102 protein-coding genes and 1 pseudogene (1 of these 103 running past the window's edge) are annotated in these 114,098 nt (G+C 66.1%); 41 read left to right on the top strand and 62 right to left on the bottom strand.

Features of this window, described 5'->3' with window-relative positions; all coding sequences use genetic code 11:
* Positions 1-144 precede the first annotated feature (144 nt).
* The 4 genes from HB681_RS05215 to HB681_RS05200 form a co-directional block, all read right to left on the bottom strand.
* On the bottom strand, positions 145-1,416 hold the full coding sequence (locus HB681_RS05215; protein ID WP_256734833.1) for an MFS transporter: 1,272 nt from the start codon (positions 1,414-1,416) through the stop codon (positions 145-147).
* A gap of 188 nt (positions 1,417-1,604) precedes the next feature.
* Positions 1,605-2,606 (bottom strand): NAD(P)H-quinone oxidoreductase, encoded by a 1,002-nt coding sequence (locus HB681_RS05210; RefSeq protein ID WP_256734832.1) that lies wholly within the window; start codon positions 2,604-2,606, stop codon positions 1,605-1,607.
* 32 nt (positions 2,607-2,638) lie between these two features.
* Positions 2,639-4,144, bottom strand: a complete 1,506-nt coding sequence (locus HB681_RS05205) for a bifunctional 3-(3-hydroxy-phenyl)propionate/3-hydroxycinnamic acid hydroxylase (RefSeq protein ID WP_213953701.1) — start codon at positions 4,142-4,144, stop codon at positions 2,639-2,641.
* 6 nt (positions 4,145-4,150) lie between these two features.
* On the bottom strand, positions 4,151-5,008 hold the full coding sequence (locus tag HB681_RS05200) for a fumarylacetoacetate hydrolase family protein (protein WP_213953700.1): 858 nt from the start codon (positions 5,006-5,008) through the stop codon (positions 4,151-4,153).
* A 157-nt stretch (positions 5,009-5,165) separates the two neighbouring features.
* On the opposite strand from HB681_RS05200, the gene HB681_RS05195 reads away from it, so the two are divergent.
* Both HB681_RS05195 and HB681_RS05190 read left to right on the top strand, forming a co-directional pair.
* On the top strand, positions 5,166-5,717 hold the full coding sequence (locus HB681_RS05195; protein WP_213953699.1) for a VOC family protein: 552 nt from the start codon (positions 5,166-5,168) through the stop codon (positions 5,715-5,717).
* Between the two features lie 16 nt (positions 5,718-5,733).
* The gene (locus tag HB681_RS05190) at positions 5,734-6,504 is read left to right on the top strand and encodes an IclR family transcriptional regulator (RefSeq protein ID WP_213953698.1); all 771 of its coding nucleotides are present in this window, start codon (positions 5,734-5,736) and stop codon (positions 6,502-6,504) included.
* A gap of 25 nt (positions 6,505-6,529) precedes the next feature.
* On the opposite strand, the pseudogene HB681_RS37925 reads toward HB681_RS05190, so the two are convergent.
* Together HB681_RS37925 and HB681_RS05185 are read right to left on the bottom strand one after the other, a co-directional pair.
* Positions 6,530-6,616 (bottom strand): annotated as a pseudogene (locus tag HB681_RS37925) (hydrolase); the annotation flags it as partial.
* A 74-nt stretch (positions 6,617-6,690) separates the two neighbouring features.
* Positions 6,691-7,560: a pirin family protein gene (locus HB681_RS05185; RefSeq protein WP_213953697.1), complete on the bottom strand. Its 870-nt coding sequence runs from the start codon at positions 7,558-7,560 to the stop codon at positions 6,691-6,693.
* 119 nt (positions 7,561-7,679) lie between these two features.
* Here HB681_RS05185 and HB681_RS05180 point away from each other — a divergent pair, with 119 nt between their 5' ends.
* Positions 7,680-8,585, top strand: coding sequence for a LysR family transcriptional regulator (locus HB681_RS05180; RefSeq protein WP_213953696.1), 906 nt, complete (start codon positions 7,680-7,682; stop codon positions 8,583-8,585).
* A 216-nt stretch (positions 8,586-8,801) separates the two neighbouring features.
* Here HB681_RS05180 and phnY read toward each other — a convergent pair whose 3' ends face one another.
* Genes phnY through HB681_RS05150 form a run of 6 tightly spaced genes read right to left on the bottom strand, consistent with a single transcriptional unit; the run spans position 8,802 to position 15,144 of the window.
* Positions 8,802-10,259, bottom strand: a complete 1,458-nt coding sequence (gene phnY / locus HB681_RS05175) for a phosphonoacetaldehyde dehydrogenase (RefSeq protein WP_213953695.1) — start codon at positions 10,257-10,259, stop codon at positions 8,802-8,804.
* Positions 10,256-11,356, bottom strand: coding sequence for an iron-containing alcohol dehydrogenase PsrA (gene psrA / locus HB681_RS05170; RefSeq protein WP_213953694.1), 1,101 nt, complete (start codon positions 11,354-11,356; stop codon positions 10,256-10,258). Before psrA ends, phnY begins: the two co-directional genes overlap by 4 nt.
* 8 nt (positions 11,357-11,364) lie before the next feature.
* Complete coding sequence (gene phnA / locus HB681_RS05165; protein ID WP_213953693.1) at positions 11,365-12,609, bottom strand: phosphonoacetate hydrolase; 1,245 nt, start codon at positions 12,607-12,609, stop codon at positions 11,365-11,367.
* Entirely contained in the window at positions 12,609-13,427 is an 819-nt protein-coding gene (gene phnE, locus HB681_RS05160; protein WP_213953692.1) for a phosphonate ABC transporter, permease protein PhnE, read from the bottom strand. The genes phnA and phnE overlap by 1 nt, the downstream gene beginning before the upstream one ends.
* Positions 13,424-14,272 (bottom strand): phosphonate ABC transporter ATP-binding protein, encoded by an 849-nt coding sequence (gene phnC / locus HB681_RS05155; RefSeq protein WP_213953691.1) that lies wholly within the window; start codon positions 14,270-14,272, stop codon positions 13,424-13,426. Before phnC ends, phnE begins: the two co-directional genes overlap by 4 nt.
* Complete coding sequence (locus HB681_RS05150) at positions 14,269-15,144, bottom strand: phosphate/phosphite/phosphonate ABC transporter substrate-binding protein (RefSeq protein WP_213953690.1); 876 nt, start codon at positions 15,142-15,144, stop codon at positions 14,269-14,271. Before HB681_RS05150 ends, phnC begins: the two co-directional genes overlap by 4 nt.
* A gap of 259 nt (positions 15,145-15,403) precedes the next feature.
* Between HB681_RS05150 and HB681_RS05145 the strand changes: the two genes are divergently transcribed.
* Complete coding sequence (locus HB681_RS05145; protein WP_213953689.1) at positions 15,404-16,282, top strand: LysR substrate-binding domain-containing protein; 879 nt, start codon at positions 15,404-15,406, stop codon at positions 16,280-16,282.
* A 197-nt stretch (positions 16,283-16,479) separates the two neighbouring features.
* Here HB681_RS05145 and ugpC read toward each other — a convergent pair whose 3' ends face one another.
* The 7 genes from ugpC to HB681_RS05110 form a co-directional block, all read right to left on the bottom strand.
* A complete protein-coding gene (ugpC, locus tag HB681_RS05140; RefSeq protein WP_213953688.1) occupies positions 16,480-17,553 on the bottom strand; it encodes a sn-glycerol-3-phosphate ABC transporter ATP-binding protein UgpC in 1,074 nt (357 codons plus the stop codon).
* A gap of 16 nt (positions 17,554-17,569) precedes the next feature.
* On the bottom strand, positions 17,570-18,412 hold the full coding sequence (locus HB681_RS05135; protein ID WP_213953687.1) for a carbohydrate ABC transporter permease: 843 nt from the start codon (positions 18,410-18,412) through the stop codon (positions 17,570-17,572).
* Complete coding sequence (locus HB681_RS05130) at positions 18,402-19,346, bottom strand: sugar ABC transporter permease (RefSeq protein WP_213953686.1); 945 nt, start codon at positions 19,344-19,346, stop codon at positions 18,402-18,404. The genes HB681_RS05135 and HB681_RS05130 overlap by 11 nt, the downstream gene beginning before the upstream one ends.
* Positions 19,347-19,412: 66 nt before the next feature.
* On the bottom strand, positions 19,413-20,687 hold the full coding sequence (locus HB681_RS05125; protein ID WP_213953685.1) for a sugar ABC transporter substrate-binding protein: 1,275 nt from the start codon (positions 20,685-20,687) through the stop codon (positions 19,413-19,415).
* Between the two features lie 37 nt (positions 20,688-20,724).
* The gene (locus HB681_RS05120) at positions 20,725-22,341 is read right to left on the bottom strand and encodes an FAD-dependent oxidoreductase (RefSeq protein ID WP_213953684.1); all 1,617 of its coding nucleotides are present in this window, start codon (positions 22,339-22,341) and stop codon (positions 20,725-20,727) included.
* The gene (locus HB681_RS05115; RefSeq protein ID WP_213953683.1) at positions 22,338-23,450 is read right to left on the bottom strand and encodes a LacI family DNA-binding transcriptional regulator; all 1,113 of its coding nucleotides are present in this window, start codon (positions 23,448-23,450) and stop codon (positions 22,338-22,340) included. Before HB681_RS05115 ends, HB681_RS05120 begins: the two co-directional genes overlap by 4 nt.
* Positions 23,451-23,592: 142 nt before the next feature.
* A complete protein-coding gene (locus HB681_RS05110) occupies positions 23,593-25,560 on the bottom strand; it encodes an alkyl sulfatase dimerization domain-containing protein (RefSeq protein ID WP_213953890.1) in 1,968 nt (655 codons plus the stop codon).
* Between the two features lie 169 nt (positions 25,561-25,729).
* On the opposite strand from HB681_RS05110, the gene HB681_RS05105 reads away from it, so the two are divergent.
* The gene (locus tag HB681_RS05105; RefSeq protein WP_213953682.1) at positions 25,730-26,665 is read left to right on the top strand and encodes a LysR family transcriptional regulator; all 936 of its coding nucleotides are present in this window, start codon (positions 25,730-25,732) and stop codon (positions 26,663-26,665) included.
* Between the two features lie 348 nt (positions 26,666-27,013).
* Positions 27,014-28,006: a tripartite tricarboxylate transporter substrate binding protein gene (locus HB681_RS05100; RefSeq protein ID WP_213953681.1), complete on the top strand. Its 993-nt coding sequence runs from the start codon at positions 27,014-27,016 to the stop codon at positions 28,004-28,006.
* A 288-nt stretch (positions 28,007-28,294) separates the two neighbouring features.
* Here HB681_RS05100 and HB681_RS05095 read toward each other — a convergent pair whose 3' ends face one another.
* Positions 28,295-29,206, bottom strand: a complete 912-nt coding sequence (locus tag HB681_RS05095) for a LysR family transcriptional regulator (RefSeq protein ID WP_213953680.1) — start codon at positions 29,204-29,206, stop codon at positions 28,295-28,297.
* A 161-nt stretch (positions 29,207-29,367) separates the two neighbouring features.
* Here HB681_RS05095 and HB681_RS05090 point away from each other — a divergent pair, with 161 nt between their 5' ends.
* From HB681_RS05090 to HB681_RS05055, 8 genes are all read left to right on the top strand, one after another.
* Positions 29,368-31,329, top strand: coding sequence for a TRAP transporter large permease subunit (locus HB681_RS05090; protein ID WP_213953679.1), 1,962 nt, complete (start codon positions 29,368-29,370; stop codon positions 31,327-31,329).
* Between the two features lie 18 nt (positions 31,330-31,347).
* Positions 31,348-32,373, top strand: coding sequence for a TRAP transporter substrate-binding protein (locus HB681_RS05085; protein ID WP_213953678.1), 1,026 nt, complete (start codon positions 31,348-31,350; stop codon positions 32,371-32,373).
* Positions 32,370-33,176: an aldolase/citrate lyase family protein gene (locus HB681_RS05080; RefSeq protein ID WP_213953677.1), complete on the top strand. Its 807-nt coding sequence runs from the start codon at positions 32,370-32,372 to the stop codon at positions 33,174-33,176. Before HB681_RS05085 ends, HB681_RS05080 begins: the two co-directional genes overlap by 4 nt.
* On the top strand, positions 33,173-33,910 hold the full coding sequence (locus tag HB681_RS05075; RefSeq protein WP_213953676.1) for a dienelactone hydrolase family protein: 738 nt from the start codon (positions 33,173-33,175) through the stop codon (positions 33,908-33,910). The genes HB681_RS05080 and HB681_RS05075 overlap by 4 nt, the downstream gene beginning before the upstream one ends.
* Positions 33,911-33,914: 4 nt before the next feature.
* Positions 33,915-34,895: a D-2-hydroxyacid dehydrogenase family protein gene (locus HB681_RS05070; protein ID WP_213953675.1), complete on the top strand. Its 981-nt coding sequence runs from the start codon at positions 33,915-33,917 to the stop codon at positions 34,893-34,895.
* Between the two features lie 100 nt (positions 34,896-34,995).
* Entirely contained in the window at positions 34,996-35,754 is a 759-nt protein-coding gene (locus HB681_RS05065; protein ID WP_213953674.1) for a fumarylacetoacetate hydrolase family protein, read from the top strand.
* 28 nt (positions 35,755-35,782) lie between these two features.
* Complete coding sequence (locus HB681_RS05060) at positions 35,783-37,153, top strand: aldehyde dehydrogenase family protein (RefSeq protein ID WP_213953673.1); 1,371 nt, start codon at positions 35,783-35,785, stop codon at positions 37,151-37,153.
* A gap of 61 nt (positions 37,154-37,214) precedes the next feature.
* A complete protein-coding gene (locus HB681_RS05055; RefSeq protein WP_213953672.1) occupies positions 37,215-38,069 on the top strand; it encodes an NADPH-dependent oxidoreductase in 855 nt (284 codons plus the stop codon).
* A gap of 657 nt (positions 38,070-38,726) precedes the next feature.
* Here the strand turns inward: HB681_RS05055 and HB681_RS05050 are convergent.
* The 5 genes from HB681_RS05050 to HB681_RS05030 all read right to left on the bottom strand — a co-directional run bounded on the left by HB681_RS05050 (position 38,727) and on the right by HB681_RS05030 (position 43,921).
* Positions 38,727-39,068 (bottom strand): hypothetical protein, encoded by a 342-nt coding sequence (locus tag HB681_RS05050; RefSeq protein WP_213953671.1) that lies wholly within the window; start codon positions 39,066-39,068, stop codon positions 38,727-38,729.
* Positions 39,069-39,409: 341 nt separating this feature from the next.
* Positions 39,410-40,879, bottom strand: coding sequence for a CsgG/HfaB family protein (locus tag HB681_RS05045; protein ID WP_213953670.1), 1,470 nt, complete (start codon positions 40,877-40,879; stop codon positions 39,410-39,412).
* A gap of 20 nt (positions 40,880-40,899) precedes the next feature.
* The gene (locus tag HB681_RS05040; protein WP_213953669.1) at positions 40,900-41,616 is read right to left on the bottom strand and encodes a hypothetical protein; all 717 of its coding nucleotides are present in this window, start codon (positions 41,614-41,616) and stop codon (positions 40,900-40,902) included.
* Positions 41,613-42,821, bottom strand: a complete 1,209-nt coding sequence (locus HB681_RS05035; RefSeq protein ID WP_345944625.1) for a hypothetical protein — start codon at positions 42,819-42,821, stop codon at positions 41,613-41,615. Before HB681_RS05035 ends, HB681_RS05040 begins: the two co-directional genes overlap by 4 nt.
* The gene (locus tag HB681_RS05030; RefSeq protein WP_213953668.1) at positions 42,740-43,921 is read right to left on the bottom strand and encodes a hypothetical protein; all 1,182 of its coding nucleotides are present in this window, start codon (positions 43,919-43,921) and stop codon (positions 42,740-42,742) included. The genes HB681_RS05035 and HB681_RS05030 overlap by 82 nt, the downstream gene beginning before the upstream one ends.
* Positions 43,922-44,154: 233 nt before the next feature.
* On the opposite strand from HB681_RS05030, the gene HB681_RS05025 reads away from it, so the two are divergent.
* Complete coding sequence (locus HB681_RS05025; RefSeq protein WP_213953667.1) at positions 44,155-45,075, top strand: LysR substrate-binding domain-containing protein; 921 nt, start codon at positions 44,155-44,157, stop codon at positions 45,073-45,075.
* 211 nt (positions 45,076-45,286) lie between these two features.
* Here the strand turns inward: HB681_RS05025 and HB681_RS05020 are convergent, their stop codons facing one another.
* From HB681_RS05020 to HB681_RS04970, 11 genes are all read right to left on the bottom strand, one after another.
* On the bottom strand, positions 45,287-45,565 hold the full coding sequence (locus HB681_RS05020) for a hypothetical protein (protein WP_213953666.1): 279 nt from the start codon (positions 45,563-45,565) through the stop codon (positions 45,287-45,289).
* Positions 45,566-45,713: 148 nt separating this feature from the next.
* Positions 45,714-47,123: a CoA transferase gene (locus HB681_RS05015; RefSeq protein ID WP_213953665.1), complete on the bottom strand. Its 1,410-nt coding sequence runs from the start codon at positions 47,121-47,123 to the stop codon at positions 45,714-45,716.
* A complete protein-coding gene (locus tag HB681_RS05010; RefSeq protein WP_213953664.1) occupies positions 47,120-48,052 on the bottom strand; it encodes a dihydrodipicolinate synthase family protein in 933 nt (310 codons plus the stop codon). The genes HB681_RS05015 and HB681_RS05010 overlap by 4 nt, the downstream gene beginning before the upstream one ends.
* Positions 48,053-48,077: 25 nt before the next feature.
* Positions 48,078-49,106: a galactofuranose ABC transporter, permease protein YjfF gene (gene yjfF / locus HB681_RS05005; protein ID WP_213953663.1), complete on the bottom strand. Its 1,029-nt coding sequence runs from the start codon at positions 49,104-49,106 to the stop codon at positions 48,078-48,080.
* Complete coding sequence (locus tag HB681_RS05000) at positions 49,103-50,113, bottom strand: ABC transporter permease (protein WP_256734818.1); 1,011 nt, start codon at positions 50,111-50,113, stop codon at positions 49,103-49,105. Before HB681_RS05000 ends, yjfF begins: the two co-directional genes overlap by 4 nt.
* A 28-nt stretch (positions 50,114-50,141) precedes the next feature.
* On the bottom strand, positions 50,142-51,659 hold the full coding sequence (locus tag HB681_RS04995) for a sugar ABC transporter ATP-binding protein (protein WP_213953661.1): 1,518 nt from the start codon (positions 51,657-51,659) through the stop codon (positions 50,142-50,144).
* A 362-nt stretch (positions 51,660-52,021) separates the two neighbouring features.
* Positions 52,022-53,245 carry a multiple monosaccharide ABC transporter permease gene (gene mmsB / locus HB681_RS04990; RefSeq protein ID WP_213953660.1) on the bottom strand — a complete coding sequence of 408 codons (1,224 nt, stop codon included), beginning with the start codon at positions 53,243-53,245 and terminating at the stop codon, positions 52,022-52,024.
* Complete coding sequence (mmsA, locus tag HB681_RS04985; RefSeq protein WP_213953659.1) at positions 53,235-54,779, bottom strand: multiple monosaccharide ABC transporter ATP-binding protein; 1,545 nt, start codon at positions 54,777-54,779, stop codon at positions 53,235-53,237. Before mmsA ends, mmsB begins: the two co-directional genes overlap by 11 nt.
* 44 nt (positions 54,780-54,823) lie before the next feature.
* Complete coding sequence (gene chvE, locus HB681_RS04980; protein ID WP_213953658.1) at positions 54,824-55,897, bottom strand: multiple monosaccharide ABC transporter substrate-binding protein; 1,074 nt, start codon at positions 55,895-55,897, stop codon at positions 54,824-54,826.
* 106 nt (positions 55,898-56,003) lie between these two features.
* Entirely contained in the window at positions 56,004-56,966 is a 963-nt protein-coding gene (locus HB681_RS04975; RefSeq protein WP_213953657.1) for an ABC transporter substrate-binding protein, read from the bottom strand.
* Between the two features lie 53 nt (positions 56,967-57,019).
* Entirely contained in the window at positions 57,020-58,471 is a 1,452-nt protein-coding gene (locus HB681_RS04970; protein ID WP_213953656.1) for an aldehyde dehydrogenase family protein, read from the bottom strand.
* An 88-nt stretch (positions 58,472-58,559) separates the two neighbouring features.
* Between HB681_RS04970 and HB681_RS04965 the strand changes: the two genes are divergently transcribed.
* The gene (locus HB681_RS04965) at positions 58,560-59,519 is read left to right on the top strand and encodes a LysR family transcriptional regulator (protein ID WP_213953655.1); all 960 of its coding nucleotides are present in this window, start codon (positions 58,560-58,562) and stop codon (positions 59,517-59,519) included.
* Between the two features lie 127 nt (positions 59,520-59,646).
* Positions 59,647-60,570, top strand: a complete 924-nt coding sequence (locus HB681_RS04960; RefSeq protein WP_213953654.1) for an SMP-30/gluconolactonase/LRE family protein — start codon at positions 59,647-59,649, stop codon at positions 60,568-60,570.
* Between the two features lie 78 nt (positions 60,571-60,648).
* Here HB681_RS04960 and HB681_RS04955 read toward each other — a convergent pair whose 3' ends face one another.
* From HB681_RS04955 to HB681_RS04940, 4 genes are all read right to left on the bottom strand, one after another.
* Positions 60,649-61,491: a hypothetical protein gene (locus HB681_RS04955; protein ID WP_213953653.1), complete on the bottom strand. Its 843-nt coding sequence runs from the start codon at positions 61,489-61,491 to the stop codon at positions 60,649-60,651.
* A gap of 72 nt (positions 61,492-61,563) precedes the next feature.
* Positions 61,564-62,628 carry an aldose epimerase family protein gene (locus HB681_RS04950; protein WP_345944624.1) on the bottom strand — a complete coding sequence of 355 codons (1,065 nt, stop codon included), beginning with the start codon at positions 62,626-62,628 and terminating at the stop codon, positions 61,564-61,566.
* On the bottom strand, positions 62,625-63,263 hold the full coding sequence (locus HB681_RS04945) for a 3-oxoacid CoA-transferase subunit B (protein ID WP_213953652.1): 639 nt from the start codon (positions 63,261-63,263) through the stop codon (positions 62,625-62,627). Before HB681_RS04945 ends, HB681_RS04950 begins: the two co-directional genes overlap by 4 nt.
* A gap of 1 nt (position 63,264) precedes the next feature.
* Positions 63,265-64,074 (bottom strand): CoA transferase subunit A, encoded by an 810-nt coding sequence (locus HB681_RS04940; protein WP_213953651.1) that lies wholly within the window; start codon positions 64,072-64,074, stop codon positions 63,265-63,267.
* An 89-nt stretch (positions 64,075-64,163) separates the two neighbouring features.
* Between HB681_RS04940 and HB681_RS04935 the strand changes: the two genes are divergently transcribed.
* The 3 genes from HB681_RS04935 to HB681_RS04925 all read left to right on the top strand — a co-directional run bounded on the left by HB681_RS04935 (position 64,164) and on the right by HB681_RS04925 (position 66,548).
* Complete coding sequence (locus HB681_RS04935; RefSeq protein ID WP_213953650.1) at positions 64,164-64,730, top strand: LuxR C-terminal-related transcriptional regulator; 567 nt, start codon at positions 64,164-64,166, stop codon at positions 64,728-64,730.
* Between the two features lie 152 nt (positions 64,731-64,882).
* Entirely contained in the window at positions 64,883-66,235 is a 1,353-nt protein-coding gene (locus HB681_RS04930) for a toll/interleukin-1 receptor domain-containing protein (RefSeq protein WP_213953649.1), read from the top strand.
* A gap of 118 nt (positions 66,236-66,353) precedes the next feature.
* Positions 66,354-66,548, top strand: coding sequence for a hypothetical protein (locus tag HB681_RS04925; protein ID WP_256734817.1), 195 nt, complete (start codon positions 66,354-66,356; stop codon positions 66,546-66,548).
* Between the two features lie 17 nt (positions 66,549-66,565).
* On the opposite strand, the gene alkB is transcribed toward HB681_RS04925, so the two are convergent.
* The 9 genes from alkB to HB681_RS04880 all read right to left on the bottom strand — a co-directional run bounded on the left by alkB (position 66,566) and on the right by HB681_RS04880 (position 76,628).
* A complete protein-coding gene (gene alkB / locus HB681_RS04920; RefSeq protein WP_213953647.1) occupies positions 66,566-67,207 on the bottom strand; it encodes a DNA oxidative demethylase AlkB in 642 nt (213 codons plus the stop codon).
* Between the two features lie 2 nt (positions 67,208-67,209).
* The gene (locus tag HB681_RS04915; RefSeq protein WP_213953646.1) at positions 67,210-67,896 is read right to left on the bottom strand and encodes a 2OG-Fe(II) oxygenase; all 687 of its coding nucleotides are present in this window, start codon (positions 67,894-67,896) and stop codon (positions 67,210-67,212) included.
* Positions 67,893-68,981 (bottom strand): bifunctional DNA-binding transcriptional regulator/O6-methylguanine-DNA methyltransferase Ada, encoded by a 1,089-nt coding sequence (gene ada / locus HB681_RS04910; protein ID WP_213953645.1) that lies wholly within the window; start codon positions 68,979-68,981, stop codon positions 67,893-67,895. Before ada ends, HB681_RS04915 begins: the two co-directional genes overlap by 4 nt.
* 103 nt (positions 68,982-69,084) lie before the next feature.
* Positions 69,085-69,972, bottom strand: a complete 888-nt coding sequence (locus HB681_RS04905) for an ABC transporter permease subunit (protein ID WP_213953644.1) — start codon at positions 69,970-69,972, stop codon at positions 69,085-69,087.
* Complete coding sequence (locus HB681_RS04900) at positions 69,965-70,753, bottom strand: ATP-binding cassette domain-containing protein (protein ID WP_213953643.1); 789 nt, start codon at positions 70,751-70,753, stop codon at positions 69,965-69,967. The genes HB681_RS04905 and HB681_RS04900 overlap by 8 nt, the downstream gene beginning before the upstream one ends.
* A 26-nt stretch (positions 70,754-70,779) precedes the next feature.
* A complete protein-coding gene (gene tauA, locus HB681_RS04895; RefSeq protein ID WP_213953642.1) occupies positions 70,780-71,790 on the bottom strand; it encodes a taurine ABC transporter substrate-binding protein in 1,011 nt (336 codons plus the stop codon).
* Between the two features lie 221 nt (positions 71,791-72,011).
* A complete protein-coding gene (locus tag HB681_RS04890; protein WP_213953641.1) occupies positions 72,012-72,935 on the bottom strand; it encodes a DmsC/YnfH family molybdoenzyme membrane anchor subunit in 924 nt (307 codons plus the stop codon).
* Positions 72,932-73,603 (bottom strand): 4Fe-4S dicluster domain-containing protein, encoded by a 672-nt coding sequence (locus tag HB681_RS04885; protein WP_213953887.1) that lies wholly within the window; start codon positions 73,601-73,603, stop codon positions 72,932-72,934. The genes HB681_RS04890 and HB681_RS04885 overlap by 4 nt, the downstream gene beginning before the upstream one ends.
* An 85-nt stretch (positions 73,604-73,688) precedes the next feature.
* Positions 73,689-76,628 (bottom strand): molybdopterin-dependent oxidoreductase, encoded by a 2,940-nt coding sequence (locus HB681_RS04880; protein WP_213953640.1) that lies wholly within the window; start codon positions 76,626-76,628, stop codon positions 73,689-73,691.
* 94 nt (positions 76,629-76,722) lie between these two features.
* Between HB681_RS04880 and HB681_RS04875 the strand changes: the two genes are divergently transcribed.
* The 3 genes from HB681_RS04875 (at position 76,723) to HB681_RS04865 (ending at position 78,402) form a co-directional block, all read left to right on the top strand.
* Positions 76,723-77,667: a LysR family transcriptional regulator gene (locus tag HB681_RS04875; protein ID WP_256734816.1), complete on the top strand. Its 945-nt coding sequence runs from the start codon at positions 76,723-76,725 to the stop codon at positions 77,665-77,667.
* Positions 77,668-77,809: 142 nt separating this feature from the next.
* Positions 77,810-78,004 carry a type II toxin-antitoxin system VapB family antitoxin gene (locus HB681_RS04870; RefSeq protein ID WP_213953639.1) on the top strand — a complete coding sequence of 65 codons (195 nt, stop codon included), beginning with the start codon at positions 77,810-77,812 and terminating at the stop codon, positions 78,002-78,004.
* Entirely contained in the window at positions 78,001-78,402 is a 402-nt protein-coding gene (locus tag HB681_RS04865) for a PIN domain-containing protein (protein ID WP_213953638.1), read from the top strand. Before HB681_RS04870 ends, HB681_RS04865 begins: the two co-directional genes overlap by 4 nt.
* Before the next feature lie 239 nt (positions 78,403-78,641).
* Here the strand turns inward: HB681_RS04865 and HB681_RS04860 are convergent, their stop codons facing one another.
* The gene (locus tag HB681_RS04860) at positions 78,642-79,217 is read right to left on the bottom strand and encodes a VOC family protein (RefSeq protein WP_345944623.1); all 576 of its coding nucleotides are present in this window, start codon (positions 79,215-79,217) and stop codon (positions 78,642-78,644) included.
* Between the two features lie 3 nt (positions 79,218-79,220).
* Positions 79,221-81,041, bottom strand: a complete 1,821-nt coding sequence (xsc, locus tag HB681_RS04855) for a sulfoacetaldehyde acetyltransferase (protein WP_213953637.1) — start codon at positions 81,039-81,041, stop codon at positions 79,221-79,223.
* Between the two features lie 174 nt (positions 81,042-81,215).
* Between xsc and HB681_RS04850 the strand changes: the two genes are divergently transcribed.
* The 6 genes from HB681_RS04850 (at position 81,216) to HB681_RS04825 (ending at position 89,358) form a co-directional block, all read left to right on the top strand.
* Positions 81,216-82,043 (top strand): IclR family transcriptional regulator, encoded by an 828-nt coding sequence (locus HB681_RS04850; protein ID WP_213953636.1) that lies wholly within the window; start codon positions 81,216-81,218, stop codon positions 82,041-82,043.
* 31 nt (positions 82,044-82,074) lie between these two features.
* Positions 82,075-83,013, top strand: a complete 939-nt coding sequence (locus HB681_RS04845; RefSeq protein ID WP_213953635.1) for an AAA family ATPase — start codon at positions 82,075-82,077, stop codon at positions 83,011-83,013.
* Between the two features lie 387 nt (positions 83,014-83,400).
* Complete coding sequence (locus HB681_RS04840; protein ID WP_213953634.1) at positions 83,401-85,122, top strand: cobalt chelatase; 1,722 nt, start codon at positions 83,401-83,403, stop codon at positions 85,120-85,122.
* Between the two features lie 225 nt (positions 85,123-85,347).
* Complete coding sequence (locus HB681_RS04835; RefSeq protein ID WP_213953633.1) at positions 85,348-86,334, top strand: tripartite tricarboxylate transporter substrate binding protein; 987 nt, start codon at positions 85,348-85,350, stop codon at positions 86,332-86,334.
* Positions 86,335-86,338: 4 nt separating this feature from the next.
* The gene (locus tag HB681_RS04830; protein WP_213953632.1) at positions 86,339-87,784 is read left to right on the top strand and encodes an aldehyde dehydrogenase family protein; all 1,446 of its coding nucleotides are present in this window, start codon (positions 86,339-86,341) and stop codon (positions 87,782-87,784) included.
* A gap of 8 nt (positions 87,785-87,792) precedes the next feature.
* Complete coding sequence (locus HB681_RS04825) at positions 87,793-89,358, top strand: AMP-binding protein (protein ID WP_256734815.1); 1,566 nt, start codon at positions 87,793-87,795, stop codon at positions 89,356-89,358.
* Positions 89,359-89,368: 10 nt separating this feature from the next.
* Here HB681_RS04825 and HB681_RS04820 read toward each other — a convergent pair whose 3' ends face one another.
* Positions 89,369-89,680, bottom strand: coding sequence for a DUF202 domain-containing protein (locus HB681_RS04820; protein WP_345944622.1), 312 nt, complete (start codon positions 89,678-89,680; stop codon positions 89,369-89,371).
* Positions 89,677-90,048: a DUF202 domain-containing protein gene (locus tag HB681_RS04815; RefSeq protein WP_213953629.1), complete on the bottom strand. Its 372-nt coding sequence runs from the start codon at positions 90,046-90,048 to the stop codon at positions 89,677-89,679. Before HB681_RS04815 ends, HB681_RS04820 begins: the two co-directional genes overlap by 4 nt.
* Positions 90,049-90,280: 232 nt before the next feature.
* Here HB681_RS04815 and HB681_RS04810 point away from each other — a divergent pair, with 232 nt between their 5' ends.
* From HB681_RS04810 to HB681_RS04800, 3 genes are read left to right on the top strand one after another with little or no spacing between them, the layout of a single operon-like run.
* The gene (locus HB681_RS04810; protein ID WP_213953628.1) at positions 90,281-91,219 is read left to right on the top strand and encodes a phosphate acetyltransferase; all 939 of its coding nucleotides are present in this window, start codon (positions 90,281-90,283) and stop codon (positions 91,217-91,219) included.
* Positions 91,220-91,223: 4 nt separating this feature from the next.
* Positions 91,224-92,408, top strand: a complete 1,185-nt coding sequence (locus HB681_RS04805; protein WP_213953627.1) for an acetate/propionate family kinase — start codon at positions 91,224-91,226, stop codon at positions 92,406-92,408.
* The gene (locus tag HB681_RS04800) at positions 92,405-93,316 is read left to right on the top strand and encodes a bestrophin family ion channel (protein WP_213953626.1); all 912 of its coding nucleotides are present in this window, start codon (positions 92,405-92,407) and stop codon (positions 93,314-93,316) included. Before HB681_RS04805 ends, HB681_RS04800 begins: the two co-directional genes overlap by 4 nt.
* Positions 93,317-93,412: 96 nt before the next feature.
* On the opposite strand, the gene HB681_RS04795 is transcribed toward HB681_RS04800, so the two are convergent.
* Positions 93,413-94,186 (bottom strand): enoyl-CoA hydratase, encoded by a 774-nt coding sequence (locus tag HB681_RS04795; RefSeq protein WP_213953625.1) that lies wholly within the window; start codon positions 94,184-94,186, stop codon positions 93,413-93,415.
* A gap of 15 nt (positions 94,187-94,201) precedes the next feature.
* Positions 94,202-94,963, bottom strand: coding sequence for an IclR family transcriptional regulator (locus HB681_RS04790; protein ID WP_345944621.1), 762 nt, complete (start codon positions 94,961-94,963; stop codon positions 94,202-94,204).
* Between the two features lie 164 nt (positions 94,964-95,127).
* Here HB681_RS04790 and HB681_RS04785 point away from each other — a divergent pair, with 164 nt between their 5' ends.
* Complete coding sequence (locus tag HB681_RS04785) at positions 95,128-96,765, top strand: choline dehydrogenase (protein WP_213953623.1); 1,638 nt, start codon at positions 95,128-95,130, stop codon at positions 96,763-96,765.
* A 50-nt stretch (positions 96,766-96,815) separates the two neighbouring features.
* Entirely contained in the window at positions 96,816-98,144 is a 1,329-nt protein-coding gene (locus HB681_RS04780; RefSeq protein ID WP_213953622.1) for an MFS transporter, read from the top strand.
* A 106-nt stretch (positions 98,145-98,250) separates the two neighbouring features.
* Here HB681_RS04780 and HB681_RS04775 read toward each other — a convergent pair whose 3' ends face one another.
* Entirely contained in the window at positions 98,251-98,886 is a 636-nt protein-coding gene (locus tag HB681_RS04775; protein ID WP_213953621.1) for a hypothetical protein, read from the bottom strand.
* Positions 98,887-98,962: 76 nt separating this feature from the next.
* On the bottom strand, positions 98,963-99,286 hold the full coding sequence (locus tag HB681_RS04770) for a hypothetical protein (RefSeq protein ID WP_213953620.1): 324 nt from the start codon (positions 99,284-99,286) through the stop codon (positions 98,963-98,965).
* A 230-nt stretch (positions 99,287-99,516) separates the two neighbouring features.
* Here HB681_RS04770 and HB681_RS04765 point away from each other — a divergent pair, with 230 nt between their 5' ends.
* A complete protein-coding gene (locus HB681_RS04765; RefSeq protein WP_213953619.1) occupies positions 99,517-101,277 on the top strand; it encodes a winged helix-turn-helix domain-containing protein in 1,761 nt (586 codons plus the stop codon).
* A 26-nt stretch (positions 101,278-101,303) separates the two neighbouring features.
* Here the strand turns inward: HB681_RS04765 and HB681_RS04760 are convergent, their stop codons facing one another.
* From HB681_RS04760 to HB681_RS04750, 3 genes are all read right to left on the bottom strand, one after another.
* Positions 101,304-102,266: a glucose 1-dehydrogenase gene (locus HB681_RS04760; RefSeq protein WP_213953618.1), complete on the bottom strand. Its 963-nt coding sequence runs from the start codon at positions 102,264-102,266 to the stop codon at positions 101,304-101,306.
* Between the two features lie 92 nt (positions 102,267-102,358).
* Positions 102,359-103,663 carry a UDP-N-acetylglucosamine 1-carboxyvinyltransferase gene (locus tag HB681_RS04755; RefSeq protein ID WP_213953617.1) on the bottom strand — a complete coding sequence of 435 codons (1,305 nt, stop codon included), beginning with the start codon at positions 103,661-103,663 and terminating at the stop codon, positions 102,359-102,361.
* A 286-nt stretch (positions 103,664-103,949) separates the two neighbouring features.
* Positions 103,950-104,363 (bottom strand): FKBP-type peptidyl-prolyl cis-trans isomerase, encoded by a 414-nt coding sequence (locus HB681_RS04750; protein WP_213953616.1) that lies wholly within the window; start codon positions 104,361-104,363, stop codon positions 103,950-103,952.
* Positions 104,364-104,467: 104 nt separating this feature from the next.
* Here HB681_RS04750 and eat point away from each other — a divergent pair, with 104 nt between their 5' ends.
* The 4 genes from eat to HB681_RS04730 all read left to right on the top strand — a co-directional run bounded on the left by eat (position 104,468) and on the right by HB681_RS04730 (position 108,815).
* Entirely contained in the window at positions 104,468-105,832 is a 1,365-nt protein-coding gene (eat, locus tag HB681_RS04745; RefSeq protein ID WP_213953615.1) for an ethanolamine permease, read from the top strand.
* Positions 105,833-105,848: 16 nt separating this feature from the next.
* Positions 105,849-107,246, top strand: a complete 1,398-nt coding sequence (locus tag HB681_RS04740) for an ethanolamine ammonia-lyase subunit EutB (protein WP_213953614.1) — start codon at positions 105,849-105,851, stop codon at positions 107,244-107,246.
* A gap of 31 nt (positions 107,247-107,277) precedes the next feature.
* A complete protein-coding gene (gene eutC / locus HB681_RS04735; protein WP_213953613.1) occupies positions 107,278-108,063 on the top strand; it encodes an ethanolamine ammonia-lyase subunit EutC in 786 nt (261 codons plus the stop codon).
* A gap of 164 nt (positions 108,064-108,227) precedes the next feature.
* On the top strand, positions 108,228-108,815 hold the full coding sequence (locus tag HB681_RS04730) for a peroxidase-related enzyme (RefSeq protein ID WP_213953612.1): 588 nt from the start codon (positions 108,228-108,230) through the stop codon (positions 108,813-108,815).
* A 104-nt stretch (positions 108,816-108,919) separates the two neighbouring features.
* Here the strand turns inward: HB681_RS04730 and HB681_RS04725 are convergent, their stop codons facing one another.
* Entirely contained in the window at positions 108,920-111,331 is a 2,412-nt protein-coding gene (locus tag HB681_RS04725) for a phosphoethanolamine--lipid A transferase (protein ID WP_345944620.1), read from the bottom strand.
* A 129-nt stretch (positions 111,332-111,460) separates the two neighbouring features.
* Between HB681_RS04725 and HB681_RS04720 the strand changes: the two genes are divergently transcribed.
* Both HB681_RS04720 and HB681_RS04715 read left to right on the top strand, forming a co-directional pair.
* Complete coding sequence (locus tag HB681_RS04720) at positions 111,461-112,132, top strand: response regulator transcription factor (RefSeq protein ID WP_213953611.1); 672 nt, start codon at positions 111,461-111,463, stop codon at positions 112,130-112,132.
* A complete protein-coding gene (locus HB681_RS04715; protein ID WP_213953610.1) occupies positions 112,129-113,466 on the top strand; it encodes an ATP-binding protein in 1,338 nt (445 codons plus the stop codon). Before HB681_RS04720 ends, HB681_RS04715 begins: the two co-directional genes overlap by 4 nt.
* A 172-nt stretch (positions 113,467-113,638) precedes the next feature.
* On the opposite strand, the gene HB681_RS04710 is transcribed toward HB681_RS04715, so the two are convergent.
* Positions 113,639-114,098 carry the 3' portion of an SDR family oxidoreductase gene (locus tag HB681_RS04710; RefSeq protein ID WP_213953609.1) on the bottom strand. 305 nt of this gene lie beyond the right edge of the window, so the window shows 460 of its 765 coding nt (coding positions 306-765); its start codon lies beyond the right edge, outside the window; the stop codon is at positions 113,639-113,641.

The raw sequence follows: 114,098 nt of genomic DNA, 5'->3' as shown, positions 1-114,098 counted from the left end.
TCATTGAAAAGTCCGAGTCCGAGTCCGAGTCCGAGACAGTGATCGGATCGCCGACTGCAAGGGACGACAACCAGGACACCACCGCGTGCGAATGGCCGCTTCCAAAGTCGCGAGATCGCGCCCGGGGCCCCACGTGCGGTTCCGTCAACCGAGATGCGCCCCGGCCAAGGCTGCATCGGGCGTCTCGGGGTTCTCGCTGCGATTGCGATAGGTGCGGTCGAGCATCAGGGTGGCGATCGCTGCGACGACCAGGACACCGCCGAAGAATTGATAGGCGATCTGCGGTGTCCAGCCGGCCTTCAGCATGTAGCCCGTGAAGACGGGCGCCACGATGGCGACTGCGCGACCGAAGCCGATCATCAATCCCACCCCTGTGCCCCTGGCAAACGCGGGATAGACAAACGGGCTGATGGCATAGAACGCGGCAATGCCACCGTTCGCGAACATTCCGACGAAAACCGCCAAGGTCAACGCCATGGCGCTGTGCTGGATCTGCCCGGCATAGAGCACGAAGGCGACTGCGCCGCCGAACAGGATCAGCGCGGTGACCAACCGGGGACGAATCTTCAGCGACAGCGCGGCGAACAGGAGCGCACCGACGACACCGCCCACCATGATCAGCACACCGGTCCGCACACCAAGGCTGGGGTCGCCGCTGGCGTCGGCAATCATTTTTGCCGTCCAGGTGTTCGCAAAATAGAAGGCCGCCACCAGTCCGGCGTATCCGATCCACAGGCACAGGGTGCGACCGAGCATCATCCCGCCGAAGATGGCCTTCAGGGCAAGCTGCTGCTGCGGTCTCACGGCGGGCGCCGGAAGGATCGTCGCTCGCGTGTATCCCAGCCGCGCCGCAATCCTGTTGTAGTGGGCGAGGGCGTTTTTCGGTCGCTTCTCGACGAGGTAGTCGATGGACTCCGGCAGTACCGCGAGGACGACGGCCAGCATGACGAGCGTCAACGCAGCGCCGAAGACAAAGGGAGCGCGCCAGTCATAGGCCATGGTCAACGGGCCGATTACCGCGCCGGCCAATGCGGAGCCGAGCGGAAACCCGATGCCATAGATGCCCATGACCGTTCCGCGCCGCCGGTCCGAACTGTATTCGGAGGCCAGCACATTGATGCTCGCCACGATGCCGCCGATGAACAGTCCGGCAAACGCGCGGTATGCCACCAGTTCGAGCAGGCTCCTGGCAGAGGCCGACAGGAACATGCCCAACGTGATCAGCGCCAGGCATGCGCCGATATGCCGGCGACGGCCGAACCTGTCGGACAGCGGCGAGATGAAGATCGCGCCCAGCGCCATTCCGAAGACGCTGGCGCTCAACAGGTAGCCCACCTCGACGGGCCCGAGCGCCCATGACTTGGCCAGGTGCGGCATGACGAACGGCATGACGATGATCTCGTAGCCATCGATCATCGTCAGAAGGACGCAGATGATGATGATCGCGATCTGAGGTGCGCGCATGGGCTGCGTGCGTATTGCTTCTCGAATGTCCATTGATTGCTCCGTTGTAGTTGGCGTGTGAAGTGAACTGTCTGGTGGGTGTGCGCCGCGAGCCCTTCCGGACGCGCAGGTCGCGCTCCCGAAGGCGCGTTGCAGGGAAATCAGCGTGCCCGCTGCGCCGTCGCCAACGCATCCGTGGATTGGCAGTCGAGGACGAGCTTTCCGACGTGGTCGCCGCGTTCCATCGTGGCGTGCGCGCGTGCTGCATCGCCAAGGGGCCACGTGCCATGGATCAATGGCCGGACCACGCCGGATGCGACCAGTGGCCATGCAACGTCGCGCAGCCGGTGTGCGATCAGGGTCTTCTCTTCGTTCGGCAGTCCGCGCAGCAGCGAACCGGTGACCTTGGCCTCCTTCGCCATGAGGTCACGCAGCGGCACCTGAAAATCTGCGCCCTTTCCTGGCGACAGATGCACCAGGCGCCCTCGTCTCGCCAGGGCGCGAACGTTCGGCACGCTGTAGCGTCCGCCGGACATGTCCAGGATCACGTCCACACCGCGCCGCGCAGTGGCGGCGAGCACGCCTTCAGCGAAATCATCCTCGTGATAGTTGAACGCTCGCGTCGCCCCAAGCTGCTCGGCCGTCGCGACCTTGCGCTCCGAGCCGCACGTCGCAAAGACGCGGTGGCCGAGCGCCTTCAGCAACTGGATGGCGATCGCGCCCACCCCGCTGGTGCCCCCGTGGATCAGCACCGATTCGCCGGGTCCGAGCGCGGCCACGTTGAAGAAGTTGTGCCATACCGTGAACAGCGCTTCCGGCAAGGCTGCGGCGGCGACGAGATCCAATCCTGTCGGGACATGGAACGCATGGGTTGCCGGTGCCACGGCGTATTGCGCATAGCCGCCACCATCGGTCAGGGCGCACACCTTGTCGCCCATGGCCCATCCCGTCACCCTCGATCCAACGGCCATCACCACGCCCGCGACTTCGAGCCCCGGGATATCGCTGTGGGCCGGTGTCGGTCCGCGTTGTCGCTGATTGCAGTCGTGTCGGTTGATGCCGGCCGCATGAACGCGGATCTGCAGTTCATCATCCGCTGGCATCGGTATGGGGACGCGCCTGCCCTGGAGTACGTCCGGGCCGCCCGGCGCCGTGATGAGCATCGCCTGCTGGGTCGCGGCCTCTGCAACGGTCGTCATGCCTGCACCGCTTTCCGAAGAGTCCCCGAGACGCCGAGCACCATCCTCGGAAGATCGGCCCGATCGACAGCGGTCGATGCCACGTAGCGGTCCGGCCGCAGCAGCACGGCACGGGCGCCGAGGCGCTCGAGCCACAGGCGCATCGAAAGCGAATCCGCTGGCAGCACCGGGATCGCTCCGGCGATCCGCTGTGCATCCGACACCCACGCCGGGTCGACGATCAGCGCATGGCCGTAGCCGACACGATCGTCGAGTCGCGTGCCGTCGGCCATCGCCGGCTGCTCGCCGATGCGGCCCGCTTCGGGCGTTCCGTCGTGGGCGCCCGGACCCAGCCGCGGCTGCGGCGTGGCGAAGTTCTGTGGCCGCGCGAGCATGTCGGCGTCCCGCTGCTTCGCTGCTTGGACGTCGGTCGTCTGGATGACGCGGCCCAGGCGAACCGCCGTCTCGATGAACTCGCGCACGTGCGGCGATCGTTCGGACTCGTAGGTGTCCAGCAGTTCGTCGGGGGCGGCCCCGGAGATCACGTCGGCCAGTTTCCAGGCAAGGTTCGACGCATCGCGGATACCGGCGCACATGCCCTGTCCCATGAACGGCGGCGTCTGGTGGGCAGCGTCGCCGGCGATCAACAGGCGGCCCTTGCGCCACCCCTGCGCAACCACCGAGTGGAAGGTGTAGGCCGCGGGTCGTTCGAGTGTGGCTTCCGCGGGCGTGATCCAGCGCTGCAACAGTTGCCAGACGACCTCAGGGCGGCACATGGCCGCTGCATCCTCGCCGGGCAGGAGCATCAGTTCCCATCGGCGCCGGTTTCCCACGCCGCGAACATAGGTGGCGGGGCGCGTGGGGTCGCAGTATTGGATGCTGTGCTCGCCCAGTTCCGGCTTGTCCTGGTGGAGCAGCAGGTCCACCACCAGCCAGCGTTCGTGCGATTTCAGGTCTTGAAGCTCGGTTCCCATGAACCGCCTGACCGTCGAGCGCGCGCCGTCACAGCCCACGACGTAGCGTGCCCTGGTGCGCAGGAGCTTGCCGGACGAGGTGTCTTCCAGTCGCAGGTCGACATGGTCCTCGGCCGGCTCGACAGCGAACACTTCGTGGCGCAAGCGGATGTCGACGCAGGCTTGCGCCGCGAGTTTGCTTCGCAACGTTTCCTCGAGGAATGGCTGATGGAAGCGATAGCTGGCGTGCCAGCCTTGCGGACCGATCTCGGTAGGCCGTTGCCAGTCGATGAGCAGCCGGCCGCACCCGTCGAGGAACCTCATGCCCGGCGCCACCACCAAGTGGGGCGCCATCTCGTCGGCGATGCCGACCGTCTGGAAGACGCGCATGCATTCGCCATCGAAGTGGATGGCCCGCGGCAGCCGGTAGATGTCGGCCTCGCGGTCCAGCGCGAGCACGGACAGGCCGCGCAGCGCCAGCAGGTTGGCGAGCGTGGCGCCAGCCGGGCCGAGTCCGACGATGGCCACGTCATAGCTCTCGCGCAAGGGAGTTGCAGCGGGTGCGGTCATTGAAGTTCACCCGGCCAGTTCGTCGACGACGGTGTTGCGCAGCACGCCAACGCGTTCGACCTCGACCTCGACCACATCGCCGGCCTTCATCCACAGCGGCGGCGTGCGCTTGGCGCCGATGCCGCCCGGGGTCCCGGTGACGATCACGTCGCCGGCCTGCAACGGCGCGACGGTCGATGCGTAGGCGATCTGGCGCGGGATGCTGTGCAGCATCATCTCGGTCGTCGCGCGCTGAACCTCGACGCCATTGAGGCGCGTCACCAGCGAGAGCACGGCGCCCGCGGAGATCTCGTCGGCGGTCACCATCCAGGGGCCGAAGCCGCCCGTGCGCCAGAAGTTCTTGCCTGGGCACCACTGCTGGCTGTGCATCTGCCAGTCGCGCACCGAGGCGTCGTTGTAGCAGGCGTATCCGGCGATATGGTCCCAGGCGTCGGCTTCCGCGATGCGTCGTCCGCCCTTGCCGATGATGATGGCGATCTCGCCTTCGTAGTCGAGCTTGATCGATTCCGGCGGCCGCGGGATGGCCTGGCCATGGCCGACCTGCGAGTCGGGCACGCGCAGGAAGAACACCGGCTGCTCGCTGACTTCGCGGCCTGTTTCGCGCACGTGCTCGCCGTAATTCAGGCCTGCGCACCAGATCTTCCCGGGGTTGGGGATGACCGGCAGAAGGGTCAGCCCGGACAGCTTGTAGTCGGGTGTTCGCCCTTGCACTGCCGCGCTCGCTGCCGCCATTCCATCTCCTTGCAGCAGGCCCTTGAGGTCGGCGAAGCGGCCTTCGAGCGCCAGGCCGAGATCCACCACGCCATCGTCCACCACCACACCGAAGCCCGTCTTTCCGTACCGTTCAAAGCTCACGAGTTTCATTTGCTCTTCCTTGGTTTTGATTGTTGAAAAATCTCATTTGGTGCGATATTATTGTTTTCACGATCTGCGGGCGTCAAGCAGATCGACTAGGTGTTTATCCTACTATTTGCGATATTCAAACTTCATAAAAGCGCTCGGAACCGAGCAAGGAATTGCCATGACAAGACCCGGACTTGCCTTCAGCCATGTGGGCTTCTATGTGAACGACCTCTCCGCGATGGAGGACTTCTACGTGCGCGTGCTGGAGTTCACCGTCACCGATCGCGGGCAGCTTCCCGGGCCGCACGGACCGGTGGGCCTCGTCTTCCTGAGCCGCGATCCGGACGAGCACCACCAGATCGTCCTGATCTCGGGCCGCCCGGCGGACGTGAGCTTCAACGTGATCAACCAGATCTCGCTCAAGGCCGACAGCCTCGCGACGCTCAAGGAGATGCACCGGCGCGTGCAGCGCGAGAACACCGGTGAGATCACGCCGGTGACGCACGGCAATTCGCTGTCGGTGTACGTGCGCGATCCCGAGGGCAATCGCCTCGAGCTCTACATGGAGTTGCCGTGGTACGTCTCGCAGCCGCTGCGCCTGCCGGTCGACCTGGACCTCGACGATGCGGACGTCATGGCGAACGCCGAAGCCCACGCCCGGGCGCTGCCAGGCTTCAAACCGAGGTCAGAATGGCGTGCCGAGATGGCCCGCCGCATGGGCCTCGATTGAACGAACCCAGTCCGCCATGACCAGTCCTGCCCGCGTGCTCGCGATCCTGAATCTCTTCACCGAGGAACGCGCTGTCTGGCACACGGACGACATCAACGAGGCGATGGGATACACGCGGGCCACGGGGTATCGGTACGTCAAGGACCTGGTCGAGGCCGGCTTTCTGCAAAAGGTGTCGGGCGGCCGGTATTCGCTGGGCGCTCGCATCATCGAGCTGGACTACCGGCTGCGGCGCAGCGACCCGGTCCTGCTGGCGGCCGTGCCCGTCATGGACGAGATGGCGAGGAAGGCACGCATGGACGCCGTACTCACCACCATGTTCGGCATGAAGATCATCGACATCTACAGGGCGAGTGCAGACTCGTCGCTGCAACTCGGGTATGGGCGCGGGAGGCCGCGGCCGCTGTTCGCGGGCGCGTCGCCCAAGGTCATCCTGAGTTGTACGCCGCGGCCGCAGTTGGTGAAGATCTACGAAGCGAACGCCGCCGAGGCGCGCAAGCATGGGCTCGGGTCGAGCTGGACCGATTTCAGGGCTTACCTGTCCAACGTCCGCAAGCAAGGCTTCTACTGGTCGATGGGGGAGCTCGAAGAGGCGGTGGGTGGCATGGCCGTGCCGCTGCTCAACGAAGACGGGGAAGCCTTGGCCGCCCTGGCGCTGGTGGGAACCCACGAGGTGCTCCTGGCCATGGGCGAGGCACGAATGAGGGCGATGCTCGCGCGCGCCAGCGACGAAATTGGCAAGCGACTGGCCGACGGGGTGCAACCTCCGGGCGCGAACATGGCGTGAGCCTTGGCAAGCCGCGGAATCGCTCCACGGCCTGCGCCTTGCCGTAGCTCTCGATCAGCAGTTGGTACTCGGGAAAGATGCGCGTGTAGCCCCTGGCCCACTGCAGCGCGTCGGGCAGAGCACCTTGGGTGCGAGGCGGCAAAAATGGTCCGCCGACAGGCGGCGGACCGGATGGGAAACTGAAACCTAGGCCGCGATGCGCCCGAAGCGGCCGCTGCTGAAGTCGTCGAAGGCCTGGACGATCTCGGTCTGGCTGTTCATCACGAAGGGGCCGCTGCCGACGATCGGCTCATCGATCGGCTCGCCGCCCAGGAACAGCAGCACCGCATCACTGCCGGCCTCGATCTCCAGCGCGTCGCCCTCCCGATCGAGGCGCAGCATCTGCGCCTCGCGCAGGCTCTGCTGGCCGTTGACCGTCACGTTTCCGCGCAACGCCACCAGCGCCGCGGTGTGGCCCACGGGAAGCGCCAGGCGCGCCTTTCCGCCCTGGGCCAGGCGCAAGTCCCAGACGTTGATCGGCGTGTGTGTGCGGGCCGACCCCTGCCGCCCGTCGAATTCGCCGGCGATGACGCGCACCCGCCCTGCGCCCTGCGGCAGCTCGACGGCGGGGATCTGCGCGTCCAGCAGGGTCTGATAGCCGGGCGCGCCCATCTTGTCGCGCGCCGGCAGGTTGACCCAGAGCTGCACCATCTCGAGCCGCCCGCCGCGCTGCGCGAACGCCGGCGAGTGGAACTCCTCGTGCAGGATGCCGGAGGCGGCCGTCATCCATTGCACGTCGCCCGGCCCGATGAGGCCGCCCGCGCCGGTCGAGTCGCGGTGCGCCACCTCGCCTTCGTAGACGATGGTCACGGTCTCGAAGCCGCGATGCGGATGCACGCCCACGCCCCTGGGCCGCTCGCTCGGCTCGAAGTTCGCCGGACCGGCGTGGTCCAGCAGCAGGAAGGGACTCAGTTCCGCGCCGTGGCTCCCGTAGCTGAAGAGGGAGCGCACCGGGAATCCGTCGCCCACCCAGTGCCCGCGCGGGGCGTCGTACACACCAACAATCTTCTTGAGCATTTGCTTCACCTTTCTTGCGAATCCGATGGAATCGGGATGGGATAAGCATAAAAACAGAACGCCGCCAGCGGTAGTCCGCAATAATCGTCTTCATAGTTCCACTGATAGAACGATGAAGCATGCTGGACCTGAACGACCTCTTCTATTTCGCCCAGGTGGTCGACCACGGCGGCTTTGCCCCGGCGGGCCGCGCGCTGGGCATCCCGAAGTCGAAGTTGAGCCGGCGCATCGCACTGCTGGAAGAGCGGCTCGGCGCCAGGCTGATCCTGCGTTCCACCCGCAGCTTCGCGGTGACCGAAGTGGGTCGCGGCTACTACGCGCACTGCCGCGCCATGCTGACCGAGGCCGAGGCCGCCGAGGAGTCGGTCGCCATCACGCATGCAGAACCGCGCGGCGTGATCCGGATGAGCTGCCCGGTTGCCCTGCTGGCCTCGCGTATCGGCGAGATGCTCGCTGGCTTCCTGGCGCAATACCCGCGGGTGGAGCTGCACCTGGAAGAGACCAACCGCAAGGTGGACGTCGTGGCCGAGGGCATCGACCTCGCGATTCGGGTGCGGCCGCCACCGCTGGAAGACAGCGATCTCGTGATGCGGGTGCTGTCAGATCGTGGGCAATGCCTGGTCGCCAGTCCCGGTCTTCTGAAGCGGTTCGGAGCGGTGGCGGTCCCGGCGGACCTGCCACGCTTCCCGAGCATGCATCTGGGCCAGCCGCAGGACGAGCACCAATGGCAACTCGAAGGACCGGACGGCGCCATGGCCGAGATACGGCACCAGCCTCGCTACATCACGCGGGCCATGCTGGCCTTGAAGGCGGCAGCCGTCGAGGGAGTGGGCATCGTGCAGTTGCCGCGCATGATGGTGAGCGAGGAGTTCAAGGGGGGCCAACTGGTCCCAGTGCTGAGCGGCTGGGAACCGCGGCGCGAGATCATCCACGCGGTCTTTGCGTCGCGCCGCGGGCAGTTACCGGCAGTGCGGCTGCTGATCGACTACCTTGTCGAGCGCTTTGAAGCGCTGCAGGAAGATTGAAGTGAAACTGCCTCTGCGCTCGATCTTTTGCAGGGCGCCGCTTTTGCTCCGGGGCAGGCTCGCGCCGACGGTGTGCTCTGCTCCGCGAATGTCCCCCGGCCTGCGGCCTCCTCCTTTATTTCGCTGAGCAGAGCACACCATCGACGCGAGCCAGACGCGCAGTGCTTGATCGGCTGGCACAGCACGGCGTCACCCGTGCCGAAAGCATCGGGCCCCTCAACCCCAAGGCATCGTGAACGTCTTCCCATTGCAGAACGACTTCATCGCCTCCTGCACGCCCTCCTTGTAGCCGAGGCCTGAATCCTTGATGCCGCCGAAGGGCGTCAGCTCGATGCGATAGCCCGGCACCTCCCAGAGGTTGACCGTGCCCACCTGAAGCTCCGAAGCGAAGCGCTGCGTGTAGTCCATGCGGTTGGTGCAGATGCCCGATGACAGGCCGTAGGCCGTGCCGTTGGAAATGCGGATCGCGTCGTCGATATCCTTGAAGGTGATGATGGGCGAGACTGGTCCGAAGGTTTCCTCGCGCACCACTTCCATGTCGGGGTGCACGTTGTCGATGACGGTGGGCGCGTAGAGCGCGCCGTCGCGCTGGCCGCCTGCGAGCAGGCGCGCGCCTTGCGCGACCGCGTCGGCCACGCGCTTCTCGAACAAGGCGGCCGCCTCGGCGTCGATGACGGTGCCCATGTCGTTGGCGGCATCCATTGGGTCGCCGTGCTTCCAGCGGCGCGTTTTCTCGACCACGCGCTCGGTGAAGTCGCGCGCCACCGATTCATGCACCAGCATGCGTTTCACTGCTGTGCACCGCTGCCCCGAATTCTTGTACGAGCCCTGCACGGCCAGGTCGGAGGCCTTGTCGAGGTCGGCGTCTTCCATGACGATCAGCGGATCGTTGCCGCCGAGTTCGAGCACGATGCGGCGGTAGCCCGCCTTCGAGGCGATGTACTTGCCGATCGCCACGCCGCCGGTGAAGGTGATGAGGTCGACGTTCTCGTTGATCAGCATCTCGTCCGCGATCTCGCGTGGGTCGCCGGTGATGATCTGGAGCATCTCGTGCGGCAAGCCGGCTTCATAGAGGATGTCGGCGAGGAAGCAGGCGGACAGCGGCACCTTTTCCGACGGCTTAAGCACCATGCGGTTGTTGGTGGCAATGCTCGGCACCACCTTGTGCGCGACCTGGTTCATCGGATGGTTGAACGGGGTGATCGCGGTGATCACGCCCAGCAGCGGCTCGCGCGTGGTGATGACCTTGCGCTTCTTGCCGTGCGGCGTGAGGTCGCAGGAGAACACCTGGCCGTCGTCGCGCAAGGCCTCGTTGGCGCCGAACACCAGCACGTCGGCCACGCGGCCGATCTCGTAGAGCGAGTCCTTCCTGCACAGGCCCGACTCCAGCGTGATGAGCGTCGATGCCTCCTCGGCCCGCGCCCGGAGCAGGGCCGATGCGCGTTGCAGGATGCTGGAGCGCTCGTAGCGGGTGAGCGTGGCCTTGTAGCTGCGTGCGATCCGGTAGGCCTCGCGCACGTCGTCGACGGTGGCCATCGGCACCGAGCCGACGCGCTCCCGGTTGTAGGGGTTGAACACGTCGAAGGTGCGCGTGCGCGTCAGGCGCTGGTCGCCGATGCGAAGCACCTCGGCGCGAAAGTGCGCGCTGTCGCGCAAGGGGGTGTTGGTGGTCATGCTGCAAGCTCCGATGCAGTGCCGATGAAGTTCCTGCCGCGCGCGCCGGCCTGCGCATGCAGCACCATGTCGCGGGCCTCGTCGTCGCTCACGCCGTAGTCGGAAAAGCGGGTGCGCACGCCGAGGGCCTCGATGAAAGCCTCCAGCCGGCGCGGCGCGTTGGCCAGGGGCTTGCCCAGCGCCTGCTCCAGCACACGGTCGCGGTCGGCGCTCCGGCCCATGGCGCGCTCCAGCACCATCGGCAGGGAGAACGAACAGGCGATGCCGTGCGGGATGCCGTAGCGCAGCGTCATCTCGTAGGAGATGGAATGCGCCAAGGCCGTCTTGGTGTTGGAGAAGGCCAGGCCCGCCTTGAGTGCGGCGAGCGCCATGCGCGAGCGCAGGGACAGGTCCAGCGGGTGCTGCATCAACAGCGGCAACACCTCCAGGGTTTCGTGGATGGCCGCCACCGCGAACACGTCTGAGACGGGGTTGGCATTCACGTTCCAGATCGATTCGAGCGCATGCGACAGCGCATCGAGCCCGCTCTGGAGCGTCACGGCCGACGGTAGCGACAGCATCAGCTCGGGGTCGATCACCGCGTGGCTGGGCCAGGTCTGCGGCAGGTGCAGCGAATACTTCTTCTGCCGCTCGCGGTCCCAGACCGTCGCCCAGGGCGTGACTTCGCTGCCAGTGCCGGCGGTGGTCGGTACAGCAATCAATTGCTTGAAGCGCGTGGGCGAGAAAGGCCGCTCCCCGGACAGGCCGGCGACCATGTCCGCGAACCTGCCGCTGTCATTGCCCACCATGAGCGCCTTGGCCGTGTCGATGGCGCTGCCGCCGCCGACCGCCACGAGCACCCCGGTGTCGGCATGGTCGCGCCAGAACGTCTCCCACAGCGGCGCGAGTTCCGCCACATCGGGGTTGGGTCGCACCTGGTCGATCACACCTGCGAGTCGGTCGCCGAGGACCTGTTCGATGCGCTCCAGCAGCCCGACCGCCTTTGCCTCCGGAAAGGTCACCAGCACGGCCTTCCGACCGTTCAGCAGCCTCGGCAGGGACGACAGGGCCCCTGCCCCGTGCACTGTCTGCACGGGGTTGAAGTATTCAGTGGTCATTCGATCCTCTAGGGGGTGGTGACGGGCACGTGGTTGAGCGCCAGGTCGAAGATGTCGAAGTTGCGCAGGCGGCGCGCCGGCGAGACGCCTTGCAGCTGCCGGTTGAACAGCAGCGGCACCTTCTGTTCCGACAGCCCGCCGTGGGACCGCAACGGCACCGTGAGGCCGCTCAGGTCGTGCTCCGATGCGCGCGTGCCGATGACGGTGAGGTGGTCCGACACCACCACCAGGTCACCGATGCGATCACGGGGCAGCTCGAAACGTTCGGCCGCCTCTTCGCGCGTGAGAACGACTTCGATGCCGACGACGGCACGCAATGATTCGGCCAGCTCCTTCGCGGGCGCGTCTGCCGGCAGGTACACCGTCGCGAACGAACCGAGCGCCCCGTGGTGCACGACGTACGGGTCGGTGATCGGCAGGATCACGCACGCCTTGCCCGCGCCGGCCAGTTCGTCCATCACCTCTTGCAGGAAGACGATCTTCGGCTTGCCAGCCGCGTCGGTCTTGGGGCTCATGCCATGGTCCGCCGTGAGCGCGATGATCGCGCCCAGCGCATCCATCTCGCCGAGGTAGGCGTCCATCATCTCGTAGAAGGCGTTGGCGCCGGGTGTGCCGGGCGCGCACTTGTGCTGCACGTAGTCGGTGGTGGAGAGATACATCAGGTCGGGCCGATGCTGCTCCAGCAGCTTGACGCCTGCCGCGAACACGAACTCGCTGAGGTCGGCGCTGTAAACCGACGGCACGGGCTTGCCGACCAGCGCGCACACGTCGTCGATGCCGCCGTTGGCCATCGTCGCCTGGTCTGCCTTCTCGGCGGAGAAGCAGATGCCCTGCATCTCGTGGCCCAGCAAGGTGCGCAGCTTGTCCTTGGCAGTGACCACGGCCACCTTCGCACCGGCGCGGGAGAAGGCGGCGAGCAGCGTGCCGGCACGCAGGTACGAAGGGTCGTTCATCATCACTTCCTTGCCCACCGAGGTGTCGAGGAAGTAGTTGCCGCAGATGCCGTGCACCGCGGGCGGCACGCCCGTCACGATCGACAGGTTGTTCGGGTTCGTGAAGCTGGGCACCACGCAATCACCGATGAGTGACGTGCCTTTGGACAGCATGCGATCGAGGTTGGGCGCGACGCCGGCCTGGATGGCCTGCGTGATGTAGTCGGGCTCGCAGCCATCGATGCACAGCACCACGACCGGCTGCGTCGGGTACTTGTAGACACGGCCATTGGAAGAAACGATGTTCGGGTTCGTGGTCATCAACGACCTCCTTGTTGAATCCATGCACGCAATTTGCTGGAGATGTAGTCGGCCGCCATCACCATGACGACGATCACGAGAATGCAGGTGGCCGTGTCCTGGTACTGGAAGAGCTTCATGCTGCCCACCAGCTCGAAGCCGATGCCGCCTGCGCCCACCATGCCGAGCACCGTGGCTTGCCGCAGGTTGGTCTCGAAGCGGTAGAGCACCACCGCGATCCACGAGGTGATCACCTGCGGCAGCACACCGAAGATGATGGTCTGGATCGGCCCGGCGCCCGTCGAGCGCAGTGCCTCGATCGGCCCCTGGTCGATGTCCTCGATCGACTCGGCGAAGAACTTGCCGAGCATGCCCGCACCATGCAGTGCCAGGGCCAGTACGCCAGGGAACGGACCGAGTCCGACGGCCGCCACGAAGATCAGCGCGAGGATGATCTCGTTGATGCCGCGCATGATGTTGAGCACCTGCCGCACCGCATGGAACACGACGAGATTCGGCGAGATGTTGCGCGCCGCGAAGAAGCACACCGGCACCGCCAGCACGATCGCCAGCAGCGTGCCCCACATCGCGATCTGCACCGTCTCGATGGCAGGCTTCACCAGCTTCTGCATGAACGCCCAGTTGGGCGGGAACATGCGGCCGAGGAAGTCCGCGATCCATGGGAAACCCTTGATGAGTTCCCCGAAGCTCACCTCGCTGCCCACCGCCGCCCACCAGAACACGAGCATGCCTGCAACCGCAAAGGCAAAGTACTTGCCAAGGACCGAGTTGCCTTCCGACGGGCCGAGCAGCAGCTTGTAGCGTCCGACTGTGATCATGATTGCTCCAGGGAGAGTTGCGCGGCTGCCATCGGCATGGCGTTCGACGGATTCGAAGCCAGGTGGTCATTGGCGGCGACCGGCGCGGCGGTTGCCTTGCCGTCGTTCGTGCCCAGCCCACCCGGATAGATGAGGTGCAGCGTCTCTTCCGTGAGTTCATCGGGCCGGCCCTCGAACACGATGCGACCGCCAGCGACGCCGACGATGCGCTCGCCATATTCGCGGGCGTAGTCGACCTGGTGCAGGTTGCAGATCACCGTGATGCCGGATTCGCGGCTGGCCTGGCGCAGGTAGTCCAGCACGTTGCGCGAGGTCTTCGGGTCGAGGCTGGCCACCGGCTCGTCGGCCAGGATCACCTTCGGCTGCTGCGCCAGCGCACGGGCGATGCCGACGCGCTGCTTCTGGCCGCCCGAGAGCGTGTCGGTGCGCAGGTCGGCCTTCTTCTCCAGCTCGACGCGGCGCAGGCATTCGCGGGCGATGTCGATGTCCTTGCGCGGGAACAGCTGGAACCACGACAGCACGCTCGGCACTGCGCTGAGCCGACCAGTCAGCACGTTCTTCAGCACCGACAGGCGCGGTACCACGTTGTAGTGCTGGAAGATCATCGCGACCTCGCGCCGCACGCGGCGCATCGAGGCGCGGTCACCGGCGGAGCGCTTGCCATCGACTTCCACTTCGCCGGTGCTCGGCTCGGTCAGCTGGTTGATGCAGCGCAGCAGCGTCGACTTGCCGGCGCCCGACGCGCCGAGGATCACCAGGAACTCGCCCTTCTTCACATCGAGGTCGATGTGGTGCAGGGCTTCGAAGTCGCCGTAGCGCTTGGACAGGCCTCTGATCTTGATCATTTCATCTTGCTCAGGTCGAGGTTGAGGAGCTTGGCCGTGTCACGGATGACGTTGTAGGCCGCGTCAGTGGTCGGATGAAAACCATTGAGCAGGCCCTGGTCCGACCACGGGATGTCCTTCACTTCGAGGAAGGCTGCCTGCACGCGCGACTTCAGGTCCGGCGACAGGTTCTTGCGCCACACCGTGGGCGATTCCGGAATCGGGTCCGAGCGCCAGACTTCGACCAGGTCTTCGCGCTTGGCCAGGCCCTTGGCGATGGCGGCATCGAGGATGCGGTCGGCAATAGCCGCGGCATCGACCTTCTTGTTCTCCACGGCGATGGCGCTGGAGTCGTGCGAGCCCGAGAAGATCACGCGGCCGAAGTCGGTATCGGGATTGAAACCCGCCTTGATCAGCCCGGCCTTGGGGAACAGATGGCCCGACGTGGAACTCGGATCGACGAAGGCGAAGGTCTTGCCCTTGAGGTCCTTGATCGTCTTGATGCCGGTGTCCTTGTGGGCCACGATCTGGCTGTAATAGAAAGTGCGGCCGGCCTTCTTGGTCTCGGCCACGGCGAAGGCCTCGATCGGCGCGATGGTGGTGCCCAGCACATAGGAGAACGGGCCGAGGTAGGCCACGTCGAGCCGGCCGGAACGCAGCGCCTCGATGACGCCGTTGTAGTCGGCCGCGACGAAGGGCTTGACCGGCATGCCCAGCGCCTTGGCCAGCATGTCCATCATGGCCTGGCTGTTGGCGATCATGGCGCGGGAATCTTCCGAGGGAATCAACCCGACGGTGAGCGCCCCCGGCTGGGCAAGCCCGGTTCGGGTGAAGGCTGCGAGCGGCACGCCAACGGCGGCGGCGGCGAGCAGGGAACGACGACTGATCTTCATGGGGTTGGCTCCATCGTGATGCCGTCCTCGAGGGGTCGGCTCTGGCTGATCCGGGTCACGTGTCGTGCCTTGCGGCCCGGTGGTGTTCATACGCATCGCAATGACCTTCGCTGCATCGGTTTTCGCATCGAAGCATCTGCGCACGGTTCAATTGTTGGATGCCTGCATCCATCTATCCAATTCAAATTTTTCCGATCTCGTATAGAGTGGAGCTATACGACGTCCGGGAATCCACGGGGCAAATTCACCCTTCCTTGTTATGCGCCTGACACAACTACGTTCCTTCTATGCAGTCGCCCGCATGGGCAGCTTCACCAAGGCGGCCGAGCACCTCCACGTAAGCCAGCCCACGATCACGACGCAGGTGCGCTTCCTGGAGGAGAGCTATGACGTCGAGCTCTTTCACCGCTATGGCCGGCGCGTACGCCTGACGGAGATCGGCGAGCAACTCATGCAGTTGGCGCAGCAGATCTTCAGCCTCGAATCCGACGCGGTTCAACTGCTCGGCGACGCGGGCGAACTGAAGACCGGGCACCTGCGCGTGGCGGCGGTGGGGCCCTATCACGTCACGAAACTGCTGGTGCATTTCAACGAGCGCTTTCCGGGCATCAAGGTGTCGGTCAGCACGGGCAACTCGCAGGACGTGCTGGACCGCCTGCTCGACTACCGGGCCGAGGTCGGCGTGCTCGCACAGCTAGTGCGCGACGACCGCTTTCTCTCGGTGCCCTTCAGCAAGCACCCGGTAGTGATCTGCTGCGCGGCGAATCATCGCTTCGCCAAGCGTCGCAGCATCCGGCTTGCGGACCTGGAAGGCGAGCGCTTCATCCTGCGCGAGAACGGATCGACCACGCGCAAGGCGCTGGAACTTGCGCTCGACAAGACCAGGATAGAACTCAATGTCGTGATGGAAATCGGCAGCCGGGAGGTCATCCGCGAAGCGGTGTCGCAAGGTCTTGGGATCAGCGCCGTGTCCCTGGTGGAATACGTACCTGGTCCCGGCCTGCACATGGTGAAGATCAGCGATGCGGAAATTCATACCTACGCGCACGTCCTTTGCCTTGCGGAGCGGCGAGAGACACGAATGGTCAGGGAGTTTCTCGACACGATCACACCCGGCCCCGCGCAGAAGCGCAGCTGACTGAGCCCGCTCGCGACGAGGAACCCGAGGCATCGACACGGTCCTGCGACTACGTCCGCTTCAGGACTCGGCATTGCCAGATATTCGACCGTGAGCCGCGACAGCGCACGGGCCCCAATCGTGAGGGATGCTTCGTCAACATGGAGCGCGGCGAGTGGTTAGGCACCGTCACCTCGTGCATACCGACCCAATGCCGCTTATCCGCCACATCCCACCTCCAACCTCGCCCCACCCGCATCGAACAGATGCACCATGCCCGCCTTCGGCCGCAGGTGCAGCACATCGCCCGGCGCCGCTACCAGGCGCTCATGGAACAGCGCGATCACCGGCGTGTCGCCCAGGCGCAGGCTGAGTTGCGTGTCGGAGCCAAGGGGCTCCACCAGTAGCACCTGCGCCGCCGCGCCCTCGCCGACCGCGCAGATTTCGAAATGCTCGGGCCGGATCCCGCATGTGGCGTCGCGCCCCGCATGCGCCTCGATCACGCTCCCGTCCATGGGCAGCAGCAAGCCGGCCGCCGCGAAGCCCTGAGGCGTGCAACGGCCGCTGATGAAATTCATCGCCGGCGACCCGATGAAGCCGGCCACGAACTGGTTGGCCGGCCGGTCGAACAGCTCCAGTGGCGTGCCCACCTGCTCCACGCGTCCCGCATTGAGCACCACGATCCGGTCCGCCATGGTCATGGCCTCGACCTGGTCGTGCGTCACGTACACAGTCGTGGTCTTCAGTCGCTGGTGCAGTCCCTTGATCTCGCCACGCATGACGATGCGCAGCTTCGCATCCAGGTTGGAGAGCGGCTCGTCGAACAGGAACACCTGCGGATCGCGCACGATCGCGCGCCCCATCGCCACGCGTTGGCGCTGCCCGCCGGAAAGCTGACGCGGATAGCGGTCCAATAGTTGCGACAAGCCCAGGATGTCCGCCGCCCAGCGCACGCGCTCGGCGATCTCGGCCTTGGGCCGGCCGCGATGCTCCAGCGAGAAGCCCATGTTGACCGCGACCGTCATGTGCGGATACAGCGCGTAGTTCTGGAACACCATCGCGATGTCGCGGTCCTTCGGGTCCAGGTCGGTCACATCGCGCCCGCCTATGCGGATGCTGCCCTGCGTGACATTCTCCAGCCCCGCGATCATGCGCAGCAGGGTCGACTTGCCGCAGCCCGACGGCCCCACCAGCGCGACGAACTCGCCATCGGGAATGTGCAGGTCGAGACCGTGGATGACGTTGACGGCGCCGAAGCGTTTCTGGACGGTGGAGAGAAGGACTTCTGCCATGCGATGGAGTAAGAGATCAGCCCTTGAGGCCTGTATGGGCCAGGCCTTCGACGAACTGCTTCTGCGCCAGCACGAACACGATCAGCACCGGCAGCGCCGTCAGCGTGGCCGCCGCGAGCTGGATGTTCCACATCGGCCCGCCATAGGCATCGGTGAATTGCGTCAGTGCCTGCGGCAGCGTGAACTTGCTTGGCGTCGACAGGAACACGATCGGCTCCAGGTACAGGTTCCAGCTGTGCAGGAAGGTGAAGATCGCCACCGACGCCAGGGCAGGACGCGCCAGCGGCAGCGCGATGGTGCGGAAGATCGTGAAGCGCCCCAGGCCGTCCACGCGCGCGGCCTCGTCCAGTTCCACCGGCAGCGCGATGAAGAACTGCCGCATGATGAAGGTGGCGAACACGCTGGGCGCGCCGAACACCGGTATCAGCACCAGCGGCCAGTGCGTGTTGACCCAGCCCAGTTTCAGGAACATCCGGAACAGCGGCACGATGGTCACCTCCGACGGGATCAGCAGCCCCGTCAGCACCACGATGAACAAGGCGTTCGCCCCCGGAAAGCGAATGCGCGCAAAGGCATAGCCAGCCATCGACGACAGCGCCAGCGTGGCGAGCGTCACCACCGCCGCGATCCAGGCCGAGTTCCAGTACTGCTGCGCGAAGGGCTGGAGCGTGAACACCTGCCTGTAGCTGCTCCAGTCCGGGTGCGTCGGAATCAATTCGGGCGGGAAGATGAAGATGTCGCTGATCGGCTTGAGCGACGAGGTCACCATCCACCAGGTCGGGAACACGAAGGGGATGAGCAGCACGCACATCAACCCGTAGAGCGCGACCTTCATGCGCGGCGGCAGCTCACTGTTCATGGAACACGAACCTCTTGCGCATCTGCCATTGCGCCAGCGTGAGCAGCGCGACGATCGCGAACAGCACGATGGCCAGCGTGGACCCGTAGCCGAAGCGGTGGAACTGGAAGGTCTGCTGGTACAGGTAGTACACCAGCACCGTGGTCGACACGCCCGGCCCGCCCTGCGTGAGCACCGCGATCTGCGCGAACACCTGCAGCGAGCCGACGATGGTGATGATCGAGGTCAGCAGGATGGTCGGGCTGATGAGCGGCAGCGTGATGCGGCGGAACTGCGCGAAGCGCGGCGCGCCATCCATGCGCGCAGCCTCGTACAGCTCCCGCGGCACGCCCTGCAGCGCGGCCAGGAACAGGATCATGTTGAGCCCGACGTTCTTGAACACCTGCATCACGATCACCGACACCATCGCGGTGCCGGGCGCGCGCAGCCAGTTCGGCCCCTGGATGCCCAGCAGCCCGAGCATGCCGTTGATGCCGCCGTTGTTCTGCAGCAGGAAGCCCCACACGATGGTCCACGCCACCAGCGACACCACCACCGGCGAGAAGAACAGCGTGCGAAACACCGTGATGCCCGCGAGCTTCTGGTTGAGCAGCACGGCCAGCAACAAGGCCAGGCTCATGTTCAGCACCACCAGCCCGCCGGAGAACAGCGCCGAGGCCAGCAGCACGCCGGGCAACGACGGGTCGTCCAACAGTTGTCCGTAGTTCTGCAGGCCGGTGTACTCGAAGGTGTTGGCCAGCACGTTCCATTCGTGCAGCGAGTACCAGAACACCAGGGCGAGCGGCACCAGCACGAAGACCAGCGTGCCCACGAGTTGCGGCCCGGCGAACAGGTAGCCCGCCAGCGCATCGCGCCGCGCGATGGTCCAGAACCGCCGAGGCGCATGGGCCCGCAGGTCGGACGCGGCAACGGGCGGCAGGGACGTGCTGGACATGGCGTGGCGGCGCGGGTGGCTTGGGGTGACGTGGCCTGGCGGTACGTAGTGCGTTTGCAGCAGCGCCTACTTCGCGAGCAACGGCCCGATCTGCGCGCAGATCGCACGCGTGGCGGCGGGGATGTCGGCTTGCGGCTGCCAGACGGCATCGAGGCCCGAGCGCACCATCTGCTGCAGCCGCGCGAAGTCCGTGTGCCCCGGCATCAGCTTGCCGGTCGCGATGCCCGAGACCACGACCTTGTCCAATTGCGCGGGCGACAGCAGCGCATTGGTCTTGCCGAGCACCTCCGCGTTCAGCAGCGACTTGCGCGCCGACGGGAAGAACTGCGCCAGCTTGGCCGAGTTCTCGGCATTGGTCATGTAGGCGACGAAGGCGGCGGCCTGGTCAGGGTTCTTGCCCGCCTTCAAGACGCCGATACCCGCCTGGCCGACGATCGCATAGTCGCCCGTCGAGCCCTTGGGCAGTGGCACCAGGTCCCAGTCGAATTTCTTGTCCTTGGGCAGCAGCGAGGCGCGGCTGATCTGCGTGATGGTCATGGCGGCGTCGCCCGCGAAGAAGTCGACGTTCTGGCCCGGGCCGGGGATCGCCTTCTTCGTGAAGATCGCGTCGTGAATGAAGCCGAGCGCATCGACCATCGGCTTGTCGGCCAGCGTGCAGCGCTTGCCGTCGGCGCTCCACGGCGCGGCGCCCCAGCCGTTCCAGACCGACGACAGGTACTGCCAGGCCTGGTAGTTGAAGTCGCGCACCACCATGCCGCCCTTGCCGGGCTCCTTTGCCACGGCCTGCGCCGAGGCGATGGCATTGGGCCAGGTCCACTGGCCGGCGGCGATGAGTTCCGCCGGCGTCTTGGCGCCGGCCTTCTTGATGAGGTCGTTGTTGACGAACACCGCGAAGGGCGAGGTCGAGAACGGATAGGCATAGAGCACGCCGTCCTTCGACCAGCGCTCGGTCGCACTCGGGGCGACGTCACCGAGGTTGTAGCCCGGCGCCGCGGCCAGCGTCTTCGTGAGCGGCACCAGCGCGCCCGAGTTGACGAAGTCGTAGGCCGTGGTCTCGAAGATCCAGGCCATGTCGGGCGCATTGCCGCCGGCGATCTGCGTGGTCAGCGCGGTGGTGTAGTTATCGAAGGGCAGCGACTCGAAGCTGACCGCGACGTCGGGTTGGGTCTTCCTGTAGTCCTCGGCGATGCCGTTGAAGAGCTTCAGGTGCGCCTCGTTGGCGCTCCAGATCGTCATGCGCAGCTTGACCTGCTCTGCGGCCGACGCGCTGGCCGCGAGGGCCAATGAGAGCGCCAGCCCGGCGAGAGTGCGCAATGCGAAGTGCTTGTTGCGATAGGACATGATGATGGTCTCCTGCTCGTTGTCGATGCGGTGTGTTTCAGTAGGCGCGAACGTCGGGCCAATGCGTCTCGACGCCGGCGCGCTCCAGCAGCGCCTGGAAGGTCGCCAGTCGCGCGTCGTCGGCCTGCACCTGGTGCGGCATGGCGCCGGTCTCCAGGCAATGGGCCGCCAGCATGCCGGCCACCTCGCCGACGTTCCATTCCACCGGGTGCAGGCGATAGCAGCCGTTGGTGATGTGCGTGGTCGCGATGTTCTTGCCGCCGGCCAGCAGGTTCGTCATGCGACGCGGCAGCAGGGCGCCCAGCGGGATCTCGAAGGGGCACGATGCCACGTCGATGTAGTTGTCGCCGCCCGTGGAAGGGTGCAGGTCGATGCGGTACATGCCGACACCCACGCTGTCGCGGTAGCGCACCGCTCCCTGGTCGCCGCGCACCGCGTGCGACAGGTGTTGCTCGACGATGCGCGTCACGCCCAGGATGCGCCGGCTCTCGCGGATGTAGGGCGCCATGGCCAGACCGTGCGTGGTGCCGGTGATGTCGCCGCGCAGTCGCAGGCCCGGGAAGCCGGTGCCGCCGTCCTCGCGCGGCGCTTCGGTCTGCAGCCAGTGGAAGACCGAATAGGACAGCTCCGCCGCGCGCGCCAGGTGATGCGCCTTCTCGGCCTCCGTCACATCGAGGATCGAGCCCTCCATGTAGTCGATCATGGGCCAGTTGACCAGGCAGATGTCCGAGGCATACGCGCCCGGCACGAAGTTGCGCCGCGCCGCGATGCGGCGGAAAGTCCACAGGTTCATGTCGCCGCCGCCCTTGCGCTGGTCGGCGTCCACCAGCAGCGGATCGTCATCGGGGTTGGGCGTGAAGGAACGCTCGACGATTTCCAGCGTGCGCGGCAGCGGCGCCTTGAAGCCGAGCAGCGGCCCGCCCCAGAAGTGCGGCTGGACAGCACGCCAATGGTCGTAGTTGCGCGGCTTGTCGAGCGCGTGGTCGCCGTCCACGTGATCGACGGCGAAGCAGATCGACACCGCCTGCACGTTGTCGGGCTGCGCGGTAGCCGGCGCGCTGGGCTCGCCGGTGTCGGCCTGGCTTTCGAAGCCTTTCACGTACTCTGTGCCGGTGAGCGGCAGCAGGTCGCCGAGTTCGGTGGCGTCGATGACGAAGGCGGCTTGCACGGTGACTTCATGGCCGGTGTCGCGATGGCGCAGTGTCACGGCGCGGAGGGCGTCGCCATGTGTGTCCGCGGCCACTGGACGGTACGGCTGGAGCACCGTCAGCAGGCCACCGGCGCGGTAAGGTGCCAGCATGGCTTCCAGCACGGCCAGGCCCACGCGCGGCTCGGCGCAGATTCGGCTGACCCATCCGGCGCCGGGGTTCAGTTCGTCCCAAGCGCGCGCGCCCTCGGTGAGCGGATAGTGATCGCGATAGTGGCGCCGGATGCCGTTGCGCAAAGCGCGATAGCGGCGCGTGACACCGAAGCGCTCGACCCAGGTGTGCTCGTCCGGCGGCACCGCCTGGCTGGTGAGTTGACCGCCGATCCAGTCGTATTCCTCGCTCATCACCACGCTACGGCCGAGCGCCAGCGCGCCGAGCGCCGCGGCCACGCCACCGAGGCCGCCGCCGACCACGAGGATGTCTGTCTTCAGTTCTTGCATGTTCATTGTTTGGGGAAATGGATGGCGCCTGGCGCCTTGGAAGTCGTCTCGCCCGCATCGGCGCGTTCAACTGGCTTTTCCGGGTGCGACTTCGCCGGGCCGAGGGTCTCGCCGCGGATCGGCTCACACGGCAGCAGCAATTGCTGCGCGGCCTTTTGCGCGGGGCCTTCCACCATTCGCACGAGCATGGCCGTCGCCTGCCGGGCCATCTCCTCGCGCGGGATGGCGAAGGACGCGAAGCGCGTGCCGCTGCCCTCGGTGCGGATGTGCGAGCCCATGGCGATCACCGAGAAGTCGGCCGGCAGGCCCAATCCGCGCGCGCGGGCCGCGCGTTCCAGCCGCACGGCATCGACCAGCTCGACGCAGAAGGCCACGGTGGCGCCACTGGCCAGCAGCGCATCGAGCAGGTCGTCATCGCCTGCCGGGACGTCGGGCAAGTGCAGGGCCAGGTGCAGGTCGGCGCCGAGCGCGGCGGAAAAGCCCTGCCATCGGTCGGCCATCGATTCGGCGGGGCCCGTGTGCCCGAGATAGGCCAGCCGCCGATGCCCCAGTTCGCGCGCCTGCTGCACCAGCGCGCCGGTGGCGGTCGCATAGTCGCCGCCGACAAAGGGCACCGGGCCGCCGGCAGCCTCGCGCCGGCCGATGGCCACGAAGGGGTAGTCGCCTGCCACCAGCCGCGCCAGTTCCGCCGCATCGAAGGTCTTGCCCAGCACGATGCAGCCGTCGGCGATGCGCAGCCGGCTCTCCTCGGCGAATATCTTGCGCTGTGCGCCCTGCCCTGCGCCGGTCAGCATCAGCAGGTCATAGCCGCGGGCCTGCGCCTCTTCCTCGATGCCGAACAGGAAGGGGAGGAAGAAGTCGGAATGCGCGCTTGGAAAAGCCGGTTCGTAGGTGAACACGGCGAGGATCCGGTTCGAGCCCTTGGCCATGCGGCGGGCGATCGGGTCCGGCACGTAGCCGGTCTCGCGAATGATGTTCTGCACCCGCTCACGCGTTGCCGGCGGAATCCGCGCGAGCGCGTTTTCCGCGCCGTTGAGCACCAGGGACACGGTCGCCTGGCTCACGCCGGCGAGCTTGGCAATGTCGTGCTGGGTCAGGCGACGGGTGGATGGCATGGAGAGCGTAAAGCAGGAAAATCTGGTTGCTAATTCGCATTACTAAATTGCTAATGCGGATTATCAAAAGAATCACCTGCGATTCAAGCGCCGAGGCGGGAGGGATTTCCCGCCCCCCAGCCGTCCCAGGGAAGACGCGCGATCAGTCCACTGCCACGCGCGGTTCGACCACCTTGAACATCGGATCGAAGGTGTCCAGCATGCCGAGCAACTCGCCCAGCTTGGCCCGGTTGCCGTCGATCTTCACCAGCCCGGCCTGCACGGCCTCGGGGAAGGTCGTCTGCTTCAAGGTGATGGCGTCGAGCGTGGCGCGCGCTAGCGTCACCGTGGCATCGGCGCCGGCATCCTGGCGACTGCTCAAGTGCGTCAGCGCCGAGTTCTCCAGGGTCAGTACGAAGGTCTGCTTCGAGTCGGTGAAGTTCCAGTTGATCACCATCGACTTGCCTTCGGCCTTGGTGGCGTCGAGGCGCACGCCGAGGAAGTCGAAGAACAGGTCGTTGCTCACCGCCTTCAGCGTGTCCGCGTTGACGCTGCTGCCGCCGCTGATCTTCGGCACGCCGGTGCGCAGTTCCATCGCACCCACGAGGTAGGCGCTGCGCCAGGTACCGGCCTCGGATTGATAGCCGAGCTGCTCCAGCGCGTTGGCGCCCAGTTCGCGCGCCGCCTTGTTGGCCGGGTCGGCGTACACGACCTGGTTCATCGCGCTCGCGACCCAGCGGTACTCGCCCTTCGCAAAGTCGTCGCGCGCCCGCGCGACCACCGCGTCGGCGCCGCCCATGTACTGGATCGTCTTGCGGGCGTAGTCGACCGGCGGCAGCGGGTTGAGGTTGGCCGGGTTCGCGTCATACCAACCCAGGTACTTCTGGTAGACAGCCTTGGCGTTGTGGCGCAGCGTGCCGTAGTAGCCGCGCGTCGACCATTCCTGCTCCAGGCTCGCGGGCATCTTCAGCGTCTCCGCGATCTCCTGCCCGGTGTAGCCCTGGTTCAGCAGGCGCAGCGACTGGTCGTTGATGAACTTGTACATGTCGCGCTGCTTCTTCATCAGCTCGACGATGCGGCCCTGCCCCGCGGTCGGCCAATGGTGCTGGGCGATAAGGAAGTCGGTCTTGTCGCCCCAGGTCACGCGGGCATCGTCGATGTACTTGGCCCACAGGTTGCCGTCGCGCACTTCGGCGCCGCGGATGGTGTAGAGGTTGTGCATGGTGTGCGTCACGTCCTCCGCCATGTTGAGCACGCGGAACTGCGGCAGGTACATCAGCATTTCCGACGGCGCCTCGGAACCTGGCACGAGCTGGAACACCACCTCCACGCCGTCGATAGTGCGACGTTCCGTGGGCTTGTCGATGGTCGATGTCGGCGCGATCAGCGTGATGCTGCCGCGCGCCAGCGCCTTGCCGAGGCCGGTGTCGACCTGGCCGCGCGGGCCCGGCGGCAGCAGCGAGCCGAACTGGTATTGCGCGCGGCGGCTCATGGCATTGCCGGCGAGGATGTTCTCTGCCACGGCGGTTTCCATGAAGCCACCCGGCGCGATGACCTGTACCTTGCCGGCGGCCACGTCCGCATCGGTCGTGACGCCCTTCACGCCGCCGAAGTGGTCGCCATGGCCATGCGTGTAGATCACCGTGCCCACCGGCTTCCTCGGCCGATGCTGGTAGTAGAGGTCGAGCGCGACGCGTGCTGATTCGGCAGTGAGCAACGGGTCGATGATGATCAGCGAGGTGTTGCCCTCGATGATGGTCATGTTCGCGATGTCGAAGCCGCGCACCTGGTAGACGCGGTCGGTCACCTTGAACAGGCCGTGGATCGCGTTGAGCTGCGCCTGGCGCCACAAGCTCGGGTTGACGGTATCGGCCGCCTCGCTGCTCTTGAGGAATTCGTAGGGCTTCATGCTGAAGACCGGGCGCGTTCCGGTGCCGGGCACGAGTGCGTCGGGCACCGTGCCGATGAAGCCGCGCATCGCGTCGTCGAAGTCCTGCCGGTTGTTGAAAGGCAAGGTCTTCGCCATGTCGGCGTTGGCCTTGAGCGTGGCCGGCTCCGCCGGGCTGGATGCGCCTTGCGCGAAGGCAAGCGAGGCGCTCAGGGCGCATGCAACGGCGACTGCCGTGGCCAACCATGGGGTGCCTGACGGCTTGATCCTGGGGGTTGTCTCCGTCGAACGGTGCAGTGTGAATTTCACGTCGATTCTTTCTGTTGCGGGGTGTTGAATGGCTGAATTTTCTGCAGTGCACAAATAACTGTCCAATGCAAAATATGCTTCTCCTTTTTACCTATTTCGCAAAATGCAGCTGCGCCAGCTTCGACACCTCGTGGCCCTTGCCGAGCGCGGCAGCTTCGGCGGTGCAGCCGAGGCCAGCCACCTCTCTCAGCCCGCGCTGTCGCGCAGCATCGAAAACCTGGAAGAGAGCCTGAAGACCCGCCTCGTCGACCGGGCCTACGGCACGGTGCGCTTTACCGCAGCGGGTGAACTGGTGCTGGCGCGTGCGCGCGAAATGCTGGCCAATGCGGCTCAGATCCAGCGCGACGTGCTGAAGCTGGACGGGTTGCTGATGGGGAGCCTGCATGTCGGCCTCGGGCCCTTCGCGGCCGCCACGCCGGGCCGGGCGGCGCTGGCACAGCTGACCCGCCAATACCCTCAACTCACGGCACGTGTCGAGGTCGCTGACACGATCACGCTGTGCGAGCGGCTCCAGCGTCGCCAGATCGACCTGTTCATTGCCGACACGCGCGACCTGGTCAAGCAACCGGGCTTGAAGATCGAGCGACTCCCCAATACGCCAGTGGCTTTCTTCGTGCGCGCCAGGCATCCGCTCCTGAAGCTGAAGCGGGTGACGGTCGACCGGGCGATGGACTTTCCGATCGCAAGCCCGAACCTGCCGGGCATTGTCACGACGCACTTCGACAGCCTGTCCAGCCGGACAGACCGCGCCTTCTTCAACGTGGCTTGCGACGATTCCGAAACCCTGCGGCACCTGGCACTGGAGGCGGACGCTCTGATCCTGATACCGGTGGCCAGCGTGGCAGCCGGCAAGGCCGCGGCATTGCTGCCCGTGGTCATCGAAGGCCAGGCCAACATGCTGACCCGCTACAGCCTGGTGACGCTGGCTGCCCGCACCTTGTCACCCGCCGCCAATGCCTATGCGCAACTGGTGCGCGAGACCATGACGCCGGTCGCTCCTGCGAGCCAGGCGGCTGGTCAACGAGTAGCGCTGCAATGAGCCGCCAACGCGCCAAGTTGTGTCCTCGCCCCATCGCACGACTCTCGTCGGCCTTGTCGGACGGGCTGAACTCGCCGTTCTACGGCTGACGTCACCCGGCGCGAGGTGACGTAGCGGAGTCAAGCACCCACCTCACGTACACGGTACGGATGGGGAGACAGGCACAGCAGTCGACGGCAACGAAGTTCGGCACACACACTGGCTCTGTAATTTCGGGATATCGACTTGCGAACCTGGGACGCAGGCCGTTGGCGTGAAAAGCGAAGTGAATGGCACGTTAAGCAAAGCGGTGTCCGGACAGCGGGGCGAAGATCCGGCCCTTCGAAAACACTACGACACGAGACACCCATGCCCCATTTCGCCATCAGCCGCCGCCACGCGCTGGCCGCTGCCGCCTGTGCTTTGCTGGCCGCGCCGAGCGCTTTTGCCGTCAACGCCTCTGCCTGGGTCGACAAGCCCATCCATCTGGTCGTGACGGGGCCGGCGGGCGGCTCGGCCGACGTGTTCGCACGGCTGGTGAGCGATGCCCTCGCGGCGGAAACCGGCCAGACCGTGGTGGTGGAAAACAGGCCCGGCGCGGGCGGCGCGATCGCCATCAAGTACATGCTGTCGCAGCCGGCGGACGGCCTGACGCTGGTGGTGTGTGCGAGCAACGTCCTCACCGAAGTGCCCCTGGTGCTCAAGGGCGGCTTCGACCCGCTGAAGGACGTGAAGCCCATCGCCGCCGTGGCCAAGGGCACGTCCGTGCTCGTGGGCTCGCCCACGCTGCCCGCGTCGGACGTGAAGGGACTGGTGGCCTACCTCAAGGGCAAGCCGGGCCAGTTCGGCTTTGCCTCGTACAGCCCCGGAACCAGCTCGCAATACGCGGGACTGATGTTCAGCAAGGAGGCGGGGCTGGACCTGCAGCACGTGCCCTACCCCGGCTCGCCCCCGGCGCTGGTGGACGTGATGGCGGGCCGCATCCCTCTCATGTTCGACGGACTCACCACCTCCAAGTCGCTGATCGACAGTGGAAAGCTCAAGGTGTTCGCCGTGGCATCGAAAGCGCGCTCGCCGCAATTGCCCAATGTGCCGACCATGACGGAACTGGGCTACCCGGATCTGGTGTTCGGCAACTGGATGGGGGTGATCGCAAGCAGCAAGATGGCTCCTGAACTCGTCCAGAAAATCCACGCTGCCTTGGCCCGTATCGGCGCTTTGCCGGCCGTGAAGCAGCGCCTGCTGGCCAACGGCTTCGACCCCATCGAAGCCCAGCCTGTCGACAAGCTGGGGCAGGCGGTGCGCGAAGAATACGACCGCAATGCAGCCATCGTGAAGACCTACGACATCAAGCTGAACTGAATCGTCCTGGGGCCTTGCGGCGCGTCGGACGCCGACGCCGAAGTTCCGCGTTCCCAGCCAGCGGTAGCAGGCGCCACACCAGGGGTCTTACCGGTGGAGCGCACGTCGTGGCGGAGCAAGAAGCCCTCGGGCTGATGGCGGATGGCGGGCCCGTAGACGACTGTGTACCGCGTCGTCGAGGGGAAGACAAAAAACGGCGGGCACCTCACTGCAGACCAGGGCCCGTAATCAACTGCCTGCGCCAGTGGGCTGTCACGCGCCGACTGGCGGGGAGATTTCAGCAGGCTGTCAGGCCACGTCGCCCAGGAAAAGCTTGTGGTGTTCGATCAGTTCCCGGGTCAGGTCCACCAGGGTCCTCAGCCCGGGGCCGAATTCGCTGGTCTGATAGCAAATCGAGACGTTGTGGGGTTCGATCTCGGGCTTGACCGGCAGGCGCTTGACGCGGAAAGACTCCAGTTCGGCCTGCATGACGCGAATGGGCAGCAGCCCCACGCCCAGCCCCTGCAGCACGGTTTGCACCGTCACCCACAGCGAATTGCAGGTACTGACCCGTTCCGGCGTCACCTGTGCGCTGGCGAACCAGTTCGTTGCCGTGGCATGCAGCCGCGCAGTGGGCGGGCTGATGAACAGGTGCAGCGCGCAGAGATCTGCCGGCGTGTAGGTTTCGCGCGTCATCGCGAAGCTGGAATGGGCGAACCAGCCGAAATGGTTCTTGCCCAGGCTTTGCTGCGTCACGTGCGCGTCGACGTTCGGATCGGAGACGATGGCGATGTCCAGTTTCTGCTCGTTGAGCATCTGGCTCACCGTGCCCGTGTCGCCGACGAAGATCGAGGTGCGGATCGCAGGGTAGTAGTGCTCCAGCCGACGCACCAGGTCGAGCACCGAGATCATGGCGAAGCTCTCGTTCATGCCGAGCCGCAGGAGGCCCTTCAGCGGGTCCCGCGTGCGGAAGCGCTGCACGATTTCGCCCACCGTGCCGAGCGTGCGGTCCGCGTATTCGATCAGTGCATGGCCTTCGGCCGTCATGCTGATGCGCGGGCCATTGCGCACGAACAGCTGCACGTTCAGCGCGCTCTCCAGTTCCTTGATACGGGTCGACACGCTGGGCTGCGTCAGATGCAAGTCCATCGCCGCGGCATGGAATGTGCCCAGGCGCACGATCCGCTCGAAGGCCTTGAGCTGGTCCAGGGTGACGTTCATGATCGAAATATTCTATTGTTACCCCCTCCAAGAATTGACTTTTTTTTATATGAATGAGAGGTCAATATTCGTCCCAGGCCCGCAGAGGCCTTGAAGCGGATCCCCAAGGAGGCGCACGCAGGAAGCTGCAGCGCCAACGTTCGGTGCACGAGGAGACAAAGATGAACAAGCTGGAAGGCGCCCTGGTGGCGCCGGCATATGGCGACCGCACGTTTGCAGCCGCCGCCCAGCCCGCGGACGCCGAGGCCGTACCGTCGGCCCACGTGGCCAATAGCCAGGCGGCCCGCCACCAGGACCTGCTGCCGCCGTGGATGAAGCGGGTCGACCGCGGCGTGCTGTGGCTGCTGAACGTGACCCTGGTGCTGCAGGTGCTGCTGGTGTTCGCCGGCACCATGGCCCGCGCGATCTTCCATTCGTCGGCCCTGATGGGCATCGACGAACTTTCGCCGTTGTTCCTCGTCACGCTGGCCTTCCTCGGCGGTGCAGTGGCCTACAGCCGCGGTCAGTTCATCGCCATCAACCTGCTGGTCGACCGGCTGCCGGCACAGTGGCAGGAGATCCTGCGCGGCGCGGCCGAGTGGACCGTGGTGCTGGTGTCGCTGCTGATCGGCGGCTATTCGGTGCCGCTGCTGCTGGCCACGATGCAGGAAAAGACCGTGCTGCTCGACATCTCGTACGCGTGGATGACGCTGCCCATCACCGCCGGTGCGTTTCTCTTCGTGCTGCATGCCGGTGCGTCGCTGCTGGCGCGCAGCTGGCGGACCCGGCTGGCCGCCACCGCCCTGGTGGGGCTGCCGATCCTCGCCTTCCTGGCAGGCAGCGCGTTCCTGGGCGCCAACCCGAGTGTGCTGTATGCGCTTCTGTTCCTGATGTTCTTCGGCCTGACGGCCATTGGCGTGCCGGTCGGCTTCGTGCTGGCGGTGATCGGCATCGCCTGCGTGCAGGCCATGGGCTCGGCCGACATGGTGTCGGTGGTGGTCAACGCACAGCGCGGCTCGGGTGGCTTCATCTTCCTGGCCCTGCCGTTTTTCATCCTGGCCGGTTTCATCATGGACCGGGCCGACGTCGGGCTGAACATCGTCGAATTCATCGGTGCGCTGATCGGCCATCTGAAGGGCGGGCTGTTGCAGGTGATGATCCTCGGGGTCTACATCTCGTCTTGCATCTCGGGCTCGAAGGCGGCCGACATGGCGATGGTCGGCCTGCCGATGAACAAGAAACTGCAGGCCCATGGCTATGCGCCGGAAGAACGCGCCGCGCTGCTCGCGGCCTCGGCCGCCATGGCCGAATCCGTGCCGCCAAGCATCGCGCTCATCCTGCTGGGCTCGGCCACGTCGATCTCGACCGGCGCGCTGTTCATCGCGGGGCTGATCCCCGCGGCCACCATGGGCCTGTGCCTGATGCTGGTGGTGCGGCTGCGCGCCGGCTCGGCCCGCTGGACGCCGATTCCCCGGGCGCCCGCCAGGGTGGTGGTCGAGAAGGGCCGCAAGGCGCTGCTGCCGCTGATGATGCCGGCCATCCTCATCGGCGGAATCGTCGGCGGCATCGGCACGCCGACCGAGGTGTCGACCTTCGCCGTGCTGTACGCGCTGGGCCTGGGCCTCATCAACCGCAACATCAACCGCAAGAGCTTCTGGGAGATCCTGACCCAGGCCTCGCTGCTCAACGGCATGGTGTTCTTCACGGTCAGTGCGGCCACCATCTTCTCGTGGGCGCTGACGCTCGAAGGCGTGACCACCGCCATCGCCGGCTTCGTCGCCGGCCTGGGCGCAGCCACCTTCCTGCCGGCGGTGATCATCATCACCGTGATGCTGGGTGCGCTGCTGGAAAGTTTCGTCACGATCGTGATCCTCGCGCCGCTGTTGCTGCCAGTGGCGCAGCAGCTCGGCATCGACCCGCTGCACTACGGCATCGTGATGGCGCAGTCGTTCGGCCTGGGCGTCATCCTGCCGCCGATCGGCATTGCGCTGTACGTCGCCTGCGCGATCTGCGGGGCGAAGGTCGAACTCGCCACCAAACCCATGATGCTGTACCTGTCGGTGCTGCTGGCCGGGCTGTTGCTGGTGATGTTCTTCCCGGCCATCACCACCTTTCTTCCGCACCTGCTCGGATTCAAGAGCTAAGACCACCAAGGAGACAAGTTGAACGCCTTCAACCCCACCCAGGCGCTCGCCAGCCGCGTGCGCCGCCATCTGCTCGGCGCCGCCGCCGGCACCGCGCTGGCCGCCGCGCTGCCCTTTCCAGCCGCTGCGCAGGCCACCACCAAGCGCATCCGCTTTGCCCACACCGCACCGCTGATGCACGGCTGGCACCTCTGGGCCGAGCAGTTCAAGAAAGGCATCGAGGCCAGGACCGGCGGCAAGATCCAGGTGCAGATCTTTCCCAATGCGCAGATGGGCAACGAACGCGACACCGGGCAGGCCGTGCGCAGCGGCGCGCTGGAGATGGGCGCGATCGGCGTCGGCCTGAGCAACTGGGTGCCGGAGCTGGCGATCACCGACGCGCCCTTCCTGTGGAAGAGCCGGGCCCAGGCCTATGGCGCGTTTGGCGGTGCGTTCGGCGCCGAGTTGGCCAGGCGCTGCATGGACAAGGGCTTCGTGCTCACCGGCTGGACCGACCTGGGCTTCCGCTGCATCACCAACAACAAGCGCGCCGTCACTTCGGCCAAGGACCTGCAGGACCTGAAGATGCGGGTGCCGGTCTCCAAGGCCTACATCGCGATGATGCAGGCCATGGGCGCGTCCACCGTGGCGGTGGACCTGAGCGAGCTCTACCTTGCGCTGCGCCAGGGTGTGGCCGACGGGCAGGACACGCCGCCTTCGGTGGTCAAGTCGAACAAGTACTACGAGGTGCAGAAGTTCGTCACCAAGACCGACCACGTGCTGACCACCGGCTACACCATCGCCAACCCGAAATTCTTCGCCAGCCTGAACCCCGACGAAAAGGCCGCTTTCCTGGCCGCGGCCACGGAGGCCGACAACTACCTGCGCGACTACACCCAGAAGGACGAGTTGGAGGCCTACGCCTTCCTCAAGGCCCAGGGCATGCAGGTCACGCTCGACCCGGACGCCGAATCCTTCCGCAAGGCCTGCGCGCCCGTCATCGCCAAGCTGCCCGAACTCTTTCCACCCGACCTCGTCAAGATGGCCCAGGCCACACCCGTATGAACAACGACACCTTCCACATCGACCCGCTGAAGATTCCCAACCACGTCAAGCGGGCAGCAGCCTCGGGCGATGCGATCCGCGGCGTGCACCTGACCTTTCCCGCGCCCACGGTGATCGAGGTGCTCAGCGCCGCCGACCTGCAGTTCATCTACATCGACGGCGAACACGGCTGCTTCGACGGGCGCGACATCGAAGCCGCGTGCATGGCGGCGGAACGCCACCGGCTCACGCTGATCGCGCGCGTGCCCGACCTGTCGGCAGGCACGATCACGCGGTTCATGGACCGCGGCGTGAAGGGTATCGTGGCGCCGCACATCGAAACCCTGAAAGACGCGCGGCAGGTGGTCAACGCCGCCTACTTCGGGCCGATCGGCGCCCGGTCGTTCGGTGCCGGCCGGCCCGAGCACGGCATGCGCATCGGGGATCGCACGACCTACATGCAGGCCTGCAACGATGCCGTGTCGGTCTGCCTGATGCTGGAAAGCCGCGCCGGCCTGGCACTGGCCGGCGAGCTGGCCGCCATCGAAGGCGTGGACTATCTGAGCTTCGGCATGCTCGACCTGGCGCAGGACATGGGCCACCCCGGCCGCGCCGACCACCCCGAGGTCAAGGCCGCCGTGGCCGACGCCACGCGGCGCATCGTCGCATCGGGCAAACGCGTGCGCGAACACTTCATGAAGTACGTGTGGATCAACGAGGTGATCGTTTCCGGCGCCCGGCAGATGCTCGACAACTGGACCGCCACCGTGCCCTACGGCGGCACCGAGGCCGCCGCGCTGGCCACCGCGGGAGCCGCGCGATGATCGAGAGGGACGCACTCATCCCGACCAAGTACGGCAGCATGCCAGTCTTCGCGGCCTGCCCGTCGGCGCCTGGGCCGTATCCCGCGGTCATCCTCTACATGGACGCGCCCGGCTTTCGCGAAGAGCTGCGCAACATGGCCCGGCGCATGGCCAAGCACGGCTACTACTGCCTGCTGCCCGACCTCTACTACCGCCTGGGCACGCTGCGTTTCGACGTGTCGCGCCGCACCGAGGCGATGTCGGTGCTGATTCGCGGCGCGATGCGCAGCCTGTCCAACGCCGAGGTGGTCGACGACACGGGCGGCATGATCGCCTTCCTCGACGCGCAGGAGCAAGTGAGCCCTGGCCCGATCGGCTGCGTGGGTCACTGCATGAGCGGGCCCTTCGTCACCACCGTCGCCGCACGCTTCAGCCGCGTGCGGGCCGTGGCCTCGCTCTACGGCGTCGACATGGTGACCGACAAGCCCGATTCGCCGCACCTGCTGGCCGCGCAGATCCAGGGCGAGCTGTACGCCGGCTTCGCCGAAGTCGACCCGAGCGTGCCCGCCCATGTGGCGCCCGATCTCAAGGCCGCGCTCGAGAAGGCCGGCGTGCGCCACGAGGTGGAGGTGGTGCCGGGCACACACCACGGCTACTGCTTCGCCGCCCGGCCCGACTACAACCCCGTCGCCTCCGAGGCCACCTGGGACAAGCTGATGGACCTGTTCGCCCGCAATCTCGGACGTGGAGCGTGATGCCATGACCCTTGCCAACCAATCCGACGTGCGCATCGCCGTCCTCGATGACTGGCAGAACGCCGCCGCCGGCAGCGCCGACTGGACCGCCCTGAAGGCGCGCGCCGAGGTGGTGTTCTTCGACAGACCCTTCGCCAGCCAGGACGAAGCCGCCCAGGCACTGGCCGCCTTCGACATCGTGCTGGCGATGCGCGAACGCACGCCGTTCCCGATGACGCTGGTCGAGCGCCTGCCGCGTCTGCGCATGTTCGCGCTCACCGGCTCGCGCGGGGCGCTGGTCGACATCGCCGGCATGGTGAAGCACGGCATCGTCGTCTGCACCACCGGCACCGGGCCCGGCGCGGAATCGACGGCCGAAATGGCACTGGCCTTGATGCTGGCCATCGCCCGCGACGTGCCCGCCGGAGACGCGGCGGCGCGCGCCGGCCGCTTCCAGCAGGGCACGCGGGCCGGCATGCTGCTGGCCGGCAAGACCTTGGGCGTGATGGGCCTGGGCAACATCGGCTCGCGCATGGCGGGCTATGGCCGCGCGCTCGGCATGAAGGTGCAGGCCTGGAGCCAGAACATGACCGCCGAGGCCGCCCAGGCTGCCGGTGCCACCCTGTGCGACAAGGCGCAACTGCTGGCCGGCTCGGACGTGGTCAGCCTGCACCTGGTGCTGTCCGACCGCACGCGCGGCATCGTGGGGCGGGCCGAGCTCGCGGCGATGAAGCCGGGCGCGATCCTGGTCAACACCTCGCGCGCCGGCCTGGTCGACGAGGCCGCGCTGACCGAGGCCGTACAAGGCGGGCGCCTGTTCGCCGCGCTCGATGTCCACCACCGCGAACCGCTCCCGGCCGGCTCGCCGCTGGCGGCCTGCCGCAACACGGTGCTCACACCGCACTACGGCTACGGCACCGCCGAGGTTTTTGGCGACTTCTACCAGCAACTCGTGGAGAACGCGCTGGCCTACCTGGACGGCCAGCCGATTCGCACGGTCGCCTGAAACCGATTGCCACGCGCCCGGCAGCCATCGCGCGCCGCCGCATGGTGCCAACCGATCACGTCATTGAAGTCATTGATTTGAGCAAGCACAGGAACCGGACATGACCATCACACCCCAGGCGCTCGAGGCGGCCACGCGCCAGCTCGTGCAGGCACGCGCGAGCGGCCAGCGCATCGCGCCTTTCGACGCGGCCATCGCTCCGACAACGCTGGCCGACGCCCATGCCATCCAGGACGCCACGGTGGCCCGGCTCGAGGAACGCGTGGGCGGCTGGAAAGTGGCCGCGCCTGTCGGGGGCCAACTGGCGCGCGGCGTCATTCTCGGTTCGCGGCTGTTGGCCAGCCCGGCCCGCCTGCCGTCGTCGCTCGTGCCCTTGCTCGCGGTGGAAGCCGAAATCGCCTTCCGTTTCGATCGGGGCTTGCCGGCGCGCGCCGCGGCCTACAGCCCTGCCGAAGTGGCCGATGCGGCCACCGCCGTCGCGGCCATCGAAGTCGTTGATTCGCGCTTCGCCGACTATGGCGCCGCGCCGCTGCTCGACCGCATCGCCGATTGCGTGTCGAACGGCGCCTTCGTGGTGGGCGAGACGCCCGCCGATTGGCGCGCACACGATCTTTCGAAGCTCGAAGTCACGCTGTGCATCGACGGCAAGGAGATCGTGCGCAGCGTCGGGGGCCATCCCACCGGCGACCCGATGCTGCGCACGGTCGAGCTGGTCAACCTGTTGCGCAGCGCAGGCGGAATCCAGCCGGGCCAGGTGGTCACCACCGGCACCTACACCGGACTCAATCGTGCCGGGCCCGGGCAAACCGTGACCGTCGATTTCATCGGCTTCGGCAAGGCCGAAGTCGCGTTCAGCTAGCCAGGATTCTTCCTTGAGGACACGTTCCATGAAAGCTCCCGTCTCTTCGTTTGACATGCTGCCCGAGGTCGCGCAGTTCCTGTCCGCCAGCCCCATCGCGGCCGTGGTGGGCGGGCAGGACGTGCCTGGCCTCGATGGCCAGACCTTCACCACGCTCGACCCGGGCACCGGCCTGCCGCTGGCCCAGGTGGTCGCCATGCAGGCGGCCGATGTCGACCTGGCCGTACGTGCCGCGGCCAGGGCCTTTCCGGCGTGGTCGGGCCTGCCGGCGAACGAACGCGCCGTCTGGCTGCACCGCCTGGCCGACGAGATCGAGCGGCGCAAACCTGTCATTGCGCAGATCGAGGCGCTGGACGCAGGCAAGATCCTGGCGCAGGCCGCGGCCGATGTTCAGGTCTGCGTCGACACGCTCCGCTACTTCAACACCATGGCCCTGCACTTGCAGCGCCGCAGCACGCTGGCGGTGCAGGGCCACGAGGCCTGGACCTTCCGCAGGGCCTGGGGGCCGTGCGGCTTCATCTTTCCATGGAACTTCCCGTTCCTGCTGATCGGCTGGGGCGTTTCGCCCGCGCTCGCGGCGGGCAACACGGTGGTGATCAAGCCCGCGGAAGACACGCCGCTCTCTGCCATCTACCTGGCGCGGCTCGCGCGCGAGATCGGCTTTCCCGATGGCGTGATCAACATCGTCACCGGCATGGGCGACCGGGCCGGCGCCGCGCTGTCGGCGCATCCGGGCCTGAAGCGGTTTTCGTTCACCGGCTCGCCCGAGGTGGGGCAACTGGTGGGCGCGGCCTGCGGTCGCAATCTGATCCCCTGCAAGCTCGAGCTCGGCGGCAAGGGCGCCGCGGTGGTGTTCGACGATGTGGACGTGGAAGACACCGCGCGCAAGCTGGCGGTGGCGATCACCACCCACAGCGGGCAGGTCTGCTGCGACGCGACACGCTGGCTGGTGCACGAGAAGATCTACGACCGCTTCGGCCAGAGCGAAGGGGCAGAAATGCTGCTGCCCGGCGGCAGGGCGAGCGTGCCCGGATACGACGGCTTCTACGTGAGACCCACGTTGATGGCCGGCGACTTGAAGAACGTCGCCGCGCGTGAAGAGGTCTTTGGCCCGGTGGCTTTCCTGGCCCCGTTCAGGGACGAGCGGCAGGCCGTCGAGATGGCCAACGACACCGACTATGGCTTGGCCAACAGCGTGTGGAGCAGCGACCTGGGCCGAGCTTCGCGCGTGGCCGAAGCCATGGTGGCCGGCAACAGCTGGATCAACGCCCACAACCTGTTCCCGCACGGCGTGCCCTACGGCGGCGTGAACCGCAGCGGCACAGGCGGCGGCGTGAACAGCCCGGAGACGCTGTACGACTACTGGCGCAGCCAGTCCGTCGTGCGGCCGCTGGCATGAGCGCCGCGCCGGGCCGCCCCAAGCAAGCTCGCACCGCAGCGCGCAGCGCGGAGGTTGCCCAATGAGCGCCGATCTCTCCGCGGAGCGTCACTGGTGGCAGGCGGTCGCCGCGCGCTATGGGCTTGCGTCGTCCGATGCGCTGGCCCCGACGGCCCCGGCTGCGCGGCCGAACGCCGTGCTCGAGTCGCTGCTGGCGCACCGGTCGGTACGCGCCTACAGCGACAGGCCACTGCCCGCGGATTTGCTGCAGACGCTGGTGGCGGCGGGCCAGTCGGCCTCCACCTCGTCGCATTTGCAGGCCTGGAGTGTGGTCGCCGTCGAAGACGCGGCGCGCAAGGCCCGCCTGGCCGCACTCGCCGGTCGCCAGGGCCACGTGGCCGAGGCGCCGTTGCTGCTGGTGTTCCTCGCCGATCTGTCGCGCCTGCGCGGGCTGGGCACCGCCCGGGGCCTGCCCGGGGATGGGCTCGGCTATCTCGAGAGCCTGGTGGTCGGGGTGGCCGATGCGGCCCTGGCCGCGCAGAACATGGTGGTTGCCCTCGAATCGCTGGGGCTGGGCTGCTGCTACATCGGCGCCATGCGCAACCAGCCGGAAGCCGTGGCGCAGGAGCTCCGCCTGCCACCGGAATGTTTCGCGGTCTTCGGCCTCTCGATCGGCTATCCCGACCCGGCCGTCGACAGCGCAGTGAAGCCGCGACTGCCCCAGGCCATGGTGTTGCATCGGGATACCTATGCCGCGCCGGCCGCGTCGGGCTATGCGGAATTCGACGAACGCATGAAAACCTTCCAGCGCGGCCAACGCATGCCGGAGGCGGGCTGGACCGCGCCTGCCGCGGCCCGGGTGCGCGGGCCGGACGCCATGTCCGGACGCCATCTGCTGCAGGCGGCCCTGAAGCGCCTGGGCTTCGGGCTTTCCTGATAACCACGCAACCCTTTGAAGCGCCTGGAGGTCGCCGGGAATGCGGCATCGGCTCCGACGGATGCGTCGCTCGCGTCGACAGGCTGCCGCCAAGGCCCTGCGCGAGGCGCAGTGCCCGCCATGCCGGAGCCGCTGGTACCCGTTCGCCAGTGCAACCCGACATGGCAAGTGCATGTACACCAACGGATTCGGCAACAGGACGCCTGGCGTGAAGCCCGATGCCGATGGGGTCTGGCACTGCATGTCCAGCGTGATGCACCCAGCAAGGAGCGCAAGTCGAACTGGTTGCCTGCACCGGAACGACCTTTACCCCGCGCGCTCACATGCCGCGTCCGGACCTGCTCAACGGCGTCAATGCGCATGGCTGCGGCGCGCATATGCTCTGCCGGCCTTTCTGTGCCCGGTAACTGTGACACTGCTGACCCAGCCCTGGCCCTGCATGTCGCCTGCCATCGGAGGTAGGTTCCGAGGCAGACCGGTCGCACATCGGACAGGGGGCGAAGCCAGCTTTTCGTGACCGCCGTCGTTCACCGTGAAAACTCGAACAGCCGCAGCCAGTCTTGAACCGCCAGTTGGTGGGTGGAGGGGCGCCGGGCGGTCGCAGGCCTCGGTGAATCTCCGGCCGCCGCGCGCACTCGCTCGCATTCTTCCCGAATGTCAGCACGAAACATCTCGTCCTTCCGAGACGTTGTCCATCTCGTCAAGCTGAAGTGCCCGCCTGACGGCCAGCCCCTCTCGATCGGCCGTCTGCAAAATGTGGTTGACGAGGTTCGATGATCGCTTCACGCGCGATCCGGCGTTCGCCGTTCGCGGTTCTTTGTGAGGAAACTGGGAACCCAGACTGCATTGTCCAAGGCCAGGCGCGTCGAGCCAGCCATGCTGCTCGGCCAACGCGTGCAGGTCCGCCAGCTTGTGGCGGCCCATGCAATGACTTCGCGCGATCTCCCGCTCGGAGGCGCCCCGATGCATCTGTGCAAGGGCGATTCGGTACTGGAACATCTCGATTCTCCTTCGGCTCATCGCTGCCTCCGTGGGGGACTTCACGAGTCGCCACTTCAGCACGCAACAACCCATTCAGATCGAGGCGCCCTTCAACTCCACTGGCTCCAATATGCCGAAAACGAGCTGGCTCCATTACGGCGGAAATCCACTGGCTCCTTTATGCCGAAAACGAACTGGCTCCCATGTGCCGAAAGATGACAACCGGTTTGAAGGGTAGTGCCGACATGGCCCGAAGGGGCTCAAGCGGCGGCGCGATCTTGGCGTCCGAGGCCGATCGAGCGGCAGCAGTTAGATGGGCCGGAACGGAGCTCTGGGCCCGGCGGTCCCGCCGAGCCAATTCACCATTTGTCGTCGGTCTTCGGGGGCGCCACCGGTGCGGCTGGCAGTGCAGGACGGGGCTGGACAATCTTCGGCGAGGGCTCTGCGCCTGCCACCAGTGCCGCGGGAACGGCAGCCGAAGTCGCGCCTGGCGCCTCACCTGCTGCGGGGGCCGCGGCCAGCTCTGCCTTGGCCACTGCGACCCCTTTGAGTTCGTTGCGGAGTTGAAGGCCGCCCATCGGGAGCAGTTCCAGATTCGAGCGAACGTTCTCCAATCGGCCATAGGACAGGTTCGGGGTCACGCGCTCAATCACGAGTTCGCAGCATGGCTGCTCGACACGTCCCAAACTTTGGCCCGTCTGCGGGTCCTTCATCTCGGCGCCCATGGCGGCCATCTGGTAGCGGCTGCCTTCCTTCAAGGCCTGGCCGCCCTGACTCAATACGACGTTCGTTCCATCGCGCGAGACGACAGTCACCGGGAAGGTGCTTTGGAGCACGGAGGTCACCACCTGGTTCACCAGGTCAGTGGTCATGTCCTCCAGAATCTTCTTGGAGTCCACGCCGGCACTCAGCGTGGTCGGTGCCAGCGAAGGCGCCTCGCCGCGCAGCGAGTCCGAAGCCATCACCTGCCGGGTCGCAACATTCACCAGCTTCTCGGAAATGGCCCATCCTCCCGAATAGCTCACGAGCTCACGGTCGCTGGTCTTGAGTTGACGTGCGTGGCGGTTGTACGCCAGGCTGCTCACGCGGCCGCTCCACACGATGTCGGCGCTTGCAGCCTGGGACAGCTTCGCCAACTCGGCGCCAGGCGCCTGGCCAGTCTTGATCATGTCCAGCTCGCCCTCCATGTCCGGACTGAGTTCGCGGTCCAGCACCGCGAAGCGTCCGGTCTGCACCAATGCGTCGCTGATGCGCTGGCGAATGGTGGCGCCGACCTCGGCTGAAGCTAACGTACGGTCACCCATCGGCAAACCAGGGCTGTCGAAGCGAATCTGACCAACGACCACCTTCACCTTCTGCATGTCTGCGGAAGGACTGAACTTGGCGATCTGGGCTTCGATGGTCGCCTTGTATCGCTTGCCAGCCAACGCGGACGGCTCCTGCAATTCAACCAGCTTGAAATTCTGGATCACACCGCCTGAGCGCTGGGCCACAACCTCCGCAAAGGCGTTGGCACGCAGCGATGCCGCGTCCTGGTTGAGACTCACGTCCAAGCCGTATTTGGCTGTGACGGTCGCAGACTGAATAGCCGCACCATTGACCTGCAGCAGCGCCAGCTTCATTGCTTCGGTCACAGCCTCGCCGGCCGAGGCACCGAAGCCTTGCGCAGTCGTGGTGACGTTGCCGACCTTGCCCACATCGGGCATGGGCGGAGCGACGTTCGTTGCAGCCGGTGGCGACGCAGCGGGCGCCTTCCCAGGTTCTTGCTTGCCGCAAGCGGTCAGAAGGGTCGCCGCGGCGACCGCGGTCACGCACAGAAGGTAGCGCATCAGGCGTACTTCCTTGCTGATCAGAGAGCGTTCGCTGCGGCGCTGGCATCCGACGGCAACGGAATGCCGCTGGACTGGGCGAAGGCCACTGCGTTCTGCATGGCACCAGAGACATGCGTCATCGCCTCGGGGAACTTCGTGACGACATAGACAGCCGATAGCAATTTAGGCAGTTGCAGGGGAGAAGCGCCCTTGATGCTGCTGCTCATGTGCGACACGTCCTTTCCGACGCCGACGTACTGGGTCAGGCCGGCGGCCAGCAGCACCAAGCCTTGACCGTAGATGGACTTCGATTGGGCGTCCATGGCGGGCTGGGTGGCAATCTTCTTGGCGACCAGGTCGGTTGAAGCGGCCACCGCCTTGTTGGCAGCTTCGGCGCTGTCCTTGGTTGCGCCTTCCTTGAAGCTGTCCGCTTCAGCCTTCACCTTGGCCGCCTCGTCCTTCAGGCCGAGCGCCTCGGCCAGTTTGGCATTGGCATACAGCACGTCCTTGCTCGCCGCGATGTAACCACGTACGAGGGAATCCTGCTGGCCCGACAGGTCGGCCACCGGCGCTGCGCCTGCGGAGTTCGTCACGCCTGGAATCGAGGGCAGCGAGAACTGGGCATGCGCGACGTTCGCAAGGCCTGTCGCGAGGAAGGCGGCGGCTGCAATGGCGGTGTGAATCTTGTTCATTTTTGAGGTTCCGGTTGGATTTTGTTGACAGGGGAAAGAAGTTTCTGGATCGGGAGGGCTCACTGCATGCGCAGGGCCGTGATCTGGCTGGTCAGTTCGCGTGCAGCACTGTTGGCGGCCAGCTTGAGTGCGTTGCCGCGTGCCTCGTCTTCCGACGGTCCGACGCCTGCGTACTGCACCGGGCCGACCGCGGCCTTGGTTTCAGGGAAGGCCTGCGTTACATCAAGCAGCTTGGCGTTGACAGTGACCGACACGCGCACGAGGCCGGTGGCGGGGTCCTTGTCGGCGGACCCGACATCCAGCGTGCCATAGGCCAGGTACGGCACCTTGGCATTGCGCATGCCTGTGACCATGGCCTGCAGCGTCGTCGACTTGAGGTCGTCACCCGATTGATAGTCGTTCTCGACGTTTGCGACTTTGAAGGCGCCACCAGACATCGGTTCGACATAGGCCGCTTCGGCGACGCGAAAGCCCGCCTTGCTGAACATGCCGGTGAAGACCTGATTCAGGTTGGCGCTCGGGATGAGGCGAAAGGTCGCCTCGCTCGCACGCTTGACGGTGCTGCCACCGGTTTCGACCGTGTGAGTGCGGTTGGCCGCAATGTCGGTCTTGCTGGAGGTTGATGCGTTCGTGCGAATCTGACCGGCACTGATGGACTCGCCTTCGACGCCCGTTTTGACGTTCGCCTCGGTTCGACCACCGCTGACGCTCTCGTCGACGCGCTTGTAGACCCGGTCATCGAAGGACTTCACGGTGGCCACTTGGCGTGAAACGAACACGAAGGCCAATGGTGACTTCTCGGTAGCGCCAGCCTTGGCGACGGCCGAGTTCGATTTCACAAGGTTGCGCAGGTTGGCCACGTTCAGCGCCACGCGAACTGAGACCGTGTACTGCTTCTTGTCGGTGCTGGTTTCCTCTCCCAGGACGGTGGATTCCAGGATGTACCGGTCGGGGTTGGCCAGGATCTTTTCGCGCGCGGCGTCGAAGTTCTCCGATTCCGACTCTCCGGCCTCGGCGTAGTAGAACTCCACCGCCTTGAGCTGAGCCGCCTGGGTTGCCTTGGCCTTGTCCTCAGCCGAGACGCTCCAGCCCTGGTAGACGACGGAAGCCTTGCCGCGTGCCTGCTGGACCTGTGCCACAGAGGTGATGGCGAAGCACGCCAACGCGGCCGCCACGAACGTACGAATTACTTGCATAGCTGAATCATTTCCTTGGTTTTCAGGAGTTGGGAGTCGATGTCGGAAGCCGATGCGGCGGCCTTGAGCCACGAGGCCTGGTCCTTGCCAGCCATCGCTTCGGCCACGCGCCGGAAGAGCGCGTTCCAGGAGTCGTAGTACGCAGGGAAGTCATCCACGAAGGTCTGCGTTGCGGGAACCACCTTGGTCTCACCGTTCTTGAACGACGAGTTCAAGTAGCTGGTGCCCATGCCCGGCAGTTGAATCTTCACAGTGGCGAAGGTGCCGTAGATGAAGCTGCTGCCCGCGGCGACCTGGCCGAACTGGACCTTCTTCACATTGGTCAGGTCCACCGAAATCGCGTAGTCCGGCTCGGGCAGCTTGAGGTTGAAGACCGTCCCATCCGAGACGCGCATCGGGAACACGCCTCCGACCGCATAGCCCTTGGTGTACGGGATGATGGGAACGCCGGCATGGGTCGAAATCGCCTCGCTCAGCATGTCCGCAGCCCAGGTCTCCATGACCCCGGGACTTTCCTTGAGGTAGTCGGGCAAGCTCGCAGCGACCGCGTCGCTCACCGTGACGTCGGTCACCTTGAGGTAGCGCGGAACCTGGGAAGGAATGCTGGCGTTCGCCAGGACTTCGGCATAGCGCGCGAAGATGCCTGGTTTTCCTGCGGCACCTTCATAGACGCTGCGCACCCTGGAAAGTATTTCTTCATGGGTCGGTTGCCGGTCAAAGACATCGATGTATTCAAAGCTGATCGGGTACGAGCGGATGACCGTTTGAGTCTTGAAATCGAAGAAAAGCGCTTGCCCGCGGACAAGGACGAACAGCTTGCGCAGTTCGCCGAAGGTCTCGACAGACACAGTCTCGGCGTTCACGACGAGGGAGGTGACGAGAGCCTGGTCGCGCCCCTTCAACTCGTCGATGAGGCCCGGAAGTACTTCGAAGTTGCGCGGAGGGGCTTCGGCGATTGCGGCACGAATCCGGGCGTCGGCCCGTCTATCCGTACTTTCGAGGCGTTTCTCGTACTCGCGCGAAAAGGGAAAGCGCTTCTCAAGGGACGCAGCGTCGCCGGCGTAGGCCAAGCCGGCAAAGGCGACTTGGGTGCCCTGCGCGGACGCAGCCATCGGCAGCAACGCCGCTGCCGCCAGCAAGCTTGCGCAAAGTGCGCGAATGAAACGTCTCAAGGGAGTCTCCAGTTCAGACAATGGGTTTTCGCTGCCGGTACGAGCGTTGGTTCAGAAGGTTCCGAGTGCGCCATCGTGGCGACGCAGCGCCGGGTGCGGTATTTGTTGTTCATTGGGTCGAGGAAAGGGGTGGTTGCATTGGTGTTGTCCATCTCCAAAGCAGGGCCACCGGGGCTAGTCTCGGCTCATCGAGAGATAATGTCTAATGGATAGTTCTTACATCAGATATTCACATGATCAATCTCAGAAGTGTCGATCTGAACCTCTTGCCGGTCTTCGAGGCGGTCTATGAGGAAAGCAGCCTGACGGGTGCTGCGCAGCGTCTTTCCATGAGCCAGCCTGCCGTCAGCAATGCCGTGGCACGCTTGCGAACCGTCTTCAACGATGAGCTGTTCGTTCGTCACGGCAGAGGCGTGCATCGAACCTCTACCGCGGACGCTGTCTATGCGAAGTTGCACGGCGCGCTGGGCACGCTGCGCGATTCGGTCTCGGACGCCCGCGGCTTTGACCCGAAGACGTCGAGAAGATCCTTCTTCGTCAGCGTGTCGCACCCGCTGGGGCCATTGCTGGCCGTGCGCCTGCGCGAGCGGCTCGTGACCGCTGCGCCGGGAATACAGGTTTCCTTCAGTACCCGATCCAGGCCCGTCGACCTCGAGCAATCACTGCGAGACGGCCGCTTCGATGCCGCAGTCGACTGGCTGGTGCCGGCAGGCAGTCATTTCAATGAACTCGCGCTCTTCGAGGACGCCATGGTGGTCGTTGCGCGCCGCGACCACCCTGTGGCCCTGAAGGTTCGCCAGGAGGCGGATTTGAGATCGCTGGAATTCGTAGGATTGCGCCCTCGCATCGATGGCGACAGCCGCGTGCCCGGCCTTCAGGAATGGTTGCGCATGAAGCTGAATTTCGCGATCGAAGTGTCGGAAATACTGGAGGTCTTGCTGCTCACCAGTCAATCGGACCTTGTTTGCCTGGTCCCCAAGAGCATGCTGAAACTCGCGCGCGATGCTTTCCAGCTTCGTGCACTGCCTGTGCAAGTCACAACGAGAACGTTCCCCATCAAGTTGGTCTGGGCAGCGAGCAAGGGGGCTGATGCTGGACAGGTGTTCATTCGCAAGCAGATCGAGATCGCGTCTCGCGCCCTTACGGGCCGTTGAGCTGTGCGCAAGGCGGCCTGCAGGCCCCCCCTGCTGTGGTCTGGGCGTCGGCGCGAGCGATGCACGACCACGACGGAGGGCAGATGTCGCACGACCCTAAACATGAACCGACCTTCAGTCGCAACTCAGCTTCAAAGGCTTCGACGCAGGCGGAGCCAAAACGCCGACTCCCATTCGCCCCCCGATCCGAGGGTGCGAGCCCGCGATCGGGCTACTGTTTCGCCGCTCGCGCGACCGCGGCTTCCAGCACTTCGATGCTTGACGGACTCAGCTTCTGCCGACGCGCCTCGGCCTGCAGCAGTGCGGGGCCGGTGTCGCCGGCCAGTTCTTCGAGTTGCGCCATCAGTTCGCGGCGGCGTCGCACGAGGACCAGGGTCGGGGTCTCGCGCCCTCGGCGGAAGCGCACGAACAGGAGCGCTGCTGCAACCAGCATCACGACCACGCCGCCCCACACCAGCCAATTCGATATCAACGCATCCAAAACTGCCACTCCCGACTTCAAACTCGATTCAGGCAGTGGTTATAGGACCAAAGTTCGCGCGAACGACGCTGCTGAAACCGACCGTTACCCATTGCCTGCGCTCAACGAGGGATCCCGTGTTCGATCGCACGGAAGAGCGAGCAGGCGCGCCAAGCCTTCAGTGCGCCGTCGAGGGCCAGGTGGGCGGATGACTGCCCGGCGGCATCGCCAGTCGCGACCACCCGGCAGGCGTGCGGGACAGTCGTGCGCTGTGACGCAGGGCAGCGAGCCGACCAAAGCCGGAATCCGTGGTGTCGACCTGCGCCTGCCAGTCGGGCCGGGTCGCCGAAAGTCCACCCGGCACGCGACCGAGCGAGCGCAGCCACTGCCCGGTCTGTGCCAGCGACACCTGCACATGCCAGCTGCCGCCCTCGCGTTGCTGTCGCACTGTGGCCGCCGCGGCGCCGAAGGCCATCAGGTAGCCCGTGGCCTCGTCGAGGATCTGCATCGGCATGGGACGCGGCTTGCCGTCGCCCGCGGCCTCGCCCTCCGCATGGTTGAAGCCCATGGCGGTCTGCACCAGCGAATCGAAGCCGCGGCGGCCGGCCCATGGGCCTTGCGTTCCATAGGCCGTGAGGGAGACGTAGACGATGCCGGGTCGCAGTCGCGCGACTTCTTCGGCGCCCCAGCCCAGCGCCTGCAGGCCGCCGGGTCGATAGCCTTGCGTGAACACATGGGCATCGGCGACGAGGCGCCGCATCGCATCGCGGCCGGTGTCGCTGTGCAGGTCGATGTGCGCGCTGAGCTTGCCGCGGCTGGTGTCGGCGATGGCGGAGATGTTGGGCAGCTTCGGCGAGTTGACGAGCATCACGTCCGCGCCGTGGGCCGCGAGCGCCTTGCCGCCCACAGGGCCGGCGAGGATGCGCGTGAGGTCGAGCACGCGGAGCCCGGTCAGGGGGCGCTGGTCTTCGCGCAGAGGCGGCAAGGTCAGCGGCGGCGCATCGCCGATGCGTTCGATGGTGAACAGCGGCTGCGCGGCGATGGCGCGGCCTTGCGGTGTCGCATCCCACTCGTCGAAGCGCCGCAACGCCGTGGCGACGAGCTTGCGCGCCGCCGCGGCTTCCTCGAAGTCGAGCGCACGCCAGCCGAGCATGGCCTGCTCCGCATCGGCGCGTTGGGCCGTCCTGGGATCGAGGCCCAGAAGACGCAACGCGCCTCCACGGTGGTGCGCAAAGTTGGCATGCACGCGCACGTGACCATCGGCGCAACGGTAGAGTCCCGAGAACGCATCCCACGCATCGGGCACCTTGCCGTCGATGCTGAACCAACCGGTGCATTCGATGGCGGCCTCGCGCATGTCGACCGCGACCTGCTGGCGCGCAGCGCCGCGCACGTGGCCCAGCTCGCAGGCCGCGAGTGCCGCCGCGGCGGCGGTGGCTTGCGCAGCAGCGCCCACCGCAAAGGAGGAAGGAAAGACCGGATCGGCGCCGGTCAGGCTGGCAAGGCGCAATGCCTCTGCGGGCATTCCTGCCAGCGACCACAGGTCGTCCAGGACCTCGGGACCGTTCAGCAGCGGCGCTTCATTCATCGACCCCAGCGTAGCACCAGGGGATCGAGGCGTTTCGCCACTTCCAGCAATCCCGCGCGCGTGTCGGGGTGCATCGACGGCCAGGGATGACGCGGCGCATCGCTTTTGATCACGCCACCCTCCTTCATCAGCGTCTTGGCGGCCAGGAAGCCGGCCTGCCGGTTCTCGTAGTTGATGAGCGGCAGCCACTTCTCGTAGATCGCATAGGCCTTCTCGCGGTCGCCGGCGCGGTGCGCCTCGATGATCGGACGGATGCCGTCCATGTAGCCGCCGCCGGTCATCGATCCCGTGGCGCCGGCGTCCAGGTCGGACATGAGCGTGATGGCTTCCTCGCCATCCCACGGGCCTTCGATGGCCTCGCCGCCGAGGCGGATCAACTCGCGCAGCTTGGAGGCGGCGCCGGCGGTCTCGATCTTGAAGTACGCGAGATTCTCGATTTGCTGGGCCATGCGTGCGAGCAGCGCCGCCGACAGCGGCGTGCCGGCCGCGGGCGCGTCCTGGACCATGATGGGAATGCCGATCGCGTCCGACAGGCGCGCGTAGAACTCCTCGATCTTTGCTTCCGGCACGCGGAAGGTCGCGCCGTGGTACGGCGGCATCACCATCACCATGGCCGCACCCATGTCCTGCGCGCGGCGGCTGCGTTCGGCGCACACCTTGGTGCTGAAGTGCGTGGTCGTCACGATCACCGGCACGCGGCCCGCGACATGTTCGAGCGCCGTGCGGGTGAGCACCTCGCGCTCCTCGTCCGACAACAGGAACTGCTCCGAGAAATTGGCCAGGATGCAGAGGCCGTCGGAGCCGGTGTCGATCATGAAATCGAGGCAGCGCTTCTGGCTTTCGAGGTCGAGTTCACCCGCCTCGTTGAAGGTGGTCGGGACGACCGGGAAGATGCCGCGGAAGCGCGGATTAGAACGGGTGTGGGTCATGGATGCAGGAGTCCGTTGGGGAAGGTCAGCGCCCTGGCGTGCGCGAGGTGAAGAAGCGTTGCAGCAGGCAGAAGACGAACAGCAAGGCCCCGACGACGATGCGCGTCCACCAGGAGCTCAGCGTGCCGTCGAAGGAGATCAGCGTCTGGATGATGCCCAGCATCAGTACGCCGAACAGCGTGCCGGCCACGTAGCCGACGCCGCCCGTGAGCAAGGTGCCGCCGATCACCACGGCCGCGATGGCATCCAGCTCCAGCCCGACCGCATGCAGCCCGTAGCCCGAGAGCATGTAGAAGGTGAAGATCACGCCCGCCAGCGCCGAGCAGAAGCCCGAGAGCGTGTAGACGCCGATCAAGGTCGAGCGCACCGGCAGCCCCATCAGCAGGGCCGAGTTCTCGCTGCCGCCGATGGCATATACCGTGCGCCCGAACGGCGTGCAATGCGCGACGAAGATGGCCACCAGCACGACCACGATCGCGATCACCGCACTGATCGACACGGAAGCATCGCCCCACACCGGAATACGAATCTGCGAGACCTGCGTGTACCACTCGTTCTGGATGCTGACCGAGTCGATGCTGATCACGTAGCAAAGCCCGCGTGCCAGGAACATGCCGGCCAGCGTCACGATGAAGGGCTGCAGCCGAAAGCGCTGGATCAGCAGGCCCATGAAGGCGCCGAACGCCGTGCCCATCAGCAGCACCAGCGGAATCACGGCAAGCGGGCTCCAGCCGTGCTTCTCGACCAGCGAGGCCGACACCATCGTGGTCAGCGCGATGACCGACCCCACCGAAAGATCGATGCCGCCCGAGAGGATCACGAAGGTCATGCCCACCGCGACCACGATGAGGAAGGCGTTGTCGATCAGCAGGTTCAGGAACACCTGCGCCGAGAAGAAGCCCGTGTACATCACCGAGCCAAGCGAAGCCATCACGACGAACAGCGAGATGGTCGCCGCCAGCGGCCAGTACTTCGGATTCAGCTTCCCCCTCCCTCTCCCGCGCGCGGGAGAGGGCCGGGGTGAGGGAGAGTCTTTGCTCAACACCGCACTCATCGCAAATCCCCCAACGCCGGCCTTTGCACCAGCCCCCGCACCGTCGCCCGAAACTCCGCCGACTGCATCAGCATCACCAGGAACACCACCACCGCCTTCACCACGAGATTGATCTCCGGCGGCACGCCCAGCGAATAGATCGCGTAGGTCAGCGTCTGGATGATCAACGCCCCGATCACGCTTCCCACCAGGCTGAAGCGCCCGCCCGTCAGCGCCGTGCCGCCAAGCGTCACCGCCAGGATCGCATCCAGCTCCAGCAGTTGCCCGGCGTTGTTGCCGTCCGCGCTCTTCACGTTCGAGCTGATCAGCAAGCCCGCGATCCCCGCGCACGTGCCGCAGAACGCATAGGCCCCCACGATGAGTCGCCGTGCCTGGATGCCCGACACGCGCGCTGCCGTCGGATTGATGCCCACCGCCTGGATGAACAGGCCCAGCGCCGTGCGGGTGATGGCCAGGTAGAGCAGCGCGAACACCGCCGCCGCGATGTACACGGAGAACGGCAGCCCCAGGAGGTAGCCGCTGCCCAGGAAGAAATACGGCGCGTAGTAGATCGTGATGATCTGCCCTTCGGTAATGAGCTGCGCGATGCCGCGCCCCGCCACCATCAGGATCAGCGTCGCGATGATCGGCTGCATGCCGACCTTGGCGACCAGCAGCCCGTTCCACAGGCCGCAAACCAAGGCCAGCGCCACCGCGGAGACAAGTGCCAGCCACATCGGAAAGCGGCTCACATCCGGCTTGACCGAGCCGCCGATCATCCAGGCCGCCAGCGCCGCCGCGATCGCCACCACCGCGCCCACCGAGATGTCGATGCCCCGCGTCGCGATCACCAGCGTCATGCCCAGCGACACCAGCACCAGCGGCGCGGCGCGGTTCAGGATGTCGATGAGGCTGCCGTACAGATGCCCGTTGCGCACTTCGATGTGCAGGAAGCTCGCGTTGAACGCCGTGTTCAGCGCGAGCAGCAGGAACAGCGTGACCAGCGGCCACGCGAGGCGGTGCTTCATCAAGGCATTGAAAAGGCTAGACTTTGCTTCAGGCATGTTCGGCCGCGATCATTTCGTACACGTCGTCTTCGCTCGCGCCGCCGGGCAGTTCGCCCACCTTGCGCCGGTCGCGCAGCACCACGATGCGGTGCGCCACGCGCACCACCTCGCTCATTTCCGACGAGATGAACAGCACCGCCATGCCTGCTTGCGCCAGCTTGAGGATCTGCTCCATGATTTCCTGCTTGGCCGCCACGTCGATGCCGCGCGTCGGCTCGTCGAGGATCAGGAGGCGCGGCTCGGTCGCGAGCCAGCGCGCGATCATGGCCTTCTGCTGGTTGCCGCCTGAGAGCAGCCCGATGGGCGTCTCCACGCTGGTCGTCTTGATGCCCAGCGAAACGACAAACTTCTCCGCCAGCGCCGTCTGCTCCGCCTTCGACAGGAAGCGCCGCGCGCCCAGCCGCGCCTGCAACGCCAGCGCGATGTTCTCGCGCAATGACAACTCGGCCACGATGCCGTCGGTCTTGCGCTCCTCGGGGCACAAGGCCAGCCCCTGCTGGATCGCATCGACAGGGTTCGCGAACCTGACCATCCTGCCGTCGATCTTCAGCACGCCGCGGTCGGGCGCTTCCAGCCCGAACAGCAGCCGCGCCAGCTCCGTGCGGCCTGCCCCCAACAAGCCCGCCAGTCCCACGATCTCACCGGCCTGCACGCGCAGGTCCATCGGCTGCAGTTGCCCGGCCTGCCCGATCTCCTCCGCCTGCAGCAGCGCGGTCGCGGAGTCGTCGAATGAAGGCAGCGCGGCAGGCCGCGCCGACTGCGCCGCCAGTTCACGCCCGAGCATGGCCGCGATCAGCGCCTGCGAGCCCAGTTCGCTCGCGCGCCACTCGCCCACCCATGCGCCGTTGCGCAGCACCGTGATGCGGTCCGACACGGCATAAACCTGGTTGAGAAAGTGCGTGACGAAGACGATCGCCAGGCCTTCTCCACGCAGGCGCCGCAGCACCTCGAACAGCTTGTGCACCTCGTCGTCGTCCAGGCTCGACGTCGGCTCGTCGAGGATCAGCACCTTCGACTGCACGCCCAGCGCACGCGCGATCGCGACCATCTGCTGCACCGCCACCGAGTAGCTCGACAGCAGGCGCGTCACGTCGATGTCGAGCCCGATGCGCGCCAGCAGCTCGGTGGCCTGGCGATTCACCATCGCCCAGTCGATGCGAAAACCCTGTGCCGCACCGCGACGCGGATAGCGTCCGGCAAAGACGTTCTCCGCGACCGAGAGATTCGGGCACAGGTTCACCTCCTGGTAGACCGTGCTGATGCCCAGCTTCTGTGCCTCCAGCGGCGACGACGGCCGGATCGTTTCGCCACCCAGCCGCATCTCGCCGCCGCTCGAAGGGAACACGCCCGTGAGCACCTTGATCAAGGTCGACTTGCCCGCACCGTTCTGCCCCATCAGCGCATGGATCTCGCCGGGATACAGCCGCAACTGCACGTCGCGCAGCACGCTGACGCCGGAAAATTCCTTGGCGATGCCGGTGAGTTCGAGGACCGGAGAAATTTGCATCTCAGTTTTTCACCGCGCTGAGCGCCACAACCGCGACGCATGAAGCCCGTTCGTGGGCGCGGTCCGAGGGTGGTGGGTATCCCCCTCCGCGAATGTCCTCCGGCCTTCGGCCTCGTCCTTTATTTCGCTGCGGGGGACACCCACCACCCTCGGACCAGGACACGCCGCGTCGTGCCGGCCGATCGACGACAGCGCGTCCAGATCACGTCGATGGTGTGCTCCACGCAGCGAAACAAAGGAGGAGCTGCGGGAGCCGGCAGCCGCAGGCTGACGGCGGGGGACATTCGCGGAGTGGAGTACGCCGTCGGCGTGATCCCGCCCCCAGTCCGCAATCCCGGCTGGCAAGGAAACGAGGTTCATATTCACTTGTTCTTGTTGTACACGTCCACGAACACCGCGGCCAGCAACACCAGGCCCTTGATCACTTGCTGGTAGTCGATGCCGATGCCGAGGATCGACATGCCGTTGTTCATCACGCCCATCACGAAGGCGCCGATGACCGCACCCATCACCTTGCCCACGCCGCCCGATGCCGAGGCGCCGCCGATGAAGCAGGCCGCGATCACGTCCAGCTCGAAGCCCAGCCCGGCCTTCGGCGTCGCCGTGTTCAGCCGCGCGGCGAACACCAGCCCGGCCAGCGCCGCCAGCACGCCCATGTTCACGAAGGTCAGGAACGCGAGCCGCTGCGTCTTGATGCCCGACAGCCGCGCCGCCTTCTCGTTGCCGCCCAGCGCATAGATGCGCCGGCCCACCGTGGTGCGGTTGGTGACGAAGTCGTAGGCCACGATCAGCACCGTCATCACGATCAACACGTTCGGCAGGCCCTTGTACGACGCCAGCAGGTAGCTCAGGTAGAGCACCACGCCGGCGAAGAACAGGTTCTTGACCAGGAAAAAGGCGTAGGGCTCCTGCGCCATCCCATGCTGCGCCAGCTTGGCGCGACCCCGCAGCGCGACGAACATCATGGCCGCCGCCGCGACCGCGCCCAGCACGACCGAGGTGGTGCGCATCGACTCCCCGCCCAGCACGTCGGGAATGAAGCCCGAGCTGAGCCGCTGGAACGCCTCCGGAAACGGCCCGACCGATTGCCCTGCCAGCAACGCCAGCGACAAGCCCTTGAACACCAGCATGCCCGCCAGCGTCACGATGAACGACGGGATGCGGAAGTACGCGACGAAGTACCCCTGCGAAGCACCGATGACGCCGCCCGCGATGAGGCAGACGATCGTCGTCGGCACGAAGTGCCAGTCGTACTCCACCATCAGCACCGCCGCCAGCGCACCGATGAAGCCGCACACCGAGCCCACCGACAGGTCGATGTGCCCGGCCACGATCACCAGCAGCATGCCCAGCGCCATGATGACGATGTAGCTGTTCTGCAGCAGCAGGTTGGTGAGGTTCAACGGCCGCATCAGCGTGCCGTCGGTCAGCACCTGGAACAGCACCATGATCGCGACCAGCGAGATCAGCATCCCGTATTCGCGCAGGTTGTTCTTGATGAAGCCGGTGCCGGAAGCCGCCGCGCCCGTTGGTACGGCAGGCGCCGCGGCCGTGGGCGCGATGGCCCCTTTCACTTCACTCGTCATGGACTGAACTCCCCGAATTGACAATGGCCCGCATGATCTTTTCCTGCGTGGCCTCCCCGGCCACGTACTCGGCGACGAAGCGCCCTTCGTTCATCACGTAGATGCGATCGCACATGCCCAGCAGCTCCGGCATCTCCGACGAGATCATCAGGATGCCCTTGCCCTCGCTCGCAAGTTGGTCGACGATGGTGTAGATCTCGTACTTGGCGCCCACGTCGATGCCGCGCGTGGGCTCGTCGAGCATGAGCAGCTCGGGCTTGGCGAAGAGCCACTTGCTCAGCACCACCTTCTGCTGGTTGCCGCCCGACAGGTTGACCACCTGCTGGTACACGTCGGAGCAGCGGATGTTGAGCGCCTTGCGGTAGTTGGCCGCCACCTGGTACTCGCGCCCCTCGTCGATCACCATGGCGCTGGACACCGCCTCCAGGTTGGCGAGGCTGATGTTGGTCTTGATGTCTTCCTCCAGCACCAGGCCGTAGCCCTTGCGGTCCTCGGTGACGTAGGCGATGCCGTGGTCGATGGCCTTGCGGATGGTGCTCAGGTCGACTTCCTTGCCGTGCATCAGGGCCGTGCCGCTGATTTTCTGCCCGTAGGAGCGACCGAACACGCTCATCGCGAACTCGGTGCGCCCGGCCCCCATGAGACCGGCGATGCCGACGATCTCGCCCTTGCGCACATGCAGGTTCACGCCCTTGATCTGCTCGCGGTCGGCGTGCAGCTCGTGATGGACGCGCCAGTCGCGCACCTCGAAGATGGTCTCCCCGATCTTCGGCGTGCGTTGCGGATAGCGGTGCGCCATGTCGCGCCCGACCATGCCGCGGATGATGCGGTCCTCGCTGATCGCGGTGTTGCGGCAGTCCATCGTCTCGACGGTGCCGCCGTCGCGCAGCACGGTGATGGAGTCGGCCACCTTGGCAATCTCGTTGAGCTTGTGCGAGATGATGATCGACGAGATGCCCTGCGCCTTCAGGCCGAGCAGCAGCATCAGCAGCGCGTCGCTGTCGCTTTCGTTCAGGCTAGCGGTGGGCTCGTCGAGGATCAGCAGCTTGACCTCCTTCGACAAGGCCTTGGCAATCTCCACCAGTTGCTGCTTGCCCACGCCCAGGTTGGTGATGAGCGCGGTCGGCTGCTCGTGCAGGCCCACCTTGGCGAGCAGCTCGCGCGTCCGCGCATAGGCCTCGAACCAGTCGATCACGCCGCCGCGCGCCGTCTCGTTGCCGAGGAAGATGTTCTCGGCAATGGACAGCAGCGGCACCAGCGCCAGCTCCTGGTGGATGATGATGATGCCGAGCTTCTCGCTGTCGGCAATGCTCTTGAAGCGCCGGAGCTGGCCTTCGTAGTGGATCTCGCCGGTGTAGGTGTCGGCGGGGTAGACCCCGCTGAGCACCTTCATCAGCGTCGACTTGCCGGCGCCGTTTTCCCCGACGACCGCATGGATCTCCCCCGCGCGCACCGCGAGGTTGACGTTGTCGAGAGCGTTCACCCCCGGAAACGTCTTGGTGATGCCGCGCATCTCCAGGATGTTGTCGCTCATTCTTCTCTCCCGTCTTCCTCGCAGGGATCAGGCAGGCGAAGGCCTTACTTGACCTGCGCCTCGGTGTAGTAGCCGCTGTCGATCAGCACCTGCTTCCAGTTGCTGATGTCCACGCTCACCGGCTTCAGCAGGTAGGAGGGAACGACCTTCACGCCGTTGTTGTAGGTCTTGGTGTCGTTGACTTCAGGCGTCTTGCCCGAGGCCATGGCTTCCACCATCGCCACCGTCACCTTGGCCAGCTCGCGCGTGTCCTTGAAGATGGTGGAGGTCTGTTCCTTGCGCAGGATCGACTTGACTGAAGGCACTTCCGCGTCCTGGCCCGTCACCACCGGCATCGGCTGCGAAGCCGAGCCGTAGCCCACGCCCTTGAGCGAGGACAGGATGCCGATCGACAGGCCGTCATATGGCGACAGCACCGCGTCCACGCGGTCCTTGGTGTAGTAGGCCGACAGCAGGTTGTCCATGCGCGCCTGCGCCACCGCGCCGTCCCAGCGCAGCGTGCCGACCTTGTCCATGCCCATCTGCTTGCTGCGCACCACCAGCTTGCCGCTCTTGATGTAGGGGTCGAGCACCGACATCGCGCCGTTGTAGAAGAAGAAGGCGTTGTTGTCGTCCGGCGAGCCGCCGAAGAGTTCGATATTGAATGGGCCCTTGCCTTCCTTCAGCTTGAGCGATTTCTCGATGGATTGCGCTTGAAGGACGCCGACCTGGAAGTTATCGAAGGTGGCGTAGTAGTCGACGTTCTTCGAGCCCTTGATGAGGCGGTCATAGGCGATGACCTTCACGCCTTTGTCAGCAGCCTTTTGAAGCACGTCGGACAGCGTGGTGCCGTCGATGGCTGCAATCACCAGCACCTTGGAGCCTTTCGTCACCATGTTCTCGATCTGCGCCAGTTGGTTCGGAATGTCGTCGTCCGCGTACTGCAAATCGGTCTTGTAGCCCTTCTCCTTGAAGTACTTGACCATGTTGTTGCCGTCGGCGATCCAGCGGGCCGAGGACTTCGTCGGCATCGAGATCGCGATCGGACCCTTGTCCTGCGCCTGCGCGAGCGAGGCCACGCCGATGAGGCCCGTGGCGGCGATGCCGGCAAGCAGGGTCTTGAGGAAAGTGCGTTTCATGAAAGTTCTCCTTGGGGTGTGTGTTGTGAGTTGTACTGCGGGCTGCGATTCTCGTTCCGTTAACAGCCGCGGAACCGGCTTTCACCGGGCCGCGGATGGCCAGGTATCAATACTTCCGTGACGGGAATTCCTTGGCAGCCACTTCCATCGGGAAGATGCCTTCTTCCGTCACGATGCGCTTGGGCAGCGACTTGCCGGCCTTGATGTCCTTCACGGCGCTCATCAGTTGCGGGCCGAGCAGCGGGCTGCATTCCACCGAGACGTTCAGCTTGCCCGCGATCATGGCTTCGAAGGCGCCCTTTACCGCATCGATCGAGATGATGATGATGTCCTTGGCCGGCTTGAGGCCCGCTTCCTCGATGGCCTGGATCGCGCCGATGGCCATGTCGTCGTTGTGCGCGAAGAGCACATTGATGTTCTTGTCCGCCTTGAGGAAGGCTTCCATCACCTCCTTGCCCTTGGCGCGGGTGAAGTCGCCGGTCTGCGAGCGGGTGATCTTGAACTTGGGGTCGGCCTTGATGATTTCCTCGAAGCCCTTCTTGCGGTCGATGGCCGGTGCGGAGCCCACGGTGCCCTGCAGCTCGACGATGTTGATCGGACCCTTGTTGTCCTTCATCTTCTCGACCAGCCACTTGCCGGCCTTGCGGCCTTCCTCGATGAAGTCGGAGCCCATGAAGGTCACGTAGAGCGAGGTGTCCTTCGAGTTGACCGAGCGGTCGGTCAGCACCACCGGGATCTTCGCGGCCTTGGCCTCCAGCAGCACCGTGTCCCAGCCGGTCTCGACGACGGGCGAGAACGCGATCACGTCGACCTTCTGCGCAATGTAGGAGCGGATGGCCTTGATCTGGTTCTCCTGCTTCTGCTGCGCGTCGGAGAACTTGAGGTCGATGCCCGCCGCGGCGGCCGAGGACTTGATCGACTCCGTGTTGGCCGTGCGCCATTCGCTTTCAGCGCCGACCTGGGCGAAGCCGAGCACGATCTTGTTTTGCGCAAAGGCAGCGGCCGGGAGCAGGCCCGTGAGCGATGCGGAGGCAAGTGCCTTGGTCAGGGTGCGGCGTGTCAGTTTCATGGTGATGTTCTCCTGGTTGGCGTAGTGACAAAAATGTTCGACCCCGGTCACGATCAGGCCAGCATGTAGCCCGTCTTGACCGAGGTGTAGAACTCCGCTGCGTAACGGCCCTGCTCGCGCGGGCCGTAACTCGATCCTTTGCGCCCGCCGAAGGGCACGTGGTAGTCCACACCCGCCGTCGGCAGGTTGACCATCGTCATGCCGACCCGGGCATGGCGCCTGAAGTGCATCGCGTGCTTGAGCGAGGTGGTGCAGATGCCCGCGCAGAGACCGAAGGGCGTGTCGTTGGCCAGGGCCAGCGCATGCTCGTAGTCGTCGGCCCGCAACACACAGGCGATCGGCCCGAAGATTTCCTCGCGCGCCACGCGGTGCTCGGGCTTTGCAAGGAACAGCGCCGGGCTCATGAAGTGGCCGACCGTTGCGCGCTGCAGGGGCTCGCCGCCAAACAGGTGCTCCGCGCCCTCTTCCCGCGCAATGGTCATCCACGCGAGGTTCTGCGCCAGTTGTGCACGACTGACCACAGGGCCGATGTGGACGCCCGGTTCCACCGCATGGCCGACGCGCAGGGCCGCCATGCGATCGCGCAGCCGCGCCACGAAGGCATCGAACACCTTGGCCTCGACCACCAGCCGGCTCGATGCCGTGCAGCGCTGGCCGGTCGAGTAGTAGGCGCCCTGCACGGCGCAATCGACCGCCTTGTCGAGGTCGGCATCGGCCAGCACCACCAGCGGGTTCTTGCCGCCCATCTCCAGTTGCACCTTGGCGCGCCGCGCGGTGGCCCCCTGCAGCACGCGCTCGCCCGTCTCCACCGAACCGGTGAAGCTCAAGGCATCGACCAGGGGGCTGTCGACCAATGTCTGGCCCACTTCACGCCCGCTGCCCATGACCAGGTTGAAGGCGCCCGCCGGCAAGGCCGCACGGCTGATGATGTCCGCCAGCGCCCAGCCGCAGCCTGGCACCAGTTCGGCCGGTTTGAACACCACGGTGTTCCCATAGGCCAGCGCCGGCGCGATCTTCCAGGCCGGTATCGCCAGCGGGAAGTTCCACGGCGCGATCAGCCCGACCACGCCGACCGGCTCGCGCGTCACATCGACATGCACGCCGGGCCGTACCGAGGCCATGCTTTCACCGCCCGCGCGCAAGGCCTCGCCAGCGAAGAACTTGAAGATCTGCCCGGCCCGCGTGGCCTCGGCAACGGCCTCCGGCAGGGTCTTGCCCTCCTCGCGTGCGAGCAGCAGGCCGAGCTGATCCTTGCGCGCGAGGATCTCGCTGCCGATCTGGTCGAGCACGTCCGCGCGACGCTGCGGCGTGGAATGGCTCCAGTGCCGGAACGCATCGGACGCGGCGCGGATCGCCAGCTCGGTCTGGATACGGTCGGCCCGGGCATATTCGGCCACCACCTCGCTGGTGTCCGAAGGGTTCTCGCTCAGGCCGGTGGTCACGCCTGTCTCCCAACGGCCATTGATGTAATGGCGGGCGCGTTGGGTGAGGTCACTGCGTTTCAAAGTGGCGCGAGTGTAGGAATGCCACCAATATCTTTCAAATCGTAAATTGGGTTGAATCGATACCAATTTCAGCATTGACGTTTACCCCATGACCAACTACACGCACTGGTTCATCCGTGCGCGACTCAAGACCCGGCAGCTGCTGCTGCTCGTGGCGCTGGCAGAAGAAGGCAACATCCACCGCGCCGCGCAGGTGCTCAACATGACCCAGCCGGCCGCATCCAAGCTGCTGAAGGACCTGGAGGACGTGCTGGAGGTGTCGCTGTTCGACCGGCTGCCGCGCGGCATGCGGCCGACCTGGTATGGCGAGACCATGATCCGGCATGCCCGCATCGCGCTAGCCACGCTGAACGAGGCGCACGATGAACTGAACGCGTTGAAGGCCGGCCGCTTTGGGCAGGTCAACGTCGGCGTGATCACCGCGCCCGGCCTGGCGCTGCTCCCCGGCGCGGTGGCCGCGGTCAAGCGCGAGCGACCGAACCTGCGCATCTCCGTCGAGATCGAGACCAGCCCGGTGCTGATGGAGCGGCTGGAGCAAGGCAAGCTCGACATCCTCGTGGCCCGCCTGTTCGCGGAGCACGACAAGTCCAAGCTGCGCTATGAAGCCCTGACCGAGGAACCGGTGTGCGCCCTGGTGCGCCCTGGCCATCCGCTGCTGGGCATGAGCGGGCTCACGCTGCGCGACGTGGTGTCGGCCGGCTGGATCGTGCCGCCCGCGGGCAGCGTGCTGCGCCACCGCTTCGACCTGATGTACCAGGAGGAAGGCCTGCCGCCACCGCTCAACGTGATCGAGAGCGCGGCCCTGCTGTTCATCACGCGCATGCTGCAGCAGAGCGACATGATCGCCGTGCTCGCGAGCGACGTGGCGCAGTACTACGCCTCACACGGCATCGTCGCCATCCTGCCGATCGAACTGCCCTGCCACATGGACATGTTCGGCATCATCACCCGCACCGACAGGCTGCTTTCGCCGGCGGCGAAGATCATGATGAATGCGTTGAAGAGCGAGAGCCTGGGCGTGTATGGGCGGCGGCTGGAGATGGATTGACCCACTACCGAACTCCCGCGGCGCCTGAAGGATCAAGCACTGTGCATGTTGATCATGCGCACCGGCCATCACGGTTCGGGCTGCTCTACGATTCGCGGCACCTCCTTGCCAACAGCACAACAACCGCATGAACTCGTCACTCACCGCCTTGCCACCCCCGACCCTGCTCGGCCCTATCGAATGCATCTGGCCCGCCGCCGCCGCGCTCGGCGAAGGCGCGTGCTGGTCGCAGCGCGAGCAAACCCTGTACTGGGTCGACATCCTGTCGCGCCGCCTGCATCGCTTCACGCCGGCTGATGGATCGCGCGAGAACTGGGAATTCGATCACGAAATCTCCGCCGTGGCCGAACGCGCGAGCCAGCCCGGCCTGATCGTGACGCTCCGGCGCGGCTTCGCCCTGTTCGACCCGGCCCGGCCGGATCGCCAGCCAGAGTACCTGCACCAGCCCGAGCCCGAACTCACGGCCAACCGCTTCAACGACGGCAAGTGCGACGCGCAAGGCCGCTTCTGGGGTGGCTCGATGGACAGGGACTGCGTGGCGCCGACCGGCTCGCTCTACCGCTACGACCCCGATGGCCGCTGCACCCGGCACGAGACCGGCATTGCCGTGAGCAACGGCCCGACCTGGTCGCTGGATGGCAAGGCGATGTACTTCAACGACACCGTGACTTCACGTGTCTACGCGTGGGACTTCGATACGGCCACGGGCAACTTGTCCAACAAGCGCCAGTGGCTACGCTTCGCCAAGGGCGACGGCTTCCCCGACGGCATGACCACCGATGCAGCCGGCCGCCTCTGGATCGCCCACTGGGGCGCCTCCTGCGTCACCTGCCACGACCCCGTGAGCGCTGCCGAGTTATACCGTCTGGTATTGCCCACGCGCCACATCACCACCTGTGCCTTTGGCGGGGCCGACATGTGCACGATGTTCATTACCAGCGCCACCAGCGGACTGACTGCCGAGCAACTGGAGGCGGAGCCGCTGGCTGGCGGGCTGTTTGCGGTGCGCATCGACGGCGGCGGCGTGGCGGCGAACCTGTTTGGCGGCTAGGAGACTCTGATCAGGTCCGCCGCGAGGACGCGCGCCTCGGCTCGGGATGGAACGCAAGGCGCAATCCACAGCCCTCGCCTACCAGCGCACCGTCGCCCCCACCATCGGCCCATTGAAGCGCAGGTTATCGACAGGCCCGCCGGACTTCATGTCGTACGACAGGTAGCGCCACATCGCGGTGAGTTCGATCGACGAGTAGGAATAGCTCACGCCGGCGGCTGCCTGATAGGTCAGGTGTGACTGGCCCGTGCCGGCGTCGAAGTAGAACGGTAGTGACCATCTTCCATTGCTGCCCATCGCGTAGCGGCCCTTGAGGCCGAAGATGCCGTCCCATTGCGTCTCGGTGCCCGAAGTGCCGCCGACACGGCCGACGGGCTGGAGCGAGCCCGCGTCGCCGAGGACGTTCCAGCGCATCGTGGGCTGCATCGCGAACATCCGGGCGCCGGCCAGCAGGTCCAGCGTCAGCACCGGCTCCGAAATCACGCGGTATTCGCCGCCCAGCGTCCAGACCGAGCCCTTGAGCCCCACGCTGAGGTCTGCTGCGCTGTTCAAGGGGATCGGGCCGCTACCGAGCGAGAAATCGCGGCTGTAGGGCTTGTCGCCCGCGAGGTTCAAGTACAGCACATCGCTGAATGCGCCCCAGCGCCCGTTGTGGACGCCGAAGGAACCCGAGAAGCTGAATTTCTGGGTGTCGGCGACCTGGCCGGCGTTGAACGCCAGGTTGGGGCCGCCGGGAGAAGTGGGCGCTTCGAACTGTCCGCCGAAGTTTGGCAGGTAGCCGTACACCGACAAGGAATAGCGCCACGCGTTCGGGTTGGCGTCGGCCGACACCGCCTGCGCATCGGCAAAGGCCGGCACCAGGGCAGCCAGCAAGACCGCCCCATGAATCGTCCGGTCGACCTTGAGTTTGGGGTGACTCATATTTGCATTCAACCACGCTGGATGCGGCGTGGCTAGTCCCCCAGACAGCCTGTCGGTCAAGTCACGCGGCGGTCAGAAAACTCCGAAGCGATGCACCGTGCAGCTGCGGAAAACCTCTCCTGGCCGCAGGGTCGTGGAAGGGAAATCCGGGTGGTTCGGCGAGTCGGGAAAGTGCTGGGTCTCCAGGCACAAACCGTCCCCCTGCCGCCAGACGACGCCTGCGCTTCCGGCAAGGCTTCCGTCCAGGAAGTTGCCCGAATAGAACTGCACGCCGGGCTCCGTCGTCCAGACCTCTATCGCGCGGCCGGAGGGGTCGTGCTCGACGCGTGCGGCAAGCGACAAGCCATTGCTGCCCGCGTCCGTCCGGTCCAGCACCCAGTTGTGGTCGTAGCCCTTTGCGGTGAGCAGTTGCGGATGCGCTTGACGGATGCGCGCACCAATCGTTGCGGGCAGGCGAAAGTCGAAGGGCGTGCCGTCGACGTTGGCCAGGCCCGTGGGTATCAGCGTCGCATCCACAGGCGAATAGCGGCTCGCATGAAGCGTGAGGCGGTGGTCGAGGATCGAACCTGTGCCGCCCAGGTTGAAGTAGCCGTGGTGGCTCAGGTTGACGATGGTCGGTGCATCGCAGGCCGCTTGGTAGTCGATGCGCCATTCGTTGGCCTCGGCGCCCAGCGAATAGCGCACCATCACGCGCATTTCGCCGGGATAGCCTTCCTCGCCATCGGCGCTGGTGTAGCGCAGTTCGAGCGCCGTGGCGCCCTCGTGCTGCACCGGCGCCATGTGCCACCAGCGCTTGCCGAAGCCGCGATTGCCGCCGTGCAGCGAGTTGGGGCCGTTGTTCAGGCTGACCTGATGCTTGACGCTGTCGATCTCGAAACGTCCACCGGCCAGGCGATTTGCGAAGCGCCCGACGATCGTGCCGAAGTTCGGGTTGCGCTCGACGTAGTCCGCGAGCGTCGGCAGGTCCAGCACGATGTTGCTGCTGCGTCCGTCGCGGTCCGGTACATGCAGCGCGGTCACGATGCCGCCGTAGTTGATGGCTGACACTTTCAGGCCGCGGCCGTTGTCGAGCGTGTACTCGACCACGTCCTGGCCGTCCGGCATGCGCCCGAAGGCGCGCTCGCTCAGCTGGATCACTGGATGAGCTTGCAGCCCGTCTTGCCTTGCAGTTCGTCGAAGCTCACGCCGGGCGCACGCTCCGTCACCTTCAAGCCCTCGGGCGTCACGTCCATCACGGCCAGGTCGGTGATGATGCGGTCGACGACGCCCACGCCGGTCAGCGGCAGGGTGCAGGCATCGAGGATCTTCAGGTCTGTGGTGCCGTCCTTCTTCTTCGCGACGTGTTCCATGAGGATGATCACGCGCTTCACGCCGGCCACCAGGTCCATCGCGCCGCCCATGCCCTTGACCATCTTGCCGGGGATCATCCAGTTGGCCAGGTCGCCCTTGGCGCTGACCTGCATCGCGCCCAGGATGCTGAGGTTGATCTTGCCGCCGCGGATCATCGCGAAGCTGTCATGGCTGCCGAAGATCGCGCTGCCGGGCAGCGTGGTCACGGTCTGCTTGCCGGCATTGATGAGGTCGGCGTCGACCTGGTCCTCGGTCGGGAACGGACCGATGCCGAGCATGCCGTTCTCGCTCTGCAGCCAGACTTCCTTGTCGCCGACGAAGTTCGCGACCAGGGTCGGGATGCCGATGCCGAGGTTGACGTAGAAGCCGTCTTCGAGTTCCTGTGCTGCGCGTGCAGCCATTTGGTCTTGGGTCCAGGGCATCTCAGTTTCCTTTGGTGTTCTTCACGGGGACGGCGGGCACTTCGCTGCCGGCGGCGGCCTGGGCGATGGCGGCCTGGGCCTCGACCTTGGCGGCGACCGGGTCGACCGGCGCCGATGCGCTCACTGTGCGCTTCTCGATGCGCTTCTCGGGTGTGGCGTTGAGCACGATGCGGTGCACGTAGATGCCCGGCAGGTGGATGTCGTCCGGCGCCAGTTCGCCGACCTCGACGATCTTCTCGACTTCGACGATGCAGACCTTGCCGGCCATAGCCGCCGCCGGGTTGAAGTTGCGCGCCGTCAGGCGGAAGCGCAGGTTGCCGGACTTGTCGGCCACGTCGGCCTTGACGAGTGCCACATCGGGCACCAGCGAGCGTTCCATGACGTAGGTCTCGCCATCGAACTCGCGCAGTTCCTTGCCTTCTGCCACCTGCGTGCCGACACCGGTCTTGGTGAAGAAGGCCGGGATGCCGGCGCCGCCGGCGCGCAGCTTCTCAGCGAGCGTGCCCTGCGGCGTGAATTCCAGTTCCAGTTCGCCCGCCAGGTACTGGCGCTCGAACTCCTTGTTCTCGCCGACATAGCTCGCGACCATCTTCTTGATCTGCCGCGTTTCCAGCAGCTTGCCGAGGCCGAAGCCGTCGACGCCCGCGTTGTTGGAGATGCAGGTCAGGTCCTTGACGCCCGAATCGTGCAGCGCGTCGATCAGCGCCTCGGGAATACCGCAGAGGCCGAAGCCGCCGACGGCGAGGGTCTGGCCGTCGGCCACGATGCCCTTCAGCGCCGCATCGGCGGAGGGAAAAATCTTGTTCGCCATGGCGTGGAATCCTTGGGTCGAGTGGGTTGAAAAAACACGTTTGGAACTGCGGCAACGATACTACGTAGTCGCATACGTAGTAATTCGTAATGGGCACACCCGATATCGACTACCGCCTGGCCTTCGAGAACGCGCCCGTGGGCATGGTGCTGTCGCGCCACCGGACGATGGTCGACTGCAACGCACGCCTGTGCGAGATGTTCGGGGCCACGCGCGAGGCATTGATCGGCCAGTCGTTTCGCGTGCTGTACCCGAGCGTCGCCGAATTCGAGCGCATCGGCAAGCGCATGGAGCCGATCCTGAACGCCAGCGGGCGCTACGCGGACAACCGGATGATGAAAAGGCTGGACGGCCCGCTGCGCGGCGAGACCTTCTGGTGCCACGTCAGCGGCCATGCACTGAACCGGGCCGCGCCGCACGAAGCCGGCATCTGGACCTTCGAGGACCTCGGCTCGCGCCGCTCCGGCAAGGCGGCGGACCTGACGCCGCGCGAGCGCGAGGTGGCGGCGCATGTGATGCAGGGCATGACTTCGAAGCAGATCGGCAAGGCGCTGGGCATCAGCCACCGCACCGTCGAACTGCACCGCGCGCGGCTGATGCGCAAGTACAGTGCGAGCACGACCGCCGAACTGGTGCAGAAGTTGTTGGCGGGATGAAATTCTTCACGAACGTTCTAGCCATGCTTGGGGATGCGGGTCGCACTTGAAAGTGCTGCAATGCATGTCCGGGGAGCAGCATGCGCGCGAGCGTCGCCAGACATCCGCGACGCTGGAGCGCTTGAAAGTTGAGGTGGGCAATGCGAGATGCAATGAGGCTGTTCATCAGCCACATATCAGAGGAAGCTGAAGTCGCCAAGCTTCTCAAGAAGATGTTGAAAGAGGACTTTCACGAACATGTGAACGTCTTCGTATCCTCTGATGTCACCAGCGTCGGCGCAGGGGATGAATGGCTTGTTGCCATTCGCGAGGAGATCAACCGTGCGTCTGCCGTAATTGTGTTGTGCAGCAGCACGTCTCTAAAGCGACCTTGGGTGCAGTTCGAATTGGGGGCGGCGTGGATGCGAGGCATTCCGATCATCCCGGTGTGCCATTCGGGCCTGAAGATCACGGAACTGCAGTTGCCGCTGTCACTGAAAGAAGGACTCGAACTGGGTGCGGTGCAGGGCCTAGAGCGCCTCTACGTCCGCATCGCAAGCGAATTGAAAATGGACGATCCACCGTCGCACCGAGACGTGGAGGCGCGTCGACGTCAGGTGCAGGAATTGGAGAAAAATTTCCAGCGCAACGAATCACAAAAGTTCGGCCGCTACTTCGACATCGTTGTGCCAGCGCCCGGTCGCCTTCGGGATCCGGTCATTCCAGATAGTGCACTCATTGCCTCCGACACGGAGTCGTTGAACCTGTTCGGATTCCTGTCCGGCGGCGACGGTCGACTGACATGGAAGGATTTGGTCGCAGCAGCGAAAACAAAACCGGATACGCGTTGGATCGAACAACTGCAAGAGTGCGTGTATCGCGTAAGCAACAACATGATGTTCATGCCCGTTCAGGCGGTTTATCACACCAATCGCGGCTCATTCCAACCGCAATTGGCCAAGCGCGAATCTTTGGGGAACGGCGATTGGTCGTTCCACGTTCACTTGGTCGAGACGGTCGTCGCCCCGCTCTTCGAAGTCGACAACGACTTTCACAAGTTAGCGACGATGCTCAGGCTCGGCCTACGCTTTCGCTTCGAAGTCATAGAGCAATTTCGCAGGCTGACAATCCAGAAGAGCCCGCACCGCGAGACGCTGGCCCAGCTGAAACACGCGATGAGCGTGATCAAAAGCGACGCGTTGTCGCGAGGCGCGCAGGGAATCGATCGATGCGCAGTGATTGACCTATTCGAGTCCACTCACGACCAATCCGAAATCTCCGAGATCCTTGAGGCGCTGCATGTCCATCGCGCACTGATGTTTCGGGTCGACCCGGAAATCGATCCCGACGAACTGCGCGTAGCAATTGACGCCTTGCGATCTCTAAACGTTTCGTTCATGGAACTCGGTACTCGGCGTTTACACCACATGGTCAGGACGAGGTGGGCCAAGGACGGAAGTCGAAGGCCCACAAACTCGGCATTGGCGTCGAAGAATGGGCAAGGGCAAATCTGCGGCGACGCGTGAACGCATGATTCGACCGCTTTAACTGACCGCAACGCGCATATTCACGACCTCGGCCGAACGGACAGCATGGGGAAATGACCTACAGAAATCCCATTTACATCGGACCAATATGCACGTCATGACACACACCAAACTCATCGTTCGGGAGCCTGTCGCAGGCTCGTATTTCTGGGCCTTGATCGAGTCCGACGCCAATGGCGACGCGGTACGCGATGTCGAGACCGCCGAGAAGGATTTCGACTCGTACGAAGCCGCGCTCGCAGCCGGCACGCGCGCGTTGAAACGCCTTGTCGAGCGCGAACACGCGCACTGACTAGGCAGGCGCGGGAATCAACCGGCCTTGCGGAAGGTCAGGTTGATGCGGCAGCGTCCGGTCAAGGGATGCTCGCCCTCCTTGAGCGGCAGGATGCCGTGGTGGTTGAGCCTTGCGGGGCCGCCCCAGACGACCACGTCGCCGTGCGCCAGCGGCAGGCGCTTGGACTTGTCGGCGCGCTGAAGGCCGCCGAAGAGGAACACGGCCGGCAAGCCCAGCGACACCGAGACGATCGGATGAGCGTGGTCGCGCTCGTCGCGGTCCTGGTGCAAGGACAGGCGGGCGCCCGGTTCGTAGCGATTGACCAGGCATGCGTCAGGCTCGAATTCCTCGAAACCGGCCGCTGCGCTCGCGCCGCGAGCCAGCGCACGAAACGATTCGGGCATCGCCGGCCATGGCTCGCCGTTGGCCGGGTCGATGCGGTCATAGCGGTAGCCGGTGCGGTCGCTGACCCAACCGAGCGCGCCGCAATTGGTCATGGCCACCGACATGAGGAAGCCGCCCGGCGTCGTCATGTGCCGCCATGGCGAGGACGCGAGCACGGCTTCCAGGTCGCCCAGCAGTTGCGGCGCGCGGTCACATGCGAAGGCACGCAGCAGCACGGCGCCCGGCACGATCGGCAGCGACAGGCCCTCCTCGGCTTCGAACAGGTCACGCATCGTCAAGCCGCGTCGTGAAAGATGATGCCCGCCGTGTGCCGGTGGCCCGAGCGCACGCGACTCACGCCATGCCGCAGGTTCACGCGATAGGGTCCGCGCGTTCCCTGCACCGGCCGATGGTGCACCGCGATGACGGCCGCGTCGCCCTGGCGCAAGGGCAGGACGATGGGGCGCGACTGCATGCGCGGGCGTTGCTCGGTCATGACGAATTCTCCACCCGTGAAATCGCGGCCGGGTTCCGAGAGCAGCACCACCACCTGCAGCGGAAACACATGCTCGCCGTACAGGTCCTGGTGCAGGCAGTTGTAGTCGCCCTCCGCGTATTGCAGCAGCAGCGGCGTCGGCCTGGCCTGGCCTGCCGCGTGGCAGCGCGCGATGAACTCTTCGTGCGTCGGCGGAAAGCGCACGTCGATGCCCATGGCCTGGTGCCATCGATTGGCGATCGGCATGAGCCTGGGGTAGAAGGCCTCGCGCAGCCGCGCCACCAGCGGCGGCAAGGGATACGCAAGGTACTTGTATTCGCCGCGACCGAAGCCATGCCGCGCCATCACGACACGACTTCTGAACAGCTCGTCCCTGGCATAGAGGGCTGCCAGCGAATCGCATTTCGCGGGCGTCAGCAGACCTTCGATGATGGCGTGGCCTTCCGCGTCGAGCGACTGCCCGACGACCTCCCAGTCCACCTTCATGCGACGGCCTCGTGCTCGCGGTCCAGCAACGCGCGCTTGCGCTCGACACCCCAGCGGTAGCCGGACAGCGCGCCGTCACTGCGCACCACGCGGTGGCACGGTATCGCGATCGCCAGCGTGTTGGCTCCGCAGGCCTGCGCCACGGCGCGGTGGGCATTCGGCGCGCCGATGCGGTCGGCGATCTCCGAGTAGCTCACCGTCTCGCCAACGGGCACGGCGCGCAAGGCTTGCCACACGCGTTGCTGGAACGCCGTGCCGCGCACGTCGAGCGGCAGGTCCAGGCCATGGCCGGGCGCTTCGACCAGGCCGACCACCTCGGCCACCAGGCGATCGAATTCCGGGTCATCGCCGGTCAGCCTCGCCTGCGGAAAGCGGTCCTGCAAGGCACGCGCCAGTGCTTCGGGGTCGTCACCCAGTTCGATCGCGCACACGCCGCGCCCGCTGCGCGCCACGAGGATCGCGCCGAGCGAACACTGGCCGATGGCGAAGCGGATGTCGGTGTCGGCGCCACCCGCCCTGAAGGCGCTCGGCGTCATGCCCAGCAGCTGGTCCGATTCCTCGTAGAAGCGGCTGTTGGCGTTGTAGCCGGCGTCGTAGATCGCATCGGTCACCGTGTCGTTGCGGCCCAGCGCTTCGCGCACCCGGCTGGCGCGGTGCGCCATGGCGTAGGCCCTGGGCGTGACGCCCGTCACCGACTTGAACACCCTGTGCAGGTGATAGGGGCTCATGCCGGCGCGCTGGGCCAGTTCGTCGAGGGACGGCGCCTGCTCGGCGGTTTCGATGAAGCGGCACAGGTCGGCAATCATCCCGGCCTGCCTTTGCGCACGCGGCGGCTGGTCGGGCTTGCAGCGCTTGCAGGGCCGGAAGCCCGCGCGTTCCGCATCGGCCGTGGACTCGTGGAAGGCCACGTTCTCGGGCCGCGCCAGGCGTGCGCCGCACGAGGGTCGGCAGTACACGCCGGTGGATTTCACCGAATAGAAGAACTGCCCGTCGAAGCGGCCGTCGCGCGCCTGCACCGCGACCCAGCGTGGATCGTTCAGCGTCTCCGCGGCTTGCAGATCGGTGGTGGTCATCATCATGTTCATCTTGCCCATCCTTTCGTTCCTGAGTGGATGGGAATGACTTTAGGCAATGACATGCGGCGCGCCACTCCGGCGCTTGCTTTTGAATTCAGGCGACGGCCCGCGCCTACATCCGCCCCTTCCAGGGCACCACGGTCCGCTCCACCCAGCGCATCAGCAGGTCGAACAGATACGCCACCACGCCGATCACGATGATGCCCATGATCACGATGTCGGTGCGCAGGAAGTTGGAGGCGTTCAGCACCATCTGCCCCAGCCCCATGTTGGCCGCGACCATCTCGGCGGCGACCAGCGTGGTCCAGCCAAAGCCGATGGCGATGCGCATGCCGATCAGGATGTCTGGCATGGCAGAGGGCAGGATCACGTGGCGGATCACCTGCATGTAGCTCGCGCCCATCGAGTAGGCCGCGTTGATTTGCTCCTGCGAGGCACTGCGCATGCCCGCGCGGGCGGCGAGCGCGAGCGGCGCGAAGCAGCTCAGGAAGATCAGCAGGATCTTGGGCGTCTCGTCGATGCCGAACCAGATGATGATGAGCGGCAGGTAGGCCAGCGGCGGCAGCGGGCGGTAGAACTCCAGCGGCGGGTCGAAGATGCCGCGCACGACGCGGCTCATGCCCATCGCGATGCCGACCGGGATGGCCGTCACGCAGGCCAGCAGGAAGGCCGAGAACACGCGGAACATGCTGGCCAGGAAGTGCTGCCACAGCGGCTTGTCGTTGGCCTGGCCGGTCAGGTATTCGTAGAACTGCTGGAACACGGCCTGAGGCGTCGGCAGGAACAGCGGCTTGATCCAGCCGATGTTGGTGGCGATGGCCCACAGGGCGATCAGCACGACGACCGTGACGATGCTGATGACCACGCTGGAGCCCTCGCCCGGCACCTTGAAGGCGCTGGTCTTGAGCTGGCCGCCAGCAGCCGCGACGACCGGTGCGGCCGGCGGTGCGGAGGACGAAGGCGACACCACGATGGGCGAGGCAATGGTCACGTCAGGCATGCGCCACCTCCCGGTGATGGATGATCGCCAGCACTTCCTCGCGCATGCGGATGAACTCCGGCTCCGACTTGACCTTGCGCGCGTCACCATGCGCGAGGAACTGGCGCGAGAACGGCACGTCTTCGTAGACATGCGAGATGCGCCCGGGACTCGGGCTCATCACGATCAGCCGCGTGCCGAGGAACAGCGCTTCTTCCACCGAATGCGTGATGAAGAAGACCATCTTCTGCGCCTTGGCCCAGGCCTGCAGCAGGATCTCCTGCACTGTCTCGCGCGTGAAGGCGTCGAGCGCGCCCATGGGCTCGTCCATCAGCAAAACGGCCGGGTCGCTGGCCAGCGCGCGGGCGATGCCGACGCGCTGCTGCATGCCGCCCGACAGCTCGAAGACCGCCCGATCGGCGTACTTCTCGAGGCTGACCAGGCGGAGCTTGGCCAGGGCGATCGCGTCGCGCTCGGCCTTGCCCATGCCAGTGAAGCGCAAGCCCAGGGCCACGTTGTCGCGCACGTTGAGCCAAGGCATCAGCGCATGCTTCTGGAACACCACGCCGCGGTCGGCGCCCGGGCCGGTGACGGGCTGGCCGTCGAGCAGGATCTCGCCGCTCGACGGCGGCAGGAAGCCGGCGATGCAGTTCAGCAGCGTGCTTTTGCCGCAGCCCGACGCGCCGAGCGCGACCGTGAAGTCGCCGCCATGCATCGTCAGGTTGACCGGCGCCAGCGCCTGCAGCGTGCCGCCCTTGATGGCGTAGTTGACCGTGAGGTCGCGGATGTCGAGGGTCGGCATGCGGGCTCCTTCCTGTGTGCGGAGGCCTACTTGGACGCCGCCGCCTTCTGCACGTAGGTGGTGGTCACGAAGGCGCTGTAGTCGGGCTTGACCTCCTGCACCCGGCCCTGCTCCTTGAGGAAGGCCGCGGTGTTGGCCATGGCCTTGGCTGCGCCGCCGCCGAGCCACGTCGGCGAGAGTTGCTCGGCATAGGTCGGGAAGGTGTAGAGCGCCATCGCCGGGCCGACGTCGGCCGGGTTGGCCTTGGTCCACTTGGCCATGGCCTTGGTCTGCGCGGAGTCGGCCGTCCAGGTCTTGCCGGTGGCCTTGTACTCCTCGTTCGCGCGGTTGAGCGCCTTCACGAAGGCGACCATGAAGGCGTCGTTGGCCTCGGCCCACTTGGCATTGACGACGATGCCCTCGAAGGTGGGCGCGCCGCGCTTGCCGATGCTGCCCGAGGTGGCGATGACCTTGCCGTTGCTCTTGATCTTCGACAGCACCGGGTCCCAGATGAAGGTGGCGTCGATGTCGCCGCGCTCCCAGGCGGCGGCGATCTCGGGCGGGCGCATGTTCATGACGTTGACGCTCTTGCCGTCGACGCCGTCCATCTTCATGCCGGCCATGAGCTGGTAGTGCGCGGTCGACACGAAGGGCGTGGCCACCTTCTTGCCGGCCAGGTCCTTCATGCTGTTGATGTTGGAGCCGTTGCGGGCGACCAGCGCCTCGGCGTCGGCGATGTCGGCGGAAATCCAGAACAGCTTGATGTCCTGGCCCTGGCTGGCCGCGGCGGTCAGCGGGCTGGAGCCGGTCTCGCCCATCTGCACGTCGCCCGAGGCCATCGCGCGGATCACGTCGCCGCCGCCGTTGAACATCCGCCAGTTGATCTTGTAGCCGGTGGCCTTCTCGACCTCGCCGGATTCCATCACGAGGCGCAGCGGCACCAGCATGTCCTGGTGGGCGAAGGTGACTTCCTTGGCCTGTGCGAAGGCGCCGCCGCTCACGATGCAGGCGGCCGCCAGCGTCGTGAGTTGCAGGGTGAGGCGACGTGACATGTTCATCTGAAACTCCTGTGAATGGATCGAAGCACTTTGCACCCATCGAGTGCCGCCACAAAGTGCCAGCACCGTTTCGGCCATGGAGCCAGCCGATGGGGACTTACCCTTGCGCTTGGTGCAATTCGCACGCAATAGGTGCGAGCCGCACCGCGGGCTGCGCGGGGCGCGTGGAAGCATGACACGTTTTGGCGGTTACGTTGTCTGGCGTTGCACCGAGGCATGCCTCACGACACCACCTGGTAATAGAGGTTCTGCGGATGTCTCGCCTGCGCAAAGAAGAACCACCTGTCCGCAAGAAGCCCCGGGATCTGCACCAGCAACGCGAGCACGAAGGCGGCCCTTGAGCCTGCCGCGACGCCCCACAGCATGAGCACAGTGGGCACCGCGAACCCCAGCACGATCAAGGCTAGCCTGACCTTCCCCAGCGCGGCTTGCCCGGCGTTGTGGAAAAACTCGCGAGTATTGAAAGAACCCGCCGACATGCCCATCGACTTCTGCACCAGCTTCGCCGCGCGGATGCCGGTGGCGGATTGCAGCGTGGACTTGTGCTTGAGCGCGGCATTGCGGCGCAGCGCCAGCGTGCGGGTGAGCCACGCGGCCAAAGTCACCGTCAGCGCCGCGGGGCCAGTGGCAGCGAGCAAGTGCTGCTGCCCGAGCAAGGCCGCAAGCGCGCTGATGAGGATCAAGCCCGACGACAAGCCCGTGAGCGTGAAGTTGACGAGCGTCAGCGGCTGCGCCCATTCCTGGATGAAGCGCAGGCAGGCGTAGATCATCGCCGTGCAATACCAGAGCAATGTGGCCAGAGCGATGGCGACGAGCGGCAGGAGTAGGCCATCCACGCCCGCGCGCAGCGCCAGCCACCAGAGCGCGACCACGCCGATGAATGCCGGCAGCACGATCACCTCGCGCGACAGCCAGGACGTGCGCCACATCAGCACGGCGCGCCAGGCACGTTCGGGTCGGCCGAGGTGCGCGAAGGAAGCGCCGAGGCCGATCAGCAGCATCGCCTCTGCGACCGTCAGAGCGACGCTCATGAACGATGGCGCCATTGCCAAGCCGGCCGACCTTGCCAGAGCCAGCGCCACCACCAGGCCCTGCGCCGCGCCGGCGATGGTCGTGAAGATGACGACCGAGAACGCCGGGTTCATGGCTGGCCTCCAACGCGCGGCTGAACCCTGGACGCCTCGCCGACCACTTCTGTCACGCGCCGCGGCAGGTACTGGTTGGCCGGACTGGTTTCCCATTCGGGCATCAGCGCGTAGCCGCCGCGTTCGCGGATGGCCTTCGACGCCTCCGAGTTCGGGTCCCTCACATCGCCGAAGATCCGTGCGCCGGTCGGACAGGCCTTTACACACGCCGGCTTGCGGTCCTCCTTGGGCAGCTTCTCGTCGTAGATGCGATCGACGCACAGCGTGCACTTGGTCATCACCTGCCGTTCCTCGTCCAGCTCACGCGCGCCGTAGGGGCAGGCCCATGCGCAGTACTTGCAGCCGATGCACTTGTCGTAGTCGACCAGCACGATGCCGTCTTCCTTCCGCTTGTAGCTGGCGCCTGTCGGGCAGACCGGCACGCAGGGCGGGTCTTCGCAGTGCAGGCAGCTCTTGGGGAAGTGGATGGTCTCGGTGAGCGGGTACTCGCCGGCCTCGTAGGTCTGCACGCGATTGAAGAAGGTGCCCGTGGGATCGGCGCCGTAGGGGTTCTGGTCCACGAGCGCGCCCGCGCTGCCCGAGGTGTTCCACTGCTTGCAGGAAGTGACGCAGGCGTGGCAGCCGACGCAGACGTTGAGGTCGATGACCAGCGCCAATTGCTTCGCCAGCGTGTCCCCCGGCTCCCACCTGACTTCACTCCCTCTCCCGCTGGCGGGAGAGGGGGAGGAGACAGCAAGTCCTTCAGCCACTGGATCATTTGCGCCTCCCGGCAAAGTAGGTCAACACGCTCGCGGCCTTGCCGATCACGCCGGGTGTGGTGGGCATCGTTCTCATCTGCGGAAAGCTCTCCTTTGGTTCCTCAGGGTGCGCCGGCCGTATGCGTACGCGCACGTCGTACCAGCCCGCCTGCCCGGTGACCGGATCGGAATTGCTGATGGTCTTCCCGCCATGCGCATTGGCGAACGGCAACTCCTCCGTGATCAGGTGGTTCAGCAGGAAGCCCTTGCGTGCCTCATCCGCACCGGGTGCCAGTTGCCAGGCGCCGTCCGCCTTGCCGATCGCATTCCAGGTCCACACGGTGCCGGGCTCCACGGTCTCGCTGTAGCGCAGCATGCAGCGCACCTTGCCCCATTGGCTTTCCACCCAGCACCAGCCGCCGTCCTCGATGCCGGCCGCCTTCGCGGTCACGGGATTCACATTCAGGTAGTTGTGGCTGTGGATCTGCCGCAGCCAGGCATTCTGCGAATCCCAGGAGTGGTACATCGCCATCGGCCGCTGCGTGATGGCGTTGAGCGGGAAGGCCTCGCGGTCGGTCACCGCGTCCTCGAGCGGCGGGTACCAGAATGGCAGTGGATCGAAGTACCTGGCAATGCGCTCGCGCAGCTCGTCGGGCGGCTGGCGGCCTTGGGTCTTGCCCTGCGCAGCCAGGCGAAAGGATTGCAGCGTGTCCGAATACAGGGCGAGCTGCACCGGGTCGTTGCGCTGGCGCCAGCCCTTGTCCTTGGCGAAGTCGAGGTACTCGCGGTTCCAGTTGCGCATGTAGTGCATGGACGCGGGCATGTGGTACTGGAACACGCAGTTGTTCTGCGCGTAGGCTTCCCATTGCTTCGGATTGGGCTCGCCCTTCAGGTGCTCGGTGCCATCCTTGCCGCGCCATCCCATCAGGAAGCCGATGCCTGGCTGCGGCTGGAAGTTGACGACGAAGTCCGGGTAGCCCGTGAACTTGCGCCCACCTTCCGGCGTGGTGAACGCCGGGAACTTGAGGCGCGACGCCAGCTCGATCAGCACCTCCTGGAAGGGCCTGCATTCCCCCGTCGGAGGCACGACGGGAACGCGCACCGAATCCACCGGCCCGTCGAACTCGCTGATGGGCCGGTCGAGCATGCCCATCACGTCGTGCCGCTCGAGGTAGGTGGTGTCCGGCAGCACCAGGTCGGCAAAGGCCACCGTCTCGCTCTGGAAGGCATCGCACACCACCAGGAAGGGGATCATGTGCTCGCCCTTCTCGTCCTTTCGGTTGAGCATCTCTCGCACGCCCATCGTGTTCATGCTCGAGTTCCAGGCCATGTTGGCCATGAAGATCATGAGCGTGTCGATGCGGTACGGGTCGCCCCGCACCGCGTTGGTGATGACGTTGTGCATGAGCCCGTGGGCCGACAGCGGATGCTCCCATGAGAAGGCATGGTCGATGCGGATCGGCGAACCGTCGGCATTGATCGCCAGCTCGTCCGGACTCGCCGGAAACCCGAGCGGCGCCGCGTTGAGCGGCGTGTTCGGCTGGATCATTTCCGGCGAGTTGAACGCACGGTAGTTCGGCACGATGTGCCGCGGGTACGGCGCCTTGTGGCGGAAGCCACCCGGCGCGTCGATGGTGCCGAGCACGCTCATCAGCACGGCCAGTGCGCGCACCGTCTGGAAGCCGTTCGAATGCGCCGCCAGTCCGCGCATCGCATGGAAGGCGACCGGCCGCGCCTGCGTGGTCGGATGCACCTTGCCCCAGGCGTCGGTCCACGGTATCGGAAGCTCGAAGGCCTGCTGCAGCGCGGTCTCGCCCATCTCGCGCGCCAGCTTGCGGATGCGGTCGGCATCGATTCCGGTGATGAGGGACGCCCACTCCGGCGTGCAATTCGCCACGCGGTCGCGCAGCAGCTGGAACGATGGCGCGACGTGCGTGCCGTCGGCCAGGGTGTAGCGGCCTTCGAGGGCCGGGTCGCAGCCCTCGCCGATGCCTTCGGGGTAGGCGGGCTTCACGGTGTTGTCGGCGCGGTCCCAGATCAGCTTGTTGTGCGGGTTTCGGCCATCGCCCGGCGGGCCGCGTTGGGGGTCGAAGGCGAACAGGCCCTCGCGCTCGCCCTCGTCCAGCACCACGAGTTGCGGCGCGTTGGTGAAACGCTGGAGGCAGGCATGGTCGACGAGGTCGTTGGCGAGCAGTTCATGCAGCAGCGCCATGAACAGCGCGCCGTCCGTGCCGGGCTTGATCGGGATCCACTCGTCCGCGATGGCCGAGTAACCGGTGCGCACCGGATTGATCGAGACGAAGCGACCACCCTCGCGCTTGAACTTCGACAACGCGATCTTCATCGGGTTGCTGTGATGATCCTCCGCGGTGCCGATCATCACGAACAGCTTGGCGCGGTCCAGGTCCGGCCCGCCGAATTCCCAGAAGCTGCCGCCCACGGTGTAGATCATCCCGGCCGCCATGTTCACCGAGCAGAAGCCGCCATGCGCCGCATAGTTGGGCGTGCCGAACTGCCGCGCGAACAGGCCGGTGAGGGCCTGCATCTGGTCGCGGCCGGTGAAGAGCGCGAACTTCTTCGGGTCGGTCGCGCGGATCTTGCCGAGGCGCTCGGTGAGGATGTCGTAGGCGCGCTCCCAGCTGATCGGCTCGAACTCCCCTGCCCCGCGTTCGCTTCCCGCCTTGCGCAGCAGCGGCCGGGTGAGCCGGGCCGGGGATACCTGCTTCATGATCCCCGACGAGCCCTTGGCACAGATCACGCCCTTGTTGAGCGGATGCGCGGGGTTGCCGTCGATGTAGCGAACCTCCGGCCCCTGCTCGCCCTCGCGCAGGTGCACGCGGATACCGCAGCGGCAGGCGCACATGTAGCAGGTGGTGGTCTTGACCTCGCATTCGGCGGTCTGCGTGGGCGAGGCGAGCGGGTCATGGAGCGGCTCGCGCGAGAGGAAATCGAACACCGTGGGGCACCTCTTGTGTGGGCTCGTGGAGCCGCGTGTGCGGACGATGCTAGGCAAGAGTGCCCGAACGGAAAAGCGGAGAATATTGTTCAGAATGATCGATAAATCCACTCAGCAGGATTTCCGCCGCCTGCGCCTGAACCTGCGGCAGATCGAGGTGTTCGTCGCCACGGCGCGTGGCGGCAGCACGCGCGCGGCGGCTGACCGCGTGTCACGCTCGCAATCCGCCGCGAGCGCCGCGCTGGCGGAGCTTGAAGCTGCCTTGGGCGCCGAGTTGTTCGACCGCATCGGCCGCCGCCTGGTGCTCAACGAGAACGGTCGCGCCCTGCTGCCCAAGGCCCAAGCGCTGGTCGAACAGGCGGCCGAACTGCAATCGCTTTTCAGCGCCGAACACGCGGCGCCGTTGCGCGTCGCGGCGAGCTTCACCATCGGCGAATACCTGCTGCCCGATCTGGTCGCGCAATGGACGCGCCTGCATCCCAGGAGCCACGTGCACCTGCGCATCATGAATACTTTCCAGGTCTCGGAGGCGGTGGCCGGCTTCGATGTGGACGTGGGTTTCATCGAGGGTCCGCAGACGCATTCCGACCTGGTGGTGCACCCCTGGCTCAACGACGAACTGGTGATCTTCGCGGCGCCCAATCATCCGCTGGCACGCCGCATTGCCACGCCGGCGCAACTGTCGCAGGCCACCTGGGCAGTGCGCGAGCACGGCTCCGGCACGCGGCTGGCCACCGACCACTGGCTGATGCAGAACCTCGAGCAGGTGCGCGTGGGCTTCGAACTCGGCAGCAGCGAGGCGATCAAGCGCGTGGTCGCAGCGGGCGACGGCCTAGGCTGCCTGTCACGCTTCGCGGTGGCGCAGAGCCTGGGCGACGGACGACTGGTCGAGCTGCGCACCAGGCTGCCCAAGGCGGCGCGCAAGCTGTCGATCGTGCTGCACAGGGAGAAGCGGCTCGGGCGCGCGACGACGGAGTTCCTGGCGCATTGCAGCAGCGCGGCCCCGCGCGCGAGGCACACGAAAAATCCCTCGCCTTGAGCCCGTCATTCAGAGGCTGGTGCTGTCCAATGTCGCCGCTCGGTAGTCGACGGTCGCACGCAACGGTCTTCATCCAGGAGCTTCGACACAGCTTGTCGCACCCGAGCTAAAATGTGTACCATAACCCAATGGAGTACACATCATGCGGACCAACATCGAGATTGACGACAGGTTGATGAAGGACACGCTGCGCGCAACTGGCCTGAAGACAAAACGCGAAGCTGTGGAACTTGGATTGCGGACCTTGCTCCTTTTGCGCCAGCAAGAGCGGATCCGCCAACTCCGGGGAAAGATTTCCTGGGAAGGGGACCTGGATGCAATGAGGTCAGACAAGTGATTCTGGTCGATTCAAGCGTTTGGATTGACTACTTCCGCGGATCCACAACAGCGCAAACGGAAAAGCTCGACAGCTTGCTTGGGCTGGAACCACTCGTGATTGGCGACTTGATACTCGCCGAAGTCCTGCAAGGCTTTACGACCGACAAGGACTTCAAGCAAGCGCTGAAGTTCCTGGGCTCGCTCGAAGTTGTCGAACTCGGCGGCCGGGACATTGCGATAAGAGCCGCAACGAACTTCCGGGCGCTGAGAGTCCTGGGCGTCACGATACGCAAGACGATTCACACGATCATCGCCACGCGATGCATTGAGAACGGCTACACGCTTCTGCACGGCGACAGGGACTTCGAACCGTTCGTGACGCATCTCGGTCTTCGCAGTGCGATTCGGGCAATCTAACCCTGGCGATGAGAGCATCTCCGCATTGCGACGCAGTTCGCATCACCGCGGTCGCTACCCGGCTCATCGTGGCCCTGCTCGCCGCGGTGCAATGGCTGCAGGGCCGCGCGGCCCGCGCCGCGCCGCGGCGCGTCCGGCCGGCTGAGTCAGGCGCCCTGGGCCCGCCCACGGTGATTGCCCGTCAAGGAACTCCAGCGGTGGCGCTGGAGACTCGAAGTCCGTGGAATCCGGTATTGGCCTCACGGAGGCACGACATTGCTCCACTCCCCCTGCTGCAAAACAACGCGGTAGCCATCTTTGTCTTCAAACGTGCGGCCCTGACTTTCCCAGTATGGATTGAACGACGAGACCTGCTTAAACCCCGCAGCCAACATGCTGGCGCACGCAGCTTTCCACTCGGGTTCCCCCGGGATGTAGAAGACCGCGAGCTCTTCCACAGTGGGGGCCGCTGCGACGGGGTGAGTTCGGCAGTACGTGAACTCGAAGTGGTAATTCGAAGCGGCGAACCCCAGCATGACGCCGTCGAACCCTCCATGATTCTCGAAATTTCCGACAATGCTCAGCCCCAGGCCACGACAGTACATGTCTGTGGTTCCCGCGAGGTCGCTGACAGGCCTGGCGATCCGAAGATGATGCGACATGGTCTCGGCAAGAAGTTGAATGACGGCGGTCCAAAGTCGAATTCGAGCGGCGGACTGAATCACCCGCGCCGCGTGCCGAGCGATCACCGTTTCTTCGTCGGTGCTGCACGCCCAGCCATCCGCATTCGGCCAGCACTCTCGCGAGATCGGCGACCGCAGTAGAAAGCTCTGCACCTTCTAGACGTAGTCCTTGTACTTATCGAGGAACCGCACCGGCTTCGACAGCGCATCGCGCCGGAACGGATCACCCAGCTCGCGCGTGCACATGATCTCGATGACACAGGTCTTGCCCTCGTTCATCTGCAGATCAATGGCCTTCTTCAACGCCGGGCCGACGTCTTCCAGCTTGTCGACCACGATGCCTTCCGCGCCCATCGCCTTCGCGATGCCGGCGAAGCTCTCGCTTTCCAGTTCGCCCGCGACGAAGCGGCGGTTGTAGAAGTCGACCTGGTTCTTCTTCTCCGCGCCCCACTGGCGGTTGTGGAAGACCACCGCCGTCACCGGGATGTCGTGGCGCACGGCAGTCATGATCTCGACCATGCTCATGCCCCAGGCGCCGTCGCCGGCATAGGCCACGGCCGGGCGGTCCGGTGCCGCGCACTTGGCGCCGATCATGGTCGGCAGCGAGTAGCCGCAGTTGCCGAAGCTCATCGGCGCGAAGAAGCTGCGCGGCTCGTCGAAGCGCAAATAGCTGTTGGCGATGGCGTTGATGTTGCCGATGTCGGTCGAGACCATCACGCGCGGCGGCATGGCCTTCTCCAGTTCGCGCAGCACCTGGCGCGGGTGCAGGTAGGTGCCGCCGGTCGGGGTCTTCTCGCCCTTGGCTTCCTCGATGGCGTCAAGGCTGAATTGATCGCGTTCATGCGTCCACTCGTCAAGTTCCTTCTCCCATGCGGCCTTCTCTGACTTGATCGTTTCCGCACGTGCGGCCTTGGTGGCATCGCAGGCCAGCGTCTTGCCGTCCAGGCGCTTGAGCAGTTCCTTGGCCGTCGCCTTGGCATCGCCGTGGATGCCGACGGTGATCTTCTTCACCAGCCCGAGGTTGGTGTGGTCGGCTTCGACCTGGATGATCTTCGCGTCCTTCGGCCAGTAGTCCATGCCGTGCTGCGGCAGCGTGCCGAAGGGGCCCATGCGCGAGCCGAGCGCGATCACCACGTCGGCCTGCGCGATCAGCTTCATCGCGGCCTTGGAGCCCTGGTAGCCCAGCGGGCCAGCCCACAGCGGATGGCTGGCGGGGAAGGAGTCATTGCGCAGGTAGCCGTTGCATACGGGTGCGCCGAGGCGTTCGGCCAGTGCCTTGCACTCTTCCACCGCGTCGCCCATCACCACGCCGCCACCCGAGAGGATCACCGGGAACCTGGCCGTGGCCAGCAGTTCGGTGGCAGCGGCCAGGCTGTTCTCGCCGCCGGCGCTGCGCTCCACGCGCATGGGCTTCGGGATCTCGCAGGTGACTTCGCCGTAGAAGTAGTCGCGCGGGATGTTGAGTTGCGTCGGGCCCATCTCGGAGATGGCGCGGTCGAAGCAGCGCGCGGTGAACTCGGCCATCCGCTTCGGGTTGACCACGTGGCCCTGGTACTTGGTGAACTCCTGGAACATCGGCAACTGGTTGGCTTCCTGGAAGCCGCCGAGGCCCATGCCCATGGTGCCGGTCTCCGGCGTGACGATGACGACCGGGCTGTGCGCCCAGTAGGCGGCCGCGATCGCCGTCACGCAGTTGCTGATGCCGGGGCCGTTCTGGCCGATCACCACGCCATGCCGGCCCGACACGCGCGCATAGCCATCGGCCATGTGGGCGCCGCCCTGTTCGTGAACCACCGGGATCAGGCGGATACCGGCCGGCGCGAAGATGTCCATCGCGTCCATGAAGGCCGAGCCCATGATGCCGAACATCTCGGTCACGCCGTTGGCCACCATGGTCTCGACGAAGGCTTCCGAAGGGGTCATCTTCTGCACGCCGGTGACGGCGGTGCGCGTATTCGCGGGGGGTTGCTGGGTCATGGAAAGTCTCCTGGTGGAATGGGAAAGGCGGCGGGACGTTGTCACAAAAGATGGAACGTGATGTTCCGGATTCGCATGGCGCCGAATATAGGTGCGGGCCGGGTCGGCGTCAAACCAATTTCAATTTTCGGAACGTGATGTACTATTTTTTGCAAAAGACTATGATCGCGCCCCATGAAGATCGTCAAGGGCCGGAAGGCCGAGCCAGTGGCGCAAGCAGTGCCGGAAAGCAGTGCCGACACGCCGGCGATGCGCCTCTTCGCGCTGCTCGAAACCATCGCGGCCAAGGACCAGCGCTACTCGCTGCAGGGCCTCGTCGAGGAGATGGGACTGCCCAAGCCTACGCTTCACCGCATGCTCCAACAACTGGAAGGCGCAGGACTGCTTCAGCGGGAGGGTGATGGCCGGCACTACGGCATGGGCACGCGCCTGCGCCGCCTGGCCGAGAACCTGCTCATGAACGACAGCCTGCACGGCGCGCGCCATGCGGTGCTGCGCCGCCTGGTGGAGGAAGTCGGCGAAAGCTGCAACCTCACCGCGCTCTCCGGCGGCGAGGTGGTCTACCTCGATCGCGTGGAGACGGCCGCGCCGCTGCGTTTCTACCTGCACCCCGGCTCGCGCGTGCCGGTGCATTGCTCGGCCAGCGGCAAGGTATTCCTCGCTCAGATGAGCCCGGCGCAACGCCGCCGACTTCTGGCCAACGGGCCGCTGGAGGCCTATACACCCGGCACGCTGACCGACCTTGCGCAGATCGAGGCCGAGATCGAGCGCGTGCAGAAGGACGGGCATGCCTTCGACAACGAGGAGTTCCTGCCCGGCCTGCTGTGCATCGCCGCGCTGGTGCCCAATCCCGACGGTCCTTCGAACCTCTGCCTGGCGGTGCAGGCGCCCGTGATGCGGCTGGACATGGCCAAGGCCAGGAAGCTGCTGCCCGCACTGCGGCGCGCCGCGCTGGCGCTGAGCCGGCTCGGCATGGACATCGACCCCGACACCCGCGCATGACGCCCCCACAGAGAACACGAGACCGCACGCCGTGACCGACACCGCCGCCCTCCTCCCCGACCGCCTGCTGAGCGTGCGCGACACCTTCGGCATCGACACCGACCTCAAGGTGCCCGCCTTCAGCGAACGCGACGAACACGTGCCCGAGATCGACGCCGTCTACCGCTTCAACCCCGACGTGACGCTGGCCATCCTCGCCGGCTTCATGCGCGACCGCCGCGTGATGGTGCAGGGGCTGCACGGCACCGGCAAGTCGACGCATATCGAGCAGGTCGCCGCGCGCCTCAACTGGCCCTGCGTGCGCCTGAACCTCGACGGCCACATCAGCCGGCTCGACCTGGTCGGCAAGGACGCGGTGGTGCTGCGCGACGGCCAGCAGGTGACCGAGTTCCAGGAGGGCATCGTGCCGTGGTCGCTGCAGCGGCCGGTGGCGTTGATCTTCGACGAGTACGACGCGGGCCGGCCCGACGTGATGTTCGTGATCCAGCGCATCCTCGAACGCGACGGCCAGTTCACGCTGATGGACCAGAACCGCGTGCTGCGGCCGCATCCCTTCTTCCGCCTGTTCGCCACGGCCAACACGGTGGGGCTGGGCAATCTCAATGGCCTCTACCACGGGGCGCAGCGGTTGAACCACGCGCAGATCGACCGGTGGAACATCGTCGCCTCGCTGGACTACCTGCCGCGCGAGGAAGAGATCGCCATCGTGCAGGCGCGCGTGCCATCGCTGGCCAATGACGAAGGGCATGCAATGGTTGCCAGGATGGTCGCGGTGGCCGACCTCACGCGCAAGGGCTTCGCGGCGGGCGACCTGTCGACACTGATGTCGCCGCGCACGGTGATCACGTGGGCCGAGAACGTGGAGATCTTCCGCGACGCTGAGCTGGCCTTCAGGCTCTCGTTCGTCAACAAGTGCGACGAGGCGGAGCGGCCCCTGGTCGCGGAGTATTTCCAGCGATGCTTTCCGTGACTTGACCCTGACAGCGGGCACTGGAAATGAAACGCTTGCGACCTTATCAGCCGGGCGAGTTCGTCGGCGGTGGGCGGGATCACGCCGACGGCGTACTCTGGTCCGCGAATGTCCCCCGCCGTCAGCCTTCGGCTGCCGACTCCTCCTTTATTTCGCTGCGCAGAGCACACCATCGACGTGATCCGGACACGCAGTGTTTGATCGGCCGGCGCGACGCTGCTTGTCCAGGGGCGAGGGCATCGGGTGTTCCCCGCAGCGAAATAAAGGAGGAGGCCGAAGGCCGGGGGACATTCGCGGAGGGGAATACCCGGTGTCCTCGGCCCGCGCTCTCGCCGTGGTTCGAGTCGCATGCGACGCGTGTTGCGCTCAGCGCAATGGAGCGCTGACATGAGCGACCTGCAGCAGCGCATCCGTCAAGAGCAGCGTATCGCAGAACTCTGCGCCGCTGTGATCCGTGCGGTGAGCGGCGAGCGCGACCTGCACTTTCGCGGGCGACGACTGCATCGCGGAAACGCGCCGCTGCCCTGGTTCGCACCACACCTGCATCCTTCCCCGGACACCGACGACTTCGATTCGTTCCGCGGTGCGGCCGATGGCATCGCCTTGCGCCTCAGCGCATCCGATTCCGAGTTGCATGCGCGGCTGAAGCCGGAGCCGGCGGTCGAGCGCTTCATCTTCGATATGCTGGAACAGTTCCGCTGCGAATCAATGGCGCCCCCATCGATGCCCGGCATGGTTCGCAACCTGCGGCACCGGCACGCGCAATGGTCGCTGGTCTTCCACCATTCGGGCATGACCGACACGGCCAAGGGACTGCTGCTCTACACCGTCGCGCAGATCTGCCGCGCCCGCGTGCATGGCGAGCAAGTGCTGGAAGAAACCGAGGACATGCTGGAGGCCACCCGCTTCGCGCTCTCTCCGCTCATCGGCCACGCGCTGGCGGGCCTGCGTCGAGACCGCACCGACCAAGCCGCATTCGCGGTACATGCACTGTCGATTGCTGGCACCGTCGCCGGCATGCTCGACGATGCGGGCGACGACCCACGCGACGCCTCCAGCAGCGAAACCGAATCCGACAACCAGCGCCAGCTCTTCAGCCTCATCGCCGAGATGGACCGCGAGTTCGAGGAGGCTTTCGCAGTGGCCGACGCGGGCCGCAGCAAGGTGCTCGACGATGCGGCTGGCGGCTACCGCGTGTTCACCACCACCTACGACCGGGAGCACGAGGCCGCCACGCTCGCGCGCAAGGCCGTGCTCGTGGAAAACCGCGAGCAGCTCGACCGCCGCATCGCCGCCCAGGGCGTCAACGTGGCCCGCCTCGCGCGCGAACTGCGCGCGCTGCTCGCCGAGCCGGCGCGCGACGGCTGGGACGGTGGCCAGGAGGAAGGCAGCATCGACGGCCGCCGCCTTGCGCAGTTGATCGCCTCCCCGACCGAGCGGCGCCTGTTCCGCCGCGAGCGGCACGAGCCCGTGGCCGACTGCTGCGTCACCTTCCTCATCGACTGTTCGGGCTCGATGAAGGCTCATGCCGAGTCGGTCGCGATGCTGGTCGACGTGTTCGCGCGCGCACTGGAGCAAGCCGGCGTGACCAGCGAAGTGCTCGGCTTCACCACCGGCGCGTGGAACGGCGGCCGTGCGCTGCGCGACTGGCAGCGCGCCGGCAAGCCCCCGCACCCGGGCCGGCTGAGCGAGCGCTGCCACCTGGTCTTCAAGAGCGGCGAGACGCCGTGGCGCCGCGCGCGCCCTTCCATCTCGGCATTGCTCAAGGCCGACCTGTTCCGCGAAGGCATCGATGGCGAGGCCGTCGACTGGGCCTGCGCCCGCCTGCTGTCACGCGCGGAAGAACGCAAGCTGCTGCTGGTGATCTCCGACGGCTCGCCGATGGACAGCGCCACCCAGCTCGCCAACGACACGCACTACCTCGACCACCATCTGCGCGAGGTGGTGTCGCGACACGAGCAGGCGGGCCAGGTCGAGATCGGCGCGATCGGCGTCGGGCTGGACCTGAGCCCGTATTACCTGCACAGCCAGGTGATCGACCAGGCGGCATCGACGGGCAACCAGGTGTTCCGGGAAATCGTGGGGCTGATGGCCAGGCTCGGGCGCTGATATGAGTCCTGCGCCATGGGGTTCGGCCGATTGCGCCGGAAGCGCTCACATTGGCCCTCCGGATCGCGTGGTCGGCAATCCGCGTCTGCACCCGCGCGACACGTGGCATACCCGAACTGGCGCGCGCGCCCGCCCACGGCTATGCTGCCCGCGAGCCATCACACCGGCTCGATGCGCCATGCTGCGCGCTCACCCAACTATTGCGAACAGACGGAGCAACGAAGAATGAACTGCCTTGCACGCTTGCTCAGGTTCAGCCTGCTCGCCGCCATGGCGCTCGGCGCCGGCCTGGGCGCCCAGGCCCAGCCCGCCAACGACTACCCCACCAGGCCGATCCGACTCGTCGTCCCCTACCCGCCCGGCGGCGGCACCGACGTCATCGCGCGCATCGTGCAGGAGCGCATGCAGGCGCTGCTCGGGCAGCCGCTGGTGATCGACAACCGCGGCGGCGCGGCCGGCTCCATCGGCACCGACATGGTGGCCAAGGCGGCGCCCGACGGCTATACCGTGCTGTTCACGCTGTCGTCGCACACGATCAACCCCGCCATCTACCCCAAGCTGCCCTTCGACACGGCCAGGGACTTCGAGCCGGTCGGCATGGTGGCGTCTCTGCCGCAGATCCTCGTGGCCTATCCGCAGTTCAGGCCCAACACGATCGCCGAACTGGTGACGCTGGGCAAGGAGAAGCCGGGCACGCTGTCGTTCGCGTCGGTCGGCAACGGCTCGCCCGGGCACCTGGCTGGCGAGTTGTTCAAGCTGCGCACCGACGTGGCGATGACGCACATCCCCTATCGCGGCGGCGGCCCCGCCGTGACCGACGTGATGGGCGGGCAGGTGCCGCTGCTGTGGGTGTCGATTCCCGCGGCGGCGCAGTTCGTGAAGGCCGGCAAGCTCAAGGCGCTCGCCGTGTCGACGACCAAGCGCAGCGCCGCCTTCCCCGACGTGCCGACCATGCAGGAGGCCGGCATTGCCGATTTCGACGTCGACTCCTGGTACGCGGTGTTCGTGCCGGCCAAGACGCCGAGGCCGATCATCGACAAGCTCAGCAAGGCCATCGACACCGTCGTGCACGAACCCGACATCCGCGACAAGCTGCTGGCCCAGGGCAGCGAAGGCGTCGGCGGCACGCCGGAGGCCTTGGGCATGGTGGTCAACGCCGAGCTCGCGCGCTGGAGCAAGCTGGTCAAGGAAGCCCACATCTCGGTGGATTGAACGAATGGCACAACCGACATCTCCCCTGCCCGATGGCCCCATCGCCGAACTCGTGGCCCGCGCCCGCGCCGCGCAACGCATCTACGAAACATGGTCGCAGGAACAGGTCGACATTGCCGTGGTCGCGGCGGGCTGGGCCATCATCGAGCCCACCCGCAATCGGGAACTCGCAGAGCTGGCAGTTGCCGACACCGGCGTCGGCAATGTCGAGGACAAGGTCCGCAAGAACCACCGCAAGACCTTCGGCCTGCTGCGCGACCTCAAGGGCGCGCGTTCGGTGGGCGTGATCGCCGAAGACCCGGCAACGGGCATCGTCGAGATCGCGCGGCCGGTGGGCGTGGTGTGCGCCATCACGCCCTCCACCAACCCCGGCGCGACGCCTGCGAACAAGATCATCAATGCACTCAAGGGGCGCAACGCGGTGATAGTCGCGCCCTCCCCCAAGGGCTGGTCCACGGCGGCGCGGCTCATCGAATTCATCCACCAGCAGTTCGACCGCATCGGCGCGCCGCACGACCTGGTGCAACTGTTGCCGGCCCCGGTCAACAAGCAATCGACGGCGGAGCTGATGCGCCTGTGCGACCTGGTGGTGGCGACCGGTTCGCAAGCCAACGTGCGCGCCGCCTATGCGAGCGGAACGCCGGCCTTCGGCGTGGGCGCGGGCAACGTGGCCGGCATCGTGGACGAGACGGCGGACGTGAGCGCGGCGGCGGACCGCATCGTGCGCTCGAAGACCTTCGACAACGCGACCAGTTGCTCGTCGGAGAACAGCCTGGTGATCGTCGACGCGGTGCGCCCGCGGATGCTGGCTGCCCTCAAGGACCGCGGCGCCGTCATGCTCGCCGCCGCGCAGAAGGCCACGCTGCAGGCGTTGATGTGGCCGCAGGGCAAGCTCTCGCCCGCCGTCATCGGCCAGTCGGCGCGCGCCATCTGCGAGCGCGCGGCCGCCCTCGACGGCGCCAACCGCGAGGGGTGGCTGGCCATTGCCTCGACCGACCCGCGCATCCTCATGGTCGCCGAGGATGGCGTCGGCCATGACCATCCGTTCTCCGGCGAAAAGCTGAGCCCCGTGCTTGCCATCTATGCGGCGCGCGATTTCGAAGAGGCCGCGGCGACGGTCGCGCGCATCTACGCCTACGAAGGCGCGGGCCATTCGGTCGGCCTGCACAGCGCCGTGCCAGAGCGCGCGCTCCAGCTCGGCCTCCATCTGCCGGTCTCGCGCGTGATCGTCGACCAGGCGCACTGCATCGCCACCGGCGGCAGCTTCGACAACGGCCTGCCCTTCTCGCTCTCGATGGGCTGCGGCACCTGGGGCAGGAACAATTTCTCCGACAACATGAACTACCGGCACTACCTCAACATCACGCGCATCTCGCGGCCGATACCGGAGCGCGTGCCGAACGAGGAAGAAATCTTCGGCGCGTACTTTGCGCAGCACGGTGCGGACTGAACATGGGGTTGACGCGCACCGTTCATGAACTGATCGAGCATCGAGCGGCGACGCAGCCTTCCGCGACCTATGCAGTGTCCGCCGAGGACGGCCGCAGCATCGACTACGCCGAACTGGCCCGAGGCTGCCGCACCGTCGCGGCCGTGCTGCAACGCAATGGCGCGCGACCGGGCGATACCGTTTCGATCGTGATGCCCAACGGCCTGCAGACGCTGCGCCTGCTGCTGGGCGCGATGCATACCGGCCTGTGCGTCAACCCGGTCAACCTGGTCTCGCAGCCCGAGCAGATGCGCTATGTGCTGATGCACTCCGACTGCCGCACCGTGTGCGTGGCGCCCGAATGGGAGGCCCGCGTGCGCGCCATGCTGGAGGACATCGGGCGCGAGGTGGCGGTGCTCGTCGTGGACCCCGATGCCGCGACCCTGCCCGGCGAAACCGATGAATCCGATCAGGCAATCCAGGCACCGGCACCCGCTCCCGACGCCATCGCCCTGCTGATGTACACCTCCGGCACCACCGGCCAACCCAAGGGCGTGATGCTGACCCAGGCCAATCTCTCGGCCAATGCGCATGCCATCAGCCATGAACACGCGCTGGCCGCCAGCGACCGCGTGCTGGCCGTGCTGCCGCTCTATCACATCAACGCCTTCGCCGTGACCATGCTCGCGCCGCTCGCGCATGGCGGCAGCCTGGCGATGCCGGCGCGCTTCTCCGCCGGCCGCTTCTGGACGCAGGCGACGACGACGCAATGCACCTGGATCAACGTCGTGCCGACGATGATTTCCTACCTGCTCGAGGGCGACGCACCGCCGCGCGAAGAGACGGCCGCGATCCGCTTCTGCCGTTCCGCCTCCGCCGCCCTGCCGCCCGAGCATCACCGCGCCTTCGAAGCCATGTTCGGCATCGGCATCGTCGAGACCATGGGCCTCACCGAGACCGCGGCGCCCTCCTTCTCCAACCCGATGGCGCCGCAGCAGCGCAAGCTCGGCTCGGTCGGCCGCGCGTCAGGCTGCGAGGCGCGCGTGATCGACGCGGCACTGCTTGAAGTGCCCGACGGCGTCACCGGCGAACTGGCGATTCGCGGCCCCAACGTCATGCTCAGCTACTACAAGAACGAGCAGGCCACCCGCGACAGTTTCACGCCCGATGGCTGGCTGCGCACCGGCGACCTGGGTCACCGCGATGCGGACGGCTTCTTCTTCGTCACCGGCCGCATCAAGGAACTCATCATCAAGGGCGGCGAGAACATCGCGCCGCGCGAGATCGACGAGGCCCTGCTCCGGCACCCCGCGGTGCGCGAAGCCGCCGCGGTGGGTGTGCCCGACAAGCACTACGGCCAGCAGATCGGCGCATGCATCGTGCTGCGCGAAGGCATCGCCGTCGATGAAGCCGCGCTGCGCAGCTTCTGCGAGACAACGCTGGGCCGCTTCAAGACGCCGGCCTACTTCCGCATCGTCGACGACCTGCCGCGCGGACCGTCCGGTAAGGTGCAGCGCCTCAAGCTCGCTCCCCTGTTCGACATGCAGGAAGCGGTTGCGCAAGGCCATGCGCCCAATGCCGCGCGAAAGGCGTGAAGATTTCGATTCACACCCTTTCGATCAGCGTTGCGGCAATGGAAACCACGGCCCCGACGCAAACAACCACGGCCGTCCACTTGAGCAGGTGGCCGGCCGGCGCGACGCGCACGCCCGTGCTCACAAGATCAACCCGCCGCCGCATCGCGATCAGCACCAGCCCGAGCGCGCCGAACAGCATCACCGCACCGCCCACGCCCAGCAGCACGCTGTGGGCGGCGAGCGCCAATTTCAGGTAGACCACGGCGCACACCAGGGCCGAGATGGCCGTGCGCGTCCACGCCATCGCCGTGCGCTCCGGCTGCAGGCCCGGGTCCCTCACACCAGCCCCGCAAGCGCCAGGGTCACCAGGACTGCGGAGGCGAACAGCAGCAAGGCCAGCACAGCGAGCGACTTCGAGCCCGGCAGCGGCCGGTCATGGCGCATCGCGATCTCGTTGCCCCTCCAGCGCCAATACGCCGCGGCGGCCAGCAGCGCGGCAATGCCGCTGCCCACCACCGCGAGCACCGACACATACGGATGCCCGGGCGAGCGCGTGGCCAGCTGGTCGAACAGCACGGCGCCCGCCAGCAACGCGAGCGCCGTGCGGACCCAGGCGAGGAAGGTGCGCTCGTTCGCCAGCGAGAAGCGGTAGTCAGGTTCGTGGCCTTCCCGCTGCCACGCGGGCCGGCGATCTGGTGGTGGGTTCATGGCAAGCCTCATCGATCGGATGGCACAAGTATCGACTCGCTCGCAGCGAGCGCGATACGGTGCACGGACCCACGATACAAACGCGCACGCCGCCTGTCTTGATACGGCCTTGATCCAAAGGCACACTTACGCTCCTTCAGCGGGCGCCAGCCAGGCGCCGTGCCCGGACTTCCTCCAGTCAATCGCACTTCGCGCAGGGGCGCTGCGCCAACCATCCACAAGGCAGGGCACCATGGACAGACCCCACGACAAATACAACCGCCTCATCGAGCGCTGCCAGGCGCTCACCCCCACGCCGACCGCGGTCGCGCATCCCTGCGACCAGAGTTCGCTGGAAGGCGCCCTCCAGGCGGCGCGGCTGGGTCTCATCGCACCGATCCTCGTGGGGCCGACCGCCCGCATCCTGGCCGTGGCCGAGGCATGCGGCCTGGACCTCACGGGCATACCCATCGTGGATGCCCCCTTCAGCGTCGCCTCCGCGGAGATGGCCGTGCAACTGGTGCGCGAGGGCAAGGCCGAGGCGCTGATGAAGGGCAGCCTGCACACCGACGAACTGATGGGCGCGGTGGTCAAGAGCGGGACGGGCCTGCGCACCGCGCGGCGCGTGAGCCATTGCTTCGTGATGGACGTGCCCGGCCATGACGACGCACTCATCATCACCGACGCGGCCGTGAACATTGCGCCCACGCTCGAGGTCAAGGCCGACATCCTGCAGAACGCGATCGACCTCGCCCACGCGCTGCAGATCGACGAGGTGCGCGTGGCCGTTCTCTCGGCGATGGAAACCGTCAATCCCAAGGTGCCGTCCACGCTCGACGCCGCCGCCCTGTGCAAGATGATGGACCGGGGCCAGGTCACGGGCGCGCTCATCGACGGCCCGCTGGCGCTGGACAACGCCATCGACCCGGAGGCCGCACGCGTCAAGGGCATCAAGTCGCCGGTGGCCGGTCGCGCCAACGTGCTGCTGGTGCCCGACCTGGAAGCAGGCAACATGCTGGCCAAGAGCCTGTCCTTCCTGGCCGGCGCGGACACGGCGGGCATCGTGCTCGGCGCGCGGGTGCCGATCATCCTGACCAGCCGGGCCGACTCGCTCATCGCCAGGCTCGCATCGTGCGCGGTGGCGGCGCTGGTCGCGCAAGCCCGCCGCGAAAGCGCCAAGCTGCTAGGCTGACCGCATGTCCGATGTCGTCCTCGTCCTCAATGCCGGCTCCTCGAGCATCAAGTTCAGTGTCTTCGAAGCGGAGGGAGAAAACATCCCGTTGTTCAACGGCCAGGTCGAAGGCCTGTACACCGCGCCCCGCTTCACCGCCAAGTCGGCGATCGGAACGCGCATCGGCGATCGCGAATGGGGCGATGGCATCGCGCTGGGTCATGAGGGGGCCATCGCCTTCCTGATCGAGTTCTTCCGTGAGCAACTCGCCGGTCACAGCCTCGTTGCAGTCGGCCATCGCGTGGTGCACGGGGGGCTGGCTTTCGCGCAGCCAGTGCGCATCGATGCCGACGTGATCGCGGCGCTGCGCAAGTTGAGCCCGCTGGCACCGCTCCATCAGCCGCACAACCTCGGGCCGATCGAGATCATCGCGAAGCTCCAGCCCAAGCTGCTCCAGGTCGCCTGCTTCGACACGGCCTTCCATCGCCGCCAACCGGAGGTCGCGCAAGCCTTCGCACTGCCGCCGTCCATCACTGACCGCGGCGTGCGGCGCTATGGGTTCCACGGGCTCTCGTACGAGTACATCGCCAGCGTGCTGGGCGGGTTCGATGCGAAGGCGGCGTCAGGGCGCACCATCGTTGCGCACCTGGGCAACGGAAGCAGCATGTGCGCGATGGTCGACGGCCGAAGCGTCGCCAGCACGATGGGTTTCACCGCGCTCGACGGCCTGCCGATGGGCACGCGTTGCGGCAGCCTCGACCCGGGCGTGCTGCTCTACCTGATGGACGAGATGGCAATGGACGTGCGTGCCATCGAAGACCTGATCTACAAGCAGTCGGGGCTGCTCGGCGTGTCGGGCGTGTCCAGCGACATGCGGGTGCTGCAGGCGAGCGAGGACCCGCGCGCCAGGCAGGCGGTCGACTTGTTCGTCTACCGGCTGGGGCGCGAACTGGGATCGCTGGCCGCGGCGGCCGGCGGGGTCGATGCGCTGGTTTTCACCGCCGGCATCGGCGAGCACTCAGCGTCGATTCGCGAGCGCGCCTGCCGCGACGCAGCCTGGCTGGGCATCGCGCTGGACCCGGTGGCCAACCAATCGGGCGGGCCGCGCATCAGCACGGCTGCGAGCAAGGTGTCGGTGTGGGTCATACCCACCAACGAGGAGCTGATGATCGCGCGCCACGCGATGAAGATCTCGCAGGCCGGCGGGTGATCGTCCGGCCGCCGCTCCATTGGCTGCGCATGGTGTTCGTGTGGCGCGGCTCGGTGCTGCGCGACATCGCGCCGCAGTTGCTGCTGGTCACCGGCTTCGCGATCCTCGTCACCGTGATGCACGGGCGGCTGTTCGAGTGGAAGGTTCCGCTCAACTTCGTGCCCTTCTCCCTCATCGGCCTGACGCTGGCCATCTTCCTGGGCTTTCGCAACAACACCAGCTACGCGCGCTACTGGGAGGCGCGCATGCTCTGGGGCAGTGTGCTCAACGAGACGCGCACGATGCTGCGCCAGGCGCTCACCCTGGTGGACCCGCCCGGCGAAGTGCCATTGCTCGCGGGACGGTTGATCGCGTTCGTGCATGCGCTGCGCCACCAACTGCGCAAGACCGAGCCCTCGGCCGATCTCGAACGGCTGCTCTCTCCGGAAGACCGCGCGCGCCTGCAGACGACGCTGTTCAAGCCCGCGATGCTGTTGCTCCTGGCCGGCGAATGGGTGCGCGACCGCCGGCAGGCCGGCCAGCTTGCGCCTACGCTGGTTCCCGCGGTCGAACATCCGCTGGGCCGGTTGACCGAAGCGCTGGGTGGTTGCGAGCGCATCGCCAGCACGCCGATCCCGTTCACCTACGCGGTCATCATCCACCGCACGATCTTCCTGTACAGCGTGCTGCTGCCGTTCGGCCTCATCGACTCCATCGGCCCGATGACGCCGGTGATCGTGGCCTTCATCGGCTACACCTTCTTCGCGCTCGAAGCCCTGGCCGCTGAGATCGAGGAGCCCTTTGGGACGGAGCAGAACGACCTGGCGCTGGACACGATGTCGCGAATGATCGAGTCGACGCTGCGCGAGATGCTGGGAGAGCCACAGCGGCCGATCGCCATGGAGCCCGACATCTACATCCACACCTGATCGCTTGAAGCTTTCTACTGCGGCCACCGATCTCGCGACGAAATCTTCAAGCCTTCATATATCAGAGTCCGTGCGAAAGCCGAGGCCTGTTATCAGCTACTTCCGCTTCAGGAACGCCGCCATGAAGCGCTGCGGCTCGCCCGTCGCATAGGCGCTCGCGAACTCCTCCACGCCGTTGCGGATGGAGGATTCCAGCGGCTCCTGCTGCCATTCGCGCAGAAGGCGCTTCTGCTGTCGCATCACGGAAGGTCCGTAGCCCGCGAACTTCCGCGCCATGCGCTCGACTTCGTCGTCAAGCCGCTCCTGCGGCACGACGATGTCCACCAGGCCCCAGGCCAGGGCCTGGGCGGCATCGATGTTGTCGCCGGTCATCAACAGCCAGTTCGCGCGCGCCTGCCCGATCAGGCGCGGCAACAGCGCCGCATGAATGATCGATGGAATGCCGACCTTCACCTCCGGCATGCCCAACTGCGCACGATTGGAGGCGATGCGCAAGTCGCAAGCCGCCGCGAGTTCCAGCCCACCGCCCAGCGCCCAGCCGGACAGGCGCGCGATCACCGGGCTCGGGAACAGCCGCACCGCCTCGCAAAGGCCGCGCAGCTTGTCGATGAACACGCGCGCGCTGTCGACGTCGAGCGCGCCCATCTCCCGGATGTCGGCGCCACCCACGAAGGCCCTGTCGCCAGCGCCGCGCAGCACCAGCACGCGCACTTCGCTCTCCGCGGCAAGTTGCGAGATGGCTTGACGCACGTCGTCGATGACCGGGGTGCCGATGATGTTCAGCGCGTTGGCCGAGCGGATCGTGACGGTGGCGATGCCGTCGGCTTGCATGGCGAGGGTTGCGTGTTCGTATTCAGGCATGTTGTTCATGGTCGCAGGAGGGCGTCAGAGCAAGGGTGTCATCCGCGCGGCGGCGGCCTTCAACGCGTCGATGCGTTTCAGCGCGTCCTTCAGCGTCATGCGCGCCGTCGGCGCATGCAAGGCGATGGCTGCGCGCACTTCGCCGGCCGCGTTGCGCACCGGCACCGCCACGGCGATCAGCCCGGCGATGAACTCCTCCGCATCGCAGGAATGGCCGCGCACGGCGATCGCATCGCATTCGGCGCGCAGTTTCGCCGTCGACACGATGGTGTTGCGCGTCATGCGCGTGAGCGTGAGGCCGGCGATGAGCCGGTCGCGCTCCTTGCCCAGCATCTGCGACAGGAACAGCTTGCCGCTGGCCGTGCAATGCAGCGGCACATGCGAGCCGACATCGAGCGTCAGCCGCAGCGGCCAATGGGCCTCGACACGGTCGAGGTACAGCACCTGCGCGCCATCGAGGGTGGTGAAGTTGCAGGTCTCGTCCACCTGCCGCACCAGGTCCGCCAGGACGTCATGACGCAGCCCGCGCACCACGCCATGATTGAGCGTGTCGAAAGCCAGCTGCCGCAGCGCCGGGCCGACGTTGTAGAAGCGCTCCTCCACATCCCGCGCCAGGAAGCCGGCGGCCAGCAACTGCGTGCAGATGCGGTGCGCGGTGCCCTTGGGCAAGGCCAGCTGGGCGGCCAGTTCGGCGAGCGACAAGGCGCGCCCCTCGCTCGCCAGCAGCGACAGCAGGCGAAGGCTGCGCTCGGCCGATGAGCCGCTGCCGGCGACATCGGCAGTCACGGACTCCGACTCGGCAGCCTGTGAACTCGCTGCGGCTCTCTTTGGCCGGGCTGATGTCATCCGGGTAAACCTCTAAATTAAATGGAACCTTTCGTTCCGAAAATTTACGACACAATCCGGGCCGCAACGAAGCGATTGTTCCACTGCCGGACGCACCTCCATCCATGACCGAGAAAGAGTTCGACTACATCGTCGTCGGCGCCGGCTCCGCGGGCTGCGTGCTGGCCGCGCGGTTGAGCGAAGACCCGGCCACGCGCGTGCTCCTGCTCGAAGCCGGGCCGCCCGACAACTCGCCGTGGATCCACCTGCCCATCGGCTACGGCAAGACCATGTGGAGCCCGGTCTACAACTGGCGCTTCGAGACCGACCCCGACCCGGGCATGAACGGCCGCCGCATCTACTGGCCGCGCGGCAAGACGCTCGGCGGCAGCAGCTCGATCAACGGCCTCATCTACATCCGCGGCCAGCGCGAGGACTACGACCACTGGGCCGAGCTCGGCAACACCGGGTGGGGCTACGACGACGTGCTGCCCTACTTCATCAAGTCCGAAGGCAACCAGCGCGGCGGCATGCCGCTGCACGGAAGCGATGGGCCCCTGAAGGTCTCGGACATCGGCGCGAAGCATGAACTCATCGAGGCTTTCATCCAGGGCGCTGGACAGATCGGCGTGCCGCGCACCGACGACTTCAACGGCGCACAGCAGGAAGGCGCGGGCTACTACCAACTCAACACATTCAACGGCCTGCGCTGCAGCACGGCCAAGGCCTACCTCGCGCCCGCGAAGCACCGCGCCAACCTGTGCATCGAGACCGAAGCCTTCGCGGCCAGCCTCGTGATGGAGGGCCGGCGCGCCATCGGCGTGCGCTACCGCCAGGGCGGAGAGCTGAAGACGGCGCGCTGCAAGGCCGAAGTGCTGTTGTCGGCCGGCGCGATCCAGTCGCCGCAACTGCTGCAGTTGTCGGGCATCGGGCCGCGCGCGCTGCTCGACCGGCTCGGCGTACCCGTGGTGCACGACGCGCGCGGCGTCGGCGAGAACCTGCAGGACCACCTGCAGATCCGCCTCGGCTACGAATGCACGAAGGCGATCACCACCAACGACCAGCTCAACTCGTGGTTCGGCAAGGCCAGCCTCGGCATCGAATGGCTGCTGCACCGTACCGGCGCGCTCGCCATCGGCATCAACCAGGGCGGCTGCTTCATGCGGGCGCTGAAGGACGCTGGCGGCAAGCCCGTGGCCGCCACGCCCGACATCCAGTTCCACGTGGCCACGCTGTCGGCCGACATGGCGGGCGGCAAGGTGCATCCCTATTCGGGCTTCACGATGTCGGTGTGCCAGTTGCGGCCCGAGTCGCGCGGTCACGTGCGCGCCCGCTCGCGCGACCCTTTCGAGGCGCCCGAGATGCAGCCCAACTACCTGTCGAAGGAACTCGACCGCCGCACCGCCGTCGCAGCCGTGCGCGCCGCGCGCGCCATCGCGCACTCGCCCGCCATGCGCCCCTACGTGAAGCGCGAGGTCAAGCCGGGCCCCGAGGCCGCGAGCGATGCCGACCTGCTCGAGTTCTGCCGCAACAACGGCGCGACCATCTTCCACCCGAGCGGCACCTGCAAGATGGGCAACGACACGCTGGCCGTGGTCGATGCGCGCCTGCGTGTGCACGACATCGGCGGCCTGCGCGTGGTCGACTGCTCCATCATGCCCACGCTCGTCTCCGGCAACACCAACGGACCCGTCGTGATGATGGCCGAGAAGGCCGCCGACATGATCCGCGAGGACGCCGGGCACCCGATCCGCTTTCCGTAGCCGCCGCCCGCGAGGGCATCCACAAAGACACTTCATCTGGAGACAAACCCATGAGTGCGACAACAACAGACGAAAAAGCGATACGCAAGGTGGTCATCTCGGCCCTGGTGGGCGCCACGATCGAGTGGTACGACTTCTTCCTCTACGGCGTGGTGGCCGGCATCGTGTTCAACAAGCTCTACTTCCCCGGCAGCGATCCGGTGGTGTCGACGCTGCTCGCGTATGCGACCTTCGCGGTCGGCTTCGTCACGCGACCGCTCGGCGGCGTGATCTTCGGGCACTTCGGCGACCGCATCGGGCGCAAGGCCATGCTGATCATCACGCTCATGATCATGGGCGTGGCCACCTTCCTCATCGGCCTGGTGCCGACCTATGCGCAGATCGGCATCGCGGCGCCGCTCCTCCTGTTGCTGCTTCGCGTCGCGCAGGGCATCGGCCTCGGTGGCGAATGGGGTGGCGCGGTGTTGATGGCGTACGAATACGCGCCGAAGGAAAAGCGCGGCTTCTACGCCTCCCTGCCGCAGATCGGCCTGGCCATCGGCCTGTGCATGGCTTCGGGCGTGGTGGCGCTGCTCTCGTCGGTGCTCACCGACGAGCAGTTCATGTCCTGGGGCTGGCGCATCGCCTTCCTGCTCTCCGGCGCAATGGTGGTGGTCGGCATGTACATCCGCCTGCACGTCCAGGAGACGCCCGAGTTCACCGCCATCAAGGCACGCAACGCCGAGGCGCGCATTCCCTTCATGGACATGATCCGCCGCTACCCGGGCAACGTGTTGAAGGGCATGGGCGCGCGCTACATCGACGGCGTGTTCTTCAACATCTTCGGCGTGTTCTCGATCAACTACCTGACCAGCACCCTGAAGATCAGCCGCACCGACGCGCTGCTGGGCGTGATGGCCGCCGCGGTGGTGATGTGCTTCACCATCCCGATCTTCGGCCGCCTGTCGGACAGGATCGGCCGCAGCAAGGTCTACCTGTGGGGCTCGCTGGTCACGGCCATCGCCGCCTTCCCCGGCTTCTGGCTCATGACGCACAGCGACGGCAACGTGTTCCTGATCTGGCTGGCGATCATCGTGCCCTTCGGCATCTTCTACGCGTCGGTGTACGGCCCGGAGGCCGCGCTGTTCTGCGACCTGTTCGACGCCAAGGTGCGCTACACCGGAATCTCCTTCGTCTACCAGTTCTCGGGCATCTTCGCCTCGGGCATCACGCCAATCATCGCCACCGCGCTGCTCAAGTCCGGCGGCGGGCAGCCGTGGCAGATCTGCATGTACGTGCTGTTCGCGGGCGTGGTGTCGGCGATCTGCGCATGGATGATAGGGCGGGCCGGGGACAACACGGATACGGTGCAGCAGGCGGACCTGCGAGCGCGGGCCTGAAGAAGCCGATCATGAATATGCCGTGACAGAGGGTGGACCCGAGCGCGCTCGAACGACGTCCTTCAAGAGCGAGTTGCCATCAGTGCCCGCACTTGCGCACTTGCGTTCAATCCACCGTGAAACGAGTGGCTGTCACCGTGCCGCCGATGTGTTCGATCAGGGTGACCTCGTCCGCCGCATACTGGTCGATCGTAAAAGTGCCTGTGTAGCTGTCACGCGAGTGGCTCAGGGTGACCGTCTCACGGATGATTGCGGGTCCCAAAAAGACAGAGGGCGAGGAAGGCGGCACTGAATCGGTGCTGCTGTAGCTGAGCCCGACATGCTTGAGCTTGTAGGTCGAATTCCCGATCTGCTCCCACACGCCCATGCAAACGTCCCCGGTACTGGGCGCACGGCCGCCGGAGACCAGGACTTCCGTTCCGTCACTGTGCCACTGTGCCGTGCCGAAATCGATCAAAGCTCCGTTCGGAATCGGGATCGGGTACGCCGTGCCGTCGGAGACGAGCGTGACTTTCCACATTCCGACGATCCCGGTGGCGTTGGACGCAGGTCTTCCCGTGTTGTCTTCATGCATCCGGCCCGCTGCGCCGGATATGCCCCAATTCGGCGGTTTCCCGGAAGCTCCGGTATACATGCCACAGCCGGCCAGGGCCTCGCCGGTTGCCGCTGCGCCCGCGATGCCCATACCGAGCACAAAAAGGTGCCTGCCTATGTAACGCCGCAGTGTCGATCTTGCATTCATGACGAACTCCTTCAGATGGGGGAACGAGTGCCGCTGGCTTTCTCACATGCCTGCGGAGGGATCAGGCCGCGCTGCATCAGATGCGGCGGAGCAGCCAGACGAATGCGACAGCGCCAGCCATGCTTGCGGCCAGCGTCGTCGTCAAACCGGGTTCGCCTTCGTTCGGAGCACGAGGGGAGGAAATGGCGGCGCGAGCACCAAGGGTCGGTTCCTGCGACGCGAACAGGTCCGGCGAAAACGGGCTGTAGATGGCCGAGCCCAGCGAGGGTGGTTCGGCTTGCAACACTTGCTGCGTGGTGGCCAGGACCGGGCTATGGTTCTGAGCACTGGCCGAGGCCCACACGGCGACGCTTCCGATCGATACGAGGACGGCGGCCGTCCGTCGGGAGAGAAATTTCATGCTGGATCCATGGAGATTCGACTCGAAGAGACGATGCACCACGATAGGTTCCACGCCCTGAAGCCGACACGAACGCGAGACGATCGTCTGCCGACCGACCCGATCGATTCCCGATCGCTCTACGAAATGCCGGCGTGGCGAGGCCTTCAAGACCTTGGGAAGGAGGAACAAAATCCGCTTGCTTGGTCGCCGCACAAGATGCAGCATGCAAATCCGAGAGGGGTCGATCCATGAACGACGAGCCATCGACGATCAAAGAGCGAATCCCGCAGACGATTGCTTCATTGCGGGCGCGGGCGGAGGTTGTCGCGTCCGTCCGGTTCGCGGATTTTGAGTTCGATTTCCAACGCGATGAGCTTCGGCGCGATGGCGTCCTGATTCCGCTCCGACCAAAGCCCGGCGCCCTCCTGCGCTATCTGCTCGCCAATCCCCGGAGGCTTGTCAGCAAATCCGAACTGATGGAGCACCTATGGGGCGACGTGGTCGTGACCGACGACTCGCTGGTCCAATGCGTTGGCGAGTTGCGCAGCAGGATGGGCGACCAGGGCCCGAAGCTGATCACGACCCACCCGCGGCGCGGCTACAGGTTTGAGGCAGAGGTTCGTTCTTGCAGCCCCGAAGAGCCCGGCCTCGCTCCTGACACTGCCGATCCGGGCGCAGCGGCAAGCACTTCGCCGGCAACGATCACGCGAGTACCACCACGCCGCACCTGGCGCGGCGCTGGACTGACGCTCGCGCTGGGGGTGTTCGCCATCGCTGGCGGTGCGGTCTACCTTCGGCCTGCAACCGCGCCGACGCCTTATCGCATTGACGACGAGATCGCAAGGCGATATTCGCTTGTCGTGATGCCCTTCCGGGACGGGACCGCTTCCGCGCCAAAGGCGGTCAGAGAGGGGATGGTGGATGAGATTGCCTCGCTGATTACGCAACGGCAAAACGCAATCGTCATTCGTTCGGCATCGCCCGTCGGCGCGCGCTACGCAATGAGCGGCACCGTCTCGGCAAACGGTGCGGGTATCGTCGTATCAGTCCAGGTCAAGTCGGTGGCCGATGGCACTATTGTCTGGTCAGAACATTACGACTACCCCGATCGAAATGATCCCCGGATCAACCTCGACGTCGCAATGCGCACGGCCGGCGGCCTCAGGCTTCGCCAACTTGAGCTTCACAAGGCCAGGGTAAGTGCTCCCGGATATCGCTTTGACCCCGCCGATCTCACCTTGTCCGGTTGGGAAGACATCGACCGCCGACAGACTGCACAAGACGTCAGCAGGGGGAAGGCCCGATTCGAGGAAGCCCTGAAGGCCGACCCCGAGTCAGTGATAGCACTCACGGGGCTTGGAGCAGCGTTGATGTCCGAGCGCTTTGGATCCTCAGGTGAGCCGGCACCCCGCGACGTGGACGAATCCGAACGCGTCGCAGCAAAGGCCATCAACATCGCACCGAACGACACCGTCGCCCTCATCAACTGGGCAAACGTGCTGCTCTTTCGAGGGCAGCCGGCGCTAGCTCTTCCCTTCTACGAAAAGGCTGTACTGCGTGCGCCGTCCAATCCCAATGCGCATCTGAGGTACGCCACCATCCTGCTGATCGTTGGACGTTCGGGCGAGACTCAGCCTCAAATAGAAGACGCCATGCGCATCGGGCATCGCGATCCGCGAAACATGGCCAATGCATACTTTGTGGCCTCGAACGTTGCCTTTGTCGCCGGAGACGATGAGAAAGCCTACGCGCTTGCACTGCGCTCGCTTGCGGAAAGGCCCACCTTCGGCAGTTCGTACGCCATCCTCGCATCCATCGATGCGCTGCATGGCCGCTCGGCCCAAGCGGCGAAGAACATGGCGGAGCATCGCAGGCTGATGCCCTACAGCACCATCGAGCGTTACGTCATCAACAATCCATCCGGCTCGGACAGCTATCTGGCGAGTCGAAATCGCATGGTAGAAGGCTTGCGTGCGGCGGGCTTGCCGGAGCACCTTTCAATGAATTGAGGGCTTTCTGCCATCACCACGTCCAATTACTTTGTGGGAGAAAAGTTGAAGTGTCGTCCTTGGCCGGTGGTGCGATGAACCTGCCGAGAGAGCGTCCATCGAGGCCTCAACGAATCACTCCGCGCACCGGTTTCATCGCGTCCAGACCTCAGCCTTGCGCCTGCGGTGCCAGCACCGAGCGCAGCATCTCGCGCCGCTGGTTGCTCTCGCTCCACAGCCCCGCAGGAGATGCCGCCATCGACGACCAGCGCATGGCCGTTGACGAAGCTCGAATCGTCGCTGGCCAGCCAGAGCGCGGCATTGGCAATGTCGTCGGGCACGCCGGCGCGTTGCAGCGGCTGCACGTTGGCCAGCGCCATCAGCATGATGCCGGCCGAACGCTCGGCTTCTTCCGCGTCAAGGCCCATGCCGCGCCCGAAGATCGGCGTGGCGACGCCGCCCGGGCAGATGCAATTGACACGCACCCCGCTCTCGCCGAGCTCGGTCGCCACGCTGCGGGTCAGGTTGATCACCGCGGCTTTCGCGGCCGCATAGGCGTGGCCGGAAAATCCGGCTTGCAGGCCGGCGACGCTGGCCGTGCTTACGATGCTGCCCGAGCCCTGTCGCTTCATGATCGGCGCTGCGTGCTTCATGCCGAGGTACGCGCTGCGCACCAGCACGGCCATCGCGTGGTCCCAGCCCTCCGCGGCAAGGTTCTCGATGGGACCGCCGGGACCGGGAATGCCGGCGTTGTTGAACAGGCAATCCAGCCGCCCGAACATGGAAAGCGCCACGTCGATGGCCTCCTGCACATCGGCCTCCCGGCTCACGTCGGTGTGCTGGAAGACCACCTGCGGACCCAGCTCATCGGCCAGCCGCCTGCCGCGCTCGTCCTGCAGATCGGCGATCACGACCTTCGCGCCCTCGCGCGCAAACAGCCGCACGCTCGCCTCTCCGATGCCGCTTGCGCCGCCGGTGATGACCGCTACCTTGGAATCCAGACGTCCCATGATCGAAACCTTCCCATGTTGTGTGAATGGAGCGATCCGCACTGTGCCATGGCGCGCGGCGCGTATCCACGAGAGCGGCCTGGGAGACTCCCTTACTCCTCGCTGGTCCACTCCACCTGCACGCCAAGGCTGCGCAGGTTCTCGACGAAGTTCGGATGGGCGCGCCGGATGGGCGTGGCGTTGCGGATCTCGGAGCGCCCTTCGATGCTGGCCGCCACCATGAACAGCGCGATCGCGACGCGAATGATGTACGGGCTCTCGACCACGGCCGGGGTCAGCGGATTGCCGCCGAAGGTGATGAGCCGGTGCGGGTCCGACGAGAACACATGCGCGCCGAACTTGGACAACTCGCCGGTCCAGCCCAGCGCGCCGTCATACACCTTGTTCCAGAACATCGCGTTGCCCTGCGCCCGCACGCCCAGCGCGATGAAGATGGGCAACAGGTCGACCGGGAAGTAAGGCCACGGCGCCGCCTCGACCTTGGTCAGCACGTTGCTGGAGAAAGGCGTCTGCACCTTCAGCGGACCGGTGCAGGTGGCACGCGACCAGCCGTCCTCGTGGGTGATCTTCACGCCGAACTTCTCGAAGGTGCGGTCGAGCAGCGGAAAGGTTTCGGGCGCGCTGTTGCGCACGATCACGTCGCCGCCCGTGATGGCGCCGAGCGCCAGGAAGGTGGTGATCTCGTGGAAGTCCTCGTCAAAGCGGAACTCGCCGCCGCTCAGCTTGCTGCCGCCGTGCACCGTCAGGCGCGAGGTACCCATGCCCTCGATGCGCACGCCCATCATGGCCATGAAGCGGCAGAACTCCTGCACGTGCGGCTCGGAGGCGGCATTGGTCAGCGTCGACGTGCCATGCGCGGCAGCGGCGCACAGCACGAAGTTCTCGGTGGTCGTGACCGACGCGTAGTCGAGCCAGTGATCGTTGGGAAGCAGCGCGCCGTTGGCCCGGCGCACGATCAGCGATCCCTCGGCGCGTTCGACCTCGCTGCCGAAGCGGCGGAACACGTCGACGTGCGGGTCGATCTCGCGCACGCCGAGCGTGCAGCCCTTGACGTTGTCTTCCAGCCGCGCCACGCCGAAGCGCGCCAGCAGCGGCGGCACCAGCATGATCGACGAACGCATCTCCTCGGGCAGGCGGTGGTTCTTGCAGTCGAACACCGTGGCGTGGTGGTGCAGTTCGAGCGTACCGGTGGCATGGTCCATCTTCACGTCGCTGCCGAGCGTGCGGAAGATCTCGAGGATCTTGCGGACATCGGTGATGTCCGGCACGCCGAGCAGGCGCAACGGTTCGCAGGTGAGCAAGGTGGCGCAAAGCACCGGCAGCACGGCGTTCTTGTTGGCCGAAGGGATGATGCGGCCACGCAGGGGCGTGCCGCCGTGAACGACGAGATTGGTCATGGGAACGGGGGTGGAATGTTGCGAAGCAGGCGCCTCGGCGCGGTGCGATGGCATGAACTGTAGCCTCCGAAAAGCCGTTCACCGGGTGCAAACGTGACAAAGCGGAAATTGCGCATCGCCAGGGAGACGCTTCTCACGCAAGGGCCCTCACCGCCCCGGTTTCACCGCACGCGCGGACCCTCGAAGCGCCGCTGCGCATGTCCGATGAGGCCGATCGAAGGATCGACGCCGACCGCCTGGGGCCGCCCAGGTGTGCCCGCGATCGGCCATGAATTGGCGTGGTCGCTCAGCGTCCCTTGATCGAAATCAGCTCGACTTCGAAATTGAGCGTGGCATTGGGCGGAATCGTGCCGCCTGCGCCCTTCGAGCCGTAGGCGATGGCGGGCGGGCAAGTCAGCTTGGCCTTGCCGCCGGGCTTCATCTTCTGCACGCCTTCGGTCCAGCACGGAATCACGCGGTTGAGCGGGAACTCGGCGGGCTCGCCGCGCGAATAGGAGCTGTCGAACTCCTTGCCGGTATCGGGGAAGGTGCCGCGATAGTTCACCTTGACGGTGTCGGTGGCGGACGGCGATGCGCCCGTGCCGTCCTTGATCGACTCGTAGACCAGGCCGCTGGGCGTGGTCTCGGGCTTGCTTTGGGCCCACGTGGCGGCCGGGACGATGCAGAGAGAAAGAAGAACGGCACTGAGGGTAAGACGCACGGTATTTCCTTGATGAGCAGAAAGCGGCCATTATTGCCAAGCAACACGGGTGGCATTCCTCTTGCTCGCCACTTCCATCGCCACTCGTGTAACAGGAAGCCAACATGTCCTCCGGCCTCAGGAAAGTGCTTGGTCCCGTCCAGTTGTGGGGCATTGCCGTCGGCCTGGTGATCTCGGGCGAATACTTCGGCTGGAGCTACGGCTGGAACACGGCCGGCACGCTGGGCTTCCTGCTGGCGACGGTGCTGGTCGCCACCATGTACACCACCTTCATCTTCAGCTTCACCGAGCTGTCGACCGCCATACCGCACGCGGGCGGGCCGTTCGCCTATGCGCGCCGCGCATTCGGGCCGACCGGCGGCTTCATCGCCGGCTTTGCCACGCTGGTGGAATTCGTGTTCGCGCCGCCAGCGATCTCGCTGGCCATCGGTGCCTATCTCAACGTGCAGTTCCCGGGCATCAATCCGAAGTGGTTCGCGCTGGGGGCCTACGTGATCTTCATTGCGCTGAACTGGGTCGGCGTCGGCATCGCGGCCGCGTTCGAGCTGTTCGTGACGGTGCTGGCCATCGTCGAGCTGCTGGTGTTCATGGGCGTGGTCACGCCGGGCTGGACGCTGGCCAACTTCACCGCCAATGGCTGGGCCGGCGGCGAGGTGCTGAACGGCGCGGCCATCTCCGGCATCTTCGCGTCGATCCCCTTCGCGATCTGGTTCTTCCTCGCCATCGAGGGCGCGGCCATGGCGGCCGAGGAAGCGCGCGACCCGCACCGCACCATCCCCATTGCCTACACCACCGGCATCCTGACGCTGGTGCTGCTGGCCTTCGGCGTGATGGTCTTCGCGGGTGGCGTCGGCGACTGGCGCAAGCTGGCCAACATCAACGACCCGCTGCCGCAGGCGATGAAGGTGGTCGTCGGCGACAACAGCGGCTGGATGCACATGCTGGTGTGGATCGGGCTGTTCGGGCTGATCGCGTCCTTCCACGGGATCATCATGGGCTACTCGCGCCAGATCTTCGCGCTGGCCCGTGCCGGCTACCTGCCGGGCTTCCTCGCGGCGCTCAGCCCGCGTTTCAACACGCCGCATCGCGCGCTGCTCGCCGGCGGCGCGATCGGCATCGCGGCCATCTTCAGCGACGAGTGGGTGCAGTTCGGCGGTCAGACGCTCACGGCCAACATCGTCACGATGTCGGTGCTGGGCGCGATCGTGATGTACCTGGTCTCGATGGCGGCGTTGTTCAAGTTGCGCGCCGCCGAGCCGGGCCTGGAGCGCACGTACCGGGCGCCCTTCTACCCGGTGTTCCCGGCCATCGCGCTACTGCTCGGGCTGGTTTGCCTTGGCGCGATGATCTGGTTCAACGGCTTGCTGACACTGCTGTTCTGCGGTCTCATGGCGGTCGCCTATGCATACTTCCGCGCCACGGCCGCCCAACGCCACGCGGCCGCGCCCGACACCATGCTCTCGACCTGATCCAACGCCCTGAAACATGCGCTACAGCACGACCATCGACTCGCAGGTTTTTGTGTTCGACGACCTGAGGCAGGTGATGGCCTTCGCCAGCCCGGCCCGCTCCGGCGACTATCTGGCCGGCATCGGCGCCGCCACGGCGCAGCAGCGCATGGCCGCCCGCCACGTGCTGGCCGACATGCCGCTTAAGCAGTTCCTCACCGAGGCGCTGGTGCCCTATGAAGACGACAACATCACGCGGCTCATCATCGATAGTCATGACGGCGAGGCCTTCGCGCCGGTGGCGCATCTCACGGTCGGCGACTTCCGCAACTGGCTGCTGTCCGGATTGGCCACCACCGAAGCGCTCCGCGAACTCGCGCCCGGCCTCACGCCCGAGATGGTGGCCGCAGTGTCGAAGCTCATGCGCAACCAGGACCTGATCGCCGTGGCCCGCAAGTGCAGCGTGGTCACGCGCTTTCGCAACACGCTCGGCCTGCCGGGCCACCTGGCGGTGCGACTGCAGCCCAACCATCCGACGGACAACCTGCGCGGCGTGGCCGCCTCCACGCTGGACGGCTTGCTGATGGGGGCGGGCGACGCGGTGATCGGCATCAACCCGGTCTCCGACAGCCTGCCGGTGCTGGGCTCGCTGCTGCGCATGCTGGACGAGGTGATCCAGCGCTTCGAGATACCCACGCAAGGCTGCATCCTCACGCATGTGACCAACACGATCCGTCTGGCGGAGGCGGGTGCGCCGGTGGACCTGGTGTTCCAGTCGATCGGCGGCACCGAGAAGACCAACCTCTCGTTCGGCGTGACGCCGGCATTGCTGGACGAGGCCTACGCGGCGGCGCTGTCGCTCGGGCGCGGCACCGTGGGCCACAACGTCATGTACTTCGAGACCGGCCAAGGCAGCGCGCTGTCGGCCAACGCCAACTCCGGCGTCGACCAGCAGACCTGCGAAGCGCGCGCCTATGCGCTCGCGCGGCGCTACAAGCCGCTGCTCATCAACACCGTGGTCGGCTTCATCGGGCCGGAGTACCTCTACGACGGCAAGCAGATCATCCGCGCGGGCCTGGAAGACCACTTCTGCGGCAAGCTGCTCGGCCTGCCGATCGGCTGCGACGTCTGCTACACCAATCATGCCGAGGCCGACCAGGACGACATGGACACGCTGCTGGTGCTGCTCGGCGCCGCCGGCATCAACTTCATCATGGGCGTGCCGGGCGCCGACGACGTGATGCTCAACTACCAGAGCACCTCCTTCCACGACGCGCTCTTCCTGCGCGAGACGCTGGGCCTGAAGCGCGCGCCGGAGTTCGAGGACTGGCTGCAGCGCATGCGCATCACCTCGCCCGACGGCGGCCTCGAAACGCCCTCGACCAACCGCCTGCTGCACGGCATGGGCCAGCTTGCCGCGCTGGGCGCGTCATGACCGGGGCCATTCCCACGCACAAGGATTCCCAATGACCGCCGTCACGCCCAGCCCCTGGACCTCCTGGCGCGCCGCCACGCCGGCGCGCCTCGCGCTGGGCCGCGCCGGCAACGGGATGCCGACCGACGAAACCCTGCGCTTCGGCTGGGCCCATGCGATGGCCCGCGACGCGATCCATGCGCCCCTCGATGCCGATGCCCTTGAACGCGAACTCGATGCTGGCGGCTGGACCACCACGCGGGCCCGCAGCCGCGCCGGCGATCGCACCACCTACCTGCGCCGGCCGGACCTCGGTCGCCGCCTCGATGCGGACGACGCGGACCGCTTGCGCGCGGCCCTGGGCGAGCGGCCGGGCGAAGGCTGCGACGTCTGCCTCGTCATCGGCGACGGGCTGTCCTCACTCGCAGTCGCGCGTCATGCCGCACCGCTGCTCGCGGCCTTGCGCCCGCACCTGCCGCCGGCGCTTCGCCTCTCCCCTGTGGTCATCGCGACGCAGGCTCGCGTCGCGCTTGCCGACGACATCGGCGAACTGTTCGGCGCCAGGCTCTCGGTCATGCTGATCGGCGAGCGCCCCGGCCTCAGCTCACCCGACAGCCTGGGCATCTACCTCACGCACGCGCCGCGCCATGGCCGCCACGACGCCGAGCGCAATTGCATCTCGAACGTGCGACCCGAGGGGCTGGCCTATGACACCGCCGCTTTCAAGCTGTCGTGGCTCATGCGCGAGGCGCTGCACCGCGGCTTGAGCGGTATCGCGCTCAAGGACGAGAGCGATCACGCGGTGCTGCCGGACGACCAAGGGCCGGCGCTGCCCTGACACGGCTCCGCCATCGAACGTACGACTGCATTGGATCGCCTTGCCGTTCTGCGGCACTGTCTGCGGCGCTGCGCCTCGTTCCGCGCTTGCTTGCAAAGCCGCATGAGGCGCCAGGCGCAGGCGTGCGTCCTATCATGCCCACCCGACAACAAGACGAGACACCCATGCCCGCCCGTTACCCCCTTGCCGAACTGGCTGACCTGCCCGAAGACATCCGCGCCGCCATCCTCGCCGTGCAGGAAAAGGCCGGGTTCGTGCCCAACGTATTCCTCGGCCTCGCGCGGCGCCCCGCCGAATGGCGCGCCTTCTTCGCCTATCACGATGCGCTCATGCTGAAAGAGGAAGGCTCGCTGACCAAGGGCGACCGCGAGATGATCGTCACCACCACCAGCGCGCGCAACCAGTGCCTCTATTGCGTGGTGGCCCATGGCGCGCTGCTGCGCATCTACGAGAAGAAGCCCCTGGTCGCCGACCAGGTCGCGGTGAACTATCGCAAGGCCGACATCACGCCGCGCCAGCGCGCCATGCTCGACTTCGCCATGAAAGTCTGCGATCGCTCGCACGAGATCGACGAAGCCGACTTCCCTCCCCTGCACGCGCACGGCTTCGACGACGAGGACATCTGGGACATCGCCGCCATCACAGCCTTCTTCGGCCTCTCCAACCGCCTGGCCAGCTTCAGCGGCATGCAGCCGAACCCGGAGTTCTTCCTGATGGGGCGCGTGCCCCGGGAAAAAAAGCAAGCGCAATAGTCCCGTCTCCTTTCCAGGAACACCGCGGAACCGGCTTCGCCGGGCCGCTGGTGTTGCCCCCGGTCGGGGGGGGAGAGCCGCAACGCGGCGACCTGGGGGCGAGCCTAGTCCCCCCGGCACTTGCCGAACATGTCCAGCGCCGGCTTGAAGGTCGGCGTCTGCACGTCCATCATTGCCAGCGTGGTGTGGTACAGGTTGTCATGCGTGTACGGCGAATCGAGGTCGCCCTTCAGGCAGCTCGCCGACAGCCGCGCACGCTGGCGCAAGCCTTCACTGAACCAGGCCACCAGCGGCACGTGCTTCTGCTCCTCGGGCGCAATGCTGTAGGGCAGGCCGTGCAGGAACAGGCCATACTCGCCCAGCGATTCGCCATGGTCGCTGACGTAGAACATGCCCGCGTCGTAGTTCTTCGACTGGGCCTTGAGCCAGTCGATGGTGCGCCCGAGCACGCGGTCGGTGTAGCGGATCGAGTTGTCGTAGCCGTTGATCAACTGCTCATGGCCGCACTCGGCCAGCGCGTTGGTCCTGCACTCGGGCACGAACGCCTTCGCATCGGGCGGCGAGCGCTTGTAGTAGGCCGGTCCGTGGCTGCCCATCATGTGCATCACCAGCACCACGCCCTTGGCCCGCCGCTCCTTCGGCAGGCCGGCCAGGCGCGCGTCCAGGTCGAGCAACAGCGCGTCGTCCAGGCACTCGCCGGCTTCGCACAGGGCCGCCTTCGCCGCGGGCTGCAGGCCGTCGATCGCTGACGCATTCGGCACGCGCACGCAGACATCCTTGCAGCCGGCCTGGTTGTCGACCCACAGCACCGCCAGCCCGGCCGCTTGCAGCACGTCGAGCAGGTTCTCGTGGTCGTCCTTGCTGCTTTCGAAGGCCTCCTTGCCGAGCGGCGAGAACATGCAGGGCACCGAGGCCAGTGTGTTGGTGCCGCAGGAGTGAACATTGCGATAGCTCAGCACATCGCGCCGGGCCAGTTCGGGGTTGGTGTCGCGCGCGTAGCCGTTCAACGAGAAATGGTCGGACCGTGCCGTCTCGCCCACGACGATCACGTAGAGCGGCGGCTTGCCCTGGTTCGCATAGCTGGGCCCCAGCGCCGCGCCGGCGGTCATCGGCACCAGCTTGCGCGTGTAGACGAACAGCGGCCGTGCGACAACGGTGGCGGCCGAGTAGACCGCGGCCAGCGGGTTGAGCATGTAGCGCAAGTGGACGTTGTTGCGCATCAACGGCGCCAGTTGCTGGTTCATGGCCATGATGCCGCCAGCCGCGACGGCGGCACAGCCCAACAGCAGCGCCCCGTTGCGCCAGGCGTTGGCCCACAAGCCCATGCGCACGACAGGCACGCGCCAGAGCCACCACACCGGCAGCACCGAAACCAGCAGCACGTTCGCCAGCATGCGCCAACCCAGCAGGTCACGTGCTTCGTGCACGTCGGTCTGCAGGACATTGGCCGCCATCGACGGGTCCATGACCATGCCGTAGGCCAGCATGTAGTGCTGCACCGCCGCCGCCAGCAGCACCAGCACGATCCACACCGGCTTGAACCAGCGCGACCAGGCCGTCAACGACAGCAGCGCGACGGTGCCCGTCATCAACAACAGCACCATCACGGCGATGGTGCGCAGGTACACGCCCGGCGTCTGGCCCAGGTGAACCAGCTCCCGCCACAGCGCCCAGTTGGCCGCCAACGCCAGGTACAAGCTGAGCCAGAGGATGATGCTGCGCGGCGAGCGCGGGCGCGCCAGCCAGGCGCCGATGCGCGCGAACGGCCCGTCGGAGTTGCCCGATCGCCCGGAGGAAGAAGGCCATCCGGCCGATGCGGCGTCACGCCCCGTGCCGCCTGACACCGGCGCCGTGCCGCGCCCGCGCGTCACGAGGAAGTCGATCGCGAAGGCAATGCTCCAGCAGATCCAGGCGGTCCACATCGTGTGGCTCATGTAGTGGGCGCCGCGCATCTGCTGCGCGATGCCGAGCACCAGGCCAATCACCACCACGGCCGCCAGCCAGCGCCATGCAATGGCCGGGTCCCGGCGGCGGAAAACGAACCAGCCGCCAAGGTAGGCAAATGCGGCCGACGCGTGGCCCGCGGGAAAGCACTTGCCCGGCCCGCCGTCACGCACGCCCCAGGCCCAGTGCGACACGTGGGTCGCGACACCGCCGAAGACCTGCATGTCCCACGGGCAACTGGTGCGGCTGCCGGTCTTGATCAGCGACACCGCCAGCACCCCGGCCAGCACCGAGATCGCGAGTTGGACCCGATCGCGCGGATCGAGCCGGCGCAGCACCCAGAACGGCCGGCGAATCGCGAGGAACAGCCCCAGGACCATCGCCCAGCTTGCAAAGCGAGGCACCTCGTGCAGCCAGAGGATCAGCCGATGGTTGTCGCGCCATGGAAAGCCGGTGGGCGTGCCGAACAGGCGTGCGGCGGCCATGTCCAGGCCGGAGGCGTCCCAGAGGAGGATGAGGACAAGCGAAAGGAGGGTGGCGGCGAGAGGGCCGCGGAGCGATACGCGATTCATGGGCTAACCTTCCAGCATAGGTTGCCCACCTGAACGCATTCTGAAGGACCCCCGCCCCACTCCGCAGCGCCGGCCACGACGTCGACCGGCCCTTTAGACTCCCGCATTTCACTTATCCAGGAGCCTCGTGTGCGCGTACTGTTGGTCGAAGACGACGTGGCGCTGTCCGATGCAGTGTGCGGCTATCTCCACGCCAAGGCCTTCGTGGTCGATGCGGTGCAGAGCCTGGCCGAGGCGCGCGTGGCATTGGTCTCCGCGCAATACGCCGCCGTGCTGCTCGACCTCCACCTTGGCGACGGCGACGGCCTTTCGCTGCTCCCCGCGATTCGCGTCCTGAAGGATCGCCCCATCGTGATCGTGCTCACCGCGCGAGACCAGGTCACCGACCGCATCCGCGGCCTGGACGCCGGCGCCGACGACTACCTCATCAAGCCCTACGACCCGGGCGAACTGCTTGCGAGGCTGCGCGCCGCGGAGCGTCGCCGGAGCGTCGGCAATGCGCCCGTCTTGCAGCTTGGGGCCATCGAGATCGACCTGGCGCGCGACCTGGTCCGCAAGAAAGGCGTGCCGGTGACACTGACCCAGAAGGAGTGGGCCCTCCTGCGCGTGATGGCGACCCGCCCGGATCGCATTCATACGCGCGAAGTGCTGCAGGACGCGCTCTACGGCTACGACGACGGCACCGACAGCAACACGCTCGAAGTCTTCATCAGCCGCCTGCGCCGCAAGCTGGGCCGCGCGCATATCCAGACGCTGCGCGGCCTCGGCTACCGGCTCGCCTTCTCCAACGCCGAGGAATGATCAAAGCCCCGGACACGCTGGCCGGCCGGCTCACCCGGGCACTCACGCTGTGGGTGGGCAGCGTGTGGATCCTGTGCGTGCTGGCGGTGGTCTGGTATGTGGACCGCGAGATCAACTACAACTTCGACAATGAACTGGTCGAGGTGTCCCACCGCATGTTCGATATCGCCGTGGAGGAACTCGACCGGCGCCAGCCCGACCTGCAGCCCGGTGCGCCCCTGATCGCGCCCACACCGCTGTTCCCCGATGCCGCCGTGGTCTACCAACTGGTCGACCGCGACGACCGAGCACTGTTGCGCTCGGCCGAGACGCCGCCCAATACCTTCGACGTATCCAACGCACCCGGCTTCGCCAACCTCGAGGCCTGGCGCATCTACACCGTGCGGCATCCGACGCGCGAGTTGTTCCTGCAGGTGGCCGACCCGCTGCGCGACCGGCGCAAGGCCTTGAACCACACGCTGTTCGGGCTGCTGGTGCCGCTGATCGCGGTGATACCGCTGCTCGCCCTCTTGCTGCGCCACATCGCGCGGGGCGAGCTGAAGGTGCTGCGCGCCCTGGCCGGCGAGATCGCGCGGCGCAGTGGCGCCGACCTCCGCCCGATCGCCCTGCCCGGCCTCCCGCGCGAACTGAAAGTGGTGGGCGACGACGTCAACCGCCTGCTGGAGCGGCTCTCGCAAGCGCTCGACGTGGAGCGCGCACTGGCGGCCAATGCGGCGCATGAACTGCGCACGCCGCTGGCGGCCGCCCGCCTGCGACTGCAGACCGCGCTGGACCACGACCTGCGCCGCAGCGATGTGCAGGCCGCGCTGAATGCGCTGCACACGCTGGCCCATCGGGCCGAGAAGCTGCTGCAGCTTTCGCGCGCAGAGTCCGGCGCTTCGCTCGCGCGCGGCAGGGTCGACCTGGTGCGGCTCGGCGCCACCGTGGCACAGGAGTTCTGGCAGGACCTGCATGCACGCGACCGGATCGACCTCGAGGTGCCTGAGACGGAGCCCGCGCCCATCGTCATGGGCGACTTCGACGCGCTCGCGATCGCCTTGCGCAATCTCATCGAGAACAGCCTGAACTACGCGGGAGACAGCCGCGTACTGGTCGAGGTGACCGCCGATTGCCACCTCGTCGTGCGCGACGCCGGCCCTGGCGTGAGCGAAGCCGAACTGGGCAACCTCAAGCAGCGTCACCAGCGCTACACCGCAGAGCACACCGGCTACGGCCTCGGCATGTCGATCGTCGCCACCATCGTGGCGAAGCACGGCGCACGGCTCGAGTTGCGCTCGCCGCCCACAGGCGCAGCCACCGGTTTCGAGGCGCGCATCGTGCTGCCGCCTGCGTAGCCTCTCAAGTCGATGTGGCTTTGCCATCTCGACTTGATCCCCCGCGGGGGGCGGGCCGGGCGCGGCCCGGCCCTGGGGCCCTCAGAAGGTGTGCCGCGCTCCGGCTTTTTCCGAAAGCCGTGCCGCGCAAATACGCGAGCAAACCGGCGTGAACGTTCGTGAATCGACGCGCTCAGGTGCGGGTGATCGACGCGCCGCCATCCACGAGCGAAGCGGTGCCGGTCACGAAAGCGGCATCGTCCGAGGCCAGGTACAGCACCGAGCGGGCCAGTTCCTCGGGCTTTGCGACGCGCTTGAGCGCATGCAGGTTCGTCACGAAGGCTTGCGACTCGGGCGTGTTGTTCATGCTGCGATACATGGCCGTGTCCACCGCGCCGGGCAGGATCGCGTTGACCCGCACGCCCTTCGGCCCGAACTCTGCCGCCAACGCCTGTGTCAGCCCGATCAGGCCTGACTTGCTGGCTGCATACGCCGCCACGCCGGGGAAGGCAAAGGTGTGGCCGACGAAGGTGGACGTGAAGATCACCGAGCCGCCGCCGTTCTTCAGCATCTGCGCGATCTGGTGCTTGGCGCCCAGGAAGGAGCCCGTCAGGTTGATGGCGATGGCATCGTTCCAGCCGGCCTCGGAGACC

This window comes from Variovorax sp. dw_954 (assembly GCF_018449755.1).
Classification (GTDB): Bacteria; Pseudomonadota; Gammaproteobacteria; order Burkholderiales; family Burkholderiaceae_C; genus Variovorax.
The sequence above is the reverse complement of the archived record's forward strand: the minus strand, read 5'-3'. Positions and strand labels throughout refer to the sequence as shown.

Bases quoted from the DNA above. Each gene is read 5' to 3' on its own strand.
- HB681_RS05055 (WP_213953672.1), top strand. From the start codon at position 37,215: ATGAGCGCCGATCTCTCCGCGGAGCGTCACTGGTGGCAGGCGGTCGCC.
- HB681_RS04975 (WP_213953657.1), bottom strand. From the start codon at position 56,966: ATGAAACTGACACGCCGCACCCTGACCAAGGCACTTGCCTCCGCATCG.
- HB681_RS04870 (WP_213953639.1), top strand. From the start codon at position 77,810: ATGCGGACCAACATCGAGATTGACGACAGGTTGATGAAGGACACGCTG.
- HB681_RS05025 (WP_213953667.1), top strand. From the start codon at position 44,155: ATGATCAATCTCAGAAGTGTCGATCTGAACCTCTTGCCGGTCTTCGAG.
- HB681_RS04810 (WP_213953628.1), top strand. From the start codon at position 90,281: ATGGACAGACCCCACGACAAATACAACCGCCTCATCGAGCGCTGCCAG.
- HB681_RS04785 (WP_213953623.1), top strand. From the start codon at position 95,128: ATGACCGAGAAAGAGTTCGACTACATCGTCGTCGGCGCCGGCTCCGCG.
- HB681_RS04940 (WP_213953651.1), bottom strand. From the start codon at position 64,074: ATGGCGAACAAGATTTTTCCCTCCGCCGATGCGGCGCTGAAGGGCATC.
- HB681_RS05215 (WP_256734833.1), bottom strand. From the start codon at position 1,416: ATGATCGATGGCTACGAGATCATCGTCATGCCGTTCGTCATGCCGCAC.
- phnE (WP_213953692.1), bottom strand. From the start codon at position 13,427: ATGATCACAGTCGGACGCTACAAGCTGCTGCTCGGCCCGTCGGAAGGC.
- HB681_RS04850 (WP_213953636.1), top strand. From the start codon at position 81,216: ATGAAGATCGTCAAGGGCCGGAAGGCCGAGCCAGTGGCGCAAGCAGTG.
- HB681_RS05145 (WP_213953689.1), top strand. From the start codon at position 15,404: ATGCGCCTGACACAACTACGTTCCTTCTATGCAGTCGCCCGCATGGGC.
- psrA (WP_213953694.1), bottom strand. From the start codon at position 11,356: ATGACCACTGAATACTTCAACCCCGTGCAGACAGTGCACGGGGCAGGG.
- HB681_RS04730 (WP_213953612.1), top strand. From the start codon at position 108,228: ATGCCCGCCCGTTACCCCCTTGCCGAACTGGCTGACCTGCCCGAAGAC.
- HB681_RS04905 (WP_213953644.1), bottom strand. From the start codon at position 69,972: ATGCCTGACGTGACCATTGCCTCGCCCATCGTGGTGTCGCCTTCGTCC.
- HB681_RS04900 (WP_213953643.1), bottom strand. From the start codon at position 70,753: ATGCCGACCCTCGACATCCGCGACCTCACGGTCAACTACGCCATCAAG.
- HB681_RS05115 (WP_213953683.1), bottom strand. From the start codon at position 23,450: ATGCCATCCACCCGTCGCCTGACCCAGCACGACATTGCCAAGCTCGCC.
- alkB (WP_213953647.1), bottom strand. From the start codon at position 67,207: ATGCGTGACCTGTTCGAAGCCGAGGAGGGCCTGTCGCTGCCGATCGTG.
- HB681_RS04930 (WP_213953649.1), top strand. From the start codon at position 64,883: ATGAGGCTGTTCATCAGCCACATATCAGAGGAAGCTGAAGTCGCCAAG.
- HB681_RS04960 (WP_213953654.1), top strand. From the start codon at position 59,647: ATGAACTCGTCACTCACCGCCTTGCCACCCCCGACCCTGCTCGGCCCT.
- HB681_RS05015 (WP_213953665.1), bottom strand. From the start codon at position 47,123: ATGAATGAAGCGCCGCTGCTGAACGGTCCCGAGGTCCTGGACGACCTG.
- HB681_RS04770 (WP_213953620.1), bottom strand. From the start codon at position 99,286: ATGAAATTTCTCTCCCGACGGACGGCCGCCGTCCTCGTATCGATCGGA.
- HB681_RS05210 (WP_256734832.1), bottom strand. From the start codon at position 2,606: ATGCTCATCACGGCGCCGGGCGGCCCGGACGTACTCCAGGGCAGGCGC.
- HB681_RS05195 (WP_213953699.1), top strand. From the start codon at position 5,166: ATGACAAGACCCGGACTTGCCTTCAGCCATGTGGGCTTCTATGTGAAC.
- HB681_RS04995 (WP_213953661.1), bottom strand. From the start codon at position 51,659: ATGCAAATTTCTCCGGTCCTCGAACTCACCGGCATCGCCAAGGAATTT.
- HB681_RS04715 (WP_213953610.1), top strand. From the start codon at position 112,129: ATGATCAAAGCCCCGGACACGCTGGCCGGCCGGCTCACCCGGGCACTC.
- HB681_RS04830 (WP_213953632.1), top strand. From the start codon at position 86,339: ATGGCACAACCGACATCTCCCCTGCCCGATGGCCCCATCGCCGAACTC.
- HB681_RS04765 (WP_213953619.1), top strand. From the start codon at position 99,517: ATGAACGACGAGCCATCGACGATCAAAGAGCGAATCCCGCAGACGATT.
- HB681_RS05125 (WP_213953685.1), bottom strand. From the start codon at position 20,687: ATGTCCTATCGCAACAAGCACTTCGCATTGCGCACTCTCGCCGGGCTG.
- HB681_RS05105 (WP_213953682.1), top strand. From the start codon at position 25,730: ATGCAGCTGCGCCAGCTTCGACACCTCGTGGCCCTTGCCGAGCGCGGC.
- HB681_RS05205 (WP_213953701.1), bottom strand. From the start codon at position 4,144: ATGACCGCACCCGCTGCAACTCCCTTGCGCGAGAGCTATGACGTGGCC.
- phnY (WP_213953695.1), bottom strand. From the start codon at position 10,259: ATGACCACCAACACCCCCTTGCGCGACAGCGCGCACTTTCGCGCCGAG.
- HB681_RS04890 (WP_213953641.1), bottom strand. From the start codon at position 72,935: ATGAACCCGGCGTTCTCGGTCGTCATCTTCACGACCATCGCCGGCGCG.
- HB681_RS05130 (WP_213953686.1), bottom strand. From the start codon at position 19,346: ATGTCCAGCACGTCCCTGCCGCCCGTTGCCGCGTCCGACCTGCGGGCC.
- HB681_RS04780 (WP_213953622.1), top strand. From the start codon at position 96,816: ATGAGTGCGACAACAACAGACGAAAAAGCGATACGCAAGGTGGTCATC.
- HB681_RS05065 (WP_213953674.1), top strand. From the start codon at position 34,996: ATGACCATCACACCCCAGGCGCTCGAGGCGGCCACGCGCCAGCTCGTG.
- HB681_RS04955 (WP_213953653.1), bottom strand. From the start codon at position 61,491: ATGAGTCACCCCAAACTCAAGGTCGACCGGACGATTCATGGGGCGGTC.
- HB681_RS05045 (WP_213953670.1), bottom strand. From the start codon at position 40,879: ATGCGCTACCTTCTGTGCGTGACCGCGGTCGCCGCGGCGACCCTTCTG.
- HB681_RS05200 (WP_213953700.1), bottom strand. From the start codon at position 5,008: ATGAAACTCGTGAGCTTTGAACGGTACGGAAAGACGGGCTTCGGTGTG.
- HB681_RS05050 (WP_213953671.1), bottom strand. From the start codon at position 39,068: ATGTTCCAGTACCGAATCGCCCTTGCACAGATGCATCGGGGCGCCTCC.
- HB681_RS05075 (WP_213953676.1), top strand. From the start codon at position 33,173: ATGATCGAGAGGGACGCACTCATCCCGACCAAGTACGGCAGCATGCCA.
- HB681_RS05095 (WP_213953680.1), bottom strand. From the start codon at position 29,206: ATGAACGTCACCCTGGACCAGCTCAAGGCCTTCGAGCGGATCGTGCGC.
- mmsB (WP_213953660.1), bottom strand. From the start codon at position 53,245: ATGACGAGTGAAGTGAAAGGGGCCATCGCGCCCACGGCCGCGGCGCCT.
- HB681_RS04775 (WP_213953621.1), bottom strand. From the start codon at position 98,886: ATGAATGCAAGATCGACACTGCGGCGTTACATAGGCAGGCACCTTTTT.
- HB681_RS04725 (WP_345944620.1), bottom strand. From the start codon at position 111,331: ATGAATCGCGTATCGCTCCGCGGCCCTCTCGCCGCCACCCTCCTTTCG.
- HB681_RS04965 (WP_213953655.1), top strand. From the start codon at position 58,560: ATGACCAACTACACGCACTGGTTCATCCGTGCGCGACTCAAGACCCGG.
- tauA (WP_213953642.1), bottom strand. From the start codon at position 71,790: ATGAACATGTCACGTCGCCTCACCCTGCAACTCACGACGCTGGCGGCC.
- ugpC (WP_213953688.1), bottom strand. From the start codon at position 17,553: ATGGCAGAAGTCCTTCTCTCCACCGTCCAGAAACGCTTCGGCGCCGTC.
- HB681_RS04755 (WP_213953617.1), bottom strand. From the start codon at position 103,663: ATGACCAATCTCGTCGTTCACGGCGGCACGCCCCTGCGTGGCCGCATC.
- HB681_RS05070 (WP_213953675.1), top strand. From the start codon at position 33,915: ATGACCCTTGCCAACCAATCCGACGTGCGCATCGCCGTCCTCGATGAC.
- HB681_RS04795 (WP_213953625.1), bottom strand. From the start codon at position 94,186: ATGAACAACATGCCTGAATACGAACACGCAACCCTCGCCATGCAAGCC.
- HB681_RS05135 (WP_213953687.1), bottom strand. From the start codon at position 18,412: ATGAACAGTGAGCTGCCGCCGCGCATGAAGGTCGCGCTCTACGGGTTG.
- HB681_RS04945 (WP_213953652.1), bottom strand. From the start codon at position 63,263: ATGCCCTGGACCCAAGACCAAATGGCTGCACGCGCAGCACAGGAACTC.
- HB681_RS05190 (WP_213953698.1), top strand. From the start codon at position 5,734: ATGACCAGTCCTGCCCGCGTGCTCGCGATCCTGAATCTCTTCACCGAG.
- HB681_RS05090 (WP_213953679.1), top strand. From the start codon at position 29,368: ATGAACAAGCTGGAAGGCGCCCTGGTGGCGCCGGCATATGGCGACCGC.
- HB681_RS05000 (WP_256734818.1), bottom strand. From the start codon at position 50,113: ATGAAGCACCGCCTCGCGTGGCCGCTGGTCACGCTGTTCCTGCTGCTC.
- HB681_RS05180 (WP_213953696.1), top strand. From the start codon at position 7,680: ATGCTGGACCTGAACGACCTCTTCTATTTCGCCCAGGTGGTCGACCAC.
- HB681_RS04760 (WP_213953618.1), bottom strand. From the start codon at position 102,266: ATGGGACGTCTGGATTCCAAGGTAGCGGTCATCACCGGCGGCGCAAGC.
- HB681_RS04875 (WP_256734816.1), top strand. From the start codon at position 76,723: ATGATCGATAAATCCACTCAGCAGGATTTCCGCCGCCTGCGCCTGAAC.
- ada (WP_213953645.1), bottom strand. From the start codon at position 68,981: ATGAACATGATGATGACCACCACCGATCTGCAAGCCGCGGAGACGCTG.
- phnA (WP_213953693.1), bottom strand. From the start codon at position 12,609: ATGACCACGAACCCGAACATCGTTTCTTCCAATGGCCGTGTCTACAAG.
- HB681_RS04740 (WP_213953614.1), top strand. From the start codon at position 105,849: ATGCGCTACAGCACGACCATCGACTCGCAGGTTTTTGTGTTCGACGAC.
- HB681_RS04815 (WP_213953629.1), bottom strand. From the start codon at position 90,048: ATGAACCCACCACCAGATCGCCGGCCCGCGTGGCAGCGGGAAGGCCAC.
- xsc (WP_213953637.1), bottom strand. From the start codon at position 81,041: ATGACCCAGCAACCCCCCGCGAATACGCGCACCGCCGTCACCGGCGTG.
- phnC (WP_213953691.1), bottom strand. From the start codon at position 14,272: ATGATCAAGATCAGAGGCCTGTCCAAGCGCTACGGCGACTTCGAAGCC.
- HB681_RS05060 (WP_213953673.1), top strand. From the start codon at position 35,783: ATGAAAGCTCCCGTCTCTTCGTTTGACATGCTGCCCGAGGTCGCGCAG.
- HB681_RS05010 (WP_213953664.1), bottom strand. From the start codon at position 48,052: ATGACCCACACCCGTTCTAATCCGCGCTTCCGCGGCATCTTCCCGGTC.
- HB681_RS04925 (WP_256734817.1), top strand. From the start codon at position 66,354: ATGACACACACCAAACTCATCGTTCGGGAGCCTGTCGCAGGCTCGTAT.
- HB681_RS05185 (WP_213953697.1), bottom strand. From the start codon at position 7,560: ATGCTCAAGAAGATTGTTGGTGTGTACGACGCCCCGCGCGGGCACTGG.
- HB681_RS05150 (WP_213953690.1), bottom strand. From the start codon at position 15,144: ATGAAGATCAGTCGTCGTTCCCTGCTCGCCGCCGCCGCCGTTGGCGTG.
- mmsA (WP_213953659.1), bottom strand. From the start codon at position 54,779: ATGAGCGACAACATCCTGGAGATGCGCGGCATCACCAAGACGTTTCCG.
- eat (WP_213953615.1), top strand. From the start codon at position 104,468: ATGTCCTCCGGCCTCAGGAAAGTGCTTGGTCCCGTCCAGTTGTGGGGC.
- HB681_RS05120 (WP_213953684.1), bottom strand. From the start codon at position 22,341: ATGAACATGCAAGAACTGAAGACAGACATCCTCGTGGTCGGCGGCGGC.
- chvE (WP_213953658.1), bottom strand. From the start codon at position 55,897: ATGAAACGCACTTTCCTCAAGACCCTGCTTGCCGGCATCGCCGCCACG.
- eutC (WP_213953613.1), top strand. From the start codon at position 107,278: ATGACCGCCGTCACGCCCAGCCCCTGGACCTCCTGGCGCGCCGCCACG.
- HB681_RS05100 (WP_213953681.1), top strand. From the start codon at position 27,014: ATGCCCCATTTCGCCATCAGCCGCCGCCACGCGCTGGCCGCTGCCGCC.
- HB681_RS04805 (WP_213953627.1), top strand. From the start codon at position 91,224: ATGTCCGATGTCGTCCTCGTCCTCAATGCCGGCTCCTCGAGCATCAAG.
- HB681_RS05080 (WP_213953677.1), top strand. From the start codon at position 32,370: ATGAACAACGACACCTTCCACATCGACCCGCTGAAGATTCCCAACCAC.
- HB681_RS04935 (WP_213953650.1), top strand. From the start codon at position 64,164: ATGGGCACACCCGATATCGACTACCGCCTGGCCTTCGAGAACGCGCCC.
- yjfF (WP_213953663.1), bottom strand. From the start codon at position 49,106: ATGAGTGCGGTGTTGAGCAAAGACTCTCCCTCACCCCGGCCCTCTCCC.
- HB681_RS04915 (WP_213953646.1), bottom strand. From the start codon at position 67,896: ATGAAGGTGGACTGGGAGGTCGTCGGGCAGTCGCTCGACGCGGAAGGC.
- HB681_RS04835 (WP_213953633.1), top strand. From the start codon at position 85,348: ATGAACTGCCTTGCACGCTTGCTCAGGTTCAGCCTGCTCGCCGCCATG.
- HB681_RS04840 (WP_213953634.1), top strand. From the start codon at position 83,401: ATGAGCGACCTGCAGCAGCGCATCCGTCAAGAGCAGCGTATCGCAGAA.